A 115,343-nucleotide genomic window follows, 5' to 3' on the forward strand; every position below is an offset into this window, starting at 1 on the left:
GGCCGAACGGTATTCCTTGTCGTTCAGCTTCTCGACGATCGGCCCGTGGTGCGTCTTGCGAAAGGTGTACTCCTTCTCGTCGAAGCTGCCGTCGCGATTGCGAATCTTGATCGAGTCTTTCCACTCGACGGCCGTTTTGTAGCCGTCGCCATGGCGGTAGTTGAGCGGGTGGGCGGGATCGTCGAACGTCTCACGCCAGTTGTCGCCCAGATCGGGTTCATTGACGGTGAAGGCCCAACCCAGATGCTCGTTGTGTCCCAGCGTGGGCAGCGGGCTGCCGAAGAACGTACCGCCGGTGAAGTCCCAGCCCTCGCCGCTGCGGAGGTGAGCTTCATAGAACTGCCCGAAGCCATAGTACGGCTGGTGCGGATTGATGAAGAGCATGGCGTTGCCACTCTTCGTGCGGCTGGGGGCGATAGCCCAGGCGTTCGAGCCCTTGGTGGCTTCGATTTCGGCCACGGCGTTCGACACCCGGTCGTTCGGCGCGCCGGTGCCACCCCAGTGCCACGTGAGGACGATGCCGCGCCCCATCGCCAGCATGTGCCACGGTTCGAAGTGGGTGATCAAGCGGGGCTTGGTCTCGGGATGCTTGGCCAGATAGTAGTTGATGCCGGCGGTGAAGGCGGCGCAGATTCGCTTCATCTTCGGATCGAAGGTCTCGTAGTCGGCCTGGGCCCGCTGGGGCACTTCGAACGCGCGGTTCAGAATGTCTCCCTTGAGACCCGACGAGCCGTAGACCTCGGCATAACGGCCGAGCCCCAGGATGTAGGAATCTTCGAGCTGCCAGAAGTAGTCTTGCGCCTGGCAATAGGCGAAGCCGAAGCAGACGGCTTCGTCCGTCGGGCCGTCGATGTGCGGCACGCCCCAGGCGTCGCGGTAGATGGTTACGCTCTTGGCCAGGGCCTCGGCGTCGATCGCATCGGCGGCGGAAGGGGTTTTGGCCTCTTCCGCGGCGACCGCCGTGGCGGGGACAAAGCCGAACAGCGACAGTCCGGCGATCAGGGCGAAGGCAGAGCATCCAAGCGCAGGGCGAAGATTCGAGCGCATTCAGGGTGACTTTCTGGCTGAGTCAGGTTTGGCGGGAATGTCACATGCTAACCTGCCGGCGGCAGGCGGAGCAAACTTGTGCGGGCAGGGGAACCAGGAGCGGAGAGCCGAATTCGTTCGCCGGCCGGCCCGATTTGCCTGTCTTCGGTATACTTGCGAGCGAGGCCCGAAGTTTCGTTCCCTCGGCCGGTCTCGTCGCCGCCACACGCCAAAAAGATGCCACGCACGCGGATTGCCCGATCGCTCGACGCTCTGCTGGCAGAAGTTCGTGCCTGTCGGCATTGCGTGGGCAAGTTGCCGCTCGAGCCCCGGCCGGTCTTGCGAGCCGGCGCCAACGCCCGGCTCCTGATCGTGGGGCAGGCCCCCGGCACGCGGGTCCACGAGACCGGCATCCCCTGGAACGACCCCAGCGGCGACCGACTGCGCGAGTGGCTGCGGGTGGATCGCGAGCAGTTCTACGACGAGGACCGCGTCGCCATCATCCCGATGGGCTATTGCTATCCGGGGCGGGGCAAGTCGGGCGATCTGCCGCCGCGCCGCGAGTGTGCCGAGCTGTGGCTGCCGCGGCTGCTCGAGCATCTGCCGAAGCTGGAGCTGACGCTGCTGGTCGGCCAGTATGCCCACGCCCATTATCTGGGCGAACGTCGCAAAGCGACGTTGACCGAGACGGTCCGCGCGTGGCGTGAGTATCTGCCCCAGTTCATCCCGCTGCCGCACCCTTCGCCACGCAACAACATCTGGCTGGCAAAGAACGCCTGGTTCGAAAAAGAAGTCGTGCCGGCGATGCGGCGCAAGTGCCGGAAGTTGATGGTGGTGTGAGCGATCGAGCTGCTCACGGCGCATCAGGTGCCAGAATGTTTCAACCTGGCATCGCGATAAGGTAGACTTGGGATGGCAACGAAACCAGACGATGGTCGACGATAAGGTGCGCTATGTTTGATCGCATCACGTTCAATTCCGAAATGGTGGAGGGACGTGCGTGCATCCGTGGCATGCGGATGCCGGTATCCGTGATCGTTAGCCAGATCGCCCACGGCAGCACGTGGGATGAGGTGCTGGCCGAATATCCCGATCTCGAGCGGGACGATATCCAGCAGGCGCTCGATTATGCGGCGTGGTTGACGCAGGAAGAAGTCCGCACGCCGTAAGTTGCTGACATGCGTTTGCTGGCCGATATGGGCATTTCGCCGACGGTCGTCCGCGCCCTGCGAGGCGAGGGACACGATGTCGCCTATCTCCCGGATGTCGGACTTCAACGCTTGTCTGACAGGGATATCTTTTCGCTGCCGGCACGCGAGGATTGCATCGTGGTGACTGTCGCCCTCGAGTTTGGCGAGATTGTGGCGGCGAGTGCGCCAACGGTAGTCAGCGTCGTGTTGTTGCGACTGCGCAGTATGCGTGCGCAATTCGTCATGCAACGGTTGGCTATCGTCTTGCCAGATGTGACGGAAGCGCTGGAAGCGGGCGCTGTGGTTGTCGTCGAGGACACACGGCACCGGGTGCGAAAGCTGCCGATAGGCGGTTAGTCCGCCGATTTCTCGACCAGTTCGGCGGTGACGAGGAGCAGGACCTCGATCTCATTTTCTTTCTCGCGCCGTTCGGTTGCGTGCTGAGTGACCTCGATTCGCTTTTCTGTTTGGCTCACGGCCCCCATCTGGCCCGATTTCAGATCAAAGCTCGTGTCGAATTCTGTGGTACGGAGGTAGCGTGGTAAGCCGCGTTCTGGGGAGTATTCTGCGCTGGAGGAGCGCACCGCGTGCCGATAGTCGAGGTGGATGGTTCCGTCGTCGAGGAGCCGCGCCGTACAGTGAATTCTGGTGCCGGCGTGGATCATCTCCACGGTGCTCTCGCCCTGGGGCTGGGGGACTCGCATGGGGATCTCGGGTCCAACTCGTATCGAGGCCGGTTTGCCTGTCGTTACGACAATCTCGGAACTCGATAAGACCTTGGCGAGTTGGTTCTTGAGTAGCGCATCAAAGAACTTGCGGACGTGCCGTGTCGCGGCAGGATCGTCAGGGGAGGACGCAATCAATGCCGCCATTGAGGTTGGTACGGCAGCAGTAGAGTTTTCACCTTCTTCGGCGGCGCCATCGATGCGTGCGAAATCGATGCCCAAGGTACGCATCTTTGTTCGCGATACCTCGATGACCTCCGCCTTCACCAGGACCTGGCGCTGATCGAGCGGTGCCTGCTGGACTATGGCGTCCGTAGCCACGGGCTTTGCCGGTGCGCAAGGCTCTCCCGCCGCTGCACGCAGCGCGGCCGCGCTGCTGAGTACCGCGGTGACGAACAGCGCAAATAACAAGTAGGTCCGCATGAACCTGCCTCCGTGTCGACGAGAAGGGGCGAGACGAGCGCACCAACGTGGGTCCGCTCGTATATCGCCCGGCCGCGAGGCCGACAATGGCAACTTCGCAGCTAGCAAGGTCAGACGGCGGGAATCCCCGGCCGGACCTGGAAAAGAAGCGGGGTTGGATTTTCCCTTGCCAGCTTGAAAGCGTCGCCGCGGTCGGACAGACTGAAACGCTGCCGGCCAGGGGAGAGTAGATGCCTGTGCAGGACTCCTTCCCCCCGAGCCGGCCGCTTGCCTCCAACCACTGCCTTATCCCAGGTCACACCAGCCCCAGGGCATACGCCATGTACGATCCGAACGTGAATTACGAGCTTCTGCCCACGCCCCCGCAGGACGAGACTGAAGTCAACCTGCGGAGTTATTTCAGCCGCCTCTCGGACGAGCGTCTGATGGAGTACGACCCCGACTGGACCGACGAGCAGGTCATGGCGTGGGACGACAACTTCACCAGCGACGGCGAGCTGTTCCTGATCTGCTGCGAGCGCGAGGTGGACGTCGCCGAGTACCGCCGCGTGCTGGTCGAACACATGACGTTGCGCCAACTGACGCCAACGGCCAAGTAGTTGGCTCGTAGCTCGATGCCGGGTGACAACGGCTTGCACAGACTGGACAGCCTGTGCCACTCGCGCTACCAGATCTTGAGCGACGCTTCGAACAGCGCTGCCAGGTCGGCTTCGTTCGCCGGGCGCGGCGAGAGCTTCGTCACTCGATGTTGCGGCAGCGTGCCCTGCGCCAGGGCAGGCACGTCGGCGCGGGTAAATCCGATCGCTTCCAGACCGCTGGGCAGCTCGAGCTTTTGCATCAGCTCGATCAGCCGGCCGACGAGCAATTCGGCGGCATCCTCGGGACGCGCCCCTTGCACGTCGGCCCCCAGTAGTTCCGCGGCACGCAGGTGACGCTCGGGACCGGCCGGCGCTGTGAAGCGGAAGACCGCCGGCGCGGTCAGCACGACCGAAATACCGTGTGGCACCAGGGGGTGATCGTCGGGATAGCCAGGGGGCTGGTAGGCACGCACCATGCCGCTGACGGGATACGACATGCCGTGGCAGAGGTGTACGCCCGCGTTGCCGAAGCCCATGCCGGCGAAGGCGCTCGCCAGGAGCATATTCCCGCGAGCTTCGTCGTCGCTCGTATCGCGATAGGCCCGCAGCAGGTACTGCTGCACGAGGGCGATGGCGCGCTCGGCCCAGATGTCGCTGATGGGATTGGCCCCTTGGTAGGCGGGACGCAGGATCGGCCGCGCGGGCAAAGGACGCTCGAAGTAGGGCAGCGCAGTGTACGACTCGAGCGCGTGGCACAACACGTCGAGTCCCGTGGCGGCCGCCACCAGCGGGGGCATCGTCCGCGTGTTCTCGGGATCGACGATGCCCAGCGTGGGCTTCAGCCGGCGATCGGCGATGCCGGTCTTGGCATGCATCTCGACGAGATCGAAGATCGCCACGCCCGTGGTCTCGCTGCCGGTGCCGGCGGTCGTGGGAATGGCCACGAGGGGCTTCAAGGGCCCCGGCACCGGTTTGCCTTCACCCAGCGGTGCGTTTACATAGGCGAGAAAATCGGCCGGGTGGCTCGAGTAGAGATTGGCCGCTTTGGTGGTGTCGATCGTCGAGCCACCCCCCACCGCGACGAAGGCGTCGTACTGTCCCTCGATCGCCACCTCGATCGCCTCGCGGAACGAGGCGTCGGTCGGCTCGACGCGGACACGATCGAACAGTTCGTACGAGATCCGCTCGCGCTCGAGTGATTCGCGAACCGTCGCCACGGGGGGGAGTTGGGCCAGTTGGCGATCGGTGAGCACGAGGACGTGCCGCGCGCCGAGATCGGCCAGGTCCATGCCCACCTCGCGCGTTGCCCCGGCGCCGAACCGCAGGTTCGAGGTCGCCATTTCGAAGGCCGTGTCGCGCTGTGGCATTGAGGAGTGGTCAGTGGTCAGTGCTGTTGTTTTGATCTTACTTCGGTTGCACGGTCTGGCGGCCGATGCTGTAGTATGTGAACCCGTGCTCGACCATGTTTGCCGGCTCGTAGACGTTGCGGCCATCGAACACGACCGGCGAACGCATCAGGCTGCGCATGGCGTCGAAGTCGGGATTACGAAACTCTTCCCATTCGGTCATGATCACGAGCGCGTCGACATTCTGCAAGGCGTCGTAAGGGACGTCGGCATAGCCGAGCCGGTCGCCGTAGTCGCGCCGGATGTGGGGCATTCCCTCGGGATCGTGTACGACGAGCGTCGCGCCGCGCTTGAGCAACTCGTCGATCATCAAGCGGGCCGGGGCCTCGCGGGTATCGTCCGTGCGCGGCTTGAACGCCAGGCCCCATATGGCCAGACGTTTGCCCGCCAGGTCGTTGCGGAAGTGCGCTTCGATCTTGGGGAGCAGAATCGTCTTTTGCCGCGAGTTGACCGTTTCGACCGCCTGGATCAGCGGCATGGCCTCATCGTGTTCGCGTCCCATGGCGAGAATCGCCCGCGTGTCCTTGGGAAAACAACTTCCCCCATAGCCGACTCCCGGAAAGAGAAAGGCGAAGCCGATGCGGGCGTCGTGGCCGATGCCGCGGCGCACGTCGTTGATATCGGCTCCCATCTTCTCGCACAGGTTGGCCGCTTCGTTGATGAAGCTGATCTTCGTCGCCAGCAGGGCATTGGCCACGTACTTGGTCGTCTCGGCACTCTCGGGCGACATGACCAGGAAGGGCTTTTCCGTGCGCAGGAAGGGGGCGTAGAGCTCGTTGAGCACGTCGGCGACTCGCTCGTCGCGGACGCCGACCACAACGCGATCGGGCTTGCGGCAGTCCTCGAGCGCCGTGCCTTCCTTGAGAAACTCGGGATTGCTGGCCACGTGGCAGTCGCGGCCCGACCGATCGCGCAGACGGCGGGCCACGGCCGCATTCGTACCGACCGGCACCGTGCTCTTGATCACCACGATGGCATCTTCGCGCAGGTGGGGGGCGAGCGTGTCGACGACGTTCCACAGGCTCGACAAATCGGCGGCGCCGTGATCGTCGCTCGGCGTGCCGACCGCCAGAAAGACGAGATCGGCCGGCTCGGCGGCTTCGCCCAAGTCGGTGGTGAAGTGGAGCCGTTGCCGCGCGATGTTACGCTCGACGAGCTCGGTCAGACCTGGTTCGTAGATCGGGATCTCGCCGCGGCGCAGACGCTCGATCTTCTTGGCGTCGATATCAACGCACGTGACGTGATTGCCGCTATCGGCAAAGCAGGTGCCGGTGACGAGTCCTACATATCCGGTGCCCACGACGGCGATACGCATACGTGCCACTTTCTGTACGTTCAGTGAGGGCTTACAACCGAATCATCCTGAATTATAGAACGCTCCCCGGGCGCCAGATTGTGCCCTAAAATCGATTCCAAGCGTCACAGATGTACGGGAAACTGGCCCGGGCGGCGAGCCCAGCTTGTCGCGAGCGAAGCAGGGTGCAAGCTGCGCAAAATGCGAAGATTGAGGGCCGCGTTGCATCGCGTCGCGTGGTATTGCGGGCTAAGGGCGTTCGGCGGCGATCGCCTGCGCGGCGATCTCGCACCGCACCCGTTCGAGATCGGCTTCGACCATCAGACGCACGAGTTGTTCGAACGAGACGGTCGGTTCCCAGCCCAGCTCGCGCCGCGCCTTGCTGGCGTCTCCCCGTAGCGTGTTGACCTCGGCGGGGCGCAGCAAGGTCGGGTCGCACTCGACGTACTTGTCGGCGTCGAGCCCGACGCAGGCGAAGGCCCGCTCGACCAGTTCGCGCACGGAGTGTTTTTGGCCGGTGGCGATCACGTAGTCGTCGGCCCGATCACGCTGCAGCATGAGCCACATGGCGCGGACATAGTCGGCGGCGAAGCCCCAATCGCGCTGCGCGTCGAGGTTGCCCAGTCGCAGCTTGTCCTGCACGCCCAGCTTGATCCGGGCGACGGCATCGGTCACCTTGCGCGTGACGAACTCCTTGCCGCGCTTGGGAGACTCGTGATTGAAGAGGATGCCCGAGCAGGCGAACATGCCGTAGCTTTCGCGGTAGTTGACCGTGATCCAGTGGGCATAGACCTTGGCCACGCCGTAGGGGCTGCGCGGCCAGAAGGGGGTCTGCTCGTTCTGCGGCTCTTCGCGCACGTCGCCGAACATTTCGCTCGAGCTGGCCTGATAGAAGCGGATCGTCGGATCGACGTGGCGGATGGCCTCGAGCACGCGCGTGACGCCGAGGGCCGTGAACTCGCTGGTCAGCAAGGGTTGCACCCAGCTCGTGGGCACGAAGCTCTGCGCGCCCAGATTGTACACCTCCTGCGGGCGCACCTCGTCGAGCAACCGCACGATGGAAAGCTGATCGAGCAGATCGGCCTGGTGGAGCGTCACGCGATCGCAGAGATGCGTGATGCGTTCGAAGCCCGACGTGCTGGCACGCCGCACCATGCCGTGGACTTCGTAGCCTTTTTCGAGCAGCAACTCGGCCAGGTAGGCCCCGTCCTGTCCGGTGATGCCGGTGATGAGTGCGCGTCTCGTCATGCCGCAATTATACTCGCGTGCGCCCGACGAATCAGGCGGTCGCCGTGAGATGATTTATTCACCACGACGACACCACGAAAAGATTTTCAACCAGAAAACCCTACGTCGTGCCGTGGTGTCGTCGTGGTCAGACAATTCTCTACTGCGACACCACGGCACGGCGCAGGGCTGCGGGATTCGTCTGAAAAGTATTACTGGGCGGCGGGCGGGGGCGAGCTTTCGTCGGGGGGCGTATCGACCGACTCTTCGCGTGGCACGCGGACGACCGCGGCCAGCGTGTCTCCCTCGTCGAGGCTCATGATGCGCACGCCTTGCGTGTTGCGGCCGATGACGCTCACCTCGCCGACCACGATGCGTTGCAGCTTGCCGCCGGCCGTAATCATCAGCAATTCATCGTCGTCGCGGACCGAGGTGACACCGATGACCGCCCCGTTGCGCTGCGTCGTCTTGATGTCGCGCAGGCCTTTGCCGCCACGATTCTGCGTGCGATAGCGGGCGCCGCTCGAGGAGTTCTCGTCTTCCGATTCCTCTTCGGGCTCGGCCGCCGCCGCGGTCGATTCGGTCGTTTCATCGTCGTCGGGCAGAGGCCCTGTGGTCGCTTCGCCCGGTCCGAACGGCGTGCGTTTGCCGTAGCCGTTGGCGGTGGCGGTGAGGAGCGTGGCGTCGGGATCGGCCACGACCATGCCCACGACGCTGTCGCCGCGGCCCAGTTTGATGCCCTTCACGCCCGAGGTATTGCGTCCCATGGGGCGTGCGTCGGCTTCGTTAAAGCGGATGGCCATGCCGGTCGCGGTCGAGAGGACGACTTCGTCTCCCGGCCGCGTCACGACGACGTCGACGAGCTCGTCGTCTTCTTTCAGCTTGATGGCGATGATGCCGCCGCGCAGCGGACGGCTGTAGGCCTCGAGGGGGGTCTTTTTCACCAGTCCATTGCGCGTGGCCATCATGAGGAACAGGCCCGGCTCGTTGAAGTCGCGCACGGCGCGGCAATCGGCCACGCGTTCCCCCTCGGCGAAGTTGAGCAGGTTCACCACGGCGCGGCCGCGGCTGTCGCGCCCGAGCTGGGGCAGATCGTACACCTTTTGCCAGTAGACCTTGCCGCGATTCGTGAAGAAGAGCAGGTAGGCGTGGGTGCTGGCAACGAAGAGGTGCTGGATCGGATCCTCGTCCTCGGCCTTGGCCCCCTTGAGCCCCTTGCCGCCACGACGCTGGGCGCGATAGACGCTGGCCGGCGTGCGCTTGATGTAGCCGTTGTGGCTGATCGTGACGACCATCGTCTCTTCGGGAATGAGATCTTCGAGGTCGATCTGGCCGATCTCCTCGCCGCTGATCTCGGTACGCCGTTTGTCGGCGTGCTTGCGCTTGAGCTCGGTGAGGTCCTCGCGAATGATCGCCAGGATGTTCTTGTCGTCGCTCAGGATGCGCAGGTACTCGGTGATCTTCTCGAGCAACTCGCGATGCTCGCCCCCGAGCTTCTCTTGCTCGAGATTGACCAACTGACCGAGGGTCATGCGCAGGATGGCGTCGGCCTGCACCGCGGTGAGCGTATACGCCTCGCGCACGCCGCGCTCGAGCTGGAACTGGGCGAAGCCGGCGTCCCCGAGGGCCCGTTGCATGAGGGCCGAAGGGCACTCGATCCCCATCAAGCGGGCCTTGGCTTCGGCCTGCGTCGAGGAGGAGCGGATCACCCGGATCACCTCGTCGATGTTGGCATGCGCCAGCAGCAGGCCTTCGACCGTGTGCTTGCGCTGCCGCGCCTTGGCCAGCAGGTACTGCGTACGGCGCCGAATGACGGCCAGCCGGTGTCGCACGAACTCTTCCAGCAGTTCCTTGATGCTGAGCATGCGAGGCTTGCCGTCGACCAGCGCCAGCATGATCAGCGAGAACGAATCTTGCAGCGGCGAGAACTGGTAGAGCTGGTTCAGCACCACATCGGGATCGGCGTCGCGCTTCAGCTCGAGGATCAGGCGGACCGGCTCCTTGAGATCGCTTTCGTTGCGGATGGCCGAGATGCCCTTGATCTTGTCGTCGTTCACCAGGTCCGCGATGCGCTCTTCGACGCGGTCGCGGGCCTGCTGGTAGGGGATCTCGGTGACGACGATGCGATGGCGGTTTTTGCCGAATTCTTCGATCGCGGCGCGGGCCCGCAGGGTGATCGTGCTGCGGCCGGTGTAATAACCCTGGCGAATGCCGTGACGCCCACAGACGATGCCCCCCGTGGGGAAGTCGGGGCCGGGAATGATCTCGATCAATTCGTCGATCGAGACTTCCGGCTCGTCGATCAACTTGATGAGCGCTTCGCAGACCTCGCCCAGGTTATGCGGTGGGATCGAGGCGGCCATGCCCACGGCGATGCCGTTGGCGCCGTTGACCAGCAGGTTGGGGAACTTCGATGGCAGGACCGTCGGTTCGTTGCGGCGCTCGTCGTACGTGGGGACGAAGTCGACCGTATCGAGCTCGAGATCGTCGAGCAACAGGGCCGCGATCGGGGAGAGACGGGCCTCGGTATATCGCATGGCCGCCGGAGGCAGGCCGGCGATCGAGCCGAAGTTGCCCTGCTTGTCGATCAACACGTGGCGCATATTCCATTCTTGCGCCATGCGGACCAGCGTGGGGTAGATCACGCTTTCGCCGTGCGGATGGTAGTTGCCGCTCGTATCGCCCGAGATCTTGGCGCACTTCACCCGGCTCGCCCCGGGGCCGAGGTTCAGGTCGTTCATGGCGACCAGAATGCGCCGCTGCGAGGGTTTGAGCCCGTCGCGCACGTCGGGCAGCGCACGGCTGACGATGACGCTCATGGCGTACGTCAGGTAGCTGTCCTTCAGCTCGTCTTCGATCGGCAAATCGACGAGCTTGCCATGATTGTGGCCGCCATCCGCAGGGGGGCCCGTGGGTTCGTTCGGCTGGTCGAGATCGTCCGTATCGTCTGCCAACGCTCATCCTCTTGGCTGGCCGTGATGGAAGGGGTCGAAACGAGGGCGCCGCGCCTCGTTGCGCGTGTCCTCCGGCGGGTTGCCGCGTCCCCTTCGCGAAAACGGAAAATATACCGTTTTTGGCCCAGATTCACAACCGGCTGGGGCGATTCCCGCAGGGCGTTTTTCTGGTTGTTTCAGGCCACTTCGACGGGCGTCGTCGAGTGTCAAGAACTGCGTCATGCGTCGCTATTCCGCAAGCTTCTTGAATGCCTTGGAATACTTGGCGTTGACCTTCTTGCGCGCCGTGCGGACGCGAGACTTGTGGTCCACGTCTCCGACCGGCACCACCATAATCGATCGGCCGTCGGTCGTGATCTCCAATGGAGCCTCAGGGCTGATCTTCAACAAATCGAGGATCGGCCGATCGATGACCAACGCCCAACTGTTGCCGTGCTTCACCAGGTTCTTGATCATGCTTAGCTCCTCAGGATATACACCATTGGTACACCATTGTAGCACCATATTCAGGGTGAAGGAAACAAGACGGGCCGAACCCGCGATCGTGGTGACGGACAGTCATTTTGTTTCTGAGGCTGTCCGCGCAACAGAAAAAGCCCCCTCTTCTTTAGTTTCAATGCTCGTAGTGAGCAATATACCGTTCGACAGCCCAGGGCGCGAGGCGATTGATCCAGTAGAGGAATCTTGCCGACCAACTGGGGAATAGCTCGTGGCGGCCCAATCGAATGGCTCGCACGGTGCGTTGGGCCACGAGTTCGGCGCTGGCGCCCGTGACGTCGGGCCAGAGATTTTCGCTCCTCGACTCGAGCATGTTGTCGACGAACTCGCTCGCCGTGCGCGCGGGGCTGACGAGCAGCACGTCGATCCCGTCGCGGACGAATTCGGCTCGCAGCGCCAGGGTCAAACCGCGCAGGGCGAACTTGCTCGCGCCATACTCGCTCATCCGCGGCACGCTCCAGTGCCCCAGGACCGAGCCGATGTTGACGACCATCGGGTTCGTGCCGGCCCGCAGCAGGGGATGCGCCTCGCGGATGAATTCGGCCGGCGCGAAGAAGTTGACTTCCATGACGCGGCGCAGCAGTTGCTCATCGGCGTGCGAGAAGAAGCCGAGCGCCCCGGCGCCGGCATTGTTCACCAGCAGGTCGAGCCCGCCGTAGAGCGATTTCGCGCGTTCGAGCGCCGCGCGGCGCACCTCGGCCAGCGTGATATCGCCGACCACGACTTCCAAGGTGCCGCCGGTGGTGACGACCTCGGCAGCCAACTCATCGAGCCGCTCGCGGCGCCGCGCGACGGCGACGCAGCGGGCGCCCTGACGGCACAGCTCGATGACGAGCGCACGTCCGATCCCGCTCGAGGCGCCCGTGATAATGGCGCGGCAGCCGCGGATCTCGCGTATGGCCATGCGCTCCCTCGCATTCCAGCTTGCTGGGCAATCACAAAGTGGCACAGGCTGCCAGCCTGTGCAGGTGATTGAGAACCAATTATTATAAGTTTTGCACAGGCCGGCAGCCTGTGCCGCTTGTCTGAGGATAACCTTACGGCTCAGGCTACCAGATCATCGGCTCCATCGAGGGCCAGCGGGGCCTCGGCGATCGGATGGCCATGGACGGCGTGCGGACGCACGATGGTTCCGTCGCCGTTCACCTGGCCCAGGAACTGCTGGGGCAGGCGGCAGTGGACGGTAACGCGGCTGTCGTGGAAACGCTGCGAGAGGATCTCGCCCCGGGCGGCGAGGTAGGCCAGCAACTTGCCGTTCTCGACCCCGGTCTCGATGTCGAGATCGAGAAAATTGCGGCTCAAGGCGTCGCTCACCGCGGCGGCCAACCCGTCGAGTCCGCCACGGCGCCGAGCGCTGATGGGAATCGCGTTCGGGTAGCGATGCAGCAGGGCATCGAGCCGTCCCTTGTCTTCGATGGCATCGACCTTGTTCAGAATGAGCAACGTGTCTTTGGCGCGGATCTCGAGTTCTTCGAGCACCTTGTAGACCGCGGCGATTTGCTCGTCGACGGCCGGGTTGCTCGCGTCGGCCACGTGGAGCAGCAGGTTGGCCTGGCGTGCCTCTTCGAGCGTGGCCTTGAAGCTGGCGATCAATTCGTGAGGCAGGTCGCGGATGAAACCGACCGTGTCGCTCAGCAAGACGGGCCCCCAGCCGGGCAGATGCCATTTGCGCGTGCGCGTGTCGAGCGTGGCGAAGAGCTTGTCCTGCGCCAGCACGTCGGCTTCGGTCAACACGTTCAAGAGCGTGCTTTTGCCGGCATTCGTGTAGCCGACGAGCGAAACAGTCATGCGGTCGGCGCGGGCGGCGACCTGGCGTTCCTTGCGACGCTGGATGGCTCCGAGTTCCTCGCGCAGGTCGAAGATGCGTTTCTCGACGAGCCGGCGGTCGGTTTCCAACTGCTTTTCACCGGGACCACGCATGCCGATGCCCATCTTGAGGCGCGACAAGTGGGTCCACATGCGTTTGAGGCGCGGCAGCGAGTATTCGAGTTGCGCGAGCTCGACCGCGAGGCGGGCCTCGTGCGTCTGCGCGCGACTGGCGAAGATATCGAGAATCAACTCGGTGCGGTCGAGCACCTTGGCTCCGCAGGCTTTCTCGAGATTGCGTGTCTGAGCGGGGGAAAGGTCGTTGTCGAAGACGACGACGTCGGCCTCGGCCCCTTCGACCAGAATGCGGAGCTCTTCGACCTTGCCCTTACCGAGGTAGGTCGTCTTGTCGGGCATCATACGACGCTGGACAAGTTGACCGACGATGCGCCCGCCGGCGGTCTTCGCCAGACCGGTGAGCTCTTCCAGGGGATCTTCCTCCGACTTGCGATCGGGAAGTACGACACCGACGAGCACGACCGATTCGCGGGCGACACTGTCGACGCGATTCATTTCCTTGGCGATAGTCTGGTTCCTCCGAGCGCTAGGTTTGGCCCACGGCCGGGAACGTCCCGCCGTGCCGCCTGTGGCCGACGCTTACGTCTCCATAGTACGACGGTAAGGCCGCATTTTCCAGCAATCCGCAGCAGGACCGAGCGCCGCGCAGGGCGCCCATCCCGCGGATATCGAGCTTCGAACCGGAGAGGACACGGGGCCCGGCCGGCGGGTTCGCAAACGCTGGGCCTACTCTTCGTCGTCCCCCGCCACGAAACCGAGATAGCTTTCATAGCGCCGCGCGTCGAGCAGGTCGTCGGCCACGGCATCCTTCACCGCGCAGTCGGTCTCGTGCGTGTGGGTGCAATTCGGATAGCGACAACGGCTGACGAAGGGGCGAAGGTCGCGAAAGTAGCCGGCCACCTCGGCGGGAATGACATCCCACAATTTGAATTGCCGGATGCCGGGCGTGTCGACGACGTAGCCACCGCCCGGCAGGGGCACGAGCCGTGCGGTCGTGGTCGTATGTCGGCCCTTCTGCGTATCCGCGCTGACGGCGCTCACGCGCAGATTCAAGCCGGGATGCACGGCGTTGAGCAACGACGATTTGCCGACGCCGCTCTGACCGGCGATGACGCTTTCCTTGCCGGCGAGCGCGTGTCGCAGGCGGTCGACCCCCTGGCCCGTCTTGGCGCTCAGCAGCAGCACGCGATAGCCCATCTGGCTGTAGACGCCCACGAGCGGCTCGAGCGAGGCCTGTTCGACGAGGTCGACCTTGTTGATGCAGACGAGCGGTCGAATGCGATTCTTGTCGGCGGCGACGAGAAAGCGGTCGATCAAGTTTGGCTTGAGCCGGGGCTCGGCGGCGCTGCCGACGATCAGAAGTTGATCGACGTTGGAGACCAGGATGTGCTGTCGTCCGCGAATACGCCGGTCGAGGATGCCGCGGCGCGGCTCGATCCGCTCGATGATGCCCTCCTCGTTGTCGGCGGGGCGAAAGAGCACGATGTCCCCCGCGGCCACCACGTGGCGCTCGTCGGTGCTGAGGGTTTTTAATAACCGCCTGGTGGCGCAGCGAAAGACGTGCCCATCCTCGGCTTCGACATCGCTCAATAGCCCGTACACGCTGAGCACGCGGCCGCGCCGGCAGTTGGCCGTGTCGACGTCGATTTGTACGGCGTCCCCTTCGCCCGTATCCGCTTCGGAAGTGACGACGGTGCGGCGACGGGTGAGCTCTCCCTTGCCGCTGATGCGCTCGTCGCTGACCAGATCGTCCGTCTCCGTCCCCTCGACATCGCCGTGGAAACGCCGCGTCAGATCGGTCTTGCGCGTGCGTGGCGCGCGGTTTTTGCGGAAATCGGCCCGAATCTTTTTCTTCGCCATAGCGCCACTATACCACCGGCCCTCAGCACGACCGAAGGGCAAAGAAGAAGTGAGACATCATGTGAAGTGGCACAGGCCGCTAGCCTGTGCGCATAAAAAGCCCTCGCTGACGCTTCGGGTTGGGATGCGCCGATTGGGCATCCAACATCCCAACCCGAAGCGTCAGCGAGGGCGTGTGAACATCCGCGATTGACTGGAAGTCCGGGCCTAGAACGCCGCGGGGCGTTTTTCGCCGTCGGCCGCTGGTTCCTCCGCCTCGGCCATTGGACGCTTGCTCTTCTTCTTGTGATCCGCTGGCTTGATGGTCGAGTAGAAGCCGAACATCATTTCGTCCCACGTCTGCTCGCCCCATTTCACTTCCTTCGTGGGGTCGGGGTTTGACGGGTTCTGGTCCGAGTTGTCGAACGAGGCGGTGCAGACCATGCGGCTGCCCGCCGGAATGACTTTGGGTTCCTGGAGCATGTACCAGAGTTGCCAGTTGAAGTCGTACTTGGGCACGTCGAGCAAGGTCTCCATCGTGCCGTCCGGGTACTTCAATTCGTACTTGAACGACTTGCCCCGCACGTGCATGTGCGGGTTCATACCAAGCAGAATGGTCTCGCGGCGGAACTTCTGCTCGGCCACGACGACGTGGTTGCCGGCATGGGGCGGAATCTTGAAGAGGAAGTTTCCGCAGGCGCCCCCCTGTACTTCCTGCGTGACCTCCTTGGGGTCGGCGTAGACGAAACCGACGTAGCTGCGGTCGGTGGTTGCCTTGCCATTGGGGGTGTAGTGATTTTGGAACATGAGCTTCGAGCCGGCGGGGATCTTGATCGCGGCGCCATTTTCCAAGCGGCGCGGCGTCATGCCCGGCGCGAAGGCCATCTGCGGGCTGCCAAACTGGCTGGCCCCCGGCGCCTGGATGAAGACGATCACGTGATGCACGACGGCGGGATTCCCCGCCTTGACCTCGGCCTCTTTGATCCACTTGTCTTCGGTGAAGCCGGGATCGACCGTGTAGTACTGGTAGTCGACGGCCCCCTCGGCGGGAATCGCGAAGGGCTCGTCACTCATGTAGAAGACATCGTCCGGCTGCGAGATGCCCCAGCCTTCGGCGAACTCGATCGGCTCGGGCAGTTGCGCGGGGTCCCCCTCGGGGCAACCGTTTTCGACCCAGCGATCGATCCGCTCCAGCTCTTCGCTCGAGAGGGAGGGATTGTTCTTGAAGTCGCCATGCTCGGGGGATGCCTGCCAGGGGGGCATGCGGCGGTTGTGGACCACCTCGCGCACCATGTCGGCCCAGCCCAGCACGTCTTCGTAACTGGTCAGCACGAACGGCGCCACCTGGCCTTCGTGGTGGCATTCGGTGCAGTGCTTCTGCATGATCCGCGAGATCTGATTCGCGTAGGTCACCTCGTCCGAGGTCGACGTGTGCTTGACGCGGCCGATCAGGCAGCCTGGCGGATCGGTGGCAGGCTCGGTCACTTCCTTGCCCGCGAGCAGTTCCTCGATCGCGACTTCCAAGTCGTGTCGGCCGGCCTGCTTCTTCTGCACGCCGACGCTGTACTGATCGTCGATCCGTCCGACGTAACGCACGGCGCGATCGGCGTCGAGCAGAAAGACTTCTGGCGTGCGCTCCGCGCCGAACTGGTCGGCCACGCGGTTGCCGACATCCTTGAGCACGGGAAAGGTGAGTTCCAGCTTTGCGGCATGGGCCGCTACTTCGCTGGGGGTATCCTGCTGGTTCGAGTTGATGCCGATGACGGCGACCCCTTCGGGCTTCAGCTTCTCGGCAAGGCTCGAAAGTCGCGGAGCATAGAGGTTCGCCAGCGGGCACTCGGTGCCCAGGAACGCGACGATCACGAGCTTCGCGTCGGCCAGATCGGCGAGCGAGCGCTGCTTGCCGTGCGCGTCGGTCAGCTCGAAGTTGTCGATCTTCTTGCCGAGCCGCGCGTGGCTGGCGGTTTCCGAGTGGCCGCTCGAGGCCAAGCCGGCCATCAGGGCCACGACCAGAACCAGGCCGGCAAAACGAGACGGAGCCGTACGGAGCGATCGCAGCATGGCTATCCCTACTTGGGTGAATGAGCTCTGCACAGGAAGTCGTTGCCCGGGCAGGGGGGGACCTCCACCTTCAGAGAACAAGAGGCGTGCTAAGAATACAATAGCGATTGGTGCAAGTCATTACTCGCACGCGGGCAAGGTCGTTTCAAACGACCGCTACATGGGGCGATTCGGATCCTTGATCTGCCCGGCTTCGTCATTCATGACGTCATAGCGCCGATTCTCAGGCTTGTCGAGCGGCACGCTGCCGGCCAGCCCCGCGAGCCCCTTCTTGCCGGCGAGCCCAGCACGTTCCAGGAGCGAACGGCCAAAGATGTTCGACTTCAAGTCGTCGTTGGGGGGAGGACCGACGGCGCCCAAATCCATCGGCGCGTACTCCACCGTGTAGACGTGTTTGGCAACCGCCAGGGTATCGCCCGGATCGAGCCGCTTTTCGGTCACCCGAGCGCCATTCACTTTGACGCCGTTGCGGCTTTGCAGATCCTTCACATACCAATAGCCGCCGTTGACGGTCAGTTGGCAGTGGTGTGCCGAGACGTTGGGAAAGCGCAGCACGATGTCGCAGCTCTCGCGACGACCGATGAGCACGTTTTTCTTCTTCAGCGGAATGGTATCTCCGCCACCGGTCGGAACGAGCTCGCCGTACATGCGCCGCAATCCCTTTTGAATCGACTAGGGCAAGCCCGCACCCTGAGCGAACTTGCCATCTCGCACGAATCCACCGGCGTCCGTGCTGCGTTGGCCTGGTGCCACACAGACGCTAAGATCAATGCTGAAAGACGGTTTCAGTCTAGGCAGCCCCTGCGGCTGCGTCAACGAATCTTGGCGCCAAGGTCGTGTGTTTACAGGTCGGGTGCCACTCGGCGCTCAAGGTAACGGATGATGGCATCGGACACCGGCATTTCGACGCTCGACTGGCGCGCGGCCGGGCTTCGCTACCACGCCTACAACCACTACCTGCGGCGCAAGTTCGGCGGCCGCGTGCAGAAGGTGAGTCTCGACGCCGGTTTCACCTGCCCCAACGTCGATGGGACCGTGGCCATCGGCGGTTGCGTCTTTTGCGACAACCGCAGCTTCAGTCCCAGCCGACGGGTGCCGCGGACGTCGATCCGCGGTCAACTCGAGGAGGGCATCCGGCGGTTGAAGTGGCGCTACGACGTCGACCGCTTCATGGCCTATTTTCAGCCGGCAACGAATACGTATGCCCCGGTCGAGCGGCTTGAGCCGCTCTATCGCGAGGCGATCGACGATCCCCGCGTCGTAGGCCTGGCTATCGGCACCCGTCCCGATTGCGTGCCCGACCCCGTGCTCGATCTGCTGAGCGATCTTGCCCGGACGACCTATCTGTCGCTCGAGCTGGGCATGCAGTCGATGCACGACCGTTCGCTCACGTGGATGAATCGGGCGCACGACCACGCGAGCTTTCTCGACGCGATGTCGCGCGCTCGCGGACGGGGCTTCGAATTGTGCGCGCACGTCATCATCGGAGTGCCGGGCGAGAGTCGCGACGATATCCTGGCGACGGCGCGGGAACTCGCACGGCTGAAGATCGACGCCGTGAAGCTGCACAACCTTTACGCGGTGCGCAAGACACCGTTGGGAGATTGGGTGGCGGCGGGCGAAGTCAAGCTCATGGAGCGCGACGAGTACATTGCGACCGTGGTCGACTTTCTCGAACTGCTGCCGCCGGAGTGCGTCGTCGAGCGCGTGAGTGGCGAAGCGCCGCCCGATTATCTCGTCGGTCCAGCCTGGTGCCTCGACAAGCCCGAGATCCGCCGTGCGCTCGACGGCGAGTTCCGCCGGCGCGATACGTGGCAGGGGAAGTGCTTCAAGTAGGTCAGGTACGCGCGTACCTGACAATCAATCGAGTTTGCCACATCGAACGATGTCAGGTACGGAGTACCTGACCTACTTCCTCTCATCCTTCCACACCTGACGCTTGGCTTTGAGCAGCCGTTCGGTGTAGCTCTCCGGCTCCTGGTCTTTTTCCGGCGCCAGCGACGTGGGTTTAGGCTTCGGCGTTTCGCGTGGTGCGATCAGCGTGGACTTTATTTCTGAAGCTAGGTCGACGTTCGTCGTCGCGGCGGGCGTGCCTTCTTGCGGCTCGAAGTGGGCGGCCGCGCGGCGTTCCTCCATCTGGCGATGGATCGCTTCCTTGCGCGCCTGCAAGCGCGCCATGGCTACCGGAGCAGGTTGTAAACGCTCGCGGCGCAGCACGCGATCGCGCACGAGGGCGAGCTTCCCGTAGATCCAACTTGGATCGACCATCACGCGACGGTTGAACACGTCGGCGAAGAACAGGCACGCCACGATGAAGGCGAGCACGTGCCACGCCGATTGTCGGCTGCTGGCCAGCGGCAGATCGCGGCGGAAGACGTTGACTCCCACCGCCTGTTCGAGCGACTCGTCGTCCGTAGGCTCTGGAATCACCTGGCCCGACTTGCCCCCCTCGGGCACGATCGATGCCAGCCGTTCGAGCAACGCGGCATTGCTTTCTCGATCGGCGAATTCTGGGGAGTAGGGCACGCTGACGCCCCCCCGCACGGCCGCGCCACCGCCGGCAGGATGAATCGAGAAGAAGTAACTGCCGGGTTTGGTCGCCGGGAACTTACCCACGTATCGGCCTGGCGCGGTCTGCGTCAGCCGAATATCGCTCGAGGCGAGGTCGGGGCCGATGATCGTGCCCGACAGGTCGAGAAAATTCAGATACTCGGCCTGCTCGTCGAGCGCCGTTACGACGAGCTCGACCTGTCGATCGCGCACGTCGGCGTAGACCGATAGATTGCCCTCTTCGTCCGAGGGGCGCATCGACCAGCGGACCATTTGCGAGAAGAGCTTGTCGTACCCTGACCAGTTGGCCCACTGCTTGGTCCAGCGCTGTCCCGCGTCGGTGGTGAAGGCCACGCTGCGCCCCAGGCCATATTGCCACGCCGCCAGCACGGTATTGGTGTGCGCCGGCGGCTTGTCGGATCGCAAAACCGACTCGACCAGGGGATGTTCCTTGACGGTCGTCATCACGAAACCGGTCAGCGGCGGCAGCGGCCCTTCGATTCCGCCCAGCATTTCGTGCGGATAAACCTGCCGTGCGGCGAAGCCGTTGGCATCTTCGTAGACCAGGGGCCGCGCGACCGTCATGGCCTCGCGCATGAAGATCTTGGGAATGGCGCTGGGATTGTTGACCTGGTAGAACTTGCCCCCGCCGGCGGTCGCGATGCGGTTGAGCAGGCTGCTGGCCGAATCAGCTCCGACGGCGACGGCGGTGGTGGTGATGCCGGCGCGTTTCATGTCGGCGGCGATGCGTTCGAAGCCACTGCCGTTCGTCTGTCCGTCGGTGAGCACGATGACGTGCTTGACCCCCGCTTCGGCTTTGCGAATGGCGGCATAGCCCATCTCGAGCCCGGGCATCATGTCGGTGCCGCCGCCGGCCCCCATCCGCGAGATCTGGCGCGCCGTATGATCGTAGTTGTCGATGCGTTTCATGGGCACGATCGTCTTGGCTTCGGAATCGAACGCCACGACGCCGAGCAGATCGCGTTCGCCGAGCACCTTCATGGCGGCGATGGCGGCGGCCTTGCTCAGCTCGATTTTTTCGCCCGACATGGAGCCCGACGTATCGAGCACGAGCATCAGCGCGCCGGTGGGGACGACTTTGGCGTTCTGCACGTGGAAGTCGACGGGCATCGCCTCTTCGAGCTTGGTGTTGGCCCAGCCGCCGGCGCCGAAGCTTTGCGGCCCGCCGAGCATGATCAGCCCGGCTCCCATTTGCTGCGTGTTGCGCACGAGCATGTCGATCTGCTGCTCGCTGAACTCGGTCACCTCCTGGGCGTTGCCGGCGCTGGCTCGGGCGACGTTGGCCAGGATGACCGTATCGTAACGTTGCAGTTGGGCGAGATTCGTGAAGAGCTGATCGCTGGTCTGCACGGTCACCTCGACGTCGGCCGCGCGGAGCCGTTCGACCAGGTGGGCGAATTCGCCGGGGCGCTCCCAGTCCTCGACCAGCAGCACCTGGCCGCGACCTTCGACGCGCGCGAAGCCGGTGGCCTCGTTGTTCTGGTAGAGGCTGTCGTCTTGGGGATCGTCGGCGACGAAGCGGGCCTTGTAGGTATAGAAATCGGGGGACGGCGCCTCGTCGCGGAAGGTGAAGACGTGCTTTTCGTCCTGCAGCGTCACCGGCTGTTCGACGAGCAGCTCGTCGCGATCTCCCACGGAGCGCAGCACGCGCAAACGCCCCGTCACGGGCAGGTCGGCTTCGCCGGCGCGCGAGCGCTGCAACACGACGCGCACGTCGAAGGGGGATCCCTCGCGCACCACGGTCGGCAACACGACCTTCTCGACGGCTACCTCGTTCGTCGCGTTTCGCGCCAGCGGAATGACGTCGATGCCGATGCCCGAATCGGCCAGGCGCTGCGCCTGGTCCCAAGCGTCGCCGATGTTCTCGTTGCCGTCGCTGACGATGACGATGCGCTTCGACGTGTCGGGGGGGAAGGCGGCGCGGGCCAGCTCGATGGCGTCGGAGAGATTGGTGGCCTCGGTGTCGACGAGCGTTTCGAAGTTCTTGGGCAGATTCGTGTCGGCGGCCAGCGGGGGGACCTCGAAGGCCGCGTCGGCGCCAAACACGATCACGCCGGCGCGATCTTCGCGGTCGACGTTGCGATGCTCGCGGACCGAGCGATTCACGTACTCGATGAGCGCCTCGGTCCGTTCGCCCGGCACGCTGAGGCTGCGATCGACCAGGTACATGACCGTGACGCGGTCGTTCGTGCGGACGAGCTCGACGCCGGCCAGGGCCAGGATCAGCCCCGTCGCGACCGCCGTGCGCAGCGCGAGTGCCAGCCAGCGACGCGCGCCGCCGAGCGCTGCAAGGCTGTGCCGGCCCAGGACCCAGAACAGGGGCACCACGGCCAGCAGCCACAGGTAGATCGGCCGATCGAAATGGAGCGAGTAGTCGAACATGTTCGCGGCGAAGCGTCCGGTGCGTTTTCCCGTGGGTCGGAGGCCGCCCCCTCGCGCGGAGGCCATGTGCCGTTTCATTGTATGCCGGCGAGGCCGGGGCGACAGCCACGCCAGGATTTCACGCACGTGACGTACTCGCCACGTGCGGCGAAAGAGATAGAATCGTGCGTTCCTTGTGCCCCTGGAAGGACACGCCATGAGCCTGAAAGACCGACTGCGCCGACAACTCGAACAGACGCGGGCCTACAGCGAGCGCCTGCTGGCCGCCTTTCACACGCCCGAGCAATGGACCCATCAGGTTCACGAGCGGGCGAATCATGCCTTGTGGTTTGCGGGGCACATGGGGGTCACCGACAACTTTTTCATCTCGCTGGTCGATCCGTCTCTCGCGCGCGAGCAGGAAGACTTCCCGGCGAAGTTCGGCATCGGCTCGCAGCCGACGTCGAATCCGGCCGACTATCCGGCGTCTGGTGAAGTGCTGACCTACATGCGCGATCGCCGGGGGACGTTCCTGGCCTTGCTCGATCGCATGAGCGACGAGGAACTCGCGCGTCCGATGCCGGCCGGCACGCCCGACTTTCTGCCGGATGTCGGCTCCGTGTTTCAGGCGGCCGCCTGGCACGAAGGGCTGCACGTCGGACAGGTGACTGTCGCCCATCGAGCGCTGGGGCACGATCCGTTTGTCCTGGCGCCTCCCAAGGCCAGCCACTGATTGCCACTCATTTTCTCCTGGGGTTTCGCTGAAGTGAATCTGAACCGCCGAGTATCCGGACTGGTCGAGCGCATCATTCAAGCCGCCGACGAACTGCGACTGGAGGTTCACGAGCTTCCGGCCGGCGGCCGGATCGTCGATTTGGGCGTCCAGGCCGAGGGGAGCCTCAAGGCCGGTCGCCTCCTGGCCGAGGTCTGCCTGGCGGCGCTGGGGCACGTGCGTTTTACCTCCTCTACGGATTCGCCGGCCACGGGGGTCGCCGTCGAGGTGACCACCGATCAGCCGGTGGCCGCCTGCCTGGCGTCGCAATATGCCGGCTGGCGCGTTTCGCGGGGAAAATACTTTGCCATGGGTTCGGGACCGATGCGGGCCGCGGCCGGTCGGGAGGAGATCTTCGATACGCTCGAGCTGCGCGAAGAGGTGGAGCTGGCCATCGGGGTGCTTGAGGCTGCCAAACTTCCTCCGGATGAAGTCTTCGAGGAACTGGCCGAGGCCTGCCGCGTCGACCGGCAATCGTTGACGTTGCTGGTGGCCCCCACGGCCAGCCAGGCGGGCAATGTGCAAATCGTCGCGCGTTCGGTCGAAACGGCCCTGCACAAGCTCCACGAGTTGAAGTTTGACCTGTCGCGGATTGTCAGTGGTCACGGCACCGCGCCGCTACCGCCGGTGGCCGCCGACGATCTACAAGGCATCGGCCGGACGAACGACGCGATTCTGTATGGAGCGTCGGTGACGCTGTGGGTGCGAGGGGACGATGCTTCGCTGGAAGAGATCGGTCCGCGGGTGCCGAGCAGCGCCTCGTCCGATCATGGTCGCCCGTTCGCGGAGATCTTCCAACACTACGAGTACGACTTCTACAAGATCGATCCGCAGCTCTTCAGTCCGGCAGTGATCCGGCTGGTGAATCTCGATACAGGGCGCGCGTTTCGTTTTGGGCAACACTTGCCCGACGTGCTCGCCCGATCGTTCGGCATGGCTTGAAGGCGGAGGGAGCACGATGCGAGTTGCCGTCGTCGCCACGCCGGGAAGTTGGTACGTCGAGGACTTGCGGCGCGCGGCGGGCGAACGTCACCAGGTCGAGGTGGCGCCGTTTCCGGAGCTTGCGGCCAGTTTGAACGCCGCGGAGCGGCCGGCGCTTGCGGCGGCGTCGCGCGATCTGACGGTGTTTGATGTTTTTCTCGTGCGGACGATGCCGCCGGCTTCGCTCGAGCAGGTGATCTTTCGCATGGACGTGCTGGGGCGTCTCGAAGCGGCGGGCAAGGTCGTGGTCAATCCGCCCAAGGCGATCGAGGCGGCCGTCGACAAATACCTGACCAGCGCGCGGCTGGCGGCGGCGGGGCTGCCGATACCACGGACGATGGTCTGCCAGGGACGCGACGAGGGGGTTGCCGCCTTCGAGGCACTGGGGGGGGACGTGGTGCTCAAACCCCTCTTTGGTGGCGAGGGACGCGGCATCGCCCGACTGCAGAATCTCGACGTCGCGGCGCGGGCATTTCAGACGCTGTCGCAGCTCGGGTCGGTATTGTATTTGCAGGAGTTCATTCCGCACGAGGGGTTCGATGTGCGGGCATTCCTGCTCGGCGATCGTCTGCTCGCCATGCGGCGCTCGAACCCGAGCGATTGGCGGACAAACGTCAGCCGAGGCGCCATGACGGAAAAGATCGAGTTGACGGATGAAGAGGTCGATCTGGCACGTCGCTCGGCGGCGGCCGTGGGAGCACCTTTGGCGGGGGTGGATCTGCTGACGGCCCGCGATGGCCGACGGTTTGTGCTCGAGGTGAATGCCGCGCCCGGGTGGAAGGCCCTGGCGGCGACGCTCGAGGTTGACGTGGCGCTTCTCGTGCTCGACTACCTGGAAACCGTTGTCAGAGGCCGCGCCGAGGCGTAGATTCAACGTTGCCAATCCGCACCATCACACGATCCGAGCAGAGAAGTGACGATCGCGAGCGATACGAATTCGGCCAATGTCGCCGAGCGACTGACTGCGACCGCGCGCGCCATGCCCGATGCGCTGGGGGTTGTCGTGGCCCGTCATGGCCGTCGGGTTCAACCCGAATACGCGCGCTGGACGTTTCGCGAGTTGGAGGAAGACACCGATCGCATCGCGCGGGGGCTCGTCGCCAGCGGCGTGCAACCGGGGTGTCGGCTGGCCTTGTTGGTGCCCCCCAGCTATGAGTTCATCGCGCTGGTCTTTGCGCTGTTCAAATCGGGGGCCGTGCCGATCCTGATCGATCCCGGCATGGGACGCAGCAACATGCTGCGCTGCCTGGCCGACGCGCATCCTGAAGGTTTCGTGGCGATACCGCTGGTGCATGCCGTGCGGACGTTGTTGCGTCGCCGTTTTCCCGAGGCGCAACTGAATGTGACCGTGGGGCGGCGTTGGTTTTGGCGCGGTCCGACGCTGGATGGGATCCGGCATCTGGGCGAGCGGAAAATGCCCCTGCCCGTGGTGCAGGCGGACGACCCGGCCGCGATCATCTTCACCACCGGCAGTACGGGTCCACCCAAGGGAGTACTCTATCGCCACGGCAACTTCGGCGCGCAGGTCGACGAGATTCGCGATTGCTACGGCATCGAGCCGGGGGAAATCGACCTCGCCTGCTTTCCACTGTTCGGACTGTTCAACTGCGCGATGGGCGTCACCACGGTGATTCCCGAGCTCGACGCGGCGCGTCCGGCTTCGGTCGATCCGGTGACGTTGATCCGCACGGTGGCCGATTTGGGGGTAACCCAGTCGTTCGGTTCGCCGGCGATCTGGAACCGCGTGGGTCGCTACTGCCGGCAGACGAAGTCGAGCCTGCCGACGCTGCGTCGGGTCATGTCGGCCGGGGCGCCGGTCTCGCCCGAGGTGCTCGAGCTGACGCTGGAATCCATCTCGGACGAGGGAGAGGTTCACACGCCGTACGGCGCTACCGAGGCGTTGCCGGTGGCGTCGATCTCGGCGCGCGAAGTGCTCGACGACACGGCCGCGGCCACGTGGCGGGGGGCCGGCACCTGCGTGGGGCGCAAGTATCCCGGCATCGAGTGGCGGGTGATTCGCATCGTCGATGGCCCCATTGGTTCGTTGGCGGAGGCCGAAGTGCTGCCGCCGGGCGAGATCGGCGAACTGATCGTCTCGGGTCCGGTGGTGACGCGCGAGTATGTGAAACCCCCCGAGGCGAACGAGCGCGGTAAGATCTACGAACGGGGCACCGTCTGGCATCGCATGGGAGATGTCGGCTACTTCGACGACGAAGAACGCTTCTGGTACTGCGGCCGTCTCACGCACCGGGTGCGCACGGCGGAGGGTACGCTCTACACGGATCCCTGCGAGGCGATTTTCAACTGCCACCCGCAGGTGTTCCGTTCGGCGCTGGTGGGGGTGGGGCCACCGGGATCGCAACGCCCGGTGATCATCGTCGAGCCACACCCCGAGCATTGGCCGCGCCGCCGCGAAGACCGGGCCCGTTTTACCGAGGAGCTACGTGCGATCGCGGCCGCACACGGCACGACGACCTCGATCCGCGATTTTCTCTTCCATTCCAGCCTGCCCGTCGATATCCGTCATAACGCCAAGATTTTCCGCGAGAAGCTCGTGGACTGGGCGGCCGCCGGAATCGGCGCCACGGATCGAGCGGCCGGCGCGTCGCAGTCAGGCCGTGCATCGTGAATGCGCTAGTCACCGGCGCCGGTGGATTTCTCGGGCTCTACATCGTCGAGCAACTCGTGGCGCGGGGGGATCGCGTGCGCGTGATCTGCCGCCGCCATTCGCCGGCGCTGGAGAAGCTCGGCGTCGAGATCATGCATGCGGACATTCGCGATCGCGAACGCACGATTGCGGCCTGTCACGATGTCGAGGTTGTTTACCATGCGGCCGCAAAGCCAGGTATCTGGGGCCCCTGGCAGGAATACTTCAGCACGAACGTCGAAGGGACGCGCCACGTGCTCGAAGGCTGCTACGCGCACGAAGTACCCCGGCTGGTCTACACGAGCAGCCCCAGCGTGACGTTCGACGGCAGCGACCAGTGCGGCGTCGACGAATCGGCGCCCTATCCGCGGCGTTGGCTGTGCCATTATGCCCACACGAAGGCCATCGCCGAGCAGGAAGTGCTGGCGGCGAATGGACGCTCGGGCGTGGCCACGTGCAGCTTGCGTCCCCACCTGATTTGGGGCCCGCGCGACAATCACCTCGTGCCGCGTCTCGTCGCGCGTGCCCGGGCAGGGAGGCTGGTTCGTGTGGGGGGGGGCAGGAATCTGATCGACACGATCTATGTCGAGAACGCGGCCGAAGCGCATTTGCAGGCTGCCGATGCGTTGCAACCTGGTTCGCCGGTTGCGGGGCGGGCCTACTTTCTGAGCCAGGATGAGCCGGTGAGCTGTTGGCCCTGGATTGACGACATTTTGGCCCTGGCCGGTCTGCCGCCGGTCAAGCGTTCGATTTCGGCCGGCGCCGCGTGGGTTGTCGGCGCGATGATGGAGGTGGCGTATGGAACGTTCCGCATCCGGAGCGAGCCCCGGCTGACCCGCTTTCTGGCGGCTCAGCTCAGCACGTCGCACTATTTCGATCTGACGCGGGCGAAGACCGACTTCGGCTACCGGCCGCGAGTTTCGATCGCAGAGGGGATGCGGCGGATGACGGACGATCTACAGCGCTGGGCGTCGGGGTAAAGCGCGCCCTAAGCGGTTTAGCCCCAAAGGGGCGCGCCAAGGTAGCCCAGGGCAACGCCCTGGGAATCGTGATGCCACGCACAACATCTAAGCCCTGAAAGGGCGCCCTAAAGCAATCGCTCGGATTCGGGGGCCCTTTCAGGGCTTTGTCATCCTTGTCGTCAACTTCTGCACCCAGGGCGTTGCCCTGGGCTACCTTGGCTCGCCCCTTTGGGCTGTGCAGATTTTCATCGCGATGGCCCTGCTATCAAAACGATTTGCGTTCCGAACGAGTCGCTCGACTTGCCCCGCGCGACGCTTGTCAACGCGGTACCCAACCGGTAGGCTCAACCGTTCGTAGAGTTGGTGGGCCGCGGCCCACTGATTTGCTTGCTGCGCCATCCCCCTTGCCTCGAACTCCCGTCGTCCGACGGACTTGCTGCCGATGATCGCTCCCCTGGCCGACCGCGAGCGGATCGTCATCACGGGCATTGGCCTGACGGCCCCCAATGGCAATAGCCTGCCCGAGTTCCGCGAGGCCCTGCTAGCCGGCCGTAGCGGCGTGCAGCCGTACGAAATCCGGTATGTCGGACGGACCCTGGCGGGAATCTGCTCGTTCGACGAATTGCGCCATCAGACGAAGAAGGAGTTGCGCCGCGGTACCCGCGCCGGCAGCGTGGGCATTTATTGCGCGCACGAGGCGATTGCCGACTCGGGGCTCGACTGGCCGAACCTCGACAAGGCCCGCGTGGGCATCTATGTCGGGGTGACCGAGCACGGCAACGTCGAGACCGAGAACGAGATCTACGAGCTCAAGGGGTACGACTACGACACGAAGTTCTGGTCGCATCACCACAATCCCCGCACCGTGGCGAACAACCCGGCGGGGGAGGTCTCGCTGAGCCTGGGAGTCACGGGGCCGCACTACACGATCGGCGCGGCCTGCGCCGCGGGGAACGCCGGCATCATCCAAGGCGCGCAGATGCTGCGGCTGGGGGAGTGCGACGTGGCGATCGGCGGGGGCGTATCGGAAAGCGTGCGTACGTTCGGCATCTTTGCCAGCTTCCAGAGTCAGGGCGCGCTGGCCTGGCACGACGATCCCGCGAAGGCGTCGCGGCCGTTCGACGTCGATCGCAACGGCATCGTCGTGGCCGAAGGGGGGTGTCTGTACATCCTCGAGCGTTACAGCGATGCCCGAGCGCGGGGCGCCAAGATTTACGGCGAGATTGCCGGCTACGCGATGAATAGCGACGCGACCGATTTCGTGTTGCCGAATCCCACGCGTCAGGCCGAGTGCATGAACCTGGCCTTGCGGCGTGCCGGGCTGAACGCGGAACAGATCGAAATCGTCAGTTCGCACGCCACGGGCACCACCAGTGGCGACGCGCAAGAGTGCCAGGCGATCCGCGAGGTCTTTGGCCGGTCGGACCGCACGCTGGTGAACAACGCCAAGAGCCTGATCGGCCACGCGATGGGGGCGGCCGGCGCTTTGGAACTGGCCGGCAACCTGCCCGCCTTCGACGACGGCGTCTGCCACGCCACGATCAACGTCGATCGGCTGGACCCCGATTGCGAGTTGAACGGACTCGTCATCGGCGAGCCGCGCGAGGTGGGACGGGTCGACTACATCCTGAACAATTCGTTTGGCATGCTGGGGATCAACTCGGCAGTCATCGTGAAAAAAGTCTGAATCACTATCCGCCCCGAAACCGGACCGAGGAGAAACAGGACGTGACCGTTAGCGAAATCCGCGATTGCGTACTCGAGATCCTCTCTGACATCGCCCCGGACGAAGACCTTTCGAACCTGAAGGACGACGTGCCGTTCCGCGAGCAGTTGGAGCTGGACAGCATGGATTTTCTCGACATCGTCATGGAACTGCGGAAGCGCTACCGCGTGCAGATTCCCGAGGACGACTACGTCGAGCTGCGCAGCATGTCGAGCACCGTCACCTACCTCGAACCTCTGATGAAGGACCTGCAGCAGGTCTAGCAGTCTCTGGGAGAAGGCCCTGCGCGGCCCTCGTATCGCCCTGGCGACGCTGCCTGCTGAAACCAGCGACGGGCGGCTGGTCGCCGGCGAAGTTGTGTCCTTGCTGCCGAGTGCGACATGTACGACACCATCATCATCGGCGCCGGCATGTCGGGGTTGGCCGCGGGCATTCGCCTTGCGCACTACGATCAGCGCGTCTGCCTGCTCGAACGCCACACGACGATCGGCGGACTGAATTCGTTCTATCGCCTGGGGGGCCGGAATTTCGATGTCGGCCTGCATGCGATGACGAATTTCACCCCCAAGGGGGCTCGCAAGGGGCCGCTGGCGCGGTTGCTGCGCCAGTTGCGCTTTCAGTGGGACGACCTGGGGCTCGTGCAGCAGCTTGGCTCGCGGATCGCGTTCCCGGGAATCTCGCTCGAGTTCAACAACGACTTCGATTTTTTCCGCCAACAAGTTCACGCGCATTTTCCGGCGGAGAAGGACAACTTCGAGCGTTTGTTGACGCAGATTGCCGACTACGACGATCTGGAGCTGACGGTGGTCGATCGCTCGGCGCGCGAGGTGGTGGCCGGCTATCTGCGCGATCCGTTATTGATCGAGATGCTCTTCTGCCCGCTCATGTTTTATGGCAGCGCGCGGGAGAACGACATCGACTTTGGGCAGTTCTGCATCCTGTTTCGCAGCATTTACTACGAAGGTCTCGCGCGACCGACGGCGGGGATCCGTTCGATCCTCAAGCAGCTCGTGCGGCGCTTTCGCAGCCTCGGCGGCGAGTTGCGACTGCGAGCGGGAGTGAATCGGCTGCACGTCGAGAATGGAAAAGTGATCGGTGTGGTGCTGGACGACGGCACGGAGCTGATGGCCCGCAACGTCCTCTCCTCGGCAGGCTGGCTGGAGACGATGCGGATGTGTGACGACGTGAGCGCGCCGGACGAAAGCCGCGCCGGACAGTTGAGCTTCGTGGAGACGATCTCCGTGCTCGATCGCCTGCCGAGCACGCTGGGGTTCAACCACACCACGGTCTTTTTCAACGACTCGGAGAAGTTCACCTGGCAGCGGCCGACAGACATGGTCGACGTGCGCAGCGGCACGATTTGCTCGCCGAACAATTTCCACTACGAGGCGCAGCCCGAAGAGCCGATGATTCGCGTCACGTCGTTGGCGAATTACGACCTGTGGGCGGCCTTGTCCGAGCCCGAGTATCGCCTGGCCAAGCTGCACTGGTACGATCAGATCTCGGCCGCGGCGGCACGGGTGATTCCCGAATTCCGGGGCGCGGTGATCGACACCGACACCTACACGCCGACGACAATCCGTCGTTTCACCGGCCACGTGAATGGCGCGGTCTACGGCGCCGCTCGCAAGGTATACGACGGCACGACGCACCTGAAGAATCTGTTCTTGTGTGGGACGGATCAGGGTTTTGTCGGCATCGTCGGGGCCCTGCTCAGCGGCATCACGATGGCCAATCGGCACCTGTTGCGCGAGGCATGAAAATGTCCAAAGATTTTCTCAAAGGCGCCCGCGACGAGTACGACGTGGTCGTGATCGGTAGCGGTTTGGCGGGACTCACCGCCGCGAACACCTTGGCCAAGAGCGGTCAGAGCGTGCTGCTCGTCGAGCATCACTATCAGCTCGGCGGCATGGCCACCTGGTTCAAGCGGCGCGGTGGTCACATTTTCGACATCTCGCTGCACGGCTTCCCGGTCGGCATGGTCAAGAGCTGCCGCCGCTACTGGACGCGCGAGATCGCCGATTCGATCGTGCAGTTGCAGAACATTCGCTACGACAACCCGATGTTCTCGCTGTCGACCACCTTCACGCGCGAGGATTTCACCCGCCTGCTGCGCGAGAAGTTTGGCATCGAGCAGGCGACGATCGAGGCGTTCTTCGACGCCGCCCGGGCGATGAACTTCTACGACGATCAGCACCTGACGATTCGCGACTTCTTCGAGCGATTCTTCCCCGGTCGCGAGGATGTCGTGCGGCTGCTGATGGAGCCGATCACCTACGCCAACGGCTCGACGCTCGAAGATCCGGCCGTGGCATATGGCATCGTCTTCTCGAATTTCATGTCGCAGGGGGTCTACACGTTTTCGGGAGGCACCGACCGGCTCATCACGCTGATGCAGGCCGAACTGCTGAAGAATGGGGTCGATCTGCGTATCCGGGCCGAGGTCGAGAAGATTCACACCGCAGGGGGGCGCGTCTCGGGCGTGACCGTCAACGGGCGCTTCATTCGCGCCCGATCGATCGTCTCGAACGCGAATCTCAAGCAGACGATTTTCCGCCTGGTGGGAGAAGAGCAGTTCGCGCCCAGCTTTGTCGAGGAAGCCAAGGGGGTGCGGCTCAACAACTCGAGCTGCCAGGTCTACATCGCGCTGCGTCCGGGCGAGCCAATCGACGAGTCAAACGGCGATCTCCTGTTCAGCTCGACCGCGCCGTTGTTCCGTACCGAGGCCTTGTTGAGTCGCGACATCACGAGCCGGACCTACTCGTTCTACTATCCGCGCACGCGGCCGGGGAGCGATCGGTCTCTGGTGGTGTCGAGCACGAATGCCAACTACCACGACTGGGCCTCCCTCTCCGAAGAGGATTATCAGGCGAGCAAGCAGGATCTGATCGAGACGACGCTCGACGCGCTCGAGAAGTACGTGCCCGACATTCGCGCGAAGATGGACCACGTCGAGGCCTCGACTCCGCGCACCTTCGAGCATTACACGAAGCACTTGCACGGCGCAAGCTTCGGCACGAAGTTCGAGGGGCTGGCCGTGAGTCGGGGGCTGCCGCAGCAACTGCCCGGCCTCTTTCATGCGGGGAGCGTGGGCATCATCATGTCGGGTTGGCTCGGCGCGATGAACTACGGCGTCATCGTGGCGAACGAGGTCGATTCCTTCCTGCTCGAGAAAAGCGGTAGCTCGACGCAAGTCGCCGCCGGCTCACCATGACGCGCGACGCCATCCTGGCCGCCATTCCCCACCGCGAGCCCTTCCTGCTGGTGGACGAAATCGTTTCGCGCGACGCCGAACGGATCGTCTGTCGCAAGACGTTCCACGCCGAGGACTGGTTCTACCAAGGGCACTACCCCGGGCAGCCCGTGACGCCGGGCGTGCTGTTGTGCGAGGCGGCGATGCAGGCGGGCGCGATCCTGCTCAGCAGCCTGGTCGATCCGGCCGAGGCGTCGCAGAAGGTTCCCGTGGCGACGCGGATGAACGACGTGCGGTTCAAACGCATGGTCCGGCCGGGCGAGACGATCGAGATCGAAGTGACGCTCAAGGAACGGCTGGCCGGTGCGTTCTTCCTCGAGGCCAAGGTAACGTGCCAGGGCAAAGTCGCTGCACGATTAGAATTCGCCTGCACCCTGGCCGATACCATCGCGGAGGCTTAAGAGAAATCGCTCCTGCTTCTACCCAGAAGGAACTAGAACTTCAAAAGACAAACAACTCTCTCTTCTATTACCTTCGCGCCTTCGCGGTAATCTTTTTTGCTCACCGCCAAGGCGCGAAGAACGCGAAGAGGTTCGATAGGTGGCTGCAAGCTGGTGTTCAGCCCATTCAGTAAATGGCCGGTCGCGTTATGGATTTTTTAGGATTGGCGGACAAAACGATCCTGGTCTTTGGCGTGGCCAATCGCAAGAGCGTGGCGTGGCACATCGCGCGGGTGTTGGACGACGCCGGCGCGTGGGTCGTCTATGTCGTGCGGAGCGAGGCGCGCCGCGAGAGCCTGGGCAAGCTGGCTCCCCAGGCGGAAATCTACGTCTGCGATCTCGAGCACGAGGAGCAGATCGCCCGGTTGCGCGAGGAGATCGGTGCCCGGCACCAGGTGATTCACGGCATCGTTCATTCGGTGGCCTGGGCCGGTTATGAAGGAGGCATGAAGCCCTTCCACGAGACGCCCAAGGAGTCGTTTCTCCGCTCGGTCGATATCTCGTGTTATTCGCTGTTGGCGGTGTCGCGGGCCTTTGCCGATCGGCTCGATGCGGATGGATCGGTGGTGACGATCTCGATCTCGACGACGCGCATGGCGAGTGAGAACTACGGCTACATGGCGCCGATCAAGGCGGCCCTCGATTCGTCGCTGGCCTTTCTGGCGAAGTCGTTCAGCCAGTTTTCGCGCGTGCGATTCAACGCCGTCGCGCCGGGGTTGTTGAAGACGTCGGCCTCGGCGGGGATACCGGGGTATGTCGAGTCGTATCTCTATGCCGAGCAGGCGACGCTGCGTCACCGCGCGCTCACGACCGAGGAAGCGGCCAACACGGCGGCGTTTCTTCTCAGTCCGCGCTCGAGTGGCATCAATGCCCAGTGCCTGGTGGTCGACGCCGGCATGAGCGTGAACTACTTCGATCGGGAATTGATCCGCCGCGTGATGCGGACCGAGGAATAGGCCCCACGGCGAAAGGGGGGCGGGCAAGCGGCGTTGGCGAAACAGGCCGTCTTACGAGTCGCGTTCGCGCTCTTTCTCGAGCACGACGACATTGCCGCTCTCGTTGTACTCGACGCGCGACATGAAGCTGCGCATGAGCATGATGCCGCGACCGCAGGGGCGATCGATGAATTCCTCGTCGGTGCAGTCGGGCACGGCGTCGGGGTTGAACCCGGTACCTTCGTCCTGCACCTCGACATAGATCCGCTCCGACGAGATCTTGCAGCGGACCTGCACCTGCTTGTGGCAGTCGAGGCAGTTGCCGTGCTTGATGGCGTTGACGACCGCCTCTTCCAGGGCGAGGTGGACGCCGAAGACCTCGCGTTCCGACCAGCCGTGCGTGGTTAGCTGCCCAAGCACCTCTTGGAGCAATTGATGGCCGGCGCCATGCTCGCTGGGGATCGTGCGTTCGGTTTGCCAGAGCCAGGCTTTTTGGGACATGGGCATCGCGCCGGTGCGGATCGGATGTCAGGCACGCTCGGTCGAGAAGTTCGCCCAGGCGAGCGAGTCAATGGCCCCCTGCCACAGTCGGATGCCGCGGGTGGCACCCACGGGACGCCCTGCCGATCCCTGTCACGTTGGATGGCCAGGGGGGCGGGAGCGTCCTACTCTTACTCCATACGTCGATACTCTCGTCGCTTGGCGCCGCGCGGGGCGGCTCCCCACTTAGAACGCCGCCAGGGCGTCTGCTTCGTCATCCTTGATATCGAACAGCTTGTTCAACTTCGTGATGGCGAAGACCTCGTAGATCTCTGGCCGGATGTTGCTCAACTTGAGCTTGCCGCCGTGTGCTTTCACTTTCTTGTCGAGCGTGATCAGCTTGCCCAGGGCGGCGCTCGACAGGAACTCGACCGAGGAGAAGTTGAGCAACAGCTTCTGGCGATGGTCGTCTTCGACCAGGCGAAACAGTTCGAGGCCCAACTCCTGGATATTGGCCTCGTCGAGGATCTTGCGATCGACGAAGCGGACGACAGTCACGTCGCCGACGTCCGATAGCTCGAGCCGGCGGTGAACGCCCATAGACGGAATCTCCCGTGTGCAGTTGCCGAGTGGCACTTCGCTCGGCCGATCGGCGTGATTTGTCGCAAAGTCTTTATGGAAATGATATTCGGGTCGGGGGGGGTGTCAAGCGCCGCTCCCGTAGCGAGGTGGGCACCACGTCCGCCGAGGCGTGTCGAGCCCACGGACTAGATGTTTTCGCTAGCGTCCTCGGCCTTCTGCACCGCGCGGCTCAGCAACAGGTAGCGAGCGCCGCGGAATTCCGTGATCAGGCCGCTGGCGGTCCAGTTGGTGGCGTCGGGGCTGTCGGCGACCTGTTCGGCCACCCGCTCGAGGCAGAGGTTTTCGAGTACCGAGAATCGGGCCCCGCTCGATTGGCACCGAAAGACCCACCGCCCGGCCAGCCGCAGGAACTCTCCCTGCTCGTCGTCGAGCTGCATGCCTTCGCGGTAGCGCTCGAGCAGTCGTTGCTGCTCGTCGACAGTGGCCGCGGTCTCGCGCTTCCGCAGATCGGCGCCCTGGCTCGACGAAGCGGCCGCCGTTGTAGTCATCGTACCGGCCACGGCCAAGGCCGCGCGGCCGAGAAGCGAACGTCGGGTGAGGTGCATGGTCAGTGGTCAGTGGTCAGTGGTCAGTGGGCAGTGGGCAGTGGGCAGTGGGCAGTGGGCAGTGGGCAGTGGGCAGGCAGGGGGCAGGCAGGGGGGCCCCTTCTGTTTCTTTTTCGGGCGGAGTTGGATGGCGCGCTTGGTGCTTGGTTCTTGGGCGATCCAATCGGACCTGGCGGGGGCGCAGGCGAGCGGACAGGCGATATCTTCGTTACGATCGGAAGTAGCGTCTCTTTCGCGACTCGTGTTGTCGCCACGCAACACGCCGTGCGGCAAACGCAACATGCTCGGGTCGATCGCGAATTGGCGCCACTCGCTCAAAGCCGTTGCCGCCACGCGGTTTGCCATCGTTACCGGCGAGCGAGACACGTGGTCGGCATAGCCTTTGCCAATTGGCATTTCTATGGTCGCATCAGATGCCAGGTCCCGAAATAGCATGTGGCCACCCACAAGGTGGCGAGGGCTCTTCGCCTGCGCGGCGCTGCTCGTGGCGCTGGCCGCGCGATCGGCGAGCGCCAACGACTCGATTGGCGTCGAGCTGCAAAGCGGTCGCCATTTCACGGCCGAGGTGGATGCCCGCACGGATCGCGACCAGCTCTGGCTCAGCTTCGGCAAGGCGAACGCCTCGCTGGCGCGCCCGGTCGATTGGGACCGCGTCGTGCGGGTCACCGACGCGACACGTAGTTACACAGCGGACGAGTTTCTGCCGATCGCGCTCGAACGCGCCGCCGCACAGGCCGAGGCGGAACGCGAGGCGCGACGAGACGCGACGGCTGCTGTTACGAGTCGCGCCGCTGACGTTGTGCCGGCGACCTACGTAGCCTCGGCCGAGAAGCAGCCTGTGCTACCACCGCAGGTCGCGCATCTGCAGGTCGATGCCTTCGTGGCAAACTGGGACGGCGACGTCGAACCTGACGGCGTGATGGTCTACGTTACGCCGGTCGACCGCTGGGGCAACTACGTGCCAGTCCATGGCAACCTGGTGGTCGAACTGTTCGGCGAGCGGCCGAAGACGCGTCCCGAGGGAGAGAAGTATCCACGGCTGGGACGTTGGAGTCGCCGCCTCACGCCCGACGACTTCGGCCCGCGCGGCGCGGTCGTGCAGTTGAAATTTCAGGCGATTCACCCCGAATTCGACCCGCGCATCACGTCGTACGGGCTGCTGCACGCGCGGTTGAACGTGCCGGGCTCGGGCACGTTCGAGACGTCGGTCTCGATGCTTCGCATTCGCCCCTACAGCGCCTACCGCGACTCGCTGCAGATGCATCGCGGCAAGCGTTATCTGCCCGTCGAACGTCTCGGCCGCCAGCGCTAACGAGAAATGCGCAGCGCGCAGCGAATCTGGGGGATCACGTGGCGCCCGGGCGCTTCATGGCGAGGCTGTGCAGGATCAGCACCGATCCGATCGACATGAGCGAGTAGCCGAGCCACTCGGGGGGGCGAACGGTCTTCGCAACGGCCGGCCCTGCTGCTGGTAGAAAGGCCACGGGGTTGGTCGCCTTCTGGCCGAATCGCTGAGAGAGAAAGCGGCTGAAGTCGGGGGTCAGCACCACCGAATCGACCAGGCGGAACTGGATGCCCAGGAAGAGCAGCACCAGGCCGATCAGGAAGTATTGATTGCGATTGATTTCCACCAGTCGAGTCCTTCTCGCGGGGACCGGACGGCGGCCGATCAGACAAGCCGCCAGGGGAAAGCGCAGCACGGGATGACATCCCCCATACTCCTTGGGCCATCTCCCCAAGGAGAGAGCCTTGGCTGCGGTAGAGAGTATCGTGCCGCGCGTGGGGCCAAATTCAGCGGGTGCCGCTTTATAGCGGTCTTGCCGCGGCCCGAGGTGGGGTGGCGCGCACGTTGCGGCCTGTGACGGCCACCGGGATGGCACCCGACGCCGTTTCGCCCTTGAAGCGAGTGGGTAGCAGACGATTCTGCGGAGCGGACTTGCGACTTGACGCGCGCGAGTCGCAGGATCGTCAGTGTCGCGTAGCGACACGAGGTTTAAGCGCACGTTGTCGTTCTTCGGCAACGAATTGAGAGGAGCCGAACAGACCTCTTGTTGTTGCGCAACACCGACGTCTTCGCGACTGGAGCGTGTTCTGCTCTGCCTGCGTGATGCGCGAAAACGTCTGGTACCCGCTTACCCACTTGCCCCGAATATAAAGGGGGCATGGCGTAGGGTGGCGCCGGTTGGCCGATGTGCTGATACCGAAGGCTTAGCTGCCTTCGTGGATCCCCAGATCCTGCAGCACCCCTTCCAATCCGCGGCGCAATCCGTCGCTGGCCTGATCGGTGAACAGGTCCTGCTTGCCGGCATGCACGACGGCCGCCGCGAGCGTCTTGTGCTTGGTCCAATCGCTGACACCAAAGCCACGCACGTCGTAATACATGTCGCTGAAGTTGGCCGACAGCTTCGGCACCAGCTCGAAGCCCTTTTCCGTCCGCAGCACGTGGTACTTCAAACCGACGTAGACCGAGGCTCCGCCAATAACACAGCCCAGCAACAGAGTTCCCAAGCGACTCATCGAGCAATCCCTCCTGGATCGCGACACTAGAACCAGGGCAGCCAGACTGCCCAACGGGGGTGGAATGGTACTCTGGGATGCCGTCGTTCAACAAGGCTGGTTTTGGCGGGCTGGAGAAGCCTATTGCTGTCCGCGCGGCCAATGAGCCTCGTTAAGGCATGATGCTTCCACGGTTTCCGGGCTTCCGTTGGGCGCCCTGGGGTCATTAGCAGCGCGGAGCGGGATAATTCGGCCGCGGGGCTAGTTTCGCCTGCCCCTGGTCGGCATCATGAGCCGGCGACACGCCTGCGATTTCCCCACCCGTGACTCGAGCCGCACACACATGTTCCGCACGGGCTTTCACGTATCTCCTTGGCGCGAGGTTCCCTCCGGAGAACTGCAAGCAATGTTGGTCGCTTCGGGGCTGACGGAGGTCGTCCTCGAAACGCCGTCTGACGACGCGTGGCCGTCGAAGGCCGACGATCAGCACGCGAGGGTGCGGGTGGCCGCCTTGCGGGTTTCGACACTCGACCAGGCCACGATTCGCGAAGCCTGCACCCTGGCATCGATGTGGGACGCCGAGACGCTGATCGTCCGTCCCACAGTCGAAGCTCAATCAGCAGCGTCCGAGCCGTCCACCTGGCGCGTGTTGGCAGCCGCGGTCGAACCGTTCGGCCAATCGATCGCCCTCGACCTGAGCGCGTGCCCCGAGTTCGACGCCCGGGCCATGGCGAAGCTGGCGAAATACGTGAACGACGAGCACGTGCGGCTCTGCTTTGATCTGGGTGCATACGCCGGCGCGCATCCGTTTTCGCACTGGGAAGTGGCGCTACAACGAGTGGTGCCGTATGTGGGGGTGCTGTGGCTCGCGGAGTTCAGCGGGACCCCGGGGGACGACGCGCGACCGCCGCTAGGCGAAGGGACGATCGATTATCTCCGCGCGGCTGAGATCGTACGGCCGATGCGCATGGATCCGCTGGCCGTGATCGACGTTGCACCCCCGCGACGCCGCCGCGGTTCGCCAGCCGAGGCCTGTGCTGCGGCCTTGGAACAAAGCGTGCTCCACCTGCAACGCTGCGGATGGTTTGACCCCTGAGTACGACGTTACACTGGTGGAGCACGTTTCCATCCGATGAGGTGCCCGCGATGAACGCTCCAATCTCAAGACGCGCCTGGTTGCAAGCGACGGGCACATTGGCTGGCGCCGCGATGTTGGGACGCGCGGGGGTTGCGCAGGAATCGCCGAATCGCTTTCGGCTGGCGACGTTTCGCGCGGACGTGACGGTGCCGATCGGACATCCCTTGATGGGCGGTGGCGTCCCGCCTGCCGCCATCGTCGACGACCCGCTCGAAGTGCATGGCCTCGTCCTCGGGGGAGTGGGGGAGCCGATCGTCGTGGCGAGCGTCGACTGGTGCGAGATTCGCAACGACGCTTACGACGCCTGGCGCTCGGCACTCGCCAGCGCGGTGGACACGCACCCGGGGCGCGTTCTCGTTTCGAGCGGCCATCAGCACGATGCGCCGGTGGCGGATTTAGCGGCCGAGCGGATCTTGGAGCAAAACCAGACGGTCGGCCGCATTTGCCACATCGATTTTCACCAGGAGACCGTTGCCCGAGTCGCCAAGGTGGCGGGCAAGGCGTGGCAGGGGGCACGGCCCGTCACGCATTACGGCACCGGGCAGGCACGCGTCGAAGGGGTCGCTTCGAATCGTCGTTGGCGCAAGCCGGACGGCACGTTGGCGTTCAGCCGCATGAGCCGCACGACGGATGCCGAGGCCCGCGCTGCCGAGGATGGAACGATCGATCCGTTTCTGAAGACGTTGAGCTTCTGGAATGGGGACGAGCCGTTGGCGGCGCTGCATGCTTACGCGGTGCATCCCATGAGCCGCTACGGCGAGGGACGCGTCTCGGCCGACTTCATCGGTCTGGCCCGCCGCCTGCGTCAGGCCGATCAGAAGGGGACGCACCAGATCTATTTCTCCGGTTGCAGCGGCAACGTCACGGCCGGCAAGTACAACGACGGCGCGCCGGCCGATCGCGCGATCCTGGCCGATCGCTTGAATCGTGCGATGGCCGCGGCCTGGGAAGCGACGTCGCGACGGCCGCTCGAGTCGCTCGAGTTTCGCAGCGCGCCACTGCGGCTGGAACCGCGCGATACGCCCGGCTTCACGCGCGACGATCTCCACGCGCGGCTCAAGAACCACGACCGGCCCTTCGAGCAATGCCTGGCCGCCTTGGGGCTGAGCTGGCGCGAACGGGCCGATGCCGGTTACCGGCTCGACGTGCCGGCGGTCGATCTGGGGGACGCCCAGTTGCTGCTGCTGCCGGCCGAGTCGTATGTCGAGTATCAACTGTTCGCGCAGCAGACCCGCCCCGACAGCTTCGTCTTTACCGCCGGCTATGGCGAATGTGCTCCCGGCTACATTCCGATCGAAGAACGCTGGCGCGAGAAGGACACGAATCTGGGGGACTGGTGCTGGGTGGCCGAAGGGGCGGAGCCGGCGATGCAGGCAGCGATTCGTCAGTCGTTGGGGGTCGTCTGAAGCGGAGTCGAGGCTAGGGTTTGCGTCGGATGCCGGGCTGCGGGGCAGGCCCTTTGTGGGGCCGGGGCGTCCAGTTCGCGGCCATTCCTGCGCGCCATCGCAAGAATCGGCCAAGTTTGGTAACTATCAACTAGCCATGCACCTGAATCCAGGCTCGCAGCGTCGTGCGGCCGGCGAGGGGGACCTCGTTCGTGACGGATCGAACCGGCCCGCGCCCTGCCCCTGGTGGTTTGCCGATGAACGAGCTTTCGTCGGAATTGAGGACGGAGGAGTAAAAGTGATGCCTAGAATCCAACTTGTGCCCGCCAAATGGCTGGTTCGTGGGACGATGTCCCTGGTCATGTTCGCCCTGGTGGCCGTTTCGCCAGCGGTCCACGCTCAGGATGCGAGTGAAGCCGCCGCGCATGCCAAGGCACTGTCGAAGGCGTTTCGCCTCGCGGCCGAAAAGATGCTGCCCACGGTCGTCAAGATTCGCACGCAGGCGTCCCCCGCTAGTCTCAAGGACCACGGCGACGTCGAGAATCCCTTCCGAGGCACTCCGTTTGGCGACCTGTTCGAACGCCAGCTCGAGCGAATGCCGGCGCGCGAAGGGGTCGGCTCGGGGGTGATCATCGACTCGAAGGGGACCATCCTGACGAACAATCACGTCGTCGAAGGCGCCGATGAGCTGACGGTCGTCCTGGCCGACGGTCGCGAGTATAAGGCAATCAATCCGAAGACCGATCCGCAAACCGACATTGCCGTGATTCAAATTGAAGGGGCCGGATCGCTGCCGGCGGCCGCGCTGGGGAACTCCGACGAACTGGAGATCGGCGATTGGGTCATCGCCATCGGCAGTCCCTTCGAACTCGAACAAACGGTGAGCGCCGGCATCATCAGTGGCAAGGGACGCGAGCTGGGGGCCGTCGAGCGGGCCAAGTTTTTGCAGACCGACGCGGCCATCAACCCGGGCAACTCGGGCGGTCCCCTGGTGAATCTCGATGGCGAGGTGGTCGGCATCAACACGGCCATCGCCTCGAGCAGCGGGGGCTATCAGGGCATCGGTTTTGCCATTCCGATCAACACGGCCAAGTGGGTCGTCGGGCAACTTATCGATCGTGGCAGCGTGCAGCGCGCTTACCTGGGGGTGCAGATCCGCGAGTTGAATCTCGATGTGGCCGAGCAATTGGGGCTCGCTCGCAATGCGGGCGTGCTGGTCGCTCAGGTCATCCCCGACTCGCCGGCCGATGAAGCCGGCTTCGTCGATGGCGATCTGATCGTGCGCATCGCGGGGACCGAGGTGCGCAAGCCGCGCGATCTGCAGGAAATCGTCGAACGGATGCCCTTGGGAAGCCGTCAGGAGGTGCATGTCCTGCGCGCTCGACAGCCGGTTGTGCTGCAGGTCGTGCTGCGCGAGATGCCCAACGAAGTGGCCAAGACGGCCACACCCGCCGGACGGCGTACCAGCCCTTCGACGGGGCGGCACGTGTCGAATTCGGCATTTGGGCTGGCGGTGGCGGAATTGACGCCTGAACTGGCTGCTCGGCTGGGGTACGAGGACGTGACCGGCGTGCTGGTGACGGAAGTGACGCCGAATGGTCTGGCCGACAAGAAAGGCCTGCGGCCCGGCACCCTCATTCGTCGCATCGGCGACAAGCAGGTGACAGGGTTACAAGATTTCGAGCAGGCCCTGGAAGGTACTACACCGCGCAGCGGTATCGTCGTGCTGATTCGCCTACCCAATGGGGCGCAAGACTTGATCGTGCTCAAGCAGTAGGCCGGCGCGCGGGTACGCTGGGTGGCGCATGACAGACGCCACCCTCGGCGAACATAAAAAATGCTGCCCGATCGATCCACATTCGAGTATTCTGACGGGTACGGTTGACCGCCCCAGTCTCCTGGTTTGCGGATCGATGTCAGACCCAGCAGGCGCGTTCGTTCGAAATCCTCGCGGTGCCAGGACACCTGGCATCGTGGCGCTGGTTTATTGCGCCATCTGCTGCTTCGCCAGCCCCGCCCGGGCCGACGATCCCCAAGCGGCGGGGATCGAGTTGTTCGAAAAGCGCATTCGTCCCGTGCTCGTGAGGCAATGCTACGAGTGTCACTCGACCGATTCCAAAACGATTCGCGCCGGCCTGTTGGTCGACTCGCGCGAGGGGTTGCGCGGCGGGGGGGATTCTGGTCCCGCGGTCGTGCCGGGCAAGCCAGACGAGAGCCTGTTGCTCGAGGCCTTGCGTTACGAAGGGTTCGAGATGCCCCCGTCGGGCAAGCTGGCCGACGACGTCATCGCCGATTTCCAGAAGTGGATCGAGCTCGGAGCGCCCGATCCGCGCGACGCCGGCCAGCCGGCGCCAGAGGTGACCGATCCGCTCGCCGCGCGCGACTACTGGTCCTTTCAGCCGATCGCGATGCCTGACGTTCCTCGGCCGAAGCAGGAAGCCTGGGGGGCCGGCGATCTCGATCGCTTCGTGCTGGCACGTCTCGAGGCCGCGGGGCTCGCGCCCGGTGTGGAAGCGACCGCCCCGCAGCTTGCGCGGCGCGCGTATCTCGATCTGATCGGGCTACCTCCTACGGTCGAAGAATTGACGGCGTTCGAGACGTCCTTTGCCGCCGATGCCGAGCGGGCGTGGAGCGACCTGATCGATCGGTTGCTCGCCTCGCCACGCTATGGCGAACGTTGGGGTCGACACTGGCTCGATCTGGCCCGGTATGCCGATTCAACGGGGGGTGGGCGCTCGTTGCTCTTCGGCAGCTCGTGGCGCTATCGCGACTACGTGATCGAGTCGTTCAACGCCGATGTTCCCTACGATCGGTTTATCGTGGAGCAGATTGCCGGCGATCTATTGTCGGCAGAGGACTATCGCGAGCGGCAGCGGCAGATCGTCGCCACGGCGTTCCTGGTGCTCGGTCCGACAAACTACGAGGAGCAGAACAAGCGTCAGTTGCGGATGGACGTCGTCGACGAGCAGATCGACACCGTGGGGCGAGTTTTTCTGGGCATGACGATCGGCTGCGCCCGCTGCCACGACCACAAGTTTGATCCGATCCCCACGGCCGATTACTACGCCCTGGCGGGGATTTTCCGCAGCACGCACACGCTCGTGCATGCGAACGTCTCGAACTGGGTCGAGCGCGAGCTACCGCTGGAGCCGGCCGCGCAGCAGGCGTGGGACGATTACCGGCACCAATTGGCCGCCTCGACCGAAGGCGTGGAAGCGCAACGCGTACTGGTAAAGAAGCGGCGCGCCGATTTGCCCATCGTGACGCTCGACGACAGCGACGCGAAACTGGTGGGCTCGTGGCAAACGAGCGCGAGCGTCAAGCCCTATGTCGGCGATGGCTATCGCTATGCCAGCGGCAAGCAGGCTTCGGCCTTGTACGAATTGGCTGGACGCGTGAAGCCGGGGAGCTACGAGCTGCGCGTCTCGTACACGCCCCATGCGAATCGCAGCAAGCAGACGAACGTCACCGTCCGCCACGCGGCGGGCACCACGGAAATCACGCTCGACCAGACCAAGCCGCCGGCCGTCGAGTCGCTGTATGTCTCGCTGGGCAAGTTTTCGTTCACGGCGGAGTCAGATGCGGCCGTCGAAATTGCCGCCGCGGACGAGGGGGGAACCGTGGTGGTCGATGCCGTGCAATGCCTGCCGGCCGCCGTGCCGGATACGGCACGCACGGACGATGCCGGGCAGGAGGGAGACGCCGTCGGGGGAGAAACCTCGAAGTCGGACGAGCAAGACTTTGCCGCCGAGCTGGCGGCACTTGCCGACGCGGAGCGGGACTTGGCGGCTGCCGAGAAGCAGCTCAAGAAATTGAAGTCCGCCGCGCCCCCCGCTCCACCCAAGACGATGGCCATCGAGGACGAGCAGGAGACGGGGGATTACCAGGTTTGCATTCGAGGCAATATCGATCGCCTGGGAGAGGTCGCGCCGCGCGGCTTCCTGAGCGTGGTCGAAGGGGATTCGGCTACGGCGGCGATTCCCCCCGGCGCGAGCGGTCGCTTGGAACTGGCTCGCTGGATTGCCCGATCCGAGCATCCCCTTACGTCGCGGGTCATGGTGAACCGCGTGTGGCAGCATCTTTTCGGGCAGGGGATCGTGCGTTCGGCCGACAACCTTGGTACGACGGGGGAGTTGCCCTCGCATCCCGAATTGCTCGACTACCTTGCGACTCGCTTCAGCGCCGAGGGATGGTCCGTCAAACGGTTGATTCGCGAGATCATGCTCTCGCGGACCTATCGTCTGTCGAGCGAGCCGCGCGACGAGGTGTTGACCATCGATCCCGACAATCGTCTGCTGGCGTATCAGAATCGTCGACGGCTCGATGCCGAGGTGATCTACGATTCGATTCTGGTGCTCGGCGGCAAGCTCGACCTGGCCGAGCACGTTGGTTCCACGGTGCGCGAGGGGACGAAGAGCGAGTACGGCTACTCGTTCGACGTGGGCCTGCGGGGGGTGTATCTGCCGGTCTTTCGCAACAACCTGCCGGACCTCTTCGCCGTATTCGATTTTCCCGACCCGAACCTGTCGATCGGAACGCGGACGACGAGCACGCTGGCGACCCAGGCCTTGTTCTTGATGAACAGTCCCTTCGTCGTCGAGCAAGCGCGCGGGGCGGCTGAATCGCTGTTGGCGGTCGAAGGGCTCGACGACGCGGCGCGACTCGATGGGTGGTATCGGCGCGCCCTGGCGCGCGCCCCCAGCGAGAAAGAACGCCGGCAGGCGCTCGAGTTTTTGCGGCAGGAGGCCGAAGTAGAGGCGAGCGCCGAACGCGCGCTCGAGCGCTGGTCGGCCGTGTGTCATGCGGTGCTGGCGAGCATCGATTTTCGCTACGTGGATTGAGTGAGGAGATTTCCAGCATGGCCTGCGAGCATTCGGTGGCGAACCGTCGGCGTTTTTTGGGCACGGCTGCCTGCGGATTCGGTTCTCTGGCCTGGGCCGGACTTTGCGTCGAAGCCCGGGCGCGCGATGCTCAGCGTGCCGCACCGGTGCTGAACCCGCTGGCCCCGCGCGAGGCGATGTTTCCGGCCCGGGCCAAGCGGGTGATTTTTCTCTTCATGCAGGGGGGACCCAGTCACGTCGACACGTTCGATTACAAGCCGGCGCTGGAGAAATATCACGGCGAGAAGCTCGACTTTCGCGATGCCCGCAAACTGGCGCAGAGTGGCACCTCGGAAAAAGAGACGGTGCTGAAGTCGCCGTGGAAGTTCCGCCAGTATGGCCAGTCGGGGCGCTGGGTTTCGGAACTGTTTCCGCACATTGCCCGGCACGTCGACGACCTGTGCTTTGTCCACAGCCTGCACACGCAGGGGGTGGCGCACGGCCCGAGCACGCTCTTCTTGCACACCGGCGCGATGAATCTCGTGCGTCCCTCGGTCGGCGCCTGGATCACGTATGGCCTGGGAAGCGAGAACGAGAATCTGCCCGGCTTCGTGACGATCAATCCCTCGTCGGGCAATGGCGGTCCGCGGAACTACTCGAACGCCTTTCTGCCGGCGTGCTATCAGGGGACCGCGATCGGTCGGGCGGAACAGCCCGCCGCGGAGGCGCGCTTCCGGCATCTAGGCAACGAACTGCTCGCCGCCGACCAGCGACGGGCACGTTTCGAGCTGCTGCAGGGGATGAACCAGGCGCAGCTCGCCTCGCGCGCGGCCGACGACGAGGCGAACGCCGTGTTCAGCTCGTTCGAGTTGGCATGGCGCATGCAGAGCGAGGCGCCCGACGTGGTCGATCTTTCGAACGAGACCGCGGCGACGCTGGCCCTGTACGGCATCGGCGAGAAAGTGACCGACGACTACGGCCGGCAGTGCCTGCTGGCGCGGCGGCTGGCCGAGGCGGGGGTGCGCTACATCCAGGTCAACTACGGCGATAACAGCTCGAATCCGCGTTGGGATCAGCACAGCAAGATTCATCTGCACGCCGACCATGCACGCGCCACCGACAAGCCGGTCGCCGGGTTGATTGCGGATCTTAAGGCGCGCGGGCTGCTCGAAGATACGCTCGTCTGGTGGGGAGGCGAGTTCGGCCGCAATCCGTTCGCCCAGGGCACCGACGGCCGCGATCACAATCCCAGCGGCTTTACGCATTTTCTGGCCGGGGGTGGCACGCGTACCGGCTACGCCCACGGCGCGACCGACGAGTTCGGCCACGAAGCGGCCATCGCCAAGGTCCACATGCACGACCTGCACGCCACGCTGCTGCACCTGCTGGGGCTCGACCACGAGCGGCTGACGTTCAACTACGCGGGGCGCGATTTCCGACTGACCGATGTGGAAGGGCGCGTGGTGCCGGAGCTGTTTGCGTAGGTCGCGCACCACGTGCGCGGCGATGGAGCCACTTTGCCCCTACTCGGTCAGCATGCGATCGAGCGCTTCGAGGCCTGTCATGCCGGGGACGATGCCCATCTTTCGCGCGGGCTCGCTGACTTCGACGATCTTGGCCTCGAACAAATCCTCGGCGTGGACGAGTGGCTTGGCGGGCGTGCCACGGGCGATGGCGACGGCGAGATTGAATTCGCCGGCAATGTCGACGTCGTAAATCCCGCAGCCGATCAAGCCACGTCCCGTGTGGATGGCGCAGTATTGACCACCTTTCCAGCGGCAGCTCATGCCCAGTGCCTCGCCCCGTTCGGTCTTGATCACTCGTTGATCGACCTGTGGAAGTTCGACCGGCATGCTCGTGTTTCCTTGTGGTCTTGGCCCGCTCGCGTTGTCCGTACTTCCTTGATAGCCCGATGGAGAGTGGTTCGCAAGTCACAGGCTTGAATGGCTGCGGCAGCGTAGATCACGGGTTGGATAAAAAGAATCGCTTCCACGGAAGGCGATTGAGAGTAGAAGCGGGAGCAGAACTGTTTTCTGGACTGCTCGACATTCTAGTATCGTAGCCACATGTCCCGCTTGAGGAGTCGCCGTTCGACAGCGACCGGCCTTCCGTACGGTGAGGAGAAGTGGGTCGCACGCCTGTCCCAGAAGCTCAACCTGGACCTCACGATCCGCCCCCGCGGCCGACCTTCCAGAGAATAGTATTGCCCCCTTTTCAGTATCCACGAATCGGTCACGCGCGCCGCTGGGCGGAAAAGGTTCATCGTCCGCTCGCAGAAGGGTCAGAGCTATTTGTTGGACAGGCCGGTTGACGTATTTGATAGCGTAGCCGCATGCCACGCCCCTTACGGGCGATCGACGGCGGCCTCGTCTGTCATGCGATCCATCGTGTCGATCGTTGGCAGCATGTGTTTCACCAGCCTGCAGGTTTACTGGGCTTCTTGCATGCCTGCTGCCAGCGTGTCTCAGCGGGGTACGTCGATCACATGCCCACCCCAAGTGTGTTGTGGGCATAGCACCGTGATCCGCTAACTTGCATCCGACGATGAGGAGCCCTTACAGCAGGTGCCGGGCTTTGATTTCGAGATAGCGATTGATCAAGGGGGCAGTTAGATCTTCTGGGAAGACGTCGAGTGCGAGGACGCCCCGGCCTGTGAGATCGGCCAGCACTTGCGATCGCCACAGCAACAATTCGGCCGCGGCGCCGGCGCGGAACAACTCGGCTCCCTGTGGTTCGCCGGCTACGTCGACGGCCGAGAAGACGCTGTGGTCGCGCAACAGCACGCCCAGCGGTAAATGTCGCCCGACGAGATTACCAAGGTAACGCTCGATCTGGTTGCTGTTCACCTCGTCGATGACGTTGGTGATCAGGATGACGAGCGAACGCTTGCGGCATTGCGCCGCGAGGTAAAGGAACGCCTTGTCGTAGCGCGATTCGACCAGGCGAGGAAACCGGTCGAACGAGGCGTGCAGCAGGCGGTTCATCTGGGCGCGACCGCCCCGCGGCGGGACGAAGGTGTGGATCTCGTCCGAGAAGGCGATCATGCCGACCGAGTCGCCGCGGTTGAGCGCGACGTAGCCCAGCATGAGCATGGCGTTCAAGGCATGGTCGAGCAGGCTCAGCCCCTCGGCCTGATTGGTCATCATGCGCCCACAATCGAGCAGGAAGATGACGCGCTGACTCTGGTTGGCCTGAAAGTCGCGTACGGTCAGCTTGCGGCGGCGGGCGGTGCTGCGCCAGTCGATGTGCCGGGGATTGTCGTCGGGCGTGTAATCGCGCAAGCGTTCGAATTCGTTGTCCTGGCCGATGCGGCGCGTGCGGCGCACGCCCAGCAGGCTGAGGCGGTTCGTGCGCGCGAGCACCGCGTACTGCGAGACCTGCTGCATGTCGGGATAGACGTGGATCACCGACGGAACGGCATATTCGAGCTGCCGCCGCCACAGTCCCCAGCGGCTGCGGACGCGCACGAAGGTGGTCTCCAGCCGATAAGCCCCGCGACGCTGGCTCGTCAGGCGATAGTTCACCGTCGCGCGGCTGCGGGCCGGCAGATTCACGTCGAACCGATCGGGGGTGGGCTCGAGCCGGTCGGGCACGCCGTCGCGAATGGCGAGTTGCTGCCGCCGACGCGAGTGGTTGGTCACCGTCAGCGTCACCGGGTGGGGACGGGCCAGCGAGGCGGTGCGCAACGTCTGCCGCTCGACGCTCAATTGCTTCTTGCGCGGTAACGTAAAGAGATCGAGGGTGGCCAGGAGCACGATGGCGCCATCGGCCACGAGTAGCGGCGGCATCAGCGTGGGCGTAAAGACGAGGCCCGCGGCGAGGATCGCCGGCAGCAACCCCAGCGCCACCAGCGGCCAGTTGGGAAACGCGCGCGCAAAGTAGCCCACGAGCATCAGCGCGACGATGAAGCCCAAGAGCGGTAGCAGAAACCAGGCCAGCGTGCTCACAGTCGCGGAACCTCGACCGTGCGGACCATTTCGGTGAGGACTTCGTCGACGCGGCGTCCTTCGACCTCGGCCTCGGCGGTGAGGATGACGCGGTGGCGCAGCGCCGGCAGCACCAACTCAACCACGTCGTCGGGCACGGCGTAGTCGCGGCCGTAGAAGGCCGCCAGCGTGCGCGCTCCCTGCAGCAGGGCGATGCCCGCGCGGGGCGAGGCCCCCAGGTGGAACTGCGGCCACTCGCGCGTCAGCCGCACGATGCGATTGATGTAATCGAGCAGTCGATCATCGAGGCGCACGCGGCTGCACTCCGCGCTCACTTGCAGGATCTCGGCCGGCGAAGTGACGGCCCGTAGCGATTCGAGCTCGGCCTGCACGTCAACGTGGTCGCGGTGCAGGCGGAGGATGTCGATCTCTTCCTGTGGGGCGGGATAGTTCGCCACCACTTTGAACATGAAGCGATCGAGCTGCGCCTCGGGCAGGTTGTAGGTGCCCTCGGACTCGATCGGGTTTTGCGTGGCGAGCACCAGGAAGGGGCGTTCGAGCAGGTGCGTGTGGTTGTCGACCGTGACGCGGTATTCCTGCATGATCTCGAGCAGGGCGGCGTGCGTCTTGGCGGGGCTGCGGTTGATTTCGTCCGCCAGCAGCAACTGGGTGAAGACCGGGCCAGGGCGAAAGCGGAAGTCTTGCGTCTTCAGATCGAAGATCGGCGAGCCGGTGATATCCGAGGGCATCAGGTCGGCGGTGAACTGGATGCGTCCGAAGCGGCAGCCCAACACGCGACCGAGCGCGCGGACGAGGAGCGTTTTGCCCAAGCCCGGCACGCTTTCGATCAGCAGGTGGCCCCCCGAGAAGAGGGCGACGAGAGAGCCCAGGAGGAGCTCGTCCTGGCCGATGTAGACGCGGCGTGCTTCGGCCGAGATGCGATCGAAGAGTCGCTTGGTGGGAGTGTCCGCGCCGGGGGTATTGGGGGCCGAAGACCGCACAGCCGACGAGGAGGGGGGGGCTGCCGACGTGGGAGAGGCTGCGCTGGGTGGTGCAGCCTGGCCGCCAAAAGGAGAAGCTGGCGAGCGGGGAGGGCTCGACGGCGGTTGTCCGGCGGATTGGGGATCGAAAGGAGAATCGTTCATGCGGTGGAGCCTGTCCCTGGGGGCAAAGTGGTAGTCTGCGTCGCGCCGCTGCCCATCGCGACGGGCGACATGCCGACGGCCGTCGTAGCGGCGGCTGGATGGAAGCCGGCCGCTTCGCCGCGCGAGGCGAGCCGGTAGTGTGCCAGTCGTTCGCGAGCATACTCGGCATCGCGCGTTTTTTCGAGGAGTTGTCCGAGCGCGTCGACGTGCTGGCCAAAGTCCGCCTCGTGCTCGACGCGGCTCTCGCGCGGAATGCCGAAGATCCAGTACCGCGCGAAGGCGAACAACACCCCCACCAGCGCCAGATGCAGCAGGATCTGATTGAAGGGGTAGATGGTGAAGACCTCGAGCCCCGTGGGGAGGCCCAATTCGGGATCCTCTTCGAGAATCACGGGCTCGATGAACCCGCTTTCGAGGAAAAAGACGTTCTTGTTTTCGCCGACTTCCGCCACGAGCTTTTGGGCCAGCTTGCGGTGCTCGTGATTCACCAGCGGCAGATTCAACAGGAACGAGCCGTTGGTCACCACGATCAACTGGCTTTCGCCCCACACTTCGCGGGCAATGAGAGTGTCTCCATCGGAACCGAGCAGGGTTTCGGCGGTGGGGGGCGGGATGAGCCGGCCGATGAGGGAGATGTCGAGTTGCAACGGATCGACGCCTTCGACCCAGCGTTGTTCGCCCTGTAGCGTATGCACGTCGCGATACTTGCGGGCCTCTTGCATGGTGAACCAGTCGCAGTCCTCATCGGCTGGCATAGCCTGGCGACGATTGTCGAATCGCTGTTGGGCCTCGCTCAGTGTTTTGGCCAGAGGTTTGACTTGCTCGGTCGGCGCTCGGCGGTTCATCTGGCGCCAGTAGGTCACGGCGGCGTCGTAATCGCGGCCGATGTAGATCAGCGAGCGGCCGGGCTTTTCGAGGAGCCAGTCTTCGAGCCAGGCGCGCACCTTGGGACTGGGGGGCTCGAAGTTATCCGGGGCCCAGACGATCACGTCGGCCTTCTCGCGCAAGCGGGGAGACAAGTACCGCCAGCTCGATACGCGGTCGCCGGCCAGCTCGAACATCCTCGCGAGCGTGGTGGTGCCGTTGACGCTTTGATGGCTGCCCGGCATCTGGCGCACGCCGTAATCGGATTCGAGCGACGACGAGGAACAGCCGATCAACAGCGGCAGCCAGACGGTGCCGGCCAGGATGGCGCGGAGGTTCATGCGGCCTCCTGCGAGATCAATTGATCGAACTCGGGCAAGCGCGACCAGCAGCGCTCGAACGCCGACGCGTCGAGTGGATGATCGCCGAAGAAGACGTCTTCGAACGTGACCATCGTCTCTTCGACGAGCGAGCGCAGCGCGACGCGCCGCGACAGCTCGCGCAGATACTGGCGATTCGTCTTCCCCTTGCTGAGCCGGATGCACTGCTGGCGATCGAGCGAGACGAGCTCGTGGCTGAACAGGTAGATGATCGCGTCGCGATAGTTGCCCGCGCGGCGACACCGTTCGGCCTCGGTGAGAAAATCGGAGGCGGGGCGCGCGACCTGAAAGGGGAGGGCCTCGACGCGGGCCTCCTCGGCATCCGCGTCGTCCTCGTCACTCGTTCCGTGGCTCGTCGCAAGACGCCGGTCGCGCTGGAGCCAGGCCCGCGCCAGAATGTAGACGAGTGCCCCCAGAATCAGCGTGACGAGAATCCAGGCGACCCATTCGAGGAACGAGAGATTGGGCATGCCAGGCAGGTTCCAACCGCTCCAGTCCCAGCCTTTCCAAAGATCCCACTCGGGCTTCAGGTCGATGCGTTTCACCGCGTCCCGTTCCGAGTCGTACCAGGGGGGCGTGAACCAGCTTTGGCGTAGCGACTCGCGCCCTTGCTCGATGGCGGAATCGGCCTCGGCCGTGGGTGGGGAGACGGCTTCGCCGCTGGCCTCTGCTTGCGCCAGAACCGGCGACGCGACACCGGCGATCAACGCGAGCGCAGCCCAGCACGTCCGGCAGCGAATGCCGAGTGAAATCGTGCGGGTTCGGTGCTGCGGATCGATCATGCCACTTGCCGCGCCAGACGCGCCCCCTCGGCCCGCATGCGGAGCTCGACCTCCCAGCCTTCATTACGAATGCGCAGGTCGAGATAGCTCAAGAAGCGCACGATGGTGAAATAAAGGGCGACCAGCCAGACGGCCACTTGCAATTCGATCAGGTAGAACGCGCGATCGAAGTCCACGCCGGCCGTAAGCAGTCCACGCAGCAGATGGAGCGACATCCAGAGCGAGACGATCAACAGCGGAGCGAAGAACAGGCTGCCCAACCAGCGGGCGAACAGCTCGCCCGTGTTGCGCGCGTGCAACGACCAGGCACGCGACCAGGTGGTCAGCCCGGGCCGTCCGCGCCGCTTTATCAGCGGGTTGCGCTCGAGCAGAATGACCTCGTTCAGATACGGCACCGTGGCAAAGAGCAGGAACCAGGTGACGCCCCAGGGCAACAAGAGCGCGCGCAGGAAGACTTGAAACAACAGGAGTTGGGGCAGCGAGCGCAGCAGGTCCAACCCCATCTGACGGCGATTGGGGCGCTCGACGAAGAGCGCCTGACCCAGGTAGAGCGTGGGGAGCACCATGACGAGCGGCAGTTCGAAGACGACGAGAAACGGCAGGATCCAGAAATAGGTCGTGACGGCGGTCGGATTGTCTTCGAAGGGGCCGGCGGCCGCATTCATCAGCCAGGCGTTGACCGCGATTGCCACTAGCATACCGGGCATGGCACAGGCGAGAAGTGACGCTCCGTGGGCGCGGACCAGCCGCAGCGACAGGTCGAGCAGATCGAGATAACCGCGCTCGCGAATGGCGATCCGCGTTTGATCAAGTTGCATCGAGCCCGCTCCGTGGATTGCCCAGAATGACGAAGTAGAACGCCAGCAACCCGCTCGAGACGACGGCCACTCCGGCCTTGACCCAATAAGGGGCGGCCGAGGGGGACAGGAAACCTTCGATCAATGCCGCCATCACGAACAAGAAGAGGGCCGCGCACATGGTGGGGAGCGCCTCATAACCGGCACGGCGCATCGATTCGGCACGGCTGAGGCCCCCCGTATCGATGAGCGAAAAGCCCAACCGCATCCCCGCCGCGGCCGAGAGGACGATCGCGTTCAACTCGAAGGGGCCGTGCGCGGTAACGAACTCGAAGAAGTTTTCGCGCTGGGCGACGGTAGTCATATGACCGAAGGAGGCCCCGAGCACCAGCGCGTTGCTCGACGTGATGATCAAGCCACCGACGCCGAACACCAGCCCCAGCGCAAAAGCCCGCAAGCCAATGCCCGCATTGTGCCAGATGTAGAACCCGGCCATGCCGCTGCGATTGTTGATGAAGCTTCCGGCGGAACCAGTGCGGGTGGCGATCGGCTCGGCGTACATTTGTTCCAATTGCTGGATCTGTTCCTTGCCGATGGCGCGCTCGGCGAAGCCAGGGCTAAACGCCGACAACGCCATCGCCGCGATGAAGAGCCCCCAGAACAGGACGAAGGCGACGCGCAGGTAATTGTCGCGATACAGGCGTTGGGGCACCTCGTAGAGCATGACGTGCGCCCAGCGCGAGATGTCGAACGCCTTCGAGCGATAGAGCTGGTTGTGCGCGCGGCCGACCAATTGGTGCAGATAGGCCACCGTGTTCGGCGGCAGGTTGTACGCCTCGGCCAGGGCGAGATCGGCGCAGGTCGAACGATAGAGCGATCCAAACCGGGCCACGATCATCGGGCCAAGCTTGCGCTTGCCGCGCGACTCCATCTGGCCGCAGAGCCATTCCAGCTCGCGCCAGTTCTCGCGTCGTTCTTCGAGGAGGGCGGCAACCTTCATCGGCGATGGCGACTCACACGGGGGAGGTCGGAGCGGGTGCGGCGAACGGAGAGACACCCACCGGCAAGCGAATCACCGGTCCTTCCTCGGTCTGGCGCCCGAAGAAGACCTGGTGATAGAGGGCGCACAACAACACGTCGTAATTCGTTTGGGGCGGCAGTTGGAATCGTTCGCGCAAAGGCTCGGCCAGATGGCGAGCAATTTCCATCCGCCTGCCGTACGAAAAGCTCTGGCGTCGCGAGACGTAAGCCGAGAGTGCCTGCACGAGCCCCCGGCATGGCTCGAACGACGGCGGCAGACTGGCCGCCAGCTCGAGCGCCGCGGGCTCGTCGATGCGCACCACGCCGTAGCGACGTTGAGGTTCTTCGACGACCACCATCGTGCCCGCGGCCAGATCGCCCAGCCGCTGGAAACGCCTGGTGGCCGTGCAGGCGATCAGGCCGAACAAGTAGAGGGGCACGACGAAGAAGGCCGTGGGCATGGCGTCGGCCGGTCGCAGCAGGTTGCGTAGCACGGCCTGCACGGGCACGATCGGCTGGCCATCGGCCGACATGACGCGAATCTGCATCAGCCGCTTGCCGGGGGTCTGGCCGTTCCACAGAGCCTCGAACACGCCGCCGTAGAACCAACTGATGACGAAGAACGCCACGAGCGTGACGGCCATTGCCACGCCGCTGAGAGAGATGAAGCCGAAGTAGAGTCCCGCCACGGTCGAGATTGCTCCGATGGCGGTGGCTTGAAGCACGATGTCGATGAAGTAGGCCGGCAAGCGACGGAAAGGTCCCGCCACGCGGTAGTGGAAGGCGATATTCTCCGGCGTCACGATCTCGATGTGAGTATCGAACGGCCCCGACGACTCAGACATGGAATCACACTCAAGGTGGCTTAGCTTCTCGAGCCCATTATGCCCGATGCGCCGGCCGCTGTCCCCTCCTGGCAGGTTTCGCGCGGGAGTTCGTCGCGGCAGGCGACACGTGTCCGTTGTAGCCCGCATGGATCGGCCGCTGCGCGAGATAGGTGTCTACTTCATCGCCCCAGCAGGTCCAGCCTTCGACTCGTTCGCGGGCGAAAAGTTCGAGATAGGGCCCGGGGCTGCAACGGCGGATCAACTCGTAGGTCTCGACGGGCTTGCGCGAGTGTTCTTGCTTGCGCGTGGCGAACAAATTGACCTGCGTGCGGCCGGGAGCAAGGGTCCGTTGGCGGCCGCGGACCCCGAAGAGGAGCAACTCGGTCACGTTGCGAAAGTAGAAGCCGACGCCGCGGCCGTCGGGCCCACCGTCCTTGCGGACCTTGTACCAGACGAGGTTCGTTTTGTACTTGAACCCCCAGGCCTCCATGATGGCGAGCCCCTCGGGCAGCAACGCGTTGGGGCACCACATGTAGAGATGGCTGGGGGTCGCGGCATGGGCGGCCACCGGCAGGGCGGCAATTTCCTCCATGCTCATCGTGTGATAACGGTTGAGCCGGTGGTGCTCGGGGGCCACTTTGCCCGTGCGGTTCTGGAACCGCCAGGGCGGGTCGATCAGGATGGTGCCAAAGCGGCCAGTCAGCCCGGGCAGGGTGAGACAGGAGTTGGCAGGATTGTCAGCGGTCGAATGAGGCATCGGTGGGCTGAAAAAGACGGAAATCGGGCCAGAATCGGCGTTTGACGCTCCCGCGCGGCCCGAATTATAGTGGATTACGCAACTCTTGTGGCTGGCGAGGTTTTCTCGCAGCGCGGCCCATCTCTTCGGAACTGAGTGAGAGAGCCTTCATGCGCGTTGTTCCCCCTGTCGTTCGCTCGCTTGTGTTGTGCGTGGTCGCGGTCTTGTTGAGTGCGATCCCTAGCGCGACGATCCGCGCCGAAGTTCCCTCGGAAGCCCCTCGGCCGGCGCCTCTGGGTGGAACGCCCGGAAAGTATCGCAAACTGGCCCCCGGGGTGACGCGCACGATTCCGGTCGAAAGGCAGGAGAACGAGACCTTCAGCCGGCACGACATTCCTGAACTGCTGTCGGTCGATCCGAACTTCGAGTGGGCCAAAGACGTTCGCTTCAGCCACGACATCTGGAACCTGGAGTTCACGTTCAAGCCGATTCGTTTCATGCGGATGGATCTGCCCGGTCCCGACGGCAAGCTCGAGTCGAAGCTGGTCTGGTACATGGTCTACCGCGTGCGCAACGTGAGCGACAAGCCGGTCGACTTTATCCCCTATTTCGTGCTGCAGAGTCGCGATGGCAAGAAGTTCTACCCGGACCGGGTCCTGCCGGGGGTGGTGCCGGCGATCGTCCGTCGCGAGGATCCGAACCGCCCGCTGGCCGATTCGGCCACCATTGCCGGGCCGATCGCCCCGAACGACGAGGGGGAAGAGGACGGTGTCTGGGGAGTGGTGACCTGGACCGATATCGACCCGCGCACCGACTACTTCTCGGTTTATGTGAATGGCCTGACGAACGCCTACCGCTGGGACGATACGCCCCAGGGACGTAAATTCGCCCGCAAGACGTTGCAGTTGAATTTCTGGCGGCCGGGGGACGAATATGACCAGCACGAGAAGGAGATTCGTGTGGGCGCCCCGGGCGAGGTTGACTATCGCTGGCTTTACCGCTAAAAACAGTGGTTTGGCAGCGGGTTGCGAGGCCCCGACCGAGGGCTCCCCGTTCCTCGACGAATCACTCGATCGAAGCGGAGAAGGGAACGACATGGCACATAAGAAGGGTCAAGGCTCGAGCCGCAACGGACGCGATTCGAACGGCCAACGCCGTGGCGTAAAGCGTTTTGGCGGTCAGCAGGTCGAACCGGGCTGCATTCTGGTCCGCCAGGTCGGCAATCAGTTCCACCCCGGCAAGAATGTGGGCCAGGGAAGCGACTACACGCTCTTCGCTCTCTCGGCGGGAGTCGTGCAGTTCGATCGCGGTGGCCGCCGCGTGAGCGTCGTCTCCGACAACTAGTCTGGTTGTCGAACGGGGCTCGATAGAACTCGAAGTATCTGCCGGGATGGCCCACAGTGGTCATCCCGCTTTGTTTTGGTCCCCCCATTTTTTGGCGGTCTCGGCTCGGCCTTCGCCCGCGACGACCGGTCTTCTATGTTCGTCGATCGGGTCAAGATTCAGGTGCAGTCGGGGCGCGGGGGCAACGGCATGGTGAGCTTCCGCCGGGAGAAGTATGTCCCGCGCGGCGGCCCCAATGGGGGCGACGGAGGTGACGGCGGCAGCGTCATCATCCAGGCCGAGGCCGGCGTCGACAGCCTGTCCGCCCTCGTGCATCGCAAGCACTGGCGCGCCACCGACGGCGGAAACGGCGGCAGCTCCGACTGCCACGGACGCAATGGCGAAGATCTCGTGTTGCGCGTGCCGCCGGGCACGGTCGTCTACGATGCCGAAGAAGGCTTCGCGCTGAGAGATCTCGTCCAGGCGGGAGATTCGTTCGTCGCCGCGCACGGCGGCAAAGGGGGCAAGGGGAACACCCATTTCAAGTCGGCGACGAATCAGGCGCCGCGCGAGGCGACTCCCGGCAATCCCAGCGAGGTGCGCTCGCTCGTCCTCGAACTCAAGTCGATCGCCGACGTCGGACTGATCGGCAAACCCAACGCGGGCAAGAGCACCATGCTCAGCCGTCTGTCGCGGGCGCGGCCGGAGATCGCCGATTATCCCTTCACGACGAAGTACCCCAACCTGGGACGCGTGCAGATCGATTTTGACCGATCGTTCGTCCTGGCCGATATTCCGGGGCTAATCGAAGGGGCCCACGCCGGCGCGGGGCTCGGGCTGGAGTTTCTGCGGCACATCGAGCGGGCTGGCATTCTCGTGCATCTGGTCGAGCCGATGCCGATGGATGGCTCCGATCCGCTAGCGAACTACGATGCGGTCCGGGGCGAGTTCGCGTTGTACAATGACGGCGCGTTGCTGGCCCGGCCCGAGATCGTTTGCGTAACGAAGTGCGAACTCCCCGGCGCCGACGACGTGTGCGCGCAACTCGCGGCGCATCTGGGACGCGACGTGATGGCGGTTTCGGCGGTGACGGGCATGGGGCTCGATCGACTCGTGCATGCGATCTCCGCACTGCTGGAGCAGGGGGCCCGACCGGACGAGGAATCGGCATGAGTGCCGCATCTGCCATCGTGGCCGTCGACGTGGGGAATACCCGCACCAAGTTCGGGCTGTTTACGGGTGGCGAAGCGCAAGGTTTGCCCAGCCCCAAGCGGGTGTTGCGCATTTCGTCGCACGCCCACGAACTGGAGCAACTGGCGACTTTTCTAGACGCACGGCCCGCCTCCGACTTCGCCTGGCATATCGGCAGCGTGAATCGCGCCGCCGCGGGGCGCGTGATCGATTGGTTGCGCGAGGCGGGCGCCGCGAGTCGCGTGACGATGCTCATACATGGCGATCTCCCCATCGAGGTGCGTCTCGATCGACCCGACATGGTCGGCATCGACCGCTTGTTGGCCGCGGTGGCCGCGAACCATCTGCGTGCCGCCGATCGACCGGCGGTGGTCGTGGGCATGGGCACGGCCGTGACGGTCGATCTCGTCTCGATCGAGGGGGCGTTCTTGGGGGGGGCCATCCTGCCGGGGGTCGAGATCTCGGCCCGCGCCATGCACGCCTTTACCGACATGCTGCCATTGGTGGACGTGCGCGGCTTCGATACCACGCCGCCAGCCTTGGGACGTTCGACGATCGAGGCAATGCAAGCCGGACTCTACTGGGGAGCGCTGGGGGGCGTCCGCGAGTTGATCGCCCGCTACGGCGAGCAGGTCGGCAAGGAACCGCAGGTGTTTCTCTCGGGGGGCGCCGCAAGCACGGTGGCGCGGCCCCTGGCCTCGACGGCCACGGTGGTCGACGATCTGACGCTGGCCGGCATCGCCCTCGCCGCACGGCGATAGAGTCATGTCCTTGCCGCAGGTGACATCCGCTGCCTTGCTCACTCCGGCGGGGCGCGGCGCTATCGCGACGATTGGCTTGCGGGGACCAGACGCTTTTCGCCAGATCGAGCGATTCTTTCTGCCACACGGTCGCCGCTCAATCGCACCCACGGGAAACGCCGTGCGCGTCGGCCGGTGGCGCGACGCGACGGGCGAAGAGATCGTTGTTTCCGCATCAGCGTCGGATCGCTGGGAGATCTGCTGCCACGGAGGCCGCGCGGCCGCGGCGGCGATTCTGAACGATTTGGCGAGCGCCGGATGCACCATTGTCGACTGGCAGGCCTGGCTTGCCGGCGAATCGACGCGGCTGCTCGACTACGAAGCACAAGCCGCCCTGGCCGAGGCCAAGACGGTTCGAGCGGCTTCGATCCTGCTCGATCAATTCGAAGGGGCATTGGAATGCACGTGTCGCACGATCCTCGAACTTTTGTCGGGCGCCGCAGCATCTCCGGTGCAGGCCGATCGCGCCCGCGAAATGCTCCTGCGACTCGACGCCTGGAGTGCGCTGGGTCTGCATCTCACGGCTCCCTGGCACGTCGTGCTCGCGGGAGCGCCGAACGTAGGCAAGAGCAGCCTGATAAACGCGATCGTCGGCTATGAGCGTTCGCTCGTCTTCGACCGTCCTGGTACCACGCGCGATGCGGTGACGGTCGATACCGCCCTCGAAGGCTGGCCGGTGCGGCTGGTCGACACGGCTGGCCTGCGCGAAGCGGCCGATGCGATCGAGACGGCAGGCATCGAACGAACGCAATCGCATGTCGCCCGGGCAGACCTCGTGATCCTCGTGCAAGAGGCGCGCCATGTGGAACTGCACGAGGCGGTCAGGTTGCCCGCCGAGCAGTCGCACGTGCTGGTCGTGGCCAACAAGTGCGACCTGCTGCCGGCAGAGCGAATCGGGGGGACCCCGGCCGCGGTGCTCACGAGCGCGGTGACTGGGGCGGGCGTGGACGATCTCATCCATGCGATTGCCGGGCGGCTGGTGCCCGGGACACCACAGCCGGGCGAGGCCGTTCCCTTTACGCCCCGGCACGTGGGGGCGATCCGCGAGGCCCAGGGGGCCGCCGCGGCCGGAGCGTTCGATGCCGCGAGGTCTGCTGTCGAGGCGATTCTCCTGGCCCCGACATAACCCCTGGTTTACCTGACCGATCCAGTTTCCCACGACAGCTACGGCTTCCCGAGGGCGACGCGGAGAAGTCCGCGTATTCCGACAAATTCTCACTTCCGCTCTAGATTACCCCACGCGCAGCGCCGAAGAGAGAGATGAGACACCCGTGTCTGCCCGCTTTGCAGGCTGCGGCACGCCGACAGTCTCACGAATGCGTCGGTCGCTTCGCACGGTGCGAGACGACACGCGATCGTCGTGGCGCCATGATTCGCTCGTGGTTGCACGCTTCAGGGAGGAACGTGCGATGCAGGCTGGTTTGTTTGGCCGACTGGCGGTGCTGGTCGGCTTGGGCGTGGGGTGGATGACAGCGGCGACGGGGTCGCCGTGCCAGGCCTGGCAGCGTGATGCCGGTAGCAAACAGCGGGGAGTCTCGCGCTCGGCGCCGCGCGCCGCTGCCACGAGCGTTTCTCGCGACGACGATCGAATCGAGCTTTCGCAACCCAAGCCGAAAGCCGCCCCTCCCACCGCTACCCCGAAGTCGAAGCAACCGAGACCAGCCCAGGCCCCGGATCCGGCTGGCCCATCGCAGCGTTCACCCGCTCCGGAGGCCGCCGCAAAGGCCCAAAAGAACAATCCCAGGTCGAAGTCAGAATTCACCCTGTCGTGGGAGAACGTCGAGGCCCTGGGGGACAAGATCGGTCAGGCGATCGCCACGGGGCTCGAACCGGTTCCGACGGCTCCGAAAAAAGAGACCTCGCAGGGGGAGAAGGGCGATCCCCGCATCGCCGCGCGGGAAAAGTCGCGTCAGCAAGCTGCCGGTGCGAAGCCCACGGTGGCCGCTTCACAAGAACCGGGAATGGCCGTGGCGAGTGACGCTCCGGCCGCAGCGGGGCGGGCGCGTCAATCCGAATCGGCCACTCCGCCGACCGTTGTGACGGCCCCCTCAGCACCGGCAGTTGTCGTGCCCCCTGCGGTGACCGCGCCCAGCAATTCGGGCGTGGCAGTGGCGAGCGACGTGCCGAGCGGTGCAACCCTCGACGACAAGTTCGAAGCGCCCCAGCCGTCCGCGGCTCCGGCTACCGTGTCGACCGCCGTTGAAGAAGCCCCCGACACCTCCGTGGCGCGCGTCACGGTCGAGATCGAGCCGGCGCATTTCAACGAGGTTCAGCCCGGCACGACCACGGCGGAAGAATTGTCCCAGGCATGGGGTCCGCCGCGGCAGATCGTCGATTCGAATGGCCGCGTCGAGCAGATGTATGCCATCGAGCCGTTCGAGCTGGTCGTGGTCACGCTCATCGACGACCTGGTCAGCTCGATCTTCGTGAGTTTTCGCGAACCGGTCGCCGCCGATCGCCTGGCGATCGAGTTGGGGATGAAGGATATCCCGCCGGTCATCGTGCCCGACGAAGTAGGCACGCCGCTGGGTGAAGTCTATCCAGAACGTGGCGTGCTCTTCAGCTATGCGCCGGAGAGCAAGCGGCGCCAGGTGGCCCGTATCATTCTCGAGGAGATCGACGCCGAGCCATTCGTGCGGCGTGGAGAGGCGCTACTGCAATTGCACTATCAACTGGCGCTTGGCGATCTCGACACCGCCTTGCGACTCGATTCGACGCAGCACCGCGCGCACTGGCTGCGAGCGCAGCTCTTTTCGGATACAGGGCGCGAGCACGAGGCGCTGGTGGCCGTCGAAGCGGCGCTCGAACAGGTACCGCTCGAGGCGGAGTATTTGCTCACGAAAGCCAAAATTCTGAGCCTCACCGGCAAGTACGCCGACGCCCTAGCGCAGTGCGATGCCGTGTTGGCTCTGGCCAAGTTGCCCGTGGCGACCGAGGCCCGCGCCACCCTGCTCAAGGGAGACATCGTCGCGGCGGGTCCGGCGCGCGACTACAAGCGGGCGATGGAGCACCACGTGCAGGCGATCAAGCTCGCGCGGCCGCTGGTGGAAGAAGCCAAGGTGGCCGAGCGTCGCGCGGCGCAGGAGGTTCTGGTTTCCGCGCATCTGTCCGTCGCACGCGACATTGCCTGGGGCTCGTGGAATCACAAGGAAGACGTCGTGCCGAAGTGGATCGCCCAGGCCGACGAGATCGCGGCGGCCGCCGTGCAGCGCGGCGACGCCCCCGGCGATTATCACTTCCGCATCTGTCAGCAGGCGCTGGCGGCCTACGTGGGCATGCAGGGTGCCGCCGACCCCACGTACTGGACCGAAGAAACGGTGAAAACGGGGCAGCAACTGATCGACCAGGCGACGGACCCCTGGTACCGTCGCCGTCTCGAGTGGGAACTGGGCATGGTGCTCTACGATGCCGTGCAGGTCTACCACATGCGTCGCGAGTATGGACGTGCCCTCGAATATGGTCCGCTCGCGGTGAAGTTTCTCCGCGAGGCGGAATCCGATCGTCGGGACCTACCCGGGCACGATTACCTGATGGGACGCCTCTATTTCCGACTGGGGGCGATCCACCTGGCGCACGCCAAGGACCACGGCCAGGCGATTTCCTGGTTCAACCAGGCGGTGCCGCTGATGGAGCAGCCGATTCCGGCCTCGGCCATGGCCGACATTGGCCGGCAGGGAGAGACGTTCGTCAGCATGGCGGTGTCGTACTGGGAAACGGGAGACCGCGAGGAGGCCGTACGGTTGACGACCCGGGGGGTCGAATTGATGGAGCGCGCCGTGGACAAGGGGATCCTGCATCCCGAGGCGCTAGCGATCGGCTATGGCAATTTGTCCAGCATGCATGCCGAGTTGGGGCACGCCCAAGAGGCCGAGAGCTACGACGAGCTCGCCAGTCGGAGCGAACTTTCGATCACGCGCTAGCCGGCAATCGGTTGTCTGGGATGGAGGTGGCCTGCTCTCCCGGGCAGGACGCGTCTAGAATGCAGCAGAGGCCCGACGCCGTGCATGCACCTGTTATCGGCGCTGGGCATTTCCACCCCCGAGGATGGACACGACGTGCTCGCTCGCCTGCTGCTGCTGATCCTGCTCGTACCGCTCGTCGAGCTGTATGTGCTCTATAAGTTCACCGTGTGGACGGGGAACTTTCCTCTGACTCTGGCGATCGTGCTGGGGACGGGGATCTTGGGGACGATGTTGGCACGTCGACAGGGCTGGCGCGCCTGGACCGAGATTCAGCGCCAGCTCAGCGCCGGGCAAATGCCGGCCGATGCCCTGCAAGAGGCGCTCCTGATTCTGCTGGCCGGCGCGCTGTTGATCCTGCCGGGGCTGTTGAGCGATCTCGCGGGCATCGCCCTCTTGGTTCCGGCCGTGCGTCGCGCGGTGGGGCGCATGGTGGCCGCGCGCTACGTGGTGCGGACCACCGCGCAGGCGACCACCTCGGGCTGGAACCCGCGCACGAACACCTACGACACGACTTTTGTCGATGCCGCGAACGACGAGCCGCCGCGCCATCGCGTGATCGAGGTGCGCGCCCTGGAGCCGGAAGAATCGTCGCCGCGCCGCTAAGGCCGCACGGCGACGTCCCTCAGCTCTGGATGTAGCTCTTGAGATAATGATTCTCGAGCGCCATCTCGTCTCGCTGCGCCTTGACGACGTCGCCGATCGACACGATGCCCACGAGCCGGTCTTCCTCGGTAATCGGTAGATGCCGAATGCGGTGGTCGGTCATCAGTCCCATGACCGTGGCGATGTCGTCCGACGGAGTGCCGGTGACGACGTTCTTCGTCATCAGATCGCGGACGCTCAAACGGCTGCAACCGCCGCGATGCTTGGCGATGCAACGCAGGATGTCGCGCTCGCTGACGATGCCCAGCATGTGCCCGTCGGCATCGCAGACGACGAGCGAGCCGACATTGTTGCGCACGAGCGTCTCGACGGTTTCTTCGACGCTCACCGAGGGATCGATCGTGTGGACCCTGGTACCTTTGGCGCGAAGGATGTCTTGCACCAGCATAGTGACTGCCTCCCACGGACACGGGTTTTGATGGACGTGCATGCCCGACGCGATGGGAACAACGGGAGCGAATGCTCAGAGGTGAACTATTCCCGCCCCAAAGGATACGTTGGGCGACAAGGAATCGTCAAAGGAATTCTCCGCTCGCGGCGAAATTCGGGGTGAAAACATCGTGCGATCTTTCACAAGGTGTGGTCCTCGCGCGCGAGGTGGTTGCGGCGCGACCGGCCGACGCGCGGCAGAGAGTTCGCTATGATAGACGCCGCGCTGGTTGCCCTTCGACGGGTGGAGCAAAGGCAATCGCTCGACTAGATGTTTACCCGGAGTCTTCGATGTCGCGTGTGTTGGATGTCTATCGTCAGGCGTGTGAGTCGTTGGCCTCGGGCGTGTCCTCATCGACACGGGTGAATCGCGCGCTGGGGCACGCGCTGTTGTTCGATCGCGCCGAGGGAGCGCACCTGTGGGATCTCGACGGTCACCAATACTTCGACCTGTGTTGCAGCCACGGCGCGACGCTGCTCGGGCATGGCGATAGCCGAGTACGGATGGCGGTCGAGCAGGCACTCGACCGGGGGGCGCCTTGTTCGTATGAGAACGAGCTCCACGGCGAGTTGGCCCGGCTGCTTTGCGAGAGCGTGCCCTGCCTCGAGCGGGTGCGCTACACGGGAGCCGGCACCGAGGCAACGCTGCACTGCCTTCGGCTGGCCCGCGCCTACACGGGACGCACGCGGTTGTTGATGTTCGAAGGCAATTTTCACGGCTATCACGATCAGGTAATGTTCGTGCCGTCGCCCACGGTGGGGAACGATCCGTCGTCTGACGTGCGAGTTTCGGCCACTTCGACTGGCGTGATGCCAGGGCTCGAGCGAAACCTGTTGGTCGTGCCGTACAACCGTCCCGACCTGCTCGAAGAGGCGTTCCGCCAGCACGGTCACGAACTGGCCGCGGCGATCTGCGAGCCGGTTTTCTACAACGCCGGCTGCGTGAAGCCGACCGCCGAGTTCATGACCTCGCTCCGGCGGCTCACCCGCGAGCACGGCACAGTGCTGATCTTCGACGAGGTGCTGTGTGCCTTTCGCATGGGGCCGGGGGGCGCGCAGGAATATTTGGGGGTGACGCCCGACCTGTGTACGCTGGGCAAAGCCGTTGGGGGAGGATATCCACTGAGCGTCTTTGGCGGGCGCCGCGAAATCATGGATCGCTTGATGCCGCAGGGCGATTGCCAGCACAGCGGCACCTACAACGGCCATCCCGTGGCGGTCGCGGCGGCGCTGGCGGCGGTACGGGCCTATCGCGAGCCGGGCTTCTACGATCACATCCGCGCAATCGGCGAGAGGCTCTTCGCGGGCATGAAGGAAAGTCTGGCTCGTCACGGCGTCCCCGGCCGCGTGCAGGGGCTCGGGGCACGTTGCGGCATTTACTTCGGCATTACCGACGAGGTACGCGACTATCGCGATGCCCAGCAGCACGATCGCGTGATGATGCTGCGTTTCATCAAGGCGGCCATCGACCGCGGCGTTTATCTTCACGATTATGGCGGCGCCCCTTGTCATCATGGGTTCTGCGCTGCCACGACGATGGCGGACGTCGACGCCGTGCTCGATCGTCTCGATGATGCCATCGGCTCGCTGCGCGCGCCGGCTTAGGAGGAAGCGAACCGATATGCGCATCGCGATTGGCCAGCTCTGGCAAGAGACGAACACGCTCAACCCGCTTCCGACGACGCGTGCCGACTTCGAGCAGTTCGGCGTGCTGCGCGGAGATGAGATGGTCGAGCAGATGGCCGAGACGAACGAGCTGGGAGGCTTTATCGAGTCGCTGCGGGCCTGGCCCGAGCAGCCGGAGATCGTGGGGCTGGTGCGCTTGCCCGCCTGGCCCAGCGGTACGGCCACCGCCGAGACGTTCGCATGGCTGCAGGACGAAATGGTCACGGCTGTACGAGAGGCGTTGCCGGTCGAGGCGTTATTGCTCGCGCTGCACGGGGCCATGACCGCCGAGGGGCATCCCGACGTCGAGGGAGAGATTCTCGCGGCGCTGCGCGAACTCGTGGGACCGAAGCTGCCGATCGTGGCCACGCTCGATCTGCACGCCAACGTCACCGAGGCGATGGTGCGGGGGGCCGACGTGCTCGTCACATTTCACACGGCACCTCACATCGATGTGATCGAGACGGGCCGCCGCGGCGCTCGGGCGTTGCGGCGAATTCTGATCGAAGGCGCTCGTCCAGTGACGGCATATCAAAAAATTCCGGCGGTCGTGCCGGCCGAAAAGGCGAACACGCAAGCGGCCGCGGGCATGAGCCGCGAGTTCAAAGATCGGCTGATCGCGCTCGAGGCCGCGCCGGGGGTGCTGGCGGCAGGGCTTTGCACGGTACAGCCGTGGCTCGATATTCCGGAGTTTGGCACGACGGTGACGATTGTTACCGATGACGATGCTGAGCGTGCCGAGGAGATCTGCCGCGAGCTGAGCGACGAGTTTTGGCGCCGCCGCCGGGAGTATTTGCCTGAGCTGGTGCCGTTTGAAGAGTCCGTCCAGCAGGCCGCGGCGCTAGGCGATGTGACAACGCCGGCCGAGAAGCGATTGATCGTGCTGGGGGACGGCGCTGATGCCACAACGTCGGGCGCCCCGGGGGACAGCATCTGGCTGCTGGGTGAGTTGTTGAAGCATCGCTGGCCAAACGGCGCGCTCGTCACGCTGGTTGCACCGGAGATTGTGGCAATAGCGAAGAATGCAGGTCAGGAAGCAAGCGTAGAAGTCGATCTCGGCGGGCGGCGCGATACGCGATTTGCTCGACCGATCCACGTGACGGCGACCGTCGAACGCTTGTTCGAGGCGGAGTTTGTCCTGTCGGGCCATTTGGCGCATAAACTGGCGATCGATATGGGGCCGTCCGCCGTGCTGCGGGTAGGAGACGTGCGGATCGTCGTCACATCGCGCTCGGGGCCGCACTTCGCGCCGGAGCTGTTCCGCGCGGCGGGACTCGATCCGCTGGCCGCCGACGTGCTGGTAGCGAAAAGCCCCTGCGGATTTCGAGCGGCCTACGAACCACACGCGCGGCTGATCTTGCACACGACAGCGCCCGGCTGTGCTCCCCCCGACTTTTGGAAGTACGAGTATCGGAACATTCCGCGACCGCTCTGGCCGTGGGATGAGATGGGCGAATGGCGTGCTGAACCGGTGATCGTGTCGCGAAAGTAACGCCTCAAGCCAGCACGTTTCGCAGAAATTCTTGTGTGCGTTTTTCTTGTGGGGCGTCGATTACCTGTTCGGGCGGGCCTTGTTCGATGGCCAGGCCGTCGGCGAGCACCACGACGCGGTCGGCCGAACGACGGGCGAAGCCGATCTCGTGCGTCACAACGACCAGGGTCATGCCCTCTTGCTTGAGATCCTCGAGCACGCCGAGCACCTCGTGCTTGAGCGCGGGATCGAGGGCGCTGGTGATCTCGTCGCAGAGCAACCCCTTGGGGCCCATCGCCAGGGCGCGGGCAATCGCCACACGCTGTTTCTGCCCGCCGGAGAGTTGATGCGGCTTCGCGTCACGGCGATCGGCGAGCCCCACGCGCGCCAATAGCTCGATGGCCGTCGCTTCGGCCTGTTCGCGCGGTTGACCGAGGACACGGATCGGCGCCTCGACGACGTTGCCCAAGACGCTCAAGTGGGGGAACAACTGAAAATCCTGGAAGACCATCCCCATCGCGCGGCGAATGTCTCCCACGGGGCCGAGCATTTGCGGCACGGCGGCCTCATCGCGCAGCGAGTGGGGATCGGGCGCTAGCTCAAGCTCGCCGACTCGAATGCGACCGGAGCGGAAGGGGCACAGCCCATTCACGCAGCGCAACAAGGTGGACTTGCCCCCGCCGCTAGGCCCGATGAGGGCGACGGTCTCGCCGGCGCTCACCGAAAGGTCGACCCCTTCCAGCACGCGACGGTCGCCAAAGCGAACGACGAGTTGCTCAATCTCGAGATAGGCCGCAGCAACGCTCACTTCGGCACTCCCCAGCGGCGTTCGAAGTAGCGCGAAAGGTAGCCGAGCGGGATCGACATCGCGAGGTAGAGCAACGCGGTGAGGAGCCCGAGCTCGACGAATTTCAGGCTCGAGCGCGACAGGACGAGGTACTCCTTGGTCAGTTCGCGCACGGCGATGACGCTCACGAGGCTCGTGTCCTTGAACAGGGCGACGAAGTCGTTTGTCATCGGGCCGAGGGCGGTTTGCAGCGCCTGGGGCAGGATGATGCGGCGAAAGGCGAGGGGTTCGGACATGCCGAGCGCCCGGGCCGCTTCCCATTGTCCGCGCGGCACGGAACTGATCGCGCTGCGGTAGACCTCGGCCTCGTAGGCGCCAAAGGCGAGGCCGAAGCCCAGGATCGCCGTCCAGACGGCCTCGAGCTCGAGGCCGAACGTCGGCAGACCGAAGTAGAGCGAGAACAACAAGAGCAAGAGGGGCACGCCGCGGAAGAATTCGACGTAGGCGATGGCCAGCCATTGCAGCGGCCGAGGGCCGTAGAGGTGCAGCACGCAGACGACCAATCCGATCGCCACGGCCACGAGCATCGAGGCGATCGAGAGATAGATCGTCGTGCCGGCGGCCTCGACCAAGAGTGGTGTATAATGCCAAATGGTCCACGACTCGGCCGATCGGGCCACGATGTTGATGTCGACGGCGTCGGCCGGCGGCGAAGGAGGTGGTTGGACGGGACTGCCATTGGCGTCGAAGCCGAGCGCGGCCAGCTCGTCGCTGCGCGCGGGGGCCAGGGCGAGCGCCGCCTGGCTGGGGTTCCAGATGTGCCAGCGGCGGAGGATTTTTAATAGTTCGCCCGAGGCGATTAGTTCATCGAGGGCATTGTCGAGCGCCGCGGCGAGATTTTCGTCGTCGGGTCGCAGGCCGATGCCGTACGTGCCCTGGCCGATGTTCTCGCCGACGAATTTTAATTTCGGGTTTGTGCTGGCGTAGAAAATAGCGATGGGCCAGTCGAGCAGCACCGCGTCGACGCGGCCTAATTCAAGATCGACATACGGTTCAACCTGTCCCTCGAAGCCGACGATCCTGGCCACGCCGCGCTGTTCGAGCAGGCGCTCGGCCGCGGTCCCGGCGAGCGTGCCGACCGATTTGTCGAGACAATCGTCGAGCGAGCGAATGTGGTCCTCATTCTCGCGCACGACGAGCTGCTGCGAATAGACGTAATAGGGGCGCGTAAAGCGCACCTGCCGGCGGCGCTCCTCGGTCATCTCGTAGCCGCTGATGATGACGTCGAAGTCGCGGTTCACCAGGCCGGGATAGAGCGTGTCCCAACTGTATTGGACGAACTCGGCACGGATCTCGAAGCCGCACTGCCGCGACATGATGGTGGCCAGCGAATTGGCCAAATCGACCTCGAAGCCGATCACGCGGCGCGGATTGTCGGGATCGAGCAATTGGTAGGGGGCGCCCCCTTCGACATCGCCCCCCCAGCGCAGCACCCCCTCGGGCAACCGCGCGCGGAGACGTTCAAGATCGACTTTTCGCCCGGGCGCAGGGGGCTCGGCGGCCATCGCAGCGTGCGAAGAGTACAGAAGCACGAGTGCCAGCAGGCAGCCGCAAGGGACCAAGGCAACGCGGACGACAACTTGGGGCAATTCGGTTGACCTTTCGGACACGAGGAGCGGACTCGATCGACGTGGCGCGAGGATCACGCGGCCAGGGCAAAGCTTACCGCGAGGCCGCACAGGCTGACAGTCTGTGCCACTTATGACGCATCGCGTGCGTGCTCGACGTCAGAAAATCGGGTTGTGAACTGCCTGCGCGCTTGTATCGCCCGCGTGGGCTGGTTATCACTTGGACTCTCGCCGGGGCGGCTCGTCCGCCATCCCCGTTTGCTGCGCACCGCTGGATCCCGACATGGAACAGAAGCCGTATCGTTGGTACCGGGAGCTGACACGCTATCACTGGTTCGTGCTGATCGTGGCCGCCTTGGGGTGGCTCTTCGACACGATGGACCAGCAGCTTTTCAATCTGGCCCGAGTTCCCGCGATGCGCGAGTTGCTGGCCCCCGAGCCGGGCGTTGCGCCGCCGAAGGAGCTTGTGGCGCAGCATGGCGGGTATGCGACGTCGATCTTTCTGATCGGTTGGGCCTCGGGGGGCATCATCTTTGGCATCCTCGGCGACCGCATCGGTCGCGCGAAGACCATGATGTGGACCATCCTGATCTATTCGCTATGCACGGGCCTGAGCGCGCTGGCGTGGGACACGTGGAGCTTTGGTTTCTTCCGCTTTCTGACCGGTCTCGGCGTCGGTGGCGAGTTTGCCGTCGGCGTAGCGCTGGTGGCCGAGGTGATGCCTGACCGTGCGCGCCCCCATGCCTTGGGATTGTTACAGGCCCTGTCGGCAGTCGGCAACGTGTCGGCGGCGTTGATCACGATGGCACTGGGCCGTTTGGCCGAGATGGGCGCGATCGGTAGCGCCTGGCGCATCATGTTCGTGATCGGTACGGTGCCGGCGCTGTTGGCGATAGTCATCCGCCGCCGGCTGAAAGAGCCGGAGCGTTGGACCGCGATGGCGAGTGACGCGGCCACGCGCAAGCACCTCGGGTCGTTTGCCGAATTATTTAGCGATCCACGGTGGCGCAAGAATGCACTCGTGGGGTTGGTGCTGGCCTTCTCAGGCGTCGTGGGCTTGTGGGGCATCGGCTTCTTCAGCTTCGATCTGCTGCAGTCCGTGTTTCGCAAGCGCTTCGAGGCCGAGGGGCTGACGGGCGCCGCCATCGAGGGAAAACTTTCGTTCTGGATTGGCATCACGTCGGTGATGCAGAACATCGGCGGCTTCCTGGGGATCTACGCCTTTAGTGTCATTACGCATCGCATCGGGCGACGTCCCACGTTTGCCTTGTCGTACCTGGCGGCGATGGCGAGCACGGCCTTCGTCTTCTGGAATCTCGACCAGTTCAGCGAGGTATTCTGGATGATCCCGCTGATGGGCTTCTGCCAGTTGTCGTTATTCGGGGGCTTTGCCATCTACTTTCCCGAGTTGTTTCCCACACGGCTGCGCAGCACGGGCACGTCGTTCTGTTACAACGTGGGGCGATTCGTGGCGGCGATCGGGCCTTCGGCGCTCGGGCTGCTGACGGGGCGCGTGTTTGCCGGCGACCCCGAGCCCATGCGTGCCGCCGGCGTCACGATGTGTGCCGTCTTCCTGTTGGGATTGTTGGCGCTCCCCTTTGCGCCGGAAACGCGTGGCCAGCCGCTGCCCGAGTGATTGCCCGTCCTACCTCCCTCGAGGCGCCTCTCCGATGACCGCACGCTTTCACGATCCGTTGCTCGCCAGTGCCCGGCGCGAGGCGATCATCACGGGCGTGATCTACGTCATCACGATGTGCTATTCGGTCGGCTATTGCCTCGCGTTCGGCTATGACCGCTCGATCGACGATCTGACCTTCGTGCTTGGCTTTCCGGACTGGGTCTTCTGGGGTATTGTCGTGCCCTGGATCGCGGCGTTCGTCGTGTCGAGCGTCTTCGCCATGTGCTACATGACCGACGAGCCGTTCGGCGAGGATGTCGGCGACGAGTGGGCCGACGAGTTCGGCGAGGGGCAGCCGTGAACAACGCTCCCTACGAACCTGGGCTCGGTACCGCCGCGGCGCTCTTGGCCGTGATCGTGGCCTCGGTCTGGCTGGGGGCGGCCGCGCAGCGGGCCGTGCGGAAGGGATCGTTCGTCCGCGGATACTTTCTCGGCAACCGCGGGCTGGGGGCCTGGGCCATGGCACTCACGGCCACCGTGCAAAGCGGCGGCACGTTCATGGGCTTTCCGTCGCTCGTCTACACGCACGGCTGGATCGTGGCGCTCTGGATTGCCGCCTATATGGTCGTGCCGATCTCGGGCTTCGCCGTGCTCGGCAAACGCATGGCGCAGCTCTCGCGCCGCACGGGCGCGGTGACCGTGCCCGACCTGTTTCGCGAGCGCTTCGGCAGCGCGGGCGTGGGATTGGTCGCCTCGCTGCTGATCATGTTCTTTCTCACGTTCATGATGATTGCCCAGTTCAAGGCCGGCGCGATCGTGATGAAGCTCTCTCTGCCCGGCACGGGGGCGCTGTCGCTGGCCGAGGATACTCCCGGCGGCGTCGACCGCGCGTATTACTTCGGCCTGGGCGTGTTCGCCTTGACGGTGGTCGGCTACACGATGATGGGAGGCTTCCTGGCCTCGGTGTGGACCGATTTATTCCAAAGCATCCTGATGTTCGTGGGGGTCGTGCTGCTCCTCATGCTCGCGCTGCCGCTGGTGGGAGGACTCGAGCAGGCCACGCGCAGCGCGGTGGAGGCGACCGGGCCTGGCTTTGCTTTTGGGCCAGGCTTCTCGAGCGACGAGCGGCAGTTTCTCCCCTTGGGGCTGGCCTTCTCGTTCTTTTTCCTGTGGGTCTTCGCCGGGGTCGGCTCCCCCTCGAGCCTGGTGCGCGTCATGGCGTGCAGCAACAGCCAGACGCTGCGCCGTTCGATCGTGCTCCTGGGCGCGTACAACATCGTCATCTACCTGGGGTTGATGTGCGTGTGCGTCTCGGGGCGGGCGTTGATGCCGAACATCGCCGCCTCGGACGAGATCATTCCCCGGTTGGCGCTGGCCACCACGCGCGATTGGTTCGGTGGCTCGTTCATCGCCGGCCTGATCCTGGCCGCGCCCTTTGGCGCGGTGATGGCCACGGTGAGCTCGTATCTGGTGGTGATCGCCTCGGGGCTCGTGCGCGACGTCTATCAACGGTTTATCGATCGTGCGGCGAACGAAGGAGAGATCAAGCGGCTGACCTACCTGGCGATGGTGGTCGTCGGTGGCATTGCCGTGCTGGCGAACATCCAGCCCGTGCAATACCTGCAGGCGATCGTCGTGTTCAGTGGCACCGGGCAAGCCGCCACGTTTGCCGTGCCGGCCTTGATGATCGCCTTCTGGCGCCGGGCGACGCTGGCCGGCGTACTGTCGGCGATGCTCTCCGGAGCGGGCACGGTGCTGGTTTTGTTCGTGCTGGGCATCGGCGGACCGAAGTTGGCCGGACTGTGGCCCGAGCTCGAGGTGCTGGCCGCCGATCCGATGATCGGACCGCAGACCTCGTTTCGTCCCTATTATCTGGCGGGGGTCGATCCGGTGGTCTGGGGTTTGCTCGTGTCGCTCGTCGCGGGGGTGGTGGTGAGTCTGCTCACGCGTCCGCCGGCCGAGGAAATACTAGAGCGTGTCTTCGACGGCGCGCCTCCCGCCACCGTGGAATAAGGTTCATCGCATGTCGCATTCCACCTCGCGCGAGCAGGTCGCTCGCGATGCCCTGGCAGCAGCGATCACCCCCGTGGCACAGGATGCTCGGATCGGCGTCGGGCATTACCTGGTGCTCGCCGCGGCGCTGTTGGGTTGGATGTTCGACGGGCTCGAAATGGGACTCTTCCCGCTCGTCGCCCGGCCGGCGCTCATCGATCTGCTGGGGGCCGTGGACGATGGCGTCATTGCCCGTTGGAACTCGGCCATCTCGGCAGGTTTCCTTGTCGGCGCGGCCACGGGAGGCGTCCTCTTCGGCTGGCTGGGGGACCGCCTGGGGCGCGTGCGGGCCATGATGTTGAGTGTCTTCACGTACGCCATTTTCACCGGCATCTGCGGCATCGCCGGCAGTGCCGAGCAGATCGCGGCGTTTCGCTTTATCTCGGCGTTGGGGATGGGGGGCGAGTGGTCGCTGGGGGTCGCGCTCGTGATGGAGGTCTGGCCCAATCGCTCGCGCTCGTTTCTGGCCGGCTTGATCGGCGCGGCGTCGAACGTCGGTTTCTTGCTGATCGCCACCGTGGGGTTGGGCCTGACGGCGGTGCTGGGCATGCTCTCCGACCTGCTGGGCGCGATGTTCTCGGCCGAGACCGTCGATTGGCTCGTGCGCAACTCGGGCTGGCGGATCATGCTCATGATGGGGGCCGTGCCGGCGCTGCTGACGCTGTTCATTCGCATCTTCGTGCCGGAATCGGAGCGCTGGCAGCAGGAGCACGAGCGTGGCTCGACGAGTCACTGGGCGGCGGCCGATCTCGTGGCGGTGCTCATCGGGGCGATCGGCCCTTGCGCGATGATCTACGTCTGGACCGTGGACGAGACCAGCCTCTTCGGCGGCACGCTGGCCCATAGCCTGGCGTTGCGAGCGGCCGTCTCGCTCGTGGGACTGGTGATTGCCATCGTGGGTTACGCCTATCCCGTCACGCGTTATCTGCAGCGTGCCGGTAGTGCCGCGGGGTCATCGGCCGCAAGCGAAGTACGCGGCACGATCACGCACATGTTCATGGGGGCGGGAGTCGGCGGCATTGCCCTGGTGGGCACGTGGGGCGCCACGCAATGGATCACGCTCTGGGCCGATCAACTGACGGGGGGAACGAACCCCACGGCCAAGGCCTATTCGGGCATCGCCTCGGCCAGCGGTGCGATTATCGGGACGATGCTCGCTGCCTGGCTCGGCGATAAGCTCGGGCGGCGGGTGTCCTACTCGCTCCTCTGCCTGGCGTCGCTCGGCTCGGCCATGTTGCTCTTTTTGGGAGAGCACGAATATGGGCCGACGTTCCTCGCACTGGTGTTCCTGGTGGGACTCTGCACGGCGTCATTTTACGGCTGGCTGCCGTTCTACCTGCCCGAGCTGTTTCGCACGGCGGTGCGGGCGACGGGGCAGGGGTTCAGCTTCAACTTTGGCCGCATCCTGGCGGCGGCCGGCGTGCTGGCCATGGGGCAGCTCGTGCAGTGGTTCGACGAGGACTATGCCCGCGCCGGTGCGACCATCTCGCTCATCTATCTCGTAGGTCTGGTGTTGATCTGGTTCTGCCCCGAGACGAAGGGCAAACCGCTGCCCGAGTAGAGTACCTTCCGTTTCCAGAGCTCGCGCGGAGTGGTTACATAGCAGTTGTGCTTGGGGTGGAGGTGAGATGGTGGGATCTCACTTGTCCTCTTGTCGCTGCGCGACACCGGCCATCTTGCGACTTCGGGGTTGTTTCAGTTGTTGTGTCTTGTCTCGAGCAGTTGCTCGATCGGCACGCTCGTCAGTCTTTCTTCAGCGGCGCGTCGGTTGGGGAGAAGCCCTGGGTGGCGTATTCCTTCCACAGCGCCTGGCCCATCACGCTGTGCCAGCGGCTGTAGAGAAAATAGATGACGAGGCCGATCACCAGCCAGACGGCCAGCCGGATCCAGGTATCCAAGGGGAGGAAGAGCATCATGATCAGGTTGACGACGATGCCCATCGGCGCGACGACGTAAAGCGCCGGACAGCGGAACGGCCGTGGCACGTCGGGGCGCGTGCGGCGGAGGATCAACACCGAGGCACAGACAGCCACGAAGGCCAGCAGGGTGCCGATGTTTACCATTTCTCCCAGCATCACGATGTTCGTAAAGGCGGCGGTCACGGAGATGCACGCGCCGGTGAGCATCGTCGCCAGGTGGGGCGTGGCGAAGCGCGGATGGATCTGGCCGAAGACCTGCGGGAGCAGCCCGTCGCGCGACATGGCCATGAAGACGCGTGCCTGGCTGAGGAAGGTCACCAGCATGACGCTCGACATGCCGGCCAGCGCTCCCAAGGCGATGAAGAAAGTGGCTCCGCGCAGGAGGACGCTTTGGTTCTCGCGCGCCACACGGCCAAAGGCGTCGGCAATCGGCGCGTGCAGATCTATTTTGGGATAAGGGACCATGCCCGTGATGACGGCCGCCACCGCCACGTAGAGGATGGTGCAGCCGATGAGAGAAACAATAATCGCGATCGGCACGTCGCGCTGCGGATTGCGGGCTTCTTCCGCATGCGTGGAAACGGAGTCGAAGCCGATGAACGCGAAGAAGACGATGGCCGCGCCGACCATGATCCCCGAGAAGCCGTAGGGGGCGAAGGGGGAGCGGACCGAGTCGTCGAGCGGCTGCAGCAAACGGTCGACACCGACCAGCCCCAGGATACCCCACTTCGAACCTTCTTGCTCTGAAACCACGCGTTCCGTGACCGGGATACCGGTCCAGTTCGAACTCTGCACGTACCAGACACCCAGGGCAATGACGAAGAGCACCACGGCCAGCTTGACGACGACCATCACGGCGTTCGTCGTGGCGCTCTCGCGGATGCCCACGACCAGCACGGTGGTGACGATGAGCACGATGATCGCCGCGGGCAGATTCAGCAGGCCGTACGTCTCGGTGCCAGGTATTTTGGTGAGCGGATCGGTACATAACTGTGCCGGTAGCCTGGGCAGCCCGGCAGCGGCCAGCAATTCGTTGAGATATCCCGTCCAGGCCGAAGCGACCACGGCACAGCTCATGGCGTACTCGAGGATCAGATCCCAACCGATGATCCAGGCGAAGAGCTCGCCGAGCGTGGCGTAGGCGTAGGTGTAGGCGCTGCCGGCCACGGGGGCCATGGCGGCAAACTCGGCGTAGCACAGCGCGGCAAAGGCGCAACCAAGCGCCGCGACCATGTAGGAGATGATGATGGCGGGACCGGCGTCGAGTGCGGCAGCACGCCCGGTGACGACGAAGATGCCCGCTCCGATGATGGCCCCCACGCCGAGCGAAGTGAGCGAGATCGGTCCCAGGACGCGCTTCAAGCGGTGTTCGCCCGCCATCTCGGCGGCCAGCACCTCGAAACTCTTGCGCACGGCAATCTGCTTACGCCACATGCGGCAACTCTCCTCAAAACTCGTTCCAAAATCGACCACGCGCGGCCGGGAATCGCGGCATTCTAGTCCACGGATCGTCGCAGACCAAACAGTGCGTCGCTCGCTGCCGAATACGACGTTTGGCGAGCGTGCCACGATCCGCCTGCCACTGGTGCGCTGGAAGACGTGGAGATACAGTGGAATCGTCCTTGCCCGCCTCGTTCACTCAATGGCCCTTCCATGCGCGACCTGATCCGCCAGCTACTGACGACCGTGGAAGCGGGGGACGAAGTCGCCTATTGCCGCCTCGTCGAGACACGGGGCTCCACGCCGCAGAAGGCCGGGGCCGCCATGCTCGTCTTTCCCGATGGTTCGCAGGCCGGCACCCTGGGGGGAGGCTGTGTCGAGGCCGAGGTCAAGCGTCGGGCATTGAAGATCCTGGACGAGGGGCCCGCCGAGGTGCTCTCCTTCCAACTCGACGACGACTACGGCTGGGACGACGGCCTGATCTGTGGCGGGCGCATGCGGATCTTGGTCGAGCCGATCCGAGTGGCGGCCGACCTGGGGGACTATTTCGCGACGCTCGATCAACTGCTGCAGCGGACCGAGGGCCTCACCGAATGCATCGTCTTCGACCGGGAAAAGAGTGGTTTGCCCGTGCCGGCCGCCTATCTGTTCAATGCGTCGGGCCGACTGGCCGCCCATCGCCATGCCGCGCAGGCAGACCACACGGCGCTCGTGCGGCTGCGCGAGCAATTGGGCGAGGTCGCCGATCGTCCGCAGCCGAGCGCCGTGCAGGGCATTGCCTATCTACCGACGTTGTCGCGCTGCCGGTTGTTGATCGTCGGCGGGGGGCACATTGGCCACGCCGTGGGGCAATTAGCGGTGGATTTGGATTTCGACGTTTGGGTGCTCGACGATCGCGAGGAGTATATCACGGCCGAGCGTTTTCCGCGGGCCGTGCGCCGTATTGCAGGGCCCATTGGCCGCGTGCTGCGCGACATCGACATCACGAGCGATACTTATGCCTTGATCGTGACGCGCGGCCACAATCATGACGAAGAGGCCTTGTTTCACCTGGCCGAGCGCGGCGCGCGTTACGTCGGCATGATCGGCAGCAAGCGAAAGATCAAGCTAATCTTCGACGACCTGCTCGCGGCCGGGGTCTCACCCGAGGCACTGGCCAAGGTCTTCGCCCCGGTCGGCATCGATATCGGCTCGCAGACGGTGCCGGAGATCGCCGTGAGCATCCTGGCCGAGCTGATTGCCTACCGCAATCGGCAGGGAGAGGTGCCGGGGCGGCCCGCCCCGATCGCCGTGGGCGAAACACTGTGAACGAGCGCTCCGCGGGATTTTCTACTCCCATGCAGAGCTTTGCCATTGTGCCGGCGGCCGGACGCAGCCGGCGCATGGGGCAACCCAAGCTACTGCTCGAGCGCGAGGGGCGACCGCTGATCGAGTATGTTCTCGCGGCCTGGCGAGAGAGCCAGATCGATCGCGTGGTCGTGGTGGTACATCCGGAAGACGATGAGCTGGCGCAGCGCTGCCGCCGCGCGGGGGCCGAGGTCGTACGGCCGGCCGCGCCACCGCCAGAGATGAAAGACTCGGTCGCCCAGGCATTGGGCTATGTGGACGATCTCTATCAGCCCGCGCCGGGAGATGTCTGGCTGTTGGCGCCGGCCGACATGCCGGCCCTTTCACCGGGAGTGATCGACGCGGTGCTGGCCGCCCATCGCGCGGCAGACGCCGCGATCATCGTCCCCACGCACCAGGGAAAACGGGGGCATCCGGTACTCTTTCCGTGGCCGCTGGCCCAGGAAGTGTCTGAGTTGGGGCAGGACGAAGGGATCCATATGCTCGTCGCGCGGCACGTGGTGCGCGAGCTCGAATTGCCGTCATCCGAGATCCTGCTCGACGTGGATCGTCCAGAGGATTTTGCCCGTTGGGCGAACGAGGGAGATCGCCGCCGAGAGGGCTAACGCCGCGCGGCATTCTCGTCGTTCGAGTCGGGGGGCTCGCGACGGATGAGCTGCCAGAACCAGGGACGCTCGCGCCGGGCGTGCGGCGCGTCGTAGCGCAGGTGGCACGAGGTGTCGCGCTGGTTGTGGGGCTCGATCGAGGCGAGTCGCGTGGAATCCATTCCGCAGCGCTCCGTAAAGTGGGTACGGCGGTAGCTGTTCTCGTCGCCGCCGTCGCCAGCATAACGTGGCAGGCCGCGCCCGACAATTCAAGTTCGCCCGCCGGCCGCTGGTCAGTCTAAGGGGGGTTTGCTAACCTACAGCCCGGCCACAGGATCGGATCGGCCGATGTGACGAAACGACGTCCGCCCGAGGCCAGGCAAGCACGAGGAGATCGCCCGATGGCGACTGCGACGCGACCCAAGCTCCGCCGCGAGGAGATCCCCGCCGGCGCCGTACTGTGCGAATACTGCACGGCCAAATGCTGCCGTTACTTCGCCCTACCGCTTGAGGAGCCGACGACCTGGGAGGATTTCGATTTTCTCCGTTGGTTCCTGCTGCACGACAAGGCGTGCTGCTTCACCGAGGATGGCACCTGGTACATCCTGGTCCACACGGTCTGCAAGCATTTGCGGCCGGACAATCTCTGCGGCATCTACGAGACTCGCCCCCAGGTCTGCCGCGAATACACCACCGACAACTGCGAATACGAGGATGACTGGGTCTACGACCGCTACTTCGAGACGGCCGAGCAGGTCTACGAGTATGCCGAGTCGGTACTGGGTCCGCCCGAGGGAGGCAGCTTCCGCACGCCGCGGCCAGCGCTCCTTCCGATCCTCGGTTGAGGTAAACCGGTCGCGATGATCGAACCGCGCACGCTCAAAGGATTCCGCGACTACCTGCCCGAGGCGATGATCCCTCGCGAGCGGTTGATGGAGACCGCACGTCGCGTCTACCGCTCGTACGGTTTCAGCCCCATCGATACCCCGGCGCTCGAGTATCTCGAGATCCTGACGGGGAAGGGGGGAGAAGAGACCGACAAGCAGCTTTACAAATTCCAGGATCACGGCGGCCGCTGGGTGGCGCTGCGGTTCGATCTGACGGTGCCGCTGGCGCGTTTTGCCGCGCAGCACGCCGGCGAGCTGGGCACGCCGCTGAAACGCTATCACATCGCGCCGGTCTGGCGCGGCGAGAATACGCAGCGCGGCCGTTATCGCGAGTTCGTGCAGTGCGACTTCGACACGATCGGCACCAAGGCGATCGCCTCGGACATCGAGACGGTGCTCGTCATTCACGATCTGTTTCTCGCCCTGGGGTTCACGGGGTTTCAGATCCACGTGAATAATCGCCAGGTGCTGGGGGGATTGCTCGACCGGTTGGATCTCTCCGATCGCGCCGCGGCGGTGCTCCGCTCGCTCGACAAGCTGCCCAAGATCGGCGCCGAGAAGGTGGCGGCCGAAATGGTCGCCGCCGCCGGAACGACCGAGACCCAGGCCAAGGAAGTGCTGCGTCTGGCCGCGATCGAAGGGGACAACGAAGCGATCCTCGAGCAGCTCGGTCCGCTGGTGGCAGGTAGCGAGCGGGGCGAGGCGGGCGTCGAGCAATTGGCGGCCTTGGTACGCGCGACGCGCGCCGCCGGCGTGCCGGCTAGTCGACTGGGGATCGACGTGGCGATTGCCCGGGGGCTCGATTACTACACCGGCACCGTGTTCGAGACCTTTCTCGACGCGCTCCCCACGATCGGCAGCGTCTGTTCGGGGGGCCGCTACGACAATCTGGCGGGGCTCTACACGAAGCTCGATCTGCCGGGCGTGGGGGCCTCGCTCGGGCTCGATCGTCTGCTAGCCGCCATGGAAGAGCTGGGGATGCACGAGAAGGTGGCCACGCCCGCCCCGGTCTTCATTCCCTACTTTGTCGAGACACGCCTCGAGGATTATCTGCGTCTGGCGGCACAACTGCGTGCGGCGGGCATCGGTGTAGAGCTTTATCCCGAGGCGAAGCGACTGGGGCAACAATTGAAATACGCCGACCGACGCGGCTTCCGCGCGGCGGTTGTCGTGGGAGACAATGAGTTCGCCGAGGGGCAGTGCCAGTTGAAGGATCTCGCTACGGGGGAGAGCCAATCGGTGCCGCTCAATGCCGATGTGGGTAGCCTCATTGCGGCCCTGCGCACGTTGCTCGCCACGGAGAAGGGGGCCGGATAGAATCGATCGCGCGCACTGGGGGGGCAATCACGTGGCGAATCGCGACAATCATTACGAAGCCGCCTTCGAAGGCTTTTTGCGCGAGCGCGGCATTCCTTATGTGGCGGTGGATGAAGCTCGTCGCACCACGCTCGGCGATGCAACATTAAAAAGCCTCGACTTCATCGTTACGTCGCCGCAGGGAGAGCGCTGGCTGGTCGACGTGAAGGGACGCCGCTTTCCCTCGGGCGAAGGACGCCAGTATTGGAAGAACTGGTCGACGCGCGACGATCTGTGGAGTCTGGCCCGCTGGCAGCAGATCTTCGGCGCGGAGTTTTCGGGCCTGTTGGTCTTCGCCTACAACGTCGTGGGTGATCGTTCTCCGTTGCCGCGCGAGCAACTGTTCGACTTTCGGGGCGGACTGTACGGGTTCCTGGCGATCCGGGTCGAGCATTATGCGCGTCATGCGCGGACGATCTCACCTCGCTGGGATACGCTGGCGATGCCGACGGGGGTCTTTCGTGGCCTGGTCGAACCGGTCTCGACGCTGCTCGAGGCAGGGGGCACGCAGGCGACCACGGGGAGCGAATTGGCGACTGCGGCGGACATGGTTTAGAATGAGGGGGCGGAAATCTCGGTCAGAGTCCACTGGCCCACTGCACGATGAGGCACGGTACCATGCGAGCAACTCGGACGAACTGGTTTGAACGCAGCCGCCGCTGGCTGGCCTTGATTTGCCTGCTGGTGACGCTGGGCGCGCCACAAACGGCCTGGGCCAAGAAGGAGCCGAAAGGCCCCCCCGTGCCCGAGGAAAAGAGTTATGTCACCCAGTATTCGCTCGTCTTGATGTGCATCGCGCTCGGCATGGTCTTGATCTGCAAGCCGAGCGGCCGCGCCGAACGCGTGAAGATGCCTGACGAATAAACCTGGGCGCCGCGCCACGATCAGCTCCGGGCGTCGACATCGCGGGCCGCCGGCACGCGCAGAAATTTTGGCGCCCCCATGGCCTGGCCTGGCGATGGGGCCGATTGGCCGAAGTAGGCGGCGATCGCCCGGACCACGGTCTCCTGTTCGTCGGGACGCAGGCCCGGGAAGATCGGCAGGGCCAACGTTTCGCGCGCCGCGCGTTCGCTTTCGACGAGCGTCGAGGGATCACAGTCCAGATCGGCGAAGCACTCCTGCTCGTGCAAGGGCACGGGATAGTAGATCTCGCTGCCGATCTTGCGTTCGGTCAGGTGGGCCCGCAGGGCGTCGCGTTTGCCATCGGGCACGCGCACGATGTACTGATTCCAGACGTGCCGCCGACCGCGGGCCTCGCTGGGGAGCGTGAGGACCTGGTCGAGTCCCCAGGCCGCGAACATCTCGGCGTAGCGCTCGGCATTCGCGCGGCGCTGGGCGGTCCAGGTCTCGAGATGCTGCAGCTTCACGCGCAGCACGGCGGCCTGAATCGAGTCGAGCCGGCTGTTGATGCCGATCTCCTCGTGGTAGTAGCGCTTGGCCATCCCGTGGACGTGCAGGATCCGCAGCCGTCTGGCGAGATCGTCGCGATTGGTGACGAGCATGCCGCCGTCGCCGCAACCGCCAAGATTCTTCGTCGGGTAGAAGCTGAAGGCGGCCATGTCGCCGAGTGCCCCCGTGCGGCGACCCTCGTATTCGGCGCCGATCGCCTGGCAGGAGTCCTCGATCACCGAAAGGCCGTGCCGGGCGGCGATCGTGCAGATCGCCGGCATGGAGGCGCACTGGCCGTAGAGATGGACGGGAATGATCGCCCGGGTAGCGCTCGTGATGTGGGCTTCGATCTTCGTCGGGTCGAGGCAGAAGTGGAGGGGCTCGATGTCGACGAAGACCGGCGTGGCGCCCAGCCGCGAGATGGCGCTGGCCGTGGCGAAGAACGTGTAGCTGGGGCAGAGCACCTCGTCGCCGGGGCCGATCTCGAGCGCCATGAGGGCAAGCAGCAGGGCGTCGCTCCCCGAGGCGTTGGCGATACCGTGCCGGGCGTGACTGTAGGCGGCGATTTCTTTTTCCAACTCGCCGCAATCCGGACCGAGAACGAAGCGGCCCGAGTCGAACACGCGGCGGACGGCGGCATTGATCTCGTCGCGAAGGCCGATATATTCGCGCGACGTATCGATCAGGGGAACCGGAGTCGGCTCAGGCGTGTCCTGTTGCTTCGTCGGAGTTGCGGCGTCAGCCATCGTTCATTCCTTGAACTGGCGGGTGATCGGTGTGCCGAAGGACGCGCACGGTGCGCGGCGGTGGCATGGGTAGCCACGGACGGGCGCCGGCGAGCGAAAGACGGGGCCGGAGAGTAGGGATTCGATGCCGGAGCGTCAAGATCGGCCGGTGGGGCCGCGCCCCGCCGGGTGAGCGTGATCTATACTTGCAGGCCCTGCTGCTGGCGTCGGGGCTCCGATCGCAGGGGTTGGACGCTTCGTGCGGGGCATTTTCCCCTTGCGACGCAACCTCGCGTGGTGGAGCATTTGACAGGTCGCGGTGTGGCCCTAAAATACGTGGTTTCAGCCCTTTCGAACGAGGCTCGTGCGAGGGGGTTGAGCCAGCGACGGCAGAGCGGAACTCGCCACCCCGAGGGGGCGGATTCCCGCGAGCCGGTCGGGCGCATAGCTCAGTTGGTTAGAGCGCGTCCCTGATAAGGACGAGGTCAGAAGTTCGAATCTTCTTGCGCCCACTACGAGACTATTTGAAAGGCTGGACCGCCGGTGCCAGCCGCGGCCAGGGACGGTCGGACGCCACGCTGCAGGCATCGGGAGAGAGGATCGCCCGGACTCTGGACGTGCCTGGCGAACCTCGATGGAGCGGATCGTCGCCGTCTTGTGCCCCGCCCGGCGTAGGCCCAGTGCAGAAAGATCGTTCGACGGGGACGTAGCTCAATTGGGAGAGCACCGGCTTTGCAAGCCGGGGGTTGAGGGTTCGAGCCCCTTCGTCTCCACTCGTCTCGGCTTCGCGAGAAGTGCCAGCAAAATTGCAAATGCAATTGTTTGGCATTAGCATGAGAGCAGCCGAGTGTCCTGGCGTAGGTACTGCCGCCCATGGCGAAACGCAAAGAATCTGATTGGCGTCCCGTGTTGCGCGAGATCGGCCTCCGCGCCACGCCGGCCAGGATCGCCGTCTGCAAGCTGCTCAGCGGTGCGGAAGGGCCCCTCACGCACGCCGACGTGGCCAACCGCCTCGAATCGCGGGGCATCGATCGGACGACGGTCTTTCGCAATCTGAACGACCTGGTCGAGGCCGGCCTGGTGCGGCGTCTCGAGGTAGGGGATCACGTCTATCGTTTTGAGTGGCGCCATCGCGAGGCGGCTCAGGGAGATCACCCCCACTTCGTCTGCGTGGACTGTGGCGAGGTGCGCTGCTTGACCGATGTCGCCCCCGCCGCGATTCCGGCCAGCCGCCAGCGCACGCACCAGATCCTCGACGTCACCGAAGTGCTCTACAAGGGACATTGCTCGAGCTGCGTCGAGTAGGCCGCGACTTCCGCTCTCTCGCGCAGCGGGCGGGCATCTGAGGTTGTCACGCGGCGGGACATGCCGGACAATCGAGCCATCGGCCGCTGTTGAAGCTTTCACTTATGCACCATCATCCTACAAGGTAGAGGTTCACGATGCTTGTTTCGCGTCTTGGTCTGGCCGTGATGATCTTGGGATATCTGGTCTTCGTCGCTGGTTGCGCGCCGAAGGCCCAACCGGGCGCGACTGCCGACGCGCACGGCGATCACGACCACGACCATGAAGAACACCACTTCGAAACCTACGACGAAGCGGTGAAAGGACTGGGCGAGATGCGCGACAAGATCCGCGACGCCTTTGCCAAGGAGGACGCCGACACGGCGCACGGGCCGTTGCACGAGGTCGGCCACCTTCTCGAGGAGCTGCCCGAACTGGCGAAAAAAGCGGGGCATCCGGACGAAGTGCTCGCCTCGGTCAAGGAGCACTCCGAAAAGCTCTTCGACCTGTTCGACAAGGTCGATCGCAAGCTGCACGGTGAGGAAGGGGTCGCCTACGACGAGGTCTCGGCCGATGTCGACGCCGCCCTGGCGAAGCTCGAACACCCTGAGGCCAAGCCCGCCGAGCCGGCCACGCCGTAGAATCGATCGCAGGGGCATCACTCGCGGAAGGTAGGAGCTCGATGTTCACGCAGACGAATATGCCATCGGGTCGCGCGCTGCTGGCCGCATCGTCGGTTGCCGTGCTGCTCGGCCTGACCGGCTGCGGTAGTGGCGTCGATTCGGCCGTCCTGGCCAAACGCACTCAATACCTGCGGACAGAAGAGCCGGCCGGCGCGACGTCGTTCGCCGACGCGCGTCAGACGCTGGACGAGAAACCGTCCGTGGTGCTCGTGGGCCGGATTTCGGCCGGCGACCAGGAGCCCTTCGTCCAGGGACAGGCGGCCTTCACGCTGACCGATGCCTTTGGCGACGCGGCGCATGGCGGCGACGGGGGGCACGATCCGGCGAATTGCCCCTTCTGTAAACGTCGGGCGTCGCAACCCGAGTCGAAAGCCATCGTGCAGTTTCTGGACGAGCAGGGCAAGGTCGTGCCGATCGACGCCCGGGAGCTGTTCGATCTGAAGCCGAATCAGGTGGTGGTGATCGAAGGGGAGGCCACGGTCGATCCGTTGAACGTGATGTTCGTGGCCGCCAAGGCGATGCACGTGCGTCCGTAGGCTGTCAGGCGAACGGCGCCGTGCAGTAGATCATGATCGCCAGGAAGTGGCAGACGCTGCCGGCGATCACCAGCACGTGCCACACGCCGTGAAAGTACGGGTAGTGGTCGCGGTGTAAAAAGATCGTGCCTACGGTGTAGCACAGGCCGCCGGCGACCATCCAGGCCAGCATGCCCAGTGGCGCGAAGGCGATCATCGGTTTGAGCGTGACGACGGGGATCCAGCCCATCAACAGGTGCAGCCGCGCGGTGACCGCGTCGACGCGGTGCGCGAAGAAGGCCTTCGCCGTGAATCCGGCCAGGGCAATGCCCCACATGATCACGAACAGCCACCACCAGTGGGCGGCACTCAGGTAGGTTACGGCCGGCGGAGTGAACGTGCCCGCGATCAAGAGAAAGATGCAGGCCTGATCGATCATGCGAAACAGGCGTCGCCAGCGCGATTGATGGAACGCGTGCGACAGGGCCGAGGCCAGGTAGACCGCGACCAGCGCGAGCCCGTACACGACACAAGCCACGATTTGCGCCGGCGAGCCGGTTTGGGAGACGACGTCGAAGAGCCACACGACACCGACGATACTCAGCAGGCATCCGAGTCCGTGGGTGACGGTATTGACGGCTTCTTCGCGATGCAGCCGTGCCAGCCTGGCGGCATGGCGCGCTTGCCAGATAGGATCGTGCGCGAGCGTGTCACTCATCGATGCTCGTCTCAACGGTGCGGCGGAGACCGACGCGGACCATACTTGGGATGAAGTATAGCAGACCTTTCGAGCGGGTCCTGGTCTCACAGCCGGTCTCGCCAGACGTGCCGTGGGTAACGATTGGAGCGGTCGGCCGGTTCTGCCGTCGCTGGCGCCACGCTGGCCGCCGCGTTCAGACCAAGGCGTCGATCGATTCGCTGGGGCCGGCCTCGTGGATGGCCGCCAGCTTCTCCAGCCATTCGAGCTGGCGCCTGGTGGTGGCCAGGTACGATTCTCGTTCGGCGCTCGAGATGCCCGCGGGTCCTGCCTGCTTTTCGAGTTCGGCGAGCTTCTCCTGCTGCTCGGCATACTTCTTCTCGAACAGCGAGACGAAGTCGATCGCCTCGTCGGGATGCGCGCCAGCCAGATCGGCTTCGAGGCGAATCTGCGCGAACTCTTGCAGTTCTTGCGCGGAGATCTCGCCCGCCTCGAAGAGGCTTTGCGCCAACTCCGAGAAGTCGCGGGGAGAAATGCTGCGGACGTCGTGCCTGGCCAGGATCTGCCGAAAGGCCGGGGTCGTGCCGCTGGCTACCGACGTGTGCGGATCGAGAGCCTCGACGGCCGAGAGGGCGACCTGTTGCGACGCCTCGCGCTCGGCATACGCCGCCAGCGCCGAGGATTGTCCAGGGCGATACGTGTCGATCCGCATAGGGGGCGATCCTCTCCGCAAGTGGGGCCGGGGCGCAATTCACCGCGTCCTGCCGTTTGCAACTCGCGTACCAAGAGCGTTCCGCAACGATCGTTAAGCCGTACGGCCAGGACGCAAACGCCGCACGACGGGGCATTTGTTGCGCGGTGCTAGCGATTTTTGGCAGTGAGCGTCCTCGGCGAAGGACGCGCGCCCACCCGCACGAACTGCCGAATCGGGCGCGCGAGAAGCGCAAAGATTGCCGATCGACAGGCGGCCGACGGGCGCTCCGCGATCAGTTGCTCGCCGCGGTCGTGTCGCGTGCCGTCAGGCTGGGAAACGCCGGCTCGACCACTACCACAGGCTCCTCTGGCAGGAATACGTCGCGGAAAGCTGCCAACCACACGATCGAGGCCACCAGGTAGAGCAACGCCCCGGTCGAGATCGCGATGAACCAGGGACTGGCCGTGTTCATCAGCGCAAGTGTCACGGAGAAAAGGAGCAGGCGTCCATGTTCCAGCCGGTAGGCCCAGGGCTTGCGCTCGAAGACAGCGCCGAATGCCAGCAATGAGACGACCACCAGCGCCGTCGGCCAGAGCAATTGCCATCGCGGTACGTCGCGCGAGGCCATCACCGAGACGGCCATCACCGTGGCCAGAACAAACTGCAGCACGACGTAGAGATTCAGCCAGCCGGGAATCCGCGTATGGTATTTCACCACGCTCTCGGCCGAGATATCGGGCGTCGGGGGACGCTCGGGGAGACCGCGTGGTTGCCAGCCGGGGGGCTTGAACCAGATCTTGATCTTGTCCGTGAAGTAAGGGGCCTGCCGGGCGACCTCCCAGAGCTCGACATACTCATGCACGTTGGCCCAGAGGGGGTTCCAGCTCGAGAGGGGCCGCACGATGCCGTAGACCGGCTCTTCTTCTTCAGCCTGGAACGTGCCGAACAGGCGATCCCAGATGATCAGCGTGCCGGCATGGTTCTTGTCGAGGTATTTCAAATTGCGGCCGTGGTGGACGCGATGGTGCGACGGGGTATTGAGGATCCACTCGAGCGGTCCGAGACTTTTGATGAGTCGCGTGTGGATCCAGAACTGGTAGAGCGTGTTGAAAGACGACATCGCCACGTACCACAGCGTCGGGAATCCGATGATCGCCAGCGGCAGATAAAACACCCAGGAAAAGAAGGGCTGGAACGTGCCCTGCCGCAGAGCGACCGCCAGGTTGTATTCCTCACTCTGGTGATGCACCGCGTGCGCCGCCCAGGGGGCGTTCATTTCGTGGCTGGCGCGGTGGAACCAGTAGTAGCAGCAGTCGACGCCAAGGAACAAAGCAATTGCCGCGCCCCACTTGGCCGCACCGCTCCACTCGGCGATCGACAAGATCGCCCAGTGCTCGTAGAGCAACTGGTACGAGAGCAGGAGCACGGTGCCGAAGAACGTCCCCGAGACAACCTGGAGCACGCCGCAGCTCAGGTCATTGATCGAATCGTGCAGGCGATAGACCTTCTTTTGTTCCCAGCGCGCGGCGAGCACCTCGATGCCGATCAAGATGAAGAAGAAGGGCACGGCGTACGTGATGTACGGGATGTCGCTTCCCAAGACGCGGTCGATCAGGTCCAGCATGCTCGATTTTCCTCGCCCAGCGCACGATCGATCGTGAGAGAGGAACGGCTCTCTCCTTGAGCCGATTCTGGCAGACCGCCCTACGAGGTCAAGACGAAGAGAGGCACACCCACCGGCACGACAGCCCCCGATTTAGGGCGAGCCGTGTTCCTGATGGTCCATGGTTACAGAACGGCCAGTTGACATGCAGTCGTTCGATGGGGAACCAACGTAGGGGCTGTTTATGGCGGTTGTCGGGGGAGCCATGCGACGGCAACCCCCTAGTCCGTCACGAGGTTTTTTCGGGGGGGGAGGGCAGGGCTCTTTGCACCTTTGTGCAAGCTATGTTTAGCGAGTGCTTTGCCCCGAGAAACCGGGGCCAGGCTGACCTAAGTTTTTCTGCGCTCGGATTGTGCGCGGAGCGACCGACGTGCGTGCCAGTCGTGGCCTCAGGCCGACCGGCGCCACGTTCCAGACCCCTCGGCGACCGCATCTATGGCTCCCAAGCCTCTCCAGATCCTCGTTGTCGACGACGACCCGGCGATCGTTCGGCTCGTCACGCAAATGCTGTCCACCGCGGGCTACGAAGTGCGCGAGGCCCAGGACGGCCGCGAGGCGCTCGAGATGATTCACGAGTCGTGCCCCGACCTCGTGATCAGCGACTGGGACATGCCGGAGTTGAACGGGCTGGAACTCAGCCGGCAACTTCGCCAGGACGAACTGCCACACTATGTCTACGTCCTGTTGCTGACAGCGAAGACTCATTCCGACGACATGATCGCGGGGCTGGCCGCGGGGGCCGACGACTTCGTGTCGAAGCCGATTCGTTCGGGCGAGCTGTTGGCCCGCATCGCGGCGGCACGGCGGATGCTGGAACTGGAGCGCCTCCTGCGGGCCAGCTCGAAGGAAGATCCGCTCACCGGGGCGATCAATCGTCGCACGTTCTACGAGTTGTTCGATCGCGAGTGGAAGCGGTCGGTACGCTACGGACTGCCCCTGTCGTGCGTGCTGCTCGACATCGATTTCTTCAAGAAAATCAACGATACGCATGGCCACCCGGCGGGCGACTCGGTACTGCGCGCCGTCGCGAAGTTTTTGCACGCGCAATGCCGCGCCACGGAGTATGTCTGCCGTTACGGGGGGGAAGAGTTCTGCGTGCTGCTGCCCGAGACCGATGAGCGGGGCGCGTCGATCTGGGCCGAGCGCGTGCGGGCGGCCCTATCCGAGCTCGTCGTTCCCGTCTCCGGGGGCGCCCTGCGCGTGACGGGAAGCTTTGGCGTCGCCGAGCGTCTCGACGACATGCGCGGCCCCGAAACGGTGGTGGACGTGGCCGATCAGGCCCTGATCGTCGCCAAGCAGTCGGGACGCGATCGTGTCGTCACGGCGCGCAGCCTGGGCGACGCCATGTCGAACCTCGCCAGCGGCAAGCACGACAATCCGCTGGCGGGCGTGTTGGCGCGCGACGTGATGGGCGTGCTCGTTCATTCGCTCCACCAGGACGATAACATCCAACGCGCCGCCGAGTTCTTCCTGCAGTTGCGACTCGGGTCGGTGCCGGTCATCGACGACGACGGCAAGCTCGTGGGGGTCGTCTCGGAGAAGGACCTCATGACGCTCGACGTGTCGGGCGAATCGTGGGACCGCAAAGTGCGCGACATCATGAAGCGGAACGTCGTCTGCTACGAAGAAACGGTGCCGGCAGAATCGGTGTTCCAGTTCTTGTGCCGCGTGTCGATCCGCCGCGTGGTGGTGGTGCGCGATGGGCATCCCACGGGCATTATCAGCCGCAGCAGCCTGATCCGCTGGTTCCGCAACTGGGTGCTGACCAATCGCGACCAACTGCCCGACCACGAGGCGGAACGCAAGCGCTTGCACGCGGGAGTCATGCTGACGGCCCGAGCCCTAGCCGAATGTGCCGAGGCACTGCCCGGCAAGCTCCTGCTCGATGAGCGAAACTTCATCCCCTACGCCGTGGGCGAAGCCACGCGGATGCAGGAGCTGATCAACGATCTGCTGGGACACTGCCAGAGCGTGGGCACGGCGTACTAACCGCCGCTGGCGGCAGCCCCTACTTTACCCATTCGCTGCGGTAGATCGGCGCCCCGTGCTGCCGCATGCGGCGCTCGAAGTGGGTGCGGAAGTCGAGATCGTGCTCGGCCGGTTTTTCGACCACCTCGAGGGGCCCCTGCAGTTGCGTCTCGCTGCGCAACAGCTCGAGCGAGGCTTCGAAGTATTCGGACACGTCGGTCCAGAAGTGAAGGCGACCGCCCGGGATCAGCGTGCGCTGTACGTGACGCACGAACTTCTCGTTCATGACGCGGCGCTTGTGGTGGCGCTTTTTCCACCACGGATCGGGAAAGTAGACGTGTACCGCGACCAGGCTCGCATCGGGCAGCAACTCGTCGAAGAGACGCATCGCGTCCCCCGAGAGCACCCGGGCGTTGCGCAGGCCGCGCCGGGCGAGCCGCGCCGCGGCGAAGCGGGCATACTTCGCGGCGATCTCGCTCCCCAGGAAATTCACGCCGGGTTCGGCCGCGGCGGCGCCTTCGAGAAAGAGCCCCTTGCCCGAGCCGACTTCGACCGCCAGCGGCGCCTCGCGTTCAAATAGCGCAGCGCTGTCCCAAGGCCGTGGCAACTCGTCGAAGGTCGACAAGTGGGGCGAAAGGTCGAGGGCGGGGCTGATCGTTCGCAGTGCGCGGCGTCCCATCGGTGCTTCAACAAGTGGTGCGGTTCGGAAGGCGGGCCAGCCCGATGCGGCCCGATTCAGGGAACGAGACTGGGATCGTCTTGGCGGAGATCGAGCTCTCGCTGGCGATCGGTCTCGCCGGTTCCATCATGGGGCTCATGAGGTCCAGCGTCCAGCAGGTACATAACGATCATGCCGCCCAAAAAGCCCCCCACGTGGGCCCACCAGGCCACGCCACCATTCATGCCCAGTTCCACGGTCTGCGTGGCATTGAGCAGTTGGCCGAGGAACCAGACGCCTAGGACGACGATCGCCGGGATGTCGGCAATGGTCACGAAAATGATCAGGATGACCAGCGTGCGGACCTTGGCGTGAGGAAACGTCACGACGTAGGCGCCCAGCACCGAGGCGACGGCCCCGCTGGCCCCGATGACCGGCACCATGCTGTGGGTATCCTGCGCCCAGTGGACGGCCGCGGCAATCAAGCCACCGAGCAGGTAAAAGCCGGCAAACAGCGTGTGCCCGAGCCGGGCCTCGATGCTGTTGCCGAAGACGAGCAGGAACCACATATTGCCGATGAAATGCACCCAACCGGCGTGCATGAACATGGCCGTGAACAACGAGGCGATGATTTCCCGCGTGTCGGCCTCGAGCCGCTCGGACTCGTTGATCTCGTACCTGACGGGTAAGTGCTTGTGCTGTTCGTATCGCCGCAGATTGACGTCGATCGGCTGGTGCGTCTGCAACTGTTCGATGCGGGCCGGTATGAAGCCGCGGTGCAGCACGACGCGCTGCTGCGTGAGGTCGTCGAGCGTGTAGCTCCAGACGAGCGCGAGCAGATTCAACACGATAATCGCGATCGTGGCGTAGGGAACGCCGCGTGCCGGATTGTCGTCATGCAGTGGAAACATCGGACCGGCACGGGCAACAGGTGGGTTTGCCGCGCGTCAGGAGTTGGCCCGCACGGTATCGAGCAGGTTCTTGGGCAGAGGGATGCCCTTGATCCCCCCTTCGCATACCAGCGTCTGGTCGACGTAGCATTCGAAGCGGCAGACGATCATCGCTCCACGTCGGATGCGCAGCAACTTGGCTCCGATTACCAGTCGACTGCCGGGGAGGACGGGATCGCGAAAACGGACATCTTCCAGCCCGCCAAAGCCGACCATCTCCGCCCCGAGCAGGTCGTGCTTTTGCGAGTAGTAGCTGCAAAGCTGGGCAGCGGCCTCGCACATCACGACACCCGGCATCAACGGCATGCCCGGCATGTGCCCGCGCACCCAGAACTCGTCTTCCGTGATGTCCTTGTAGCCGACGCAGATGTGATTCTGGGCATCTTCGAAGACGATCGCGGTAAGCTGCTCCATCTCGAAGCGTTGCGGGTTGTAGCGGCGAATCTCTTCCAGATCCGCCACGACATGGTTGAAGTCGACCTGAGCAAGGTCGATCATCGGTTCGCGCTGCGACACAGCGGACCTCCTGTTAATGCTGCTTGAACGCACGGAACGCTCCAGAGTTCCGTCGCGCATCGAGGTCGCGGAGACGCCCTTCTCGCGATCGCTCGACGCTTACTTGCCGCCGGTTAGGTGCGCAGATCTTTCCGCTTCAGGCGGCGGGCCTTGCTGTTGGCCGGACGCTTGCCGTGGTTAGCTTTCTTCAACTTACGATGGGGCTTCGCCATGACTCGATCGTTCCCGTCTCTGTGTTGGAAGATGGTTGTTTCGGTTGAGGAGCCCGGGGCCGGCGAGCTCGAAGGCTAAGTCTACTCGTCGGCGCGAGATATGAAAAGGTCGTGGCACGAACGACCTTGATACGCAACAGGTTGCGCGCGAACCAATGGGGCGGGCACGGCACGAGGGGGGACGATTAAGCGGCGCTTTCCCGGGGGGCCGTCGACGGGAGGCGGCCTGCCTTCCGCGTCGGAATCACCGGCTCGTTGGGGGGATCTTGCCAGAAGAACTGGGGCTCCTCGTCGTGGGGCAGCTCTCGCCCGCGGAGTCCGTCGTTGGAGACTTCGGCGCGGCCGCTCGTGAAGATCGTGAGCAACGCCGGCAGAATCACCAGGGCCGAGAAGGTGCAGCAGGCCACGCCGATCGTGAGGATGCGTCCCAGGCTCTGCATGCCCTGGTGCGCGGCGATCATCATGGCGCCATAGCCGACGATGGTCGTCAGCGAATCGACCAGCACCGCCACGGCCGTCGAGGGGGCCATGCGATAGGGCCCCTTCTGGTCGAGGAAGTCGTGGACGATATGCACGCCGTAGTCGACGCCGAGCCCCAGGATCAGCGGCAGGGCGATCATGTTCGCGGGGTTGAGCGGGATGTTCAAGGTGCCCATCAGGCCAAACATCTGCACCATGCCCAGCCCCAGCGGAAGAGCGGCCAGGGCGGCGAAGCGAATGCTGCGGAAGTCGAGGAACAACACCGCGATGATGATGACGGCCGCGTAGATCGAGGCCTCTTCATAGCTGCTCTTCATCTGGAAGGTGCCTTCGTAGGCCTGCAACGGATTGCCCGTCACGCGGGGATCGACCTTCCGCACGTCATGTACGAAGCGTTCGAGGTGTTCCATCTCCCAGATGCTGCCCTTGCCGTAGATCTTGAGCAGATGGCGGCCATGCTGGCCAACGAAACGATCGACGAGGCTCTCGGGCAGATCGGTGAGTTGCGGCGGCTCGGGGCTCGACATCTGACCGAGCACGTGCAGGCGGCTCAGCAAATCGCCCGCCATGTGCTGTTGAAAGGTCGAGAGCAACTCGTAGCAGCGTTCCGCCGGCAGGCGGCGGAGCAGATCGCGCGCCTGGGCCAGGTACTGCGCACAGGGGGCGCCGCTGGGACTGCGCGAGACCAATTCCTGCGCACGCGCCAGCGCCAGGCCAAGCTGCTCGGGGGGCGAAACATCGATCAGCGGAGGACGCTCGGGCAGCGAGGCCAGGCGTTCGTTGATGCGCCCGATGATCGGTTTCTTCACCTCCTCGTCCGGCGGCAGTAGCGAGACGATTTCTTCGATCCGTTCGACCGAGTCGAGCTTGAGGAACTCGGCCTTGCGCGCCAGCAGTTCCTCGCGGCTGTCGGCGATCGACAGGGCGTACCACAGGCTTTGATTACAGGCCGAGAGAATGCGCTGCTCGAGCTCGACGCTTTCGAGTCCGCGCGGCTGCATGTTCAGCAGGTTGTGGTCGTACCACAATCGTCCCAGGCCAAGCCCCACGAGCGCCGTCGCCGCCAGGGTGGTGATCGCCGTCAGGCGCGGCATGCGCACGAACGGTTTCAACCAGGTATGTACCGGCAACGGTTTGGGAATCGAGCTGGTCCAGGGCAGGCGATCGACCAAGCAGATGGCCGCCGGCAGAACGTAAAGTTGCGAGACGGCACACAACAGCAGGCCACCGCCGGCGATGATGCCCAGTTCGGCGACCCCCAGAAAATCGGTGAAACCCGCGGCAAAGAAGGCCACGGCGGTCGTAATCGCGCCGGTGGTGATCGCCGGTGAGACGCCGGTGGCCGTCGTGAGCAGCGCGTCGCGCGGCGAATCGGTATGCTCGCGGACTTCGAAGTAGCGGGCAATGAAATGGATGCCGTAATCGATGCCGATGCCGATGAGCGAGACGGCGAACGTCACGCTGTAGATGTTCAGGTGGCCGACGGAGAGGGTGACCCAGCCAAACGACCAGGCCATGCCCGCGAGCAGTACAAGATTGGCCAGTATGGCATGGCGCAATCCGCCAAAGCCGGCCACGATGAGCAGGCCGACGCCGACAAAAGACAAGGCGCTCGCATAGACCAACGAGCGATTGCTGGTCCGCATCTCGTCATTTTCCATCACGGGCAGGCCGGTGACGCCGATCTTTACCTCGGGGTGCCGCGCGGCGACGCGGCCGGTGAGGTCGCGCAGGGCGTCGACGCCGACGCTGTTACCCTCGAAGTTCGCTTCGCTGGGGGCCATGCGCAGCAGTACCATGCCGAGCTGGCCGTCGCGCATGAGCAGGTATTCGGAGTTGAGCTCGCTCAAGGTGGAGAAGGAAGCCGGCATCGCGGGCCAGGGAGAACGGTACTCGCCAGGCGAAGAGAGCATCGAGACCAGGCCTCCCGCCAGGCGTTCGAGTTCCAGCGCGCTGGGCGGAGGTTGCGCGGTCCCGAGTTGCTGCTGCTCTTGTTCGAGACGCAGCGCCAAACCGGCCGCCATGCGTCCGACGTTCAAGCGGGTCCACTCTCCGCCGTAGATCGGCTCGACCTCGCCGACAAACGACTCGATCCCTTGCAGCTCTTGCGGCGAGAGATAGTGCAGGCCTTTGGCCTGAATCTTGCTCAGGTCGACGCCATGCAGGACGCCGTGGAACAGCTTGTCCTCGCGGGCGAGCATGGCCGAGATCTCGCGCAGCACGGGCACGACCTGCTCGCGGCCGGCGCCTTCGACCACGACGACGGCGTCGTCTTCGGCGCCGAATTCATTCGTGTACTCGCGCCACAGGCGGGCGTATTCGTTGTCGGGATCGACGAGATCGCTACGGCTGGTGCGGTAGCCGATGTAGGCATTCGAATAGAGCAGGGCGGCTATCGAGAGGGCGACGGCCAGAGCGACCGTGGCCACCGGGTAGTCGAGGACCACGCGCGTCGAGAGATAGAACGCTTGCTCGATGCGCGTGCGTTTGTGGTGAGGATTCCTTCCCCCTGACATGCCAACCGCCAATCGTTCGCGTTCTGGCGCGGATGGGGCGCGCAAGCGCCAGATTCCCTTCTGCCGCGGCCAGTTGGGGCGGCATTCTAGCCCCAGGCCGCGAAAACCAACAAGACGAGTCTGGGGGGCGATTTCCGGTGGCAAGTCGAGATTTTATCGACCCTTACGGATTTTTCATGATTGCCGCAGGGGGGAGCTCGCACGGAGGGATCGGCGTGGGGCAAACGCGAGCCGCACGCCGTCCGGCCCGAGCGGCTCAGGGGGGGCTGGCGTGCGTGGGACGATGCCGCAGGCGGAGCAGCCAAAGCGAGAGCACGCCGGCGGCGATCGTGAGCACCGCGAGCGCCGAGTAGGTACGCAAGCTCGACTGCATCCACCCGGCGAACGAAGCGCCGAAGCTGCCGACCCCAAAGCTCATCGTATTGCTTACGCCGTACGCCAGGCTGCGCCGTTGCGAAGAGACGTAGCGTGCCACGAGCGAGTTGTAGATCGGCTGATGCATGAAATGGACCAGGGCAAAGAGAGCCGCCGCCACGACGCGCCAGATTCCGTCGGCTACCGCCATCCAGAAGAGAAAGGGGGCCATGCCAAACAGCACCGCCGAGAGGAGCGGTTCGAGCGTCGTCGGTCGGGCGATGCGACCGGCAGAGTATTGTCCGATCACTCCCGCTAAAAGCACGCTGGCCGTCAGCAGATTGCCGACCGAGTCGCGCGGCATGCTGCCGAAGCCGAGGTGCGCCTCGTCCAGATAGCGGGGAAGAAAGTTCAGCAAACCGGCGTAGATGAAGCCGGCCATCGCTCCCAGCGCGATCAACAGCAGAAAGGCCGCGCGGTTACCCTCGTGCGCGGGCACGGCCACCGGATCGACCCCCACGCGCCGGGCCATGCGCTCTTGATGATGATCGCGCAAATAGATGGCGATCACCAAGGCGAGGGCACAGCCAGGCAAGGCGAGCAGCAGGTAGTATTGCCGCCAGGAAAGGCCCAGCCAGAGGGCGACCGCCGCGATAAAGGGTCCGCCGGCGATGCCCACCGAGCCGAAGATGCCGTGAATCCCCAGGGCGCGGGTATGCGTTTCGTCGGTCGTCTCGTGCGAGATCAGCGCCAAGCCGGCGGGATGATAAATGCTGGCGAAGGTTCCCATGAGGAACATCGAGATGAAGAGCAGGGCCAGGCCGGGCGACCAGGCCGCGAGGATCGACGTCGCGGCGCAGCCGGCGAGATAGATCACCAGCAGCCGTTTCGAGCCAAAACGATCGACCAGCCAGCCGGCGGCAAAGGCGCACAGCCCGAAGGGAAAGCGCCACATGTTGCCCAGCGCGCCGGTGGTTTCCATGCCGACATGAAAGTCGCGCGCGACCAGTTGCTCGACGCTGGGAAGCGAGAGCTCGTAGACATGGACGAGCGCATGCGCGCAGGAGACGAACAGCACGAGCCGCAGGGTCGCACGGTTCATGGTCGCGATCGCTCGACGAGCCGGGCTAGCAGGTCTTGCGCGGCGCCCGTGTCGATCGCCGCGGCAGCGAGCGTGGCACCTTCCAGGGGCGTTGGCGCGCGGCCCGCCAGCCACAAGGCAGCACCGGCATTCAAGAGGACGATGTCGCGCGCGGGGCCGGGGTCGCCGGCCAGGATGCGGCGAATCGTGGCGGCGCTGTCGGTCGGACCTTCGACCGCTAGGGTATCGAGCGGTTGCTGCTCGAGGCCGAAATCGGCCGGTTGCCATGTGAAACTACGCGGCGGAGCGCCGCGCCGGATCTCGATCACGTCGGTCTGCTCGCCCAGGGTGACTTCGTCGAGACCATCGCGCCCATGCACGACCAGGGCGTGCTCGGTGCCGAGCATGGCCAGGGCCTCGGCAATGCGTTCGCGGAGATCGGCCCGGCCGACGCCGAGCAGTTGAAACGGAGCGCTCGCCGGGTTCGACAGGGGACCGACGAGATTGAAGATCGTCGGCACCGCCATCTGGCGGCGCACCTCGGCCACGCGCCGCATCGAGCCGTGAAACAGCGGCGCGAAGCAGAAGCAGATGCCGAGCTCGTCGAGGCAGCGCTCGACGGTGGCGATGCTGGCCTCGACGTTGACGCCAAGCTCGGCCAGGACATCGGCCGAGCCGCTACGGCTGGTGAAGCGGCGATTGCCGTGTTTCGCCACGGGCACGCCAGCGGCCGCCGTGACCAGGGCCGCCGCGGTGCTGATATTGAAGGTCGAGGAGCCGTCGCCGCCGGTGCCGCAGGTGTCGAGCAAGCCCGGGCGACTCGAGCGAATCGGCGACATGTTTTGGCGCAAGGCCGCGGCCGTGCCGGCAATTTCGGCCGCGGTTTCTCCCTTCATCCGCAAGCCGGAGAGAAACAGGGCAATCTCTTGATCGCTGGCCACGCCGTCCAAGATGGCTTCGACCGCCCCCTGGGCCTCGTCGAAGGTGAGATCCTCGCCTGCGGCCAGCCGGCCGATCGTCGCAGTCAGCACGCGTCACTCTCCGGAAAAATGGGGCCTCGCCGTGTGCCGTTCGATTGTAGTGAGGCGGATGCGCGGTCGATAGTCTCGGCTCACGACCTCGGATGCTCTACCTTGTTGCTCGCAGGCTGTAACCCTACAATCGCGGCATTCAGGAAGGTGCGATACGCGGAGCCTGAAGCGGGCTCGCCTGTCGCTCGTTACGAAGCAACTCACGCTACGGACGCGTCTCATGGCAAGGAAGGTTATTCTCGATGTCGATCCCGGCATCGACGACGCGGTCGCCGTCACGATGGCGCTGTTCGACGAGCGGCTCGATGTACAGGCGGTGACGGCGGTCGCCGGCAACGTGGGGGCGGAACAGGCTTCGCGCAACGTGCAGGCCATCATCGAGCAGTTGGACCCGCCGCGTTGGCCGCGCATCGGGGTGGCCAGCGACCCGGACAGCCCTCCCTCGATCGATACGCGGCATCTCTTCGGGGCCGATGGGCTCGGCAACGCCAACTTCCAGGTGGCCGAGTTGCACCATCGCCACTTGTCGGAAAAAGTCATCGCCGAAGTGGTCCGCAGCTCACCCGAGCCGGTTACGCTCGTCGCTTTGGGGCCGCTGACCAACGTCGCGCGGGCCTTTCAGCGCGATCCCGAGTTGCCCACCTTGCTGGGCGAGTTGGTCATTATGGGCGGTTCGCTTGCGGGGATCGGCAACGTCACGCCGGCCGCCGAGTTCAACATCTTCTACGATCCGCTCGCGGCACGGTCCGTGTTGCGGTCTGCCAGCACGATTACGCTGATACCGCTCGATATCACCAATCAGGTGCTGGCCGGGTACGACTTTCTCAATCAATTGCCCGACGATTCGACCCGGGCGGGGCATTTTCTGCGGACGGTCGTGCCCCATGCATTCCGTTCGCACCACCAGACGCTGGGACTTGAAGGCATCCATCTGCACGATGCCGTGGCGCTCGTGTCGGTGCTGCATCCCGAGTTGTTCGCGCGCGAGTTGATGGCTTGCGACGTCGAAGTCGCCGGCGAATTGACGACTGGCGCGACCGTGTTCGATCGCCGTCCGCCGGCGCCGAAGTGGCGCCGCAACGTGAGCGTGGCGACCAGCGTCGACGCCGCCGCCGTAAAGGATTGCATCCTGCGATGTCTGCACGGCGCCGCGCGTCAGGGCTGATTCGCTCGATCTGGAGCCGCGCGCCATGCCACACGACGAAACGTGGGCCTTTTGTAGCGAGTGACGATGCTTTTATGCCTTCGGCGGTAGTGTCTCGCCGTTGTCCTTGCCATCGACTTCGGCCGTGCGGACCGCCGGAGTGTCGTCGGCGCCGAAGCGGACCAGCGCCTCGGGCAACTCCACGCCGCCGATGTCGCGCAGCACCTGCATCATCGGGGGCATCGAGCGGGCCATCCCCTGCAGGAAGTTCGACGTGTTGCTGTGGCCATTCTGGCTGCCGCCCCCTTCCCAAACCACGACCTTGTCGAACTTGATGTTCGAGATCGCCTGGGCCGAAGCGGTCGCGAGCTGATCGAGGTGCTCGAGTATGAGCATCTGGAAGGCCTCTTTCGAGCCCCCGCACGCCTCGATGATGCGCTGCAAGCCTTCCCCCTTCTTAGCGAGAATTTCGTACTGGCCGCGAGCTTCGGCCTCGAGCTTGGCGAAGATCGCCGCCGCCTGGCCTTCGGCCTCGATGCGGCGTCGTTCGGCTTCGGCTTCGGCCTCGACGATCGTGCGGGCCTTTTCGGCCTTGGCCGGGGCTTCGAGCGCCGCACGGCGTTCGGCCTCGACCCGCGCGGCCTCGGCCAGGGCGGCCTTGGTCATGGCGTGGTTCTGCGCTTCGAGCACGGCGGCCTCGGCTTCGCGTTTGCGCGTTTCGGCCAACTGGTACGCCTCGGCCTCTTTGACTTGCAGGGCGGCTTTCGAGGCCGCCACTTCCGCCGCCGCCGCGTTTTCGCCGGTCACCGCCTTGGCGTTCGCATCGGCTAGGCGGATACGCATCTCGCGTTCGGCGTCCTTCACCTTGGCGTCGCGTTCGAAGGCGGCCGCCTGTTCGCCGATCACGGCCTTGGCGTTCGCATCGGCCAGGCGGATACGCATCTCGCGCTCGGCATCCTTCACCTTGGCGTCGCGTTCGAAGGCGGCCGTCTGCTCGCCGATCTTCTGTTCCTTGTCGAGTTCGGCCACGCGGACCGACTGCTCGCGCAGGGCCTCGCGGGTACCGATCTCGCGGAGCTTGATGGCGTTCGTGACCTGGATCACCTTATCGCGTTCGGCCTCGGCCACGCGCGTTTCGCCCAGCTTTTCCTGTTCGGCGACGTCGCCGCGGGCCTGCTGAATCGCGGTCGAGGCGGCCTTCTGGCCGATGGCTTCGATATAGCCCGACTCGTCCGTGATATCGGTGATGTTGACGTTGATCAGCACCAGCCCGATCTTGCGCAGCTCGGGCTCGAGCGAATCTTGAATATTATCGAGGAAGGATTCGCGATTGCGGTTGATCTCCTCGATCGGCATCGAGGCGATGACCTGTCGCAACTGGCCGAAGATGATGTCCTCGGCCTGTTGCTTGACTTCGTTCGTATTGAGTCCCAGCAGGCGGATGGCGGCGTTCTGCATGACCTCGGGCGAGGTGCCGACGGCGACGGTGAAGACGCTGGGGACATTGACGCGGATGTTCTCGGCCGAGAGGGCGCCGCGGAGCGGGATCTCGATCTGCATCGGCTCGAGGCTCAGGTACGAGTAGTCCTGAATCAAGGGCCAGACGAAGGCCGCGCCACCATGCACGCAGCGCGCCGTGTCGCCGGCGCCGACCTTACCGAAGATCACCAGCACGCGGTTGCTCGGGCAGCGCTTGTACCGCTGCTTGAGCAGCATCAAGAAGCTGAACAGCACGACGCAGACGAAGAACGCGATCACCCCTAGCCAGATGAGCGTTTCGATGGCGATGATTCCTTGATCAGGCATGGAGAACCTCTTCTGGATTGGGCGCCGCGACGACCTCGACGGTGTCGGGTCCGATAATGGCTGTCACGACAACCGTAGCTCCTGTCGGTAGCGTGTCCTGCTCGGTCACGGCACGGTATTCCACCGTGCGATTCTGTAAAGTCAGCGTTACCTTGCCGTGACCGCTGCGACCCGCGGGAACGCGCAGGTAGACGGTGCCGGTTTTGCCGACCGCGCGGTCCATGCGGACGGTACCGTCGGACTTGAGCCGGACCATGAGTCGCATCAGGTAGTAGACGCCATACATGGCGCCGAAGCCGGTGAGCAGGGCCACGACGAAGCTGGCCGCGGGGCCGAGGGTGGTCGAGTTGGCCGCCAGGCCGCCGAGGCCGAAGAAGGCCACCGCGGCCACCACGGTGCGGTAGGTGATGATGCCAAAAAACCACGTCGAGCCGTGGTGATGATCGGCGCCGTGATCGCCCGCGTCGCCGTGGTGCAGGTCGCCGGCGTCGACGTCTCCCGGCATGTGTTCGAAATCGATCCCGCTGGCATCGTCCGCGTCATGCGAGAGGCCCAGGAGCGTGGTGACGAACTGGAACAGTAGCACGGTTCCACCGATCACGGCACAGACGGCATAGAAGTATTCCATGTCGATGCTCCCCCCTGGCGGCCTCTAGAGACCGAAATCTCGATTCGATACTACTTGCGGATATGATCCCGCAATTCAAGGTCCTGTCAAACTCAACGGCCGAGTAGGGCCAAACGGAGTGGCCGCGCACTTCGACGTTCTTCACCGGTGGCGTTCACACTTCTGGGACGCCAAAAGCTGGCCGGAGGTTCCGTGACGCAGGGAAATTTAGCTTTCTCTGCTCCCCGTCTCTTTTTTTCCGGGGATCTATTCGCCACGAGTGGGGGATTCTTGGGCAGTTTGCGCGCAAAAAAGAATGCTTTTTCCGGGGCGGTTTCTGGAACGAAAGAATCGCCGCGGTCGGTCGGCTATGATCTTTTCTTGCGAAGCCGAGCTACCAGCGGTCTATTCCTCGCTGGTTGGAGGTCGGGCCGATTCGCGGAACGCCTGGCAAGGACATTGACGGAAGAACAGCCATGAGCACCGCCGGTCTTGTCACGCGCGTCCGCGGCGCCGTGCAGCGCGAGCGCCTTCTCGACACCGCGATCAAGCTCTGCGAGGTCTACAGCCCCACGGGGGATGCAGGCGCCGTCTCCGACCGGCTGGCCGAGATCCTGACGGCCGACGGCTTCGTCGTCGAACGTCCCGATGGCGGCTGGCCCAAATCGCCGGCAGTGGTGACGCGCTACGACAGCGGACGGCCCGGCCGCACGCTGCAATTCGATGGGCACCTCGACACGGTGCATCTCCCCTTCGTGCCGCCGGTGGTCGCGGGGGATCGGCTCACCGGCAGCGGCTCGTCCGACATGAAAGCCGGCGTGGCCGCGGCGGTCGAGGCCTTGCGCGCCATTCGCGACGCGGAATTGATCCCAGGTGGCGCGATCTTGTTCAGCGCACACGATCTGCACGAGGCGCCGTGGGGGGATGGCTCGCAGTTGGACCGCCTGATTGCCGATGGGATTGTGGGCGATGCGGTGTTGATTCCCGAGTATCTCGCGACGGAGCTAGCGATCATTGGGCGCGGTCAGGCGACGTGGCGCGTGGCGTTCCGACGGTCGGGCGCCCCTGTGCATGAGGTGTATCGCCCGCTCGACGAGCCGAGCGTCATCGCGGCGGGGGCGGCGCTGGTGGCGCGGCTGGAGCAATATGATGCAAAGCTGTCTGCCAGCAGCGACCCCCTGGCCGGACGCGAGAGCGTCTTCATCGGGCAGGTTCACAGCGGCGAGATCTACAATCAATATCCACAGGAATGCTGGCTCGAGGGGACGCGGCGCTGGCTGCCGGAGCGCAAACGCGCCGACGCGGAACGCGACTTCCGCGCGTTGGTCGACGAGATTGCCCGCGAGCGCGGCGTGACGGCGGAAGTGCGCTTCATGCTCGTGCGCGACGCGTTCAAGTTGCCACTCGAAGATCCGCTGCTCCCGGCGTTCGATGCCGCGGTGGCGGCGATTCACGGAAAGCCGCTGCCGCGCGGTGGGAAACGCTTCGTCGACGACGGGAGCAGCTTTTGGCAGGGGCGAAAGATTGCCGCGATCACGCACGGCCCGACCGGCGGCGGCGCACACACGCTGGAGGAATGGATCTCGATCGACTCGCTGGTCCGCGTGGCGGAAACGTACTCGCTGGTGGCGGCGGGGTATTGCCATGGAGCCGTTGACGAACGCATATCTTAAGTGGAGACGCTGTTTTGGCCTCCAGGCTTGCTGCGCCACAGTAGCAGTTCGGTAGAATGCGCGACGGGGAAACCGTTCAATATGATATCTGGGCTATTCGATTCGATCCGCCAGTAGGTCGGCCATGCCCATTGCATCTGAATTGCTCGAACAGATTCCTACCTCTGCCCGCTACGTTCATGTGCCTTTGGCCGATGACGAGAATGCGTTCGCCTTGTGGTGCGAGGCCGCAAGTTCGGTGAATACCTCGAGCTTGGAGTTGATCGAAGGTTATTTCTTCAATGAACCGGACGAGTTTCCAAGAGGCGAGGACTTGCAGAAACTCGCGGCCGTCTTCCAAGAGAATCAACGTCCGCTCGATCTCTTCAACGAGAGCGTTCGCCGCAAAGGTTGGCAGCACACGGAGCTGTTCGAGCTAGAGGACTTCGAAAATCTTTGGCCAATGGACCGCATTATCGAACTGCGGAATTTCGGGTGGCTGAACCAAGTCAAGGCGAAGTGGCATGCGTCGCTCGGACAATTCGACGAGGCTGCTGCCGTGCTGGCGAATCTGCTTCGAAGCGGGCGAATGATTTGTCGCGGTGGCGGAACGGAGTTGCATTTCATCATTGCGGCGATGTGCGTCAACATTGCACTGGGCGGCATGCGGCAGATTGCCAGGTTGCGCGGATGTAGTGAACCTGCGTTGGTGTCGATGTTGAACGCGTTAGAACATGAATTGAACGAAGACGATGGGTACATAAAGTGCGAACAAATCGAACTGTTGAAAAATCTGGCGATCGTAGACAACTTTCCAGATCCGAGCACCCCGGATGAGTTGATCGAGCATTTTCTCGAATACGGGTACCAAGACTCGATTGGGAGCGATGATGAGAAAGACGGCGACGAAGCGGCTACTGCGAAGATAGAAATTGCTTCGCGTGCGGAGCGGCGCAAACGCGACGTGCGCTTTCTGCTGGATGGTCATCCTGCCTTGCTCGATAAACGTGCTACCGCGCGTCTGCTCGCGGAGCAATCGAGTAAGCGGATCCAAAAAGTTGAGCAGTCATGGTCGACAGATGCAGACTGCTCTGGCGATCTTTTTCTTCCAGATTCTATTTGGCCACACCAATTGCTACCAAATATGGCGCTCGACTATGTGGGAGATGGTCCAGAAGCAGATGTGTTTTGGACGAGTTACGCAGATTCTCATGGGTATGATTCGACGACCTACGGAAAGTATCCTTCGTCCGAACGACTGGCGGCATTGCGCGATCGATTGCGCGACGTTCCGAATCCTGTTGGTTGGCTGTTGAGCGGAAGCTTGGTTGGTTCGGACTATACGCACCTGTCCTTTGAGACGAGAGCCAGGTTGCTTGGTACGCAGGTTTGCATTGCCCTGTGCCGATTTCGTTTGAAATATCATCGGCTTCCCACAAAACTTGCAGAGCTCGTCTATGAAGGACTTTTGTCGTGCGTGCCCATCGATCCTTTTGATGGACAGCCTATGCGCTATTGTCGCCGACGGCAGATCGTATGGAGCATCGGATCGGACGGTACAGACGACGGTGGTCATCATGGCGACTCTTTGTGTGGTGAGATGCCACGTGACATCGTATTTAGCTTTAAATCTGCTGATCGAATCCAAGCTTGGAAGACGCGACTCAGATCTTGGTGGATTCACGGCCGCAGGTGTCAAAAGCACTAATGAACGAGTGAGGGCTTCCCTTGATTGAGCTTACCCCCATCGGTTACGTGCGCAGCTCGCGGGTCGATCCGATCGATGATGCCTGGGATAGTGTTGATGCGCGTATCGAGTTGTCTCCTGGCGTCGACGCGGCGGCGCTCGATGGTTTGGAAGACTACTCGCACGTCGAGGTGATCTTCTTCTTCGATCAGGTGGCCGAGTCGGCCATCGAGCATCGAGCACGGCATCCGCGGGGAAATACCGACTGGCCGCGCGTGGGCATCTTTGCGCAGCGGGCCAAGAACCGGCCCAATCGGCTCGGTACGACCATCGTCGAACTCAAAGCCCGCGAGGGACGCGTGCTGCACGTCGCGGGGCTCGATGCGATCGACGGCACGCCGGTGCTCGATCTCAAGCCGGTGATGGTAGAATTCCTGCCGCGCAGCCCGGTGCGCCAACCCGCCTGGACGCACGAATTGATGCGCGAGTATTGGTCGCGCTAACGACGATGGAATCCATTCAACGGTACCAGGCTCAGGTCGAGGAATTCGGCTACGCGATGGTCGAGGACGTGATCTCGCGCGACCGAGTTGTCGAATTGCGCCAGGCAATCGCCGGTCTTGCGGACAGCGTCGGCGTGCGCCGTAAGCGTGGTACGTATGGCGTGCGCAACCTGCTGGAACTCTGTCCACAGGTGCGAGAATTGGCCTCTTGCGCAGAGCTTCGCCGGCTCGTCGAGCCGATTCTGGGCCCAGCTTGCTTCGCCGTGCGGGCCGTCTTCTTCGACAAGGTGCCCGGCGCGAATTGGAAGCTGGGCTGGCACCAGGATAACGCCATCGCCGTGCAGGAACGCCGCGACGTGCCGGGGTTCGTAGGCTGGTCGTGGAAGGGGACGCTGCTGCAGGTTCAGCCGACGGCCGACGTGCTGGCTGGCATGCTGGCGATGCGCATGCACCTCGACGACTGCGGCGCGGAGAACGGGCCATTACGCGTGCTGCCCGGCTCGCATTGTTCTGGGTGGCTCGACGATTCGGTCGACGAGTGGAAGGCACGCGTCGAGCCCGTGATCTGTCTTGCTCGTGCGGGTGATGCCGTGGCGATGCGTCCCCTGCTGGTGCATGCGTCGTCGGCCGCTGCTGAAGCCACGCATCGCCGCGTGATCCACATCGAGTATGCCTGTGAAGATCTGCCGGCCGGGCTACAATGGCGCGACCGTGTGGGAGCGACGGGAGATCGCCGCGATGCGACAACCCACGTTTGAGTCCCTTTCCGATTGGCCGAGGCCATGAAACTGCAAGGCAAGCTTGCCCTGGTGACCGGTGCCGGCCGTGGTATTGGTCGCGGCTGTGCGTTGGAACTTGCGCGGGAAGGGGCGGCTCTGGTCATCAACGATCGACCGGGCAGTCCCGATCTGGCCTCGGCGGCGGAAGAGATTCGCGCGCTGGGGCGTCGCTGCACGGCGATCGAGGCCGATGTTTTTTCGCGGGCAGGGTGCGAATCGCTCGTCGCGCAGGCGGCCCAGGTCGGCGCGATCGATCTCCTGGTGAGCAACCCTGCCTTCGGCCGGCGCGGCAAGTTTCTCGAATACGATCCAGAGGTCTTCGATCGCGTGATTCAAGGGACGCTCGCCAGCGGCTTTCACATGAGCCAGCTCGTCGCACGCCAGATGGTCGCCGCAGGCCGGCGCGGCAAGATCGTGTTCATTTCGAGCGTACACGCCTACAGGCCGTATGCCGACAGCGTGGCCTACAACGCCGCCAAGGCCGGCTTGAATCACCTGGCCAAGACGATCGCCGTCGAGCTGGTGAAGCACCGTATCAACGTGAACCTGATCGAGCCGGGCTGGATCGACACGCCGAACGAACGCGTCACGTTCGGCGATACGGTCCTCGAAGAACAAGCTCCGCGGTTGCCGTGGGGTCGAATCGGGCAGCCCGCCGATATCGGCCGCGCCGCGGCGTTCCTCTGTTCGGACGACGCCGACTACATCACCGGCGCGGTGTTGCGAGTGGACGGCGCCCTCGTGCTGCGCGATTGTCTGGCGGAATTCTGACGTTTGGAACGCACGTACACGTATATGAAGCTCGATCCGCGCCAGGAAAAACTGATCCGCCGCACGGCACTCGACTATCGCTCGACCGCCGAATTTCTCGAACGGCCGCTGGTGATCGACCGCGCCGCGGGGCTGTGGTATTGGGATGTCGAGGGAAAGCCATACTTCGACGCCATCGGCGGCATCTTCGTAGCGTCGCTGGGACACGGCCATCCGCGCGTGATGGAGGCGATGCGGCGACAGATGGAACGCACGACGTTCATCCCGCCGCTGCACGCGATCTCCGACGTCACGCTCGACCTGATCGAAAAGGTTGGCGCCGTCGCGCCGCCTGGGATGCGATTCGTCAAACCGGTCAGTGGCGGCTCCGAGGCGGTCGAAACGGCGCTCAAGTTCGCGCGGCAATACTTCCAGCAGACGGGCCGCCCCGGCAAGCACAAGTTCATCAGCTTCTATCGCGGCTATCACGGCGCCACGTTCGGCGCGATGGGGGCCAGCGGCACCGGGCGCCGAAAGACAAAATTCGAGCCGCAGATGCCCGGCTTCTTGAAGGTCACGCCGCCGATCGACTTGCGCGAGCGCTGCGATACCTGGGAAGAGGCCTGTCGCCGCGCCGCGCAGAGTTTTGAAGATGCCATCATCGGCGAGGACCCCGATACGGTGGCGGGCATCATTGTCGAGCCGATCTCGAACACGGCGGGTATTCAGACGCCCACGCCGGAGTTCTTTCAGATGCTGCGCGCCATTTGCGACCGGCATCAGGTGCTGCTCGTCTACGACGAGGTGATTACCGGGTTTGCGAAAACGGGAAAGATGTTCGCCGCGCAGACGTTTGGCGTGACGCCCGACATCATCTGCACGGGCAAGGGCATGTCGAGCGGCGCGGCGCCGCTGGGGGCGATGATCGCGCGCGAGGAGATGGCCGCGGCCTTCTTTGGTCCGGCCGAGACGGAGTGCCATTTCGCCCACGGCCACACGTTCGCCGGCAATCCGCTGGCGGCCGCCGTGGGTTGCGCGGTGATCGATGAGATCGTCGAACGGGATCTCTGCACGCGCGCCGCGAAGCTGGGCGAGTCGCTCCGCGAGCGGCTCGAAGGCTTGCGCCGCTACGGCATCGTGCGCGAGATTCGCGGTCGCGGCATGCTGCTGGGAGTCGAATTCGCGGAAGATCCGGCGGCGAAGCGTCCCTTTCCGGCCGAGCGAAAGCTGGGCATCGCGCTGAAGCGCACCGCGCAGGAGAACGGCCTCATCATGCGAATCGATCCCGACTGGTTCGCCGTCTGCCCCGCACTGATTGCCGAAGAGTCGGACCTGGACGAACTTTACGCGCGCATTGAAAAAAGCATCACCGCGGCCTTGCAGCAGAACCGCTAAGCCACGGCAGGCTGGACTCGCCTGCAACCTGCGAGAGACTCAATAAAAAAACCTTCGCGCACTTGGCGCCTTCGCGGTAATCCAAAAAAGTACTTACCGCGAAGGCGCCAAGTGCGCGAAGGAATTCTTTTTTTGCTCTGCGGTCAATTCGTGGAGGGGGTCGGCTGCGACAAGCGGTTGGCGAGTTCTTCGGCCACGGCCTCGGCGAACTCGGTGGTCGAGAGATCTCCGCCGAGGTCGCGCGTGCGGCCCCCCTCGCGCAGCAGGTGCAGCGTGCTCGCCTTGAGCGCCGCGCCCAGGTCGCGCTGACCGATCTCGAACAACAGCATCGACACGGCCAGGATCATGGCGGTCGGATTGCAGATATTCTTGCCGGCGATGTCGGGCGCCGTGCCGCCGGCCGGATCGAACATGGCGATATGGACATCGCCATGCTTGGTGAAGCTCAGATTGGCGCTGGCGCCGATTCCCAGCGAGCCCGCCAGGCCGCAGGCCATGTCGCTCAGAAAATCGCCATACTCGTTGAGCACCAGCACGACCGAGTAGCGATCGGGGTGCATGATGATGTTGGCCAGCAGCGCGTCGAAGAGCTCTTCGCGATGCGGCACGAAGGTGAAGCCTTTGGCGACCTCCTCGACGACCGAGGCGAACAGACCGTCGGTGGCGGCCTGGATGGTGCGCTTCGAGGCGCTCGTCACCGTGCGACCGGAACGCTGCGCCAGCAGGAAGGCGTAGCGGGCAGCCTCCCAGCAAGGCTGACGTTCGACGATGCGCAGGCTGACGGCGGCCTCGGTGCCGATCGCACGGCCGGGATCGTCGTAGGTGCCACCCCGCGCCACACGGATGATGTTCAGCGCCAGTTCCTGGCGAAAATTCGTCGGCACGCCAGGAATCGAGGCCACCGGCCGATGAATGACCGAGAAATTGCAGCGCTGACGGATGAACGAGTTGGGGCTGTATTTCGACGTGATGGTCGGGTACTTGATCGTGAAGCGATTGCGGTGCATCGCGTCGACGGCGGCCTCGAGCAGGGGCGTACCGTGCTTTTCGCGGTTGGGCAGGCTCAGGTCGACCGTCTCGAAATCGAGCTGGATCGGCATGCGCGAGGCGATGATACGGACGGCCTGGGCCAACTCCGGCGCGATGCCGTCTCCCATCAATTCCGTGATGGTGTACTTCAAGGGTGACTCCTCGCTGGGGATACCCGCCTGCCAAGTGCGGCGCACGACGCGCTACAACAGAATGTAGCATTCTCCGCGCGTGTTCCCTAGGGCGCCGCGGTTTGACGCTCCTTAGCTGCCTATCTACGATAAAGCCAAGGAGTTACTCCGTGCGGTGCGGACTGGGAAGGTCGCCGTGGCTTCGAGCGGCGAAGGCCCCACTTGCAGCCGGTCGCCGCGTGGACCGTGTAGTGTGGAGCTCGGTCCAGCCGTATGCGCTGTCCGGAACCAGTGTATCCACCGCGCGGCTCCTGCATTTTCGTGAAACGACACCGCAGAGAATTCGTCATGCGTCGATTGCCTCGCGTCGGTTATCTGGTGCTGGTCCTGGGACTCTGGCAGGGCGTCGAGTGGACGATGCCGCGCGCGGCGCTGGCACAGGGGGCCAGGCCGAAGAAGAGTGCCAGCGAGATCGAGATCCCCGCTCCCGAAAACGTCGCGCTCGTGACAGACGATCGGCTGACGCTGCAGGCGACGTATTATCCCGGCGTCGACGCGGCGAGCCGGGGCAAGGACATCGTGCCGGTGATCCTGTTGCACGGTTTCAAGGGCAATCGCAACGAGTGGGCCGATCTGGCCACGATGCTGCAGACCCAGAGGTCGGCCGACGACAAGCCGATCGGCCACGCGGTGATCGTGCCCGACCTGCGCGGGCATGGCGAGAGCATCTACATCGAGGGGCGACCGCGCCCGCTCGAGGTCGATCGCCTGCGCCCTGAAGATTTCAAGAACATGGTCCGTTTTGATCTCGAGGCGGTGAAAAAGTTCTTGATGGCGAAGAATAATGCGGGCGAGCTGAACATCGAGAAGCTGTGCGTGGTGGGGGCCGACATGGGGGCGGTCGTCGGGGCGAATTGGGCCGCCGCCGATTGGAGCTGGCCGGTGCTTGCCGGTCAGAAGCAGGGACGCGACGTGAAGGCGCTGGCCATGATCTCGCCGCCGCGCGATTTCAAGGGGCTGAATACCTATCAGGCGATCGAGCATCCGGCACTGCAGCGAGAAATCTCGATCCTGGTCGCGGTGGGACAAGGCAACCAGCGCTCACTAACTGACGCACGGAGCATCTACGCACGCCTCGAAAAGACGCATCCCGCGCCCCCGCCCGCCGAGGCCGCCACGCTCAAGACGCTCTTCTTCGATCCCCACGACACCAGCCTGCAGGGGACGAAGATGCTCGGCGAGAATCTGAACCTGGAGGTCAATCTCCAGCAATTCATCACGTTGCGGCTGGTGAATCAGCCGTTTCCGTGGCGCGATCGTAGTTCGGTGCTGACAAAGTGACTTCCAGATGTGGTCGAATCGGCAACTTATACCGAACTTACAGATGTTACAAGATTTTTATAATCTCAATTACCCGTCGTTGGTACTCTCTCCCGTCGGTGGCTCGTAGGGGTTTGCACCATACCCCGCGCCCCGCATTCTACCTCCGATTTTCCTTGCACTTTCCGGCCCAGCGCGGTTAGATCGACTGCAACTTCGACTGCTATCTAGCCCTTCGGCGGTCTGCTCGCCTGAACAATGGAGTGGGAGGGAGCTAATGTTGCCCAACTGGTCGTGCGTTCTCTTGTCGTTTGTGGTCGCGACCACCTGCACGACAATCATTGCCGGTCCGCTTATCGGCGTTACGTTCGACGAAGGAAACCTGTGGGACGTCGATCCGCAAACAGGCGAATACTCGAACGTACGGCAGTCGGGTGTGACCGGCATCATTGGCCTGGCGAACGCGCCAGACGGCGATCTCTTTGCCGTGACGACATTCGCCAGCAACTATCCGAACAGTCTTGTCAAGATCGACCCCGCCAGCGCGATCGCCACGGTTGTGGGCAGCGAAGACTCTTACAACTATTTCGAAGGCGACATTGCGCTTGATCCAACCACCGGTCAAATACTGATGCTGATGGCGTTGAATACGTCGTTTAGCGGTCGATACTTTTTGTCGATCGACACGGCCACTGGCCAGGCGACGGAACTCGCATCCGTGGAGGGGATACTCTCCGATCCCTCGGCAATGACCTTCGACGCCGAGGGAACGCTTTATGTGGTGGACCACCTGGGAGGTCAGCAGCGTCTATTGACCTTGGATCCGACGACCGGCGTTATTCGTACCAACAAACCGCTTTCGCACGATTTTGGAGCCCAGTCCGGGCTTGCAATCGATCTATTGACAGGGGTGATGTACCTCGCAACAGGACATAGCGGTAGCTTTGGAGGTCAGGATATCTACACCGTCAACCCAGTGACGGGGTTCATGACGCACCTACACGGATTGCCTGGAAAAGGTTTTTCGGGGCTAGTCGCTGGTCCTCATGTCGTGCCCGAGACGTCCTCCATCGCGATGGCCACTTGGGGAGCGATAGTGATCTCGATCTACGGGATCGTGAGGATTAATCCTTCACGCAGATCCTGCGGGCGCTGTAGGCGATCGCGATTCGCATTGTAGATGTCGAGGTAACGGCGGGCGTCTCCATAGACGCGCCGCGCGATATCGACCAGCGTGTCGCCGGCCTGCACGCGATAGGTTTGCGGGCGCGTAAAGCTTGCCGAATCGATCGACACGCTGGTCGTCGCCGGGCTGGGATCGGGCGCGCCGAGCGAAGCGGCCGGGGGAGGCGCCTGGCCGGGGCGCGTGATTTCGGTCATCGGCGCTGCGACAGGAGCCGCCGCCGGCAGTGCGAGGGGCGAAGAGACCGGAGCCGCGACGACGGGCGCGGCATCGCCGTTCGAAACCGGCACGAGCCCGCCGCGCTTCGCCACGTTGGCAAAATGTTCGTCCGCGCTCGGCGGGGGGGCATTCTCGGCTGGAATGCGCAGCATGGCGCCGAGCACGAGGAGGTCGGGATCGCGCAGCACGTCGCGATTCGCCTCGTAGATCTCCAGATAGCGGCTGCCGTCACCCAGATAACGCTCGGCCAGGTAGATGAGCGTGTCACCGTCGACCACCTTGTGTGTGCGGCGCGATTCGTCTTCGCGATGCGAGCCATACACCGTGTTGTCGGGATTGCGCGGCACCAGCCCTGCGCCACCGGGGAGCGGCGCCGACCCAAGATCGGTGATACGCCACGAGGCGGCCATTCCGGGATCGGCACTGTCGGGATCATGGTCGGTGGAACTCTCCGTCGACGGCGCGGCGCTCGCGTCGGACGAAGGTTCGATCGTGCCCGTGAGACGAGGGCGGCTGTCGCGAGGCTCGGCTTCGATGGTGCTCGTGACCAGGGACGCCGCGACCAGATCGCTGGCACGCTCGATGACCGGCGCCGCCAGATCGTTGGCGTCGCTGGGGGGGGGCGTGACCTCGCTGCGGAATAACAACGCCGCCAGAATGCCCACGAACACGATCACGGCCGCGGCGGCGACTCGCGCGTTGGAGGACAAGCGGTACGCCGGACGGGGAGTGTCCATGGCGTTCCCCATTCTGGTTCGAGGAAGGGTGGCGCCTCGTCGGCGCTGGGTCTGGTGACAATCGCTCCTTATCTTCTTCGACCCGCGTCGGCTCAGCCGACGAGCGCGCTCGCGGAAAAAGTAAGAGAAAGGGTCGAACAGGTGGTGCGCCTGTGGCGCACGAAGCGATAGGGCAAAATGAAACGACCCCCGCGAGGAGGCCAGAACGCCGCCTCGCGAGGATCGTTTGCTGGATGGAATTCGACGCCGTGCGATCAGACGGCCGCTCGAGCTTTCTTCGTGGCGAGAGCGGGCTTGGCATCGGCCTGACGGCCCAGCAGCCAGTACAGCACCGGAGCGGCGACGTAGATCGAACTGAACGTACCAGTGAGAATGCCGATCAGTAGCGTAAACGCGAAGCCGTGGATGCCTTCGCCGCCGCCGATGTAGAGAATCAAGATCACCATCAACGTCGTGCTGCCGGTGAGCAACGTACGACTCAGGGTTTGATTCACGCTCTGATTGAGCATGTCGATCGTAATGACGGGACTCTTGCCCCGCACTTCGCGAATACGATCGAAAATCACGATCGTATCGTTGAGCGAATAACCCACCAGGGTGAGAAACGCCGCCACGATCGAGAGATCGATCTTGAACGGGTCGATCAACAGGAAGCCGAGCGAGTTGGCCACGTACTTGCTGATGGCCAGGATGCCCAGTGTGATGAGCACGTCGTGTACCGTGGCGACAATGGCCGCGGCGCCGAAGCTCACCTTCTGGAAACGCACCCAGATATAAACCAAAGTCGCCAGGAGACTGGCCACCATGGCGTACAGGGCCTGCACGCGAGTATTGCCCGCCACGGCGCCGCCGATCTGCTCGGCCGAGGGAAACACGGGCGTGGAGTTGAGACGCTGCTGGATCTCGTTGAGCAACACGCGCGCCTTGTCTTGCGGCTGATCGAAACGGACCTGCCAAAGCTTCGAGCGCGCCGAATTGGGATCGAGATTCTCGACGGCGAAACGGGTACCGGAATGTTCGGCGCCGCGGCTATCGATCTCGCGATGCAGCATATCCTCGACCGTTTCGCGGTCGAGAGGTTGCTGGAACTCGAGCCGTGCTTGGGTTCCGCCCACGAAACTCGCGACCGCAGGTGCCTCGGTCGCGGCGGCCGGGACCGTGGTCGTGGCGGGCGCCGGTTCGGTGGTTGGCGCCGTCGCGGCAGGGTTCTCTTCAACTGGCGGAGTCGATTCTGCCGGCGACTGTTCCGTAGCAGGAGTCGCCGGTGCTGTTTCGGCGGGAGCTTCCGCATCGCTTTCCTGGAAGGCGAAGGCGAGCAGTTCGCCGTCGAGGGAGGCCCGTGCGGCGCCTTCGTTCGAAGCGGGAGTGGCCGATTCGTCAGCGGGAGCCGATTCGGACGGCGGTCCGGTCGGTACCTCGCCGGCCGGCGCTTCGATCGTCGTACCGCCCGCGGGAGCTTCGGCCGGGGGTGTGGATGTCTCGGCCGGGGAGGTCGTACCGGGCGTCAAAGCCGGCGCCGCCGGGCCAAGCATCTCGGACGTGATCGTGGCGAGTTCGTACTTCAAGCCGTTCTGGGCCAGCTTGTCGCCGAACATTTCTTGCAGTTTGTTCTGGACCTCTTCCTTGATGGGGAGCGACGTGACCACCTGGAAACGCACGCCCGCCGGTTCGCCCGTGATCTGGACGTCGTTGACCGTAACGTCGGGCATCTCTTCGCTCACCAGCGAGCGAATCTCGGCCACCTTTTGCGGCTCGTTGAAGAGGACCTCGACCTTGCTGCCACCGGTGAAGTCGATGTTCAAGATGTCGCTACCGCGAAAGAAGACGGCCACCATGCCGATGGCGATCATCGCCAGCGAGATGCCGACCGCCCCGCGGCGCTTGCCGAGGAAGTCGATGTGGGTCTCGCCGATGATCTGCATCATCTTGAGGTTCGTAATCCAGCGACGACGCTCGGCGATATCGAAGACGACGCGGCAACCAAACACCGCCGTGAACATGCTCCAGATGATGCCCAGGATCAGGGTGGCGGCGAAGCCTTTCACCTGCTCGGTACCGACGGCGTAGAGCACGATGCCGGTGATGATCGTGGTGACGTTCGAGTCGGTGATCGTCACCGTGGCGCGA

The 115,343-nt window shown here is 64.3% G+C and carries 101 protein-coding genes and 2 tRNA genes (2 of these 103 running past the window's edge); 56 read left to right on the forward strand and 47 right to left on the reverse strand.

Annotation, left to right across the window (positions count from 1 at the left end; all coding sequences use genetic code 11):
• Positions 1–1,047, reverse strand: the beginning of a protein-coding gene (locus tag KF708_00950) for a penicillin acylase family protein (protein ID MBX3411254.1). 1,215 nt of this gene lie to the left of the window's left edge; only the first 1,047 of its 2,262 coding nucleotides appear in the window; its start codon is at positions 1,045–1,047; the stop codon falls past the left edge of the window.
• Positions 1,048–1,263: 216 nt separating this feature from the next.
• On the opposite strand from KF708_00950, the gene KF708_00955 reads away from it, so the two are divergent.
• The 3 genes from KF708_00955 to KF708_00965 all read left to right on the forward strand — a co-directional run bounded on the left by KF708_00955 (position 1,264) and on the right by KF708_00965 (position 2,573).
• The gene (locus KF708_00955; GenBank protein ID MBX3411255.1) at positions 1,264–1,866 is read left to right on the forward strand and encodes a uracil-DNA glycosylase family protein; all 603 of its coding nucleotides are present in this window, start codon (positions 1,264–1,266) and stop codon (positions 1,864–1,866) included.
• A 113-nt stretch (positions 1,867–1,979) separates the two neighbouring features.
• A complete protein-coding gene (locus KF708_00960; protein ID MBX3411256.1) occupies positions 1,980–2,195 on the forward strand; it encodes a DUF433 domain-containing protein in 216 nt (71 codons plus the stop codon).
• Positions 2,196–2,204: 9 nt separating this feature from the next.
• Positions 2,205–2,573, forward strand: coding sequence for a DUF5615 family PIN-like protein (locus KF708_00965; GenBank protein MBX3411257.1), 369 nt, complete (start codon positions 2,205–2,207; stop codon positions 2,571–2,573).
• On the opposite strand, the gene KF708_00970 is transcribed toward KF708_00965, so the two are convergent.
• On the reverse strand, positions 2,570–3,364 hold the full coding sequence (locus KF708_00970; protein MBX3411258.1) for a hypothetical protein: 795 nt from the start codon (positions 3,362–3,364) through the stop codon (positions 2,570–2,572). The two genes, KF708_00965 and KF708_00970, sit on opposite strands and share 4 nt — an antisense overlap.
• A 320-nt stretch (positions 3,365–3,684) precedes the next feature.
• Here KF708_00970 and KF708_00975 point away from each other — a divergent pair, with 320 nt between their 5' ends.
• Positions 3,685–3,963, forward strand: a complete 279-nt coding sequence (locus KF708_00975; GenBank protein MBX3411259.1) for a hypothetical protein — start codon at positions 3,685–3,687, stop codon at positions 3,961–3,963.
• 65 nt (positions 3,964–4,028) lie between these two features.
• Here KF708_00975 and KF708_00980 read toward each other — a convergent pair whose 3' ends face one another.
• The 10 genes from KF708_00980 to KF708_01025 all read right to left on the reverse strand — a co-directional run bounded on the left by KF708_00980 (position 4,029) and on the right by KF708_01025 (position 17,753).
• The gene (locus KF708_00980) at positions 4,029–5,282 is read right to left on the reverse strand and encodes an iron-containing alcohol dehydrogenase (protein ID MBX3411260.1); all 1,254 of its coding nucleotides are present in this window, start codon (positions 5,280–5,282) and stop codon (positions 4,029–4,031) included.
• A gap of 64 nt (positions 5,283–5,346) precedes the next feature.
• On the reverse strand, positions 5,347–6,663 hold the full coding sequence (locus tag KF708_00985; GenBank protein ID MBX3411261.1) for a UDP-glucose/GDP-mannose dehydrogenase family protein: 1,317 nt from the start codon (positions 6,661–6,663) through the stop codon (positions 5,347–5,349).
• Positions 6,664–6,891: 228 nt separating this feature from the next.
• Positions 6,892–7,890, reverse strand: coding sequence for a GDP-mannose 4,6-dehydratase (gene gmd / locus KF708_00990; GenBank protein MBX3411262.1), 999 nt, complete (start codon positions 7,888–7,890; stop codon positions 6,892–6,894).
• A 191-nt stretch (positions 7,891–8,081) separates the two neighbouring features.
• Entirely contained in the window at positions 8,082–10,733 is a 2,652-nt protein-coding gene (gene gyrA / locus KF708_00995; GenBank protein ID MBX3411263.1) for a DNA gyrase subunit A, read from the reverse strand.
• Between the two features lie 318 nt (positions 10,734–11,051).
• A complete protein-coding gene (locus KF708_01000) occupies positions 11,052–11,279 on the reverse strand; it encodes a hypothetical protein (GenBank protein ID MBX3411264.1) in 228 nt (75 codons plus the stop codon).
• A 157-nt stretch (positions 11,280–11,436) separates the two neighbouring features.
• Positions 11,437–12,225: an SDR family NAD(P)-dependent oxidoreductase gene (locus KF708_01005; GenBank protein MBX3411265.1), complete on the reverse strand. Its 789-nt coding sequence runs from the start codon at positions 12,223–12,225 to the stop codon at positions 11,437–11,439.
• Between the two features lie 140 nt (positions 12,226–12,365).
• Entirely contained in the window at positions 12,366–13,700 is a 1,335-nt protein-coding gene (hflX, locus tag KF708_01010) for a GTPase HflX (protein ID MBX3411266.1), read from the reverse strand.
• Between the two features lie 231 nt (positions 13,701–13,931).
• Positions 13,932–15,065: a ribosome small subunit-dependent GTPase A gene (gene rsgA, locus KF708_01015; GenBank protein MBX3411267.1), complete on the reverse strand. Its 1,134-nt coding sequence runs from the start codon at positions 15,063–15,065 to the stop codon at positions 13,932–13,934.
• 207 nt (positions 15,066–15,272) lie between these two features.
• Positions 15,273–17,105 (reverse strand): thioredoxin family protein, encoded by a 1,833-nt coding sequence (locus KF708_01020; GenBank protein ID MBX3411268.1) that lies wholly within the window; start codon positions 17,103–17,105, stop codon positions 15,273–15,275.
• Between the two features lie 156 nt (positions 17,106–17,261).
• On the reverse strand, positions 17,262–17,753 hold the full coding sequence (locus KF708_01025; protein MBX3411269.1) for an FHA domain-containing protein: 492 nt from the start codon (positions 17,751–17,753) through the stop codon (positions 17,262–17,264).
• Positions 17,754–17,984: 231 nt separating this feature from the next.
• Between KF708_01025 and KF708_01030 the strand changes: the two genes are divergently transcribed.
• Positions 17,985–18,941, forward strand: a complete 957-nt coding sequence (locus KF708_01030; protein MBX3411270.1) for a TIGR01212 family radical SAM protein — start codon at positions 17,985–17,987, stop codon at positions 18,939–18,941.
• Between the two features lie 72 nt (positions 18,942–19,013).
• Here KF708_01030 and KF708_01035 read toward each other — a convergent pair whose 3' ends face one another.
• A complete protein-coding gene (locus KF708_01035; protein ID MBX3411271.1) occupies positions 19,014–22,124 on the reverse strand; it encodes a VWA domain-containing protein in 3,111 nt (1,036 codons plus the stop codon).
• A gap of 130 nt (positions 22,125–22,254) precedes the next feature.
• On the opposite strand from KF708_01035, the gene KF708_01040 reads away from it, so the two are divergent.
• The 11 genes from KF708_01040 to KF708_01090 all read left to right on the forward strand — a co-directional run bounded on the left by KF708_01040 (position 22,255) and on the right by KF708_01090 (position 33,774).
• Entirely contained in the window at positions 22,255–22,770 is a 516-nt protein-coding gene (locus tag KF708_01040; GenBank protein MBX3411272.1) for a DinB family protein, read from the forward strand.
• Between the two features lie 39 nt (positions 22,771–22,809).
• The gene (gene mch, locus KF708_01045) at positions 22,810–23,751 is read left to right on the forward strand and encodes a methenyltetrahydromethanopterin cyclohydrolase (GenBank protein ID MBX3411273.1); all 942 of its coding nucleotides are present in this window, start codon (positions 22,810–22,812) and stop codon (positions 23,749–23,751) included.
• A gap of 16 nt (positions 23,752–23,767) precedes the next feature.
• The gene (locus KF708_01050) at positions 23,768–24,658 is read left to right on the forward strand and encodes a RimK family alpha-L-glutamate ligase (protein MBX3411274.1); all 891 of its coding nucleotides are present in this window, start codon (positions 23,768–23,770) and stop codon (positions 24,656–24,658) included.
• Between the two features lie 111 nt (positions 24,659–24,769).
• Positions 24,770–26,419, forward strand: coding sequence for an AMP-binding protein (locus KF708_01055; protein ID MBX3411275.1), 1,650 nt, complete (start codon positions 24,770–24,772; stop codon positions 26,417–26,419).
• Entirely contained in the window at positions 26,416–27,417 is a 1,002-nt protein-coding gene (locus KF708_01060; protein ID MBX3411276.1) for an NAD-dependent epimerase/dehydratase family protein, read from the forward strand. Before KF708_01055 ends, KF708_01060 begins: the two co-directional genes overlap by 4 nt.
• A gap of 424 nt (positions 27,418–27,841) precedes the next feature.
• The gene (locus tag KF708_01065) at positions 27,842–29,086 is read left to right on the forward strand and encodes a beta-ketoacyl-[acyl-carrier-protein] synthase family protein (GenBank protein MBX3411277.1); all 1,245 of its coding nucleotides are present in this window, start codon (positions 27,842–27,844) and stop codon (positions 29,084–29,086) included.
• 41 nt (positions 29,087–29,127) lie between these two features.
• Positions 29,128–29,388 carry an acyl carrier protein gene (locus tag KF708_01070; protein ID MBX3411278.1) on the forward strand — a complete coding sequence of 87 codons (261 nt, stop codon included), beginning with the start codon at positions 29,128–29,130 and terminating at the stop codon, positions 29,386–29,388.
• A gap of 117 nt (positions 29,389–29,505) precedes the next feature.
• Positions 29,506–30,885: an NAD(P)/FAD-dependent oxidoreductase gene (locus tag KF708_01075; GenBank protein ID MBX3411279.1), complete on the forward strand. Its 1,380-nt coding sequence runs from the start codon at positions 29,506–29,508 to the stop codon at positions 30,883–30,885.
• A gap of 2 nt (positions 30,886–30,887) precedes the next feature.
• A complete protein-coding gene (locus KF708_01080) occupies positions 30,888–32,339 on the forward strand; it encodes an NAD(P)/FAD-dependent oxidoreductase (protein MBX3411280.1) in 1,452 nt (483 codons plus the stop codon).
• On the forward strand, positions 32,336–32,779 hold the full coding sequence (locus KF708_01085; GenBank protein MBX3411281.1) for a beta-hydroxyacyl-ACP dehydratase: 444 nt from the start codon (positions 32,336–32,338) through the stop codon (positions 32,777–32,779). The genes KF708_01080 and KF708_01085 overlap by 4 nt, the downstream gene beginning before the upstream one ends.
• A 188-nt stretch (positions 32,780–32,967) precedes the next feature.
• Positions 32,968–33,774: an SDR family oxidoreductase gene (locus tag KF708_01090; protein ID MBX3411282.1), complete on the forward strand. Its 807-nt coding sequence runs from the start codon at positions 32,968–32,970 to the stop codon at positions 33,772–33,774.
• Between the two features lie 51 nt (positions 33,775–33,825).
• Here the strand turns inward: KF708_01090 and KF708_01095 are convergent, their stop codons facing one another.
• The 3 genes from KF708_01095 to KF708_01105 all read right to left on the reverse strand — a co-directional run bounded on the left by KF708_01095 (position 33,826) and on the right by KF708_01105 (position 35,420).
• Positions 33,826–34,254, reverse strand: coding sequence for an ATP-binding protein (locus tag KF708_01095; GenBank protein ID MBX3411283.1), 429 nt, complete (start codon positions 34,252–34,254; stop codon positions 33,826–33,828).
• A gap of 225 nt (positions 34,255–34,479) precedes the next feature.
• Positions 34,480–34,833, reverse strand: coding sequence for an STAS domain-containing protein (locus KF708_01100; GenBank protein ID MBX3411284.1), 354 nt, complete (start codon positions 34,831–34,833; stop codon positions 34,480–34,482).
• Between the two features lie 167 nt (positions 34,834–35,000).
• Positions 35,001–35,420, reverse strand: coding sequence for a hypothetical protein (locus tag KF708_01105; GenBank protein ID MBX3411285.1), 420 nt, complete (start codon positions 35,418–35,420; stop codon positions 35,001–35,003).
• Positions 35,421–35,853: 433 nt separating this feature from the next.
• On the opposite strand from KF708_01105, the gene KF708_01110 reads away from it, so the two are divergent.
• A complete protein-coding gene (locus KF708_01110; protein ID MBX3411286.1) occupies positions 35,854–36,732 on the forward strand; it encodes a hypothetical protein in 879 nt (292 codons plus the stop codon).
• A gap of 34 nt (positions 36,733–36,766) precedes the next feature.
• Here the strand turns inward: KF708_01110 and KF708_01115 are convergent, their stop codons facing one another.
• Together KF708_01115 and KF708_01120 are read right to left on the reverse strand one after the other, a co-directional pair.
• On the reverse strand, positions 36,767–37,120 hold the full coding sequence (locus tag KF708_01115) for a hypothetical protein (GenBank protein ID MBX3411287.1): 354 nt from the start codon (positions 37,118–37,120) through the stop codon (positions 36,767–36,769).
• A gap of 508 nt (positions 37,121–37,628) precedes the next feature.
• Positions 37,629–37,937 carry a hypothetical protein gene (locus KF708_01120; protein MBX3411288.1) on the reverse strand — a complete coding sequence of 103 codons (309 nt, stop codon included), beginning with the start codon at positions 37,935–37,937 and terminating at the stop codon, positions 37,629–37,631.
• A 385-nt stretch (positions 37,938–38,322) separates the two neighbouring features.
• Here KF708_01120 and KF708_01125 point away from each other — a divergent pair, with 385 nt between their 5' ends.
• The 5 genes from KF708_01125 (at position 38,323) to KF708_01145 (ending at position 46,743) form a co-directional block, all read left to right on the forward strand.
• On the forward strand, positions 38,323–39,012 hold the full coding sequence (locus KF708_01125; GenBank protein MBX3411289.1) for a hypothetical protein: 690 nt from the start codon (positions 38,323–38,325) through the stop codon (positions 39,010–39,012).
• Between the two features lie 50 nt (positions 39,013–39,062).
• Positions 39,063–40,460 carry a hypothetical protein gene (locus KF708_01130; protein ID MBX3411290.1) on the forward strand — a complete coding sequence of 466 codons (1,398 nt, stop codon included), beginning with the start codon at positions 39,063–39,065 and terminating at the stop codon, positions 40,458–40,460.
• A 280-nt stretch (positions 40,461–40,740) separates the two neighbouring features.
• Positions 40,741–42,216, forward strand: coding sequence for a Do family serine endopeptidase (locus KF708_01135; GenBank protein MBX3411291.1), 1,476 nt, complete (start codon positions 40,741–40,743; stop codon positions 42,214–42,216).
• A gap of 196 nt (positions 42,217–42,412) precedes the next feature.
• The gene (locus KF708_01140) at positions 42,413–45,280 is read left to right on the forward strand and encodes a DUF1553 domain-containing protein (GenBank protein MBX3411292.1); all 2,868 of its coding nucleotides are present in this window, start codon (positions 42,413–42,415) and stop codon (positions 45,278–45,280) included.
• A 17-nt stretch (positions 45,281–45,297) separates the two neighbouring features.
• Complete coding sequence (locus KF708_01145; protein ID MBX3411293.1) at positions 45,298–46,743, forward strand: DUF1501 domain-containing protein; 1,446 nt, start codon at positions 45,298–45,300, stop codon at positions 46,741–46,743.
• A 39-nt stretch (positions 46,744–46,782) separates the two neighbouring features.
• Here the strand turns inward: KF708_01145 and KF708_01150 are convergent, their stop codons facing one another.
• From KF708_01150 to KF708_01190, 9 genes are all read right to left on the reverse strand, one after another.
• The gene (locus KF708_01150; GenBank protein MBX3411294.1) at positions 46,783–47,112 is read right to left on the reverse strand and encodes a DUF1805 domain-containing protein; all 330 of its coding nucleotides are present in this window, start codon (positions 47,110–47,112) and stop codon (positions 46,783–46,785) included.
• A 702-nt stretch (positions 47,113–47,814) separates the two neighbouring features.
• Positions 47,815–49,152, reverse strand: coding sequence for a DUF58 domain-containing protein (locus tag KF708_01155; GenBank protein MBX3411295.1), 1,338 nt, complete (start codon positions 49,150–49,152; stop codon positions 47,815–47,817).
• A gap of 50 nt (positions 49,153–49,202) precedes the next feature.
• The gene (locus tag KF708_01160; GenBank protein MBX3411296.1) at positions 49,203–50,330 is read right to left on the reverse strand and encodes a MoxR family ATPase; all 1,128 of its coding nucleotides are present in this window, start codon (positions 50,328–50,330) and stop codon (positions 49,203–49,205) included.
• A complete protein-coding gene (locus KF708_01165; GenBank protein ID MBX3411297.1) occupies positions 50,327–51,535 on the reverse strand; it encodes a hypothetical protein in 1,209 nt (402 codons plus the stop codon). Before KF708_01165 ends, KF708_01160 begins: the two co-directional genes overlap by 4 nt.
• Positions 51,532–52,356 carry a DUF4129 domain-containing protein gene (locus KF708_01170; protein MBX3411298.1) on the reverse strand — a complete coding sequence of 275 codons (825 nt, stop codon included), beginning with the start codon at positions 52,354–52,356 and terminating at the stop codon, positions 51,532–51,534. The genes KF708_01165 and KF708_01170 overlap by 4 nt, the downstream gene beginning before the upstream one ends.
• The gene (locus tag KF708_01175) at positions 52,353–53,174 is read right to left on the reverse strand and encodes a hypothetical protein (protein MBX3411299.1); all 822 of its coding nucleotides are present in this window, start codon (positions 53,172–53,174) and stop codon (positions 52,353–52,355) included. The genes KF708_01170 and KF708_01175 overlap by 4 nt, the downstream gene beginning before the upstream one ends.
• Positions 53,164–54,153 (reverse strand): stage II sporulation protein M, encoded by a 990-nt coding sequence (locus KF708_01180; protein MBX3411300.1) that lies wholly within the window; start codon positions 54,151–54,153, stop codon positions 53,164–53,166. Before KF708_01180 ends, KF708_01175 begins: the two co-directional genes overlap by 11 nt.
• A 13-nt stretch (positions 54,154–54,166) precedes the next feature.
• The gene (locus KF708_01185; GenBank protein ID MBX3411301.1) at positions 54,167–55,018 is read right to left on the reverse strand and encodes an RDD family protein; all 852 of its coding nucleotides are present in this window, start codon (positions 55,016–55,018) and stop codon (positions 54,167–54,169) included.
• 37 nt (positions 55,019–55,055) lie between these two features.
• Positions 55,056–55,757, reverse strand: coding sequence for a hypothetical protein (locus KF708_01190; GenBank protein ID MBX3411302.1), 702 nt, complete (start codon positions 55,755–55,757; stop codon positions 55,056–55,058).
• Between the two features lie 149 nt (positions 55,758–55,906).
• Here KF708_01190 and KF708_01195 point away from each other — a divergent pair, with 149 nt between their 5' ends.
• The 7 genes from KF708_01195 to KF708_01225 all read left to right on the forward strand — a co-directional run bounded on the left by KF708_01195 (position 55,907) and on the right by KF708_01225 (position 63,615).
• Positions 55,907–56,740 (forward strand): hypothetical protein, encoded by an 834-nt coding sequence (locus KF708_01195; GenBank protein ID MBX3411303.1) that lies wholly within the window; start codon positions 55,907–55,909, stop codon positions 56,738–56,740.
• A 91-nt stretch (positions 56,741–56,831) separates the two neighbouring features.
• The gene (rpmA, locus tag KF708_01200; GenBank protein ID MBX3411304.1) at positions 56,832–57,080 is read left to right on the forward strand and encodes a 50S ribosomal protein L27; all 249 of its coding nucleotides are present in this window, start codon (positions 56,832–56,834) and stop codon (positions 57,078–57,080) included.
• 135 nt (positions 57,081–57,215) lie between these two features.
• Positions 57,216–58,232, forward strand: coding sequence for a GTPase ObgE (obgE, locus tag KF708_01205; GenBank protein MBX3411305.1), 1,017 nt, complete (start codon positions 57,216–57,218; stop codon positions 58,230–58,232).
• Positions 58,229–59,011 carry a type III pantothenate kinase gene (locus tag KF708_01210; protein ID MBX3411306.1) on the forward strand — a complete coding sequence of 261 codons (783 nt, stop codon included), beginning with the start codon at positions 58,229–58,231 and terminating at the stop codon, positions 59,009–59,011. The genes obgE and KF708_01210 overlap by 4 nt, the downstream gene beginning before the upstream one ends.
• A 4-nt stretch (positions 59,012–59,015) precedes the next feature.
• On the forward strand, positions 59,016–60,176 hold the full coding sequence (locus KF708_01215) for a 50S ribosome-binding GTPase (protein ID MBX3411307.1): 1,161 nt from the start codon (positions 59,016–59,018) through the stop codon (positions 60,174–60,176).
• Positions 60,177–60,459: 283 nt separating this feature from the next.
• Positions 60,460–62,970 (forward strand): hypothetical protein, encoded by a 2,511-nt coding sequence (locus tag KF708_01220; GenBank protein MBX3411308.1) that lies wholly within the window; start codon positions 60,460–60,462, stop codon positions 62,968–62,970.
• 84 nt (positions 62,971–63,054) lie between these two features.
• The gene (locus tag KF708_01225) at positions 63,055–63,615 is read left to right on the forward strand and encodes an FxsA family protein (protein MBX3411309.1); all 561 of its coding nucleotides are present in this window, start codon (positions 63,055–63,057) and stop codon (positions 63,613–63,615) included.
• Between the two features lie 19 nt (positions 63,616–63,634).
• On the opposite strand, the gene KF708_01230 is transcribed toward KF708_01225, so the two are convergent.
• Complete coding sequence (locus KF708_01230; GenBank protein MBX3411310.1) at positions 63,635–64,063, reverse strand: CBS domain-containing protein; 429 nt, start codon at positions 64,061–64,063, stop codon at positions 63,635–63,637.
• A gap of 332 nt (positions 64,064–64,395) precedes the next feature.
• Here KF708_01230 and KF708_01235 point away from each other — a divergent pair, with 332 nt between their 5' ends.
• Both KF708_01235 and KF708_01240 read left to right on the forward strand, forming a co-directional pair.
• Positions 64,396–65,709 carry an aspartate aminotransferase family protein gene (locus KF708_01235; protein ID MBX3411311.1) on the forward strand — a complete coding sequence of 438 codons (1,314 nt, stop codon included), beginning with the start codon at positions 64,396–64,398 and terminating at the stop codon, positions 65,707–65,709.
• Positions 65,710–65,725: 16 nt separating this feature from the next.
• The gene (locus tag KF708_01240; protein ID MBX3411312.1) at positions 65,726–67,261 is read left to right on the forward strand and encodes a M81 family metallopeptidase; all 1,536 of its coding nucleotides are present in this window, start codon (positions 65,726–65,728) and stop codon (positions 67,259–67,261) included.
• 4 nt (positions 67,262–67,265) lie between these two features.
• On the opposite strand, the gene KF708_01245 is transcribed toward KF708_01240, so the two are convergent.
• Positions 67,266–68,021: an amino acid ABC transporter ATP-binding protein gene (locus tag KF708_01245; protein ID MBX3411313.1), complete on the reverse strand. Its 756-nt coding sequence runs from the start codon at positions 68,019–68,021 to the stop codon at positions 67,266–67,268.
• Between the two features lie 23 nt (positions 68,022–68,044).
• Positions 68,045–69,697 (reverse strand): ABC transporter permease subunit, encoded by a 1,653-nt coding sequence (locus KF708_01250; protein ID MBX3411314.1) that lies wholly within the window; start codon positions 69,695–69,697, stop codon positions 68,045–68,047.
• A gap of 241 nt (positions 69,698–69,938) precedes the next feature.
• Between KF708_01250 and KF708_01255 the strand changes: the two genes are divergently transcribed.
• From KF708_01255 to KF708_01270, 4 genes are read left to right on the forward strand one after another with little or no spacing between them, the layout of a single operon-like run.
• A complete protein-coding gene (locus KF708_01255) occupies positions 69,939–71,291 on the forward strand; it encodes an MFS transporter (protein MBX3411315.1) in 1,353 nt (450 codons plus the stop codon).
• Positions 71,292–71,325: 34 nt separating this feature from the next.
• A complete protein-coding gene (locus tag KF708_01260; GenBank protein MBX3411316.1) occupies positions 71,326–71,634 on the forward strand; it encodes a DUF997 family protein in 309 nt (102 codons plus the stop codon).
• Entirely contained in the window at positions 71,601–73,286 is a 1,686-nt protein-coding gene (locus tag KF708_01265; GenBank protein ID MBX3411317.1) for a sodium:solute symporter, read from the forward strand. Before KF708_01260 ends, KF708_01265 begins: the two co-directional genes overlap by 34 nt.
• Before the next feature lie 10 nt (positions 73,287–73,296).
• Positions 73,297–74,886 (forward strand): MFS transporter, encoded by a 1,590-nt coding sequence (locus KF708_01270; protein MBX3411318.1) that lies wholly within the window; start codon positions 73,297–73,299, stop codon positions 74,884–74,886.
• A gap of 181 nt (positions 74,887–75,067) precedes the next feature.
• On the opposite strand, the gene KF708_01275 is transcribed toward KF708_01270, so the two are convergent.
• Entirely contained in the window at positions 75,068–76,678 is a 1,611-nt protein-coding gene (locus KF708_01275) for an amino acid permease (GenBank protein ID MBX3411319.1), read from the reverse strand.
• Positions 76,679–76,897: 219 nt separating this feature from the next.
• Here KF708_01275 and KF708_01280 point away from each other — a divergent pair, with 219 nt between their 5' ends.
• Positions 76,898–77,992 carry an XdhC family protein gene (locus KF708_01280; GenBank protein ID MBX3411320.1) on the forward strand — a complete coding sequence of 365 codons (1,095 nt, stop codon included), beginning with the start codon at positions 76,898–76,900 and terminating at the stop codon, positions 77,990–77,992.
• 29 nt (positions 77,993–78,021) lie between these two features.
• Positions 78,022–78,636 (forward strand): nucleotidyltransferase family protein, encoded by a 615-nt coding sequence (locus KF708_01285; protein ID MBX3411321.1) that lies wholly within the window; start codon positions 78,022–78,024, stop codon positions 78,634–78,636.
• On the opposite strand, the gene KF708_01290 is transcribed toward KF708_01285, so the two are convergent.
• A complete protein-coding gene (locus KF708_01290) occupies positions 78,633–78,797 on the reverse strand; it encodes a hypothetical protein (GenBank protein MBX3411322.1) in 165 nt (54 codons plus the stop codon). The genes KF708_01285 and KF708_01290 overlap by 4 nt on opposite strands.
• A 219-nt stretch (positions 78,798–79,016) precedes the next feature.
• On the opposite strand from KF708_01290, the gene KF708_01295 reads away from it, so the two are divergent.
• The 4 genes from KF708_01295 (at position 79,017) to KF708_01310 (ending at position 81,722) form a co-directional block, all read left to right on the forward strand.
• Positions 79,017–79,460, forward strand: a complete 444-nt coding sequence (locus KF708_01295; protein ID MBX3411323.1) for a YkgJ family cysteine cluster protein — start codon at positions 79,017–79,019, stop codon at positions 79,458–79,460.
• Between the two features lie 15 nt (positions 79,461–79,475).
• Positions 79,476–80,819, forward strand: a complete 1,344-nt coding sequence (hisS, locus tag KF708_01300; GenBank protein ID MBX3411324.1) for a histidine--tRNA ligase — start codon at positions 79,476–79,478, stop codon at positions 80,817–80,819.
• Positions 80,820–80,850: 31 nt separating this feature from the next.
• The gene (locus KF708_01305) at positions 80,851–81,414 is read left to right on the forward strand and encodes an HYExAFE family protein (protein ID MBX3411325.1); all 564 of its coding nucleotides are present in this window, start codon (positions 80,851–80,853) and stop codon (positions 81,412–81,414) included.
• A 62-nt stretch (positions 81,415–81,476) separates the two neighbouring features.
• Positions 81,477–81,722, forward strand: a complete 246-nt coding sequence (locus KF708_01310) for a hypothetical protein (GenBank protein ID MBX3411326.1) — start codon at positions 81,477–81,479, stop codon at positions 81,720–81,722.
• Between the two features lie 20 nt (positions 81,723–81,742).
• Here KF708_01310 and KF708_01315 read toward each other — a convergent pair whose 3' ends face one another.
• Positions 81,743–82,993: a DegT/DnrJ/EryC1/StrS family aminotransferase gene (locus KF708_01315; protein MBX3411327.1), complete on the reverse strand. Its 1,251-nt coding sequence runs from the start codon at positions 82,991–82,993 to the stop codon at positions 81,743–81,745.
• Between the two features lie 417 nt (positions 82,994–83,410).
• Here KF708_01315 and KF708_01320 point away from each other — a divergent pair.
• The 5 genes from KF708_01320 (at position 83,411) to KF708_01340 (ending at position 85,475) form a co-directional block, all read left to right on the forward strand.
• Positions 83,411–83,484, forward strand: a tRNA-Ile gene (locus tag KF708_01320).
• 188 nt (positions 83,485–83,672) lie between these two features.
• Positions 83,673–83,745, forward strand: a tRNA-Ala gene (locus KF708_01325).
• Between the two features lie 100 nt (positions 83,746–83,845).
• Positions 83,846–84,277 (forward strand): transcriptional repressor, encoded by a 432-nt coding sequence (locus KF708_01330; protein ID MBX3411328.1) that lies wholly within the window; start codon positions 83,846–83,848, stop codon positions 84,275–84,277.
• Between the two features lie 137 nt (positions 84,278–84,414).
• Complete coding sequence (locus KF708_01335; protein ID MBX3411329.1) at positions 84,415–84,897, forward strand: hypothetical protein; 483 nt, start codon at positions 84,415–84,417, stop codon at positions 84,895–84,897.
• 41 nt (positions 84,898–84,938) lie between these two features.
• A complete protein-coding gene (locus tag KF708_01340; protein MBX3411330.1) occupies positions 84,939–85,475 on the forward strand; it encodes a hypothetical protein in 537 nt (178 codons plus the stop codon).
• A gap of 4 nt (positions 85,476–85,479) precedes the next feature.
• Here KF708_01340 and KF708_01345 read toward each other — a convergent pair whose 3' ends face one another.
• The 3 genes from KF708_01345 to KF708_01355 all read right to left on the reverse strand — a co-directional run bounded on the left by KF708_01345 (position 85,480) and on the right by KF708_01355 (position 88,469).
• Positions 85,480–86,172 (reverse strand): hemolysin III family protein, encoded by a 693-nt coding sequence (locus tag KF708_01345; GenBank protein MBX3411331.1) that lies wholly within the window; start codon positions 86,170–86,172, stop codon positions 85,480–85,482.
• A 175-nt stretch (positions 86,173–86,347) separates the two neighbouring features.
• On the reverse strand, positions 86,348–86,863 hold the full coding sequence (locus tag KF708_01350) for a hypothetical protein (GenBank protein MBX3411332.1): 516 nt from the start codon (positions 86,861–86,863) through the stop codon (positions 86,348–86,350).
• 274 nt (positions 86,864–87,137) lie between these two features.
• Positions 87,138–88,469 (reverse strand): sterol desaturase family protein, encoded by a 1,332-nt coding sequence (locus KF708_01355; protein ID MBX3411333.1) that lies wholly within the window; start codon positions 88,467–88,469, stop codon positions 87,138–87,140.
• Between the two features lie 474 nt (positions 88,470–88,943).
• Between KF708_01355 and KF708_01360 the strand changes: the two genes are divergently transcribed.
• Positions 88,944–90,497, forward strand: coding sequence for a diguanylate cyclase (locus tag KF708_01360; protein MBX3411334.1), 1,554 nt, complete (start codon positions 88,944–88,946; stop codon positions 90,495–90,497).
• 19 nt (positions 90,498–90,516) lie between these two features.
• Here the strand turns inward: KF708_01360 and trmB are convergent, their stop codons facing one another.
• From trmB to trpD, 6 genes are all read right to left on the reverse strand, one after another.
• A complete protein-coding gene (trmB, locus tag KF708_01365; GenBank protein ID MBX3411335.1) occupies positions 90,517–91,155 on the reverse strand; it encodes a tRNA (guanosine(46)-N7)-methyltransferase TrmB in 639 nt (212 codons plus the stop codon).
• Between the two features lie 56 nt (positions 91,156–91,211).
• On the reverse strand, positions 91,212–92,045 hold the full coding sequence (locus KF708_01370; GenBank protein MBX3411336.1) for a rhomboid family intramembrane serine protease: 834 nt from the start codon (positions 92,043–92,045) through the stop codon (positions 91,212–91,214).
• A 36-nt stretch (positions 92,046–92,081) separates the two neighbouring features.
• Positions 92,082–92,600: a beta-hydroxyacyl-ACP dehydratase gene (locus tag KF708_01375; protein ID MBX3411337.1), complete on the reverse strand. Its 519-nt coding sequence runs from the start codon at positions 92,598–92,600 to the stop codon at positions 92,082–92,084.
• Between the two features lie 397 nt (positions 92,601–92,997).
• The gene (locus KF708_01380) at positions 92,998–95,808 is read right to left on the reverse strand and encodes an MMPL family transporter (protein ID MBX3411338.1); all 2,811 of its coding nucleotides are present in this window, start codon (positions 95,806–95,808) and stop codon (positions 92,998–93,000) included.
• A 256-nt stretch (positions 95,809–96,064) separates the two neighbouring features.
• Entirely contained in the window at positions 96,065–97,264 is a 1,200-nt protein-coding gene (locus tag KF708_01385) for an MFS transporter (protein MBX3411339.1), read from the reverse strand.
• Entirely contained in the window at positions 97,261–98,274 is a 1,014-nt protein-coding gene (trpD, locus tag KF708_01390) for an anthranilate phosphoribosyltransferase (GenBank protein ID MBX3411340.1), read from the reverse strand. The genes KF708_01385 and trpD overlap by 4 nt, the downstream gene beginning before the upstream one ends.
• Positions 98,275–98,494: 220 nt before the next feature.
• On the opposite strand from trpD, the gene KF708_01395 reads away from it, so the two are divergent.
• Positions 98,495–99,439 (forward strand): nucleoside hydrolase, encoded by a 945-nt coding sequence (locus KF708_01395; GenBank protein ID MBX3411341.1) that lies wholly within the window; start codon positions 98,495–98,497, stop codon positions 99,437–99,439.
• A gap of 72 nt (positions 99,440–99,511) precedes the next feature.
• Here the strand turns inward: KF708_01395 and KF708_01400 are convergent, their stop codons facing one another.
• Complete coding sequence (locus KF708_01400; GenBank protein MBX3411342.1) at positions 99,512–101,224, reverse strand: flotillin family protein; 1,713 nt, start codon at positions 101,222–101,224, stop codon at positions 99,512–99,514.
• Positions 101,217–101,852, reverse strand: a complete 636-nt coding sequence (locus tag KF708_01405; GenBank protein ID MBX3411343.1) for an NfeD family protein — start codon at positions 101,850–101,852, stop codon at positions 101,217–101,219. Before KF708_01405 ends, KF708_01400 begins: the two co-directional genes overlap by 8 nt.
• A gap of 455 nt (positions 101,853–102,307) precedes the next feature.
• On the opposite strand from KF708_01405, the gene KF708_01410 reads away from it, so the two are divergent.
• From KF708_01410 to KF708_01435, 6 genes are all read left to right on the forward strand, one after another.
• Positions 102,308–103,504 carry a M20/M25/M40 family metallo-hydrolase gene (locus KF708_01410; protein MBX3411344.1) on the forward strand — a complete coding sequence of 399 codons (1,197 nt, stop codon included), beginning with the start codon at positions 102,308–102,310 and terminating at the stop codon, positions 103,502–103,504.
• A 124-nt stretch (positions 103,505–103,628) separates the two neighbouring features.
• A complete protein-coding gene (locus KF708_01415; GenBank protein MBX3411345.1) occupies positions 103,629–105,191 on the forward strand; it encodes a hypothetical protein in 1,563 nt (520 codons plus the stop codon).
• A 20-nt stretch (positions 105,192–105,211) separates the two neighbouring features.
• Positions 105,212–105,673 carry an SAM-dependent methyltransferase gene (locus KF708_01420; protein ID MBX3411346.1) on the forward strand — a complete coding sequence of 154 codons (462 nt, stop codon included), beginning with the start codon at positions 105,212–105,214 and terminating at the stop codon, positions 105,671–105,673.
• A gap of 5 nt (positions 105,674–105,678) precedes the next feature.
• Positions 105,679–106,431: a phytanoyl-CoA dioxygenase family protein gene (locus KF708_01425; protein ID MBX3411347.1), complete on the forward strand. Its 753-nt coding sequence runs from the start codon at positions 105,679–105,681 to the stop codon at positions 106,429–106,431.
• 24 nt (positions 106,432–106,455) lie between these two features.
• The gene (locus KF708_01430) at positions 106,456–107,223 is read left to right on the forward strand and encodes an SDR family oxidoreductase (protein MBX3411348.1); all 768 of its coding nucleotides are present in this window, start codon (positions 106,456–106,458) and stop codon (positions 107,221–107,223) included.
• Between the two features lie 3 nt (positions 107,224–107,226).
• On the forward strand, positions 107,227–108,597 hold the full coding sequence (locus tag KF708_01435) for an aspartate aminotransferase family protein (protein MBX3411349.1): 1,371 nt from the start codon (positions 107,227–107,229) through the stop codon (positions 108,595–108,597).
• Between the two features lie 143 nt (positions 108,598–108,740).
• Here KF708_01435 and KF708_01440 read toward each other — a convergent pair whose 3' ends face one another.
• Positions 108,741–109,778 (reverse strand): hypothetical protein, encoded by a 1,038-nt coding sequence (locus KF708_01440; GenBank protein MBX3411350.1) that lies wholly within the window; start codon positions 109,776–109,778, stop codon positions 108,741–108,743.
• Positions 109,779–110,105: 327 nt separating this feature from the next.
• Here KF708_01440 and KF708_01445 point away from each other — a divergent pair, with 327 nt between their 5' ends.
• Together KF708_01445 and KF708_01450 are read left to right on the forward strand one after the other, a co-directional pair.
• The gene (locus KF708_01445; GenBank protein ID MBX3411351.1) at positions 110,106–111,098 is read left to right on the forward strand and encodes an alpha/beta fold hydrolase; all 993 of its coding nucleotides are present in this window, start codon (positions 110,106–110,108) and stop codon (positions 111,096–111,098) included.
• A gap of 256 nt (positions 111,099–111,354) precedes the next feature.
• On the forward strand, positions 111,355–112,257 hold the full coding sequence (locus tag KF708_01450) for a hypothetical protein (protein ID MBX3411352.1): 903 nt from the start codon (positions 111,355–111,357) through the stop codon (positions 112,255–112,257).
• Here KF708_01450 and KF708_01455 read toward each other — a convergent pair.
• Both KF708_01455 and secD read right to left on the reverse strand, forming a co-directional pair.
• A complete protein-coding gene (locus tag KF708_01455) occupies positions 112,185–113,216 on the reverse strand; it encodes a LysM peptidoglycan-binding domain-containing protein (GenBank protein ID MBX3411353.1) in 1,032 nt (343 codons plus the stop codon). The genes KF708_01450 and KF708_01455 overlap by 73 nt on opposite strands.
• Positions 113,217–113,470: 254 nt before the next feature.
• Positions 113,471–115,343: the 3' portion of a protein translocase subunit SecD gene (secD, locus tag KF708_01460; GenBank protein MBX3411354.1), read on the reverse strand. Its footprint extends 1,295 nt past the window's final position; the window shows 1,873 of its 3,168 coding nt (coding positions 1,296–3,168); its start codon lies off the right edge, out of view; its stop codon occupies positions 113,471–113,473.

The organism is Pirellulales bacterium (assembly GCA_019636335.1).
Lineage (GTDB): Bacteria > Planctomycetota > Planctomycetia > Pirellulales > JAEUIK01 > JAHBXR01.

Coding starts and splice junctions, on each gene's coding strand:
- KF708_00955 (MBX3411255.1), top strand. CDS start 1,264: ATGCCACGCACGCGGATTGCCCGATCGCTCGACGCTCTGCTGGCAGAA.
- KF708_00960 (MBX3411256.1), top strand. CDS start 1,980: ATGTTTGATCGCATCACGTTCAATTCCGAAATGGTGGAGGGACGTGCG.
- KF708_00965 (MBX3411257.1), top strand. CDS start 2,205: ATGCGTTTGCTGGCCGATATGGGCATTTCGCCGACGGTCGTCCGCGCC.
- KF708_00970 (MBX3411258.1), bottom strand. CDS start 3,364: ATGCGGACCTACTTGTTATTTGCGCTGTTCGTCACCGCGGTACTCAGC.
- KF708_00975 (MBX3411259.1), top strand. CDS start 3,685: ATGTACGATCCGAACGTGAATTACGAGCTTCTGCCCACGCCCCCGCAG.
- KF708_00980 (MBX3411260.1), bottom strand. CDS start 5,282: ATGGCGACCTCGAACCTGCGGTTCGGCGCCGGGGCAACGCGCGAGGTG.
- KF708_00985 (MBX3411261.1), bottom strand. CDS start 6,663: ATGCGTATCGCCGTCGTGGGCACCGGATATGTAGGACTCGTCACCGGC.
- gmd (MBX3411262.1), bottom strand. CDS start 7,890: ATGACGAGACGCGCACTCATCACCGGCATCACCGGACAGGACGGGGCC.
- KF708_01000 (MBX3411264.1), bottom strand. CDS start 11,279: ATGATCAAGAACCTGGTGAAGCACGGCAACAGTTGGGCGTTGGTCATC.
- KF708_01005 (MBX3411265.1), bottom strand. CDS start 12,225: ATGGCCATACGCGAGATCCGCGGCTGCCGCGCCATTATCACGGGCGCC.
- hflX (MBX3411266.1), bottom strand. CDS start 13,700: ATGAATCGCGTCGACAGTGTCGCCCGCGAATCGGTCGTGCTCGTCGGT.
- rsgA (MBX3411267.1), bottom strand. CDS start 15,065: ATGGCGAAGAAAAAGATTCGGGCCGATTTCCGCAAAAACCGCGCGCCA.
- KF708_01020 (MBX3411268.1), bottom strand. CDS start 17,105: ATGCTGCGATCGCTCCGTACGGCTCCGTCTCGTTTTGCCGGCCTGGTT.
- KF708_01025 (MBX3411269.1), bottom strand. CDS start 17,753: ATGTACGGCGAGCTCGTTCCGACCGGTGGCGGAGATACCATTCCGCTG.
- KF708_01030 (MBX3411270.1), top strand. CDS start 17,985: ATGATGGCATCGGACACCGGCATTTCGACGCTCGACTGGCGCGCGGCC.
- KF708_01035 (MBX3411271.1), bottom strand. CDS start 22,124: ATGGCCTCCGCGCGAGGGGGCGGCCTCCGACCCACGGGAAAACGCACC.
- KF708_01040 (MBX3411272.1), top strand. CDS start 22,255: ATGAGCCTGAAAGACCGACTGCGCCGACAACTCGAACAGACGCGGGCC.
- KF708_01050 (MBX3411274.1), top strand. CDS start 23,768: ATGCGAGTTGCCGTCGTCGCCACGCCGGGAAGTTGGTACGTCGAGGAC.
- KF708_01055 (MBX3411275.1), top strand. CDS start 24,770: ATGCCCGATGCGCTGGGGGTTGTCGTGGCCCGTCATGGCCGTCGGGTT.
- KF708_01065 (MBX3411277.1), top strand. CDS start 27,842: ATGATCGCTCCCCTGGCCGACCGCGAGCGGATCGTCATCACGGGCATT.
- KF708_01075 (MBX3411279.1), top strand. CDS start 29,506: ATGTACGACACCATCATCATCGGCGCCGGCATGTCGGGGTTGGCCGCG.
- KF708_01080 (MBX3411280.1), top strand. CDS start 30,888: ATGTCCAAAGATTTTCTCAAAGGCGCCCGCGACGAGTACGACGTGGTC.
- KF708_01085 (MBX3411281.1), top strand. CDS start 32,336: ATGACGCGCGACGCCATCCTGGCCGCCATTCCCCACCGCGAGCCCTTC.
- KF708_01090 (MBX3411282.1), top strand. CDS start 32,968: ATGGATTTTTTAGGATTGGCGGACAAAACGATCCTGGTCTTTGGCGTG.
- KF708_01095 (MBX3411283.1), bottom strand. CDS start 34,254: ATGTCCCAAAAAGCCTGGCTCTGGCAAACCGAACGCACGATCCCCAGC.
- KF708_01100 (MBX3411284.1), bottom strand. CDS start 34,833: ATGGGCGTTCACCGCCGGCTCGAGCTATCGGACGTCGGCGACGTGACT.
- KF708_01105 (MBX3411285.1), bottom strand. CDS start 35,420: ATGCACCTCACCCGACGTTCGCTTCTCGGCCGCGCGGCCTTGGCCGTG.
- KF708_01110 (MBX3411286.1), top strand. CDS start 35,854: ATGTGGCCACCCACAAGGTGGCGAGGGCTCTTCGCCTGCGCGGCGCTG.
- KF708_01120 (MBX3411288.1), bottom strand. CDS start 37,937: ATGAGTCGCTTGGGAACTCTGTTGCTGGGCTGTGTTATTGGCGGAGCC.
- KF708_01125 (MBX3411289.1), top strand. CDS start 38,323: ATGTTGGTCGCTTCGGGGCTGACGGAGGTCGTCCTCGAAACGCCGTCT.
- KF708_01130 (MBX3411290.1), top strand. CDS start 39,063: ATGAACGCTCCAATCTCAAGACGCGCCTGGTTGCAAGCGACGGGCACA.
- KF708_01135 (MBX3411291.1), top strand. CDS start 40,741: ATGCCTAGAATCCAACTTGTGCCCGCCAAATGGCTGGTTCGTGGGACG.
- KF708_01145 (MBX3411293.1), top strand. CDS start 45,298: ATGGCCTGCGAGCATTCGGTGGCGAACCGTCGGCGTTTTTTGGGCACG.
- KF708_01150 (MBX3411294.1), bottom strand. CDS start 47,112: ATGCCGGTCGAACTTCCACAGGTCGATCAACGAGTGATCAAGACCGAA.
- KF708_01155 (MBX3411295.1), bottom strand. CDS start 49,152: ATGCTCGTGGGCTACTTTGCGCGCGCGTTTCCCAACTGGCCGCTGGTG.
- KF708_01160 (MBX3411296.1), bottom strand. CDS start 50,330: ATGAACGATTCTCCTTTCGATCCCCAATCCGCCGGACAACCGCCGTCG.
- KF708_01165 (MBX3411297.1), bottom strand. CDS start 51,535: ATGAACCTCCGCGCCATCCTGGCCGGCACCGTCTGGCTGCCGCTGTTG.
- KF708_01170 (MBX3411298.1), bottom strand. CDS start 52,356: ATGATCGATCCGCAGCACCGAACCCGCACGATTTCACTCGGCATTCGC.
- KF708_01175 (MBX3411299.1), bottom strand. CDS start 53,174: ATGCAACTTGATCAAACGCGGATCGCCATTCGCGAGCGCGGTTATCTC.
- KF708_01180 (MBX3411300.1), bottom strand. CDS start 54,153: ATGAAGGTTGCCGCCCTCCTCGAAGAACGACGCGAGAACTGGCGCGAG.
- KF708_01185 (MBX3411301.1), bottom strand. CDS start 55,018: ATGTCTGAGTCGTCGGGGCCGTTCGATACTCACATCGAGATCGTGACG.
- KF708_01190 (MBX3411302.1), bottom strand. CDS start 55,757: ATGCCTCATTCGACCGCTGACAATCCTGCCAACTCCTGTCTCACCCTG.
- KF708_01195 (MBX3411303.1), top strand. CDS start 55,907: ATGCGCGTTGTTCCCCCTGTCGTTCGCTCGCTTGTGTTGTGCGTGGTC.
- rpmA (MBX3411304.1), top strand. CDS start 56,832: ATGGCACATAAGAAGGGTCAAGGCTCGAGCCGCAACGGACGCGATTCG.
- obgE (MBX3411305.1), top strand. CDS start 57,216: ATGTTCGTCGATCGGGTCAAGATTCAGGTGCAGTCGGGGCGCGGGGGC.
- KF708_01210 (MBX3411306.1), top strand. CDS start 58,229: ATGAGTGCCGCATCTGCCATCGTGGCCGTCGACGTGGGGAATACCCGC.
- KF708_01215 (MBX3411307.1), top strand. CDS start 59,016: ATGTCCTTGCCGCAGGTGACATCCGCTGCCTTGCTCACTCCGGCGGGG.
- KF708_01220 (MBX3411308.1), top strand. CDS start 60,460: ATGCAGGCTGGTTTGTTTGGCCGACTGGCGGTGCTGGTCGGCTTGGGC.
- KF708_01225 (MBX3411309.1), top strand. CDS start 63,055: ATGCACCTGTTATCGGCGCTGGGCATTTCCACCCCCGAGGATGGACAC.
- KF708_01230 (MBX3411310.1), bottom strand. CDS start 64,063: ATGCTGGTGCAAGACATCCTTCGCGCCAAAGGTACCAGGGTCCACACG.
- KF708_01235 (MBX3411311.1), top strand. CDS start 64,396: ATGTCGCGTGTGTTGGATGTCTATCGTCAGGCGTGTGAGTCGTTGGCC.
- KF708_01240 (MBX3411312.1), top strand. CDS start 65,726: ATGCGCATCGCGATTGGCCAGCTCTGGCAAGAGACGAACACGCTCAAC.
- KF708_01255 (MBX3411315.1), top strand. CDS start 69,939: ATGGAACAGAAGCCGTATCGTTGGTACCGGGAGCTGACACGCTATCAC.
- KF708_01260 (MBX3411316.1), top strand. CDS start 71,326: ATGACCGCACGCTTTCACGATCCGTTGCTCGCCAGTGCCCGGCGCGAG.
- KF708_01270 (MBX3411318.1), top strand. CDS start 73,297: ATGTCGCATTCCACCTCGCGCGAGCAGGTCGCTCGCGATGCCCTGGCA.
- KF708_01275 (MBX3411319.1), bottom strand. CDS start 76,678: ATGTGGCGTAAGCAGATTGCCGTGCGCAAGAGTTTCGAGGTGCTGGCC.
- KF708_01280 (MBX3411320.1), top strand. CDS start 76,898: ATGCGCGACCTGATCCGCCAGCTACTGACGACCGTGGAAGCGGGGGAC.
- KF708_01285 (MBX3411321.1), top strand. CDS start 78,022: ATGCAGAGCTTTGCCATTGTGCCGGCGGCCGGACGCAGCCGGCGCATG.
- KF708_01290 (MBX3411322.1), bottom strand. CDS start 78,797: ATGGATTCCACGCGACTCGCCTCGATCGAGCCCCACAACCAGCGCGAC.
- KF708_01295 (MBX3411323.1), top strand. CDS start 79,017: ATGGCGACTGCGACGCGACCCAAGCTCCGCCGCGAGGAGATCCCCGCC.
- hisS (MBX3411324.1), top strand. CDS start 79,476: ATGATCGAACCGCGCACGCTCAAAGGATTCCGCGACTACCTGCCCGAG.
- KF708_01310 (MBX3411326.1), top strand. CDS start 81,477: ATGCGAGCAACTCGGACGAACTGGTTTGAACGCAGCCGCCGCTGGCTG.
- KF708_01315 (MBX3411327.1), bottom strand. CDS start 82,993: ATGGCTGACGCCGCAACTCCGACGAAGCAACAGGACACGCCTGAGCCG.
- KF708_01330 (MBX3411328.1), top strand. CDS start 83,846: ATGGCGAAACGCAAAGAATCTGATTGGCGTCCCGTGTTGCGCGAGATC.
- KF708_01335 (MBX3411329.1), top strand. CDS start 84,415: ATGCTTGTTTCGCGTCTTGGTCTGGCCGTGATGATCTTGGGATATCTG.
- KF708_01340 (MBX3411330.1), top strand. CDS start 84,939: ATGTTCACGCAGACGAATATGCCATCGGGTCGCGCGCTGCTGGCCGCA.
- KF708_01345 (MBX3411331.1), bottom strand. CDS start 86,172: ATGAGTGACACGCTCGCGCACGATCCTATCTGGCAAGCGCGCCATGCC.
- KF708_01350 (MBX3411332.1), bottom strand. CDS start 86,863: ATGCGGATCGACACGTATCGCCCTGGACAATCCTCGGCGCTGGCGGCG.
- KF708_01355 (MBX3411333.1), bottom strand. CDS start 88,469: ATGCTGGACCTGATCGACCGCGTCTTGGGAAGCGACATCCCGTACATC.
- KF708_01360 (MBX3411334.1), top strand. CDS start 88,944: ATGGCTCCCAAGCCTCTCCAGATCCTCGTTGTCGACGACGACCCGGCG.
- trmB (MBX3411335.1), bottom strand. CDS start 91,155: ATGGGACGCCGCGCACTGCGAACGATCAGCCCCGCCCTCGACCTTTCG.
- KF708_01370 (MBX3411336.1), bottom strand. CDS start 92,045: ATGTTTCCACTGCATGACGACAATCCGGCACGCGGCGTTCCCTACGCC.
- KF708_01380 (MBX3411338.1), bottom strand. CDS start 95,808: ATGTCAGGGGGAAGGAATCCTCACCACAAACGCACGCGCATCGAGCAA.
- KF708_01385 (MBX3411339.1), bottom strand. CDS start 97,264: ATGAACCGTGCGACCCTGCGGCTCGTGCTGTTCGTCTCCTGCGCGCAT.
- KF708_01395 (MBX3411341.1), top strand. CDS start 98,495: ATGGCAAGGAAGGTTATTCTCGATGTCGATCCCGGCATCGACGACGCG.
- KF708_01400 (MBX3411342.1), bottom strand. CDS start 101,224: ATGCCTGATCAAGGAATCATCGCCATCGAAACGCTCATCTGGCTAGGG.
- KF708_01405 (MBX3411343.1), bottom strand. CDS start 101,852: ATGGAATACTTCTATGCCGTCTGTGCCGTGATCGGTGGAACCGTGCTA.
- KF708_01410 (MBX3411344.1), top strand. CDS start 102,308: ATGAGCACCGCCGGTCTTGTCACGCGCGTCCGCGGCGCCGTGCAGCGC.
- KF708_01415 (MBX3411345.1), top strand. CDS start 103,629: ATGCCCATTGCATCTGAATTGCTCGAACAGATTCCTACCTCTGCCCGC.
- KF708_01425 (MBX3411347.1), top strand. CDS start 105,679: ATGGAATCCATTCAACGGTACCAGGCTCAGGTCGAGGAATTCGGCTAC.
- KF708_01430 (MBX3411348.1), top strand. CDS start 106,456: ATGAAACTGCAAGGCAAGCTTGCCCTGGTGACCGGTGCCGGCCGTGGT.
- KF708_01445 (MBX3411351.1), top strand. CDS start 110,106: ATGCGTCGATTGCCTCGCGTCGGTTATCTGGTGCTGGTCCTGGGACTC.
- KF708_01450 (MBX3411352.1), top strand. CDS start 111,355: ATGTTGCCCAACTGGTCGTGCGTTCTCTTGTCGTTTGTGGTCGCGACC.
- KF708_01455 (MBX3411353.1), bottom strand. CDS start 113,216: ATGGACACTCCCCGTCCGGCGTACCGCTTGTCCTCCAACGCGCGAGTC.